This window comes from Chryseobacillus diguaensis (assembly GCF_049220665.1).
Lineage (GTDB): Bacteria > Bacillota > Bacilli > Bacillales > Bacillaceae > Metabacillus_B.
The window spans coordinates 1-91,823 of record NZ_JBMKNV010000013.1 but is presented as its reverse complement, the minus strand read 5'-3'; the positions used below and the strand labels follow the sequence as shown (position 1 = coordinate 91,823).

The 91,823-nt window shown below is 38.5% G+C and carries 94 protein-coding genes, 6 pseudogenes and 4 riboswitches; of the genes and pseudogenes, 66 read left to right on the top strand and 34 right to left on the bottom strand.

Annotation, left to right across the window (positions count from 1 at the left end; genetic code table 11):
* Together ACOT8F_RS17420 and ACOT8F_RS17415 are read left to right on the top strand one after the other, a co-directional pair.
* Positions 1 to 217 (top strand): hypothetical protein (locus ACOT8F_RS17420; RefSeq protein ID WP_421653183.1); only part of this gene is annotated, 217 nt, incomplete at its 5' end.
* A 257-nt stretch (positions 218 to 474) separates the two neighbouring features.
* On the top strand, positions 475 to 936 hold the full coding sequence (locus ACOT8F_RS17415; RefSeq protein WP_421653182.1) for a MarR family transcriptional regulator: 462 nt from the start codon (positions 475 to 477) through the stop codon (positions 934 to 936).
* 325 nt (positions 937 to 1,261) lie between these two features.
* On the opposite strand, the gene ACOT8F_RS17410 is transcribed toward ACOT8F_RS17415, so the two are convergent.
* Entirely contained in the window at positions 1,262 to 2,116 is an 855-nt protein-coding gene (locus tag ACOT8F_RS17410; RefSeq protein WP_421653181.1) for a hypothetical protein, read from the bottom strand.
* Between the two features lie 93 nt (positions 2,117 to 2,209).
* On the opposite strand from ACOT8F_RS17410, the gene ACOT8F_RS17405 reads away from it, so the two are divergent.
* From ACOT8F_RS17405 to ACOT8F_RS17395, 3 genes are all read left to right on the top strand, one after another.
* Complete coding sequence (locus tag ACOT8F_RS17405) at positions 2,210 to 2,452, top strand: hypothetical protein (protein WP_421653180.1); 243 nt, start codon at positions 2,210 to 2,212, stop codon at positions 2,450 to 2,452.
* A gap of 56 nt (positions 2,453 to 2,508) precedes the next feature.
* Positions 2,509 to 2,685 (top strand): ATP-binding protein, encoded by a 177-nt coding sequence (locus tag ACOT8F_RS17400; RefSeq protein ID WP_421653179.1) that lies wholly within the window; start codon positions 2,509 to 2,511, stop codon positions 2,683 to 2,685.
* Between the two features lie 226 nt (positions 2,686 to 2,911).
* Positions 2,912 to 4,627, top strand: a complete 1,716-nt coding sequence (locus tag ACOT8F_RS17395) for a sensor domain-containing protein (protein ID WP_421653178.1) — start codon at positions 2,912 to 2,914, stop codon at positions 4,625 to 4,627.
* Between the two features lie 96 nt (positions 4,628 to 4,723).
* Here the strand turns inward: ACOT8F_RS17395 and ACOT8F_RS17390 are convergent, their stop codons facing one another.
* Together ACOT8F_RS17390 and ACOT8F_RS17385 are read right to left on the bottom strand one after the other, a co-directional pair.
* Complete coding sequence (locus tag ACOT8F_RS17390) at positions 4,724 to 5,512, bottom strand: SDR family oxidoreductase (RefSeq protein WP_421653177.1); 789 nt, start codon at positions 5,510 to 5,512, stop codon at positions 4,724 to 4,726.
* Between the two features lie 110 nt (positions 5,513 to 5,622).
* Positions 5,623 to 7,464 carry a DNA ligase D gene (locus ACOT8F_RS17385; RefSeq protein ID WP_421653176.1) on the bottom strand — a complete coding sequence of 614 codons (1,842 nt, stop codon included), beginning with the start codon at positions 7,462 to 7,464 and terminating at the stop codon, positions 5,623 to 5,625.
* Between the two features lie 70 nt (positions 7,465 to 7,534).
* Between ACOT8F_RS17385 and ACOT8F_RS17380 the strand changes: the two genes are divergently transcribed.
* A complete protein-coding gene (locus tag ACOT8F_RS17380) occupies positions 7,535 to 8,056 on the top strand; it encodes a D-glycero-alpha-D-manno-heptose-1,7-bisphosphate 7-phosphatase (protein ID WP_421653175.1) in 522 nt (173 codons plus the stop codon).
* 22 nt (positions 8,057 to 8,078) lie between these two features.
* Here ACOT8F_RS17380 and ku read toward each other — a convergent pair whose 3' ends face one another.
* Entirely contained in the window at positions 8,079 to 8,960 is an 882-nt protein-coding gene (gene ku, locus ACOT8F_RS17375) for a non-homologous end joining protein Ku (RefSeq protein WP_421653174.1), read from the bottom strand.
* A gap of 345 nt (positions 8,961 to 9,305) precedes the next feature.
* On the opposite strand from ku, the gene ACOT8F_RS17370 reads away from it, so the two are divergent.
* The 3 genes from ACOT8F_RS17370 to ACOT8F_RS17360 all read left to right on the top strand — a co-directional run bounded on the left by ACOT8F_RS17370 (position 9,306) and on the right by ACOT8F_RS17360 (position 11,346).
* Positions 9,306 to 9,500, top strand: a complete 195-nt coding sequence (locus ACOT8F_RS17370; RefSeq protein WP_421653173.1) for a hypothetical protein — start codon at positions 9,306 to 9,308, stop codon at positions 9,498 to 9,500.
* Entirely contained in the window at positions 9,475 to 9,660 is a 186-nt protein-coding gene (locus ACOT8F_RS17365; RefSeq protein ID WP_421653172.1) for an SDR family oxidoreductase, read from the top strand. Before ACOT8F_RS17370 ends, ACOT8F_RS17365 begins: the two co-directional genes overlap by 26 nt.
* Before the next feature lie 105 nt (positions 9,661 to 9,765).
* Entirely contained in the window at positions 9,766 to 11,346 is a 1,581-nt protein-coding gene (locus tag ACOT8F_RS17360) for an aldehyde dehydrogenase family protein (RefSeq protein ID WP_421653171.1), read from the top strand.
* Between the two features lie 61 nt (positions 11,347 to 11,407).
* Here ACOT8F_RS17360 and ACOT8F_RS17355 read toward each other — a convergent pair whose 3' ends face one another.
* Positions 11,408 to 12,184 (bottom strand): undecaprenyl-diphosphate phosphatase, encoded by a 777-nt coding sequence (locus ACOT8F_RS17355; RefSeq protein ID WP_421653170.1) that lies wholly within the window; start codon positions 12,182 to 12,184, stop codon positions 11,408 to 11,410.
* A 197-nt stretch (positions 12,185 to 12,381) separates the two neighbouring features.
* A riboswitch (yybP-ykoY riboswitch) is annotated at positions 12,382 to 12,544 on the top strand.
* Between the two features lie 30 nt (positions 12,545 to 12,574).
* Here ACOT8F_RS17355 and ACOT8F_RS17350 point away from each other — a divergent pair.
* From ACOT8F_RS17350 to ACOT8F_RS17340, 3 genes are all read left to right on the top strand, one after another.
* The gene (locus ACOT8F_RS17350) at positions 12,575 to 13,354 is read left to right on the top strand and encodes a TerC family protein (protein WP_421653169.1); all 780 of its coding nucleotides are present in this window, start codon (positions 12,575 to 12,577) and stop codon (positions 13,352 to 13,354) included.
* A gap of 655 nt (positions 13,355 to 14,009) precedes the next feature.
* Positions 14,010 to 14,765 (top strand): RNA polymerase sigma factor SigI, encoded by a 756-nt coding sequence (gene sigI, locus ACOT8F_RS17345; protein ID WP_421653168.1) that lies wholly within the window; start codon positions 14,010 to 14,012, stop codon positions 14,763 to 14,765.
* On the top strand, positions 14,762 to 16,090 hold the full coding sequence (locus ACOT8F_RS17340) for an anti-sigma factor domain-containing protein (protein WP_421653167.1): 1,329 nt from the start codon (positions 14,762 to 14,764) through the stop codon (positions 16,088 to 16,090). Before sigI ends, ACOT8F_RS17340 begins: the two co-directional genes overlap by 4 nt.
* A 98-nt stretch (positions 16,091 to 16,188) precedes the next feature.
* Here the strand turns inward: ACOT8F_RS17340 and ACOT8F_RS17335 are convergent, their stop codons facing one another.
* The 3 genes from ACOT8F_RS17335 to ACOT8F_RS17325 all read right to left on the bottom strand — a co-directional run bounded on the left by ACOT8F_RS17335 (position 16,189) and on the right by ACOT8F_RS17325 (position 18,020).
* On the bottom strand, positions 16,189 to 16,386 hold the full coding sequence (locus ACOT8F_RS17335) for an alpha/beta-type small acid-soluble spore protein (protein ID WP_421653166.1): 198 nt from the start codon (positions 16,384 to 16,386) through the stop codon (positions 16,189 to 16,191).
* Between the two features lie 220 nt (positions 16,387 to 16,606).
* Positions 16,607 to 17,311 carry a DUF1836 domain-containing protein gene (locus tag ACOT8F_RS17330; RefSeq protein ID WP_421653165.1) on the bottom strand — a complete coding sequence of 235 codons (705 nt, stop codon included), beginning with the start codon at positions 17,309 to 17,311 and terminating at the stop codon, positions 16,607 to 16,609.
* 31 nt (positions 17,312 to 17,342) lie between these two features.
* Positions 17,343 to 18,020: an SGNH/GDSL hydrolase family protein gene (locus ACOT8F_RS17325; RefSeq protein WP_421653164.1), complete on the bottom strand. Its 678-nt coding sequence runs from the start codon at positions 18,018 to 18,020 to the stop codon at positions 17,343 to 17,345.
* A gap of 753 nt (positions 18,021 to 18,773) precedes the next feature.
* On the opposite strand from ACOT8F_RS17325, the gene ACOT8F_RS17320 reads away from it, so the two are divergent.
* The 3 genes from ACOT8F_RS17320 to ACOT8F_RS17310 all read left to right on the top strand — a co-directional run bounded on the left by ACOT8F_RS17320 (position 18,774) and on the right by ACOT8F_RS17310 (position 19,366).
* Positions 18,774 to 18,917 (top strand): hypothetical protein, encoded by a 144-nt coding sequence (locus tag ACOT8F_RS17320; RefSeq protein WP_421653163.1) that lies wholly within the window; start codon positions 18,774 to 18,776, stop codon positions 18,915 to 18,917.
* A gap of 93 nt (positions 18,918 to 19,010) precedes the next feature.
* Positions 19,011 to 19,163 carry a hypothetical protein gene (locus ACOT8F_RS17315; RefSeq protein ID WP_421653162.1) on the top strand — a complete coding sequence of 51 codons (153 nt, stop codon included), beginning with the start codon at positions 19,011 to 19,013 and terminating at the stop codon, positions 19,161 to 19,163.
* Between the two features lie 14 nt (positions 19,164 to 19,177).
* Positions 19,178 to 19,366: a hypothetical protein gene (locus ACOT8F_RS17310; protein ID WP_421653161.1), complete on the top strand. Its 189-nt coding sequence runs from the start codon at positions 19,178 to 19,180 to the stop codon at positions 19,364 to 19,366.
* Between the two features lie 19 nt (positions 19,367 to 19,385).
* Here ACOT8F_RS17310 and ACOT8F_RS17305 read toward each other — a convergent pair whose 3' ends face one another.
* Both ACOT8F_RS17305 and ACOT8F_RS17300 read right to left on the bottom strand, forming a co-directional pair.
* The gene (locus ACOT8F_RS17305) at positions 19,386 to 21,152 is read right to left on the bottom strand and encodes a B12-binding domain-containing radical SAM protein (RefSeq protein WP_421653160.1); all 1,767 of its coding nucleotides are present in this window, start codon (positions 21,150 to 21,152) and stop codon (positions 19,386 to 19,388) included.
* Between the two features lie 211 nt (positions 21,153 to 21,363).
* A pseudogene (locus tag ACOT8F_RS17300) lies at positions 21,364 to 22,363 on the bottom strand (acyltransferase family protein).
* A 263-nt stretch (positions 22,364 to 22,626) separates the two neighbouring features.
* Here ACOT8F_RS17300 and ACOT8F_RS17295 point away from each other — a divergent pair.
* From ACOT8F_RS17295 to ACOT8F_RS17270, 6 genes are all read left to right on the top strand, one after another.
* Complete coding sequence (locus tag ACOT8F_RS17295) at positions 22,627 to 24,807, top strand: PAS domain S-box protein (RefSeq protein WP_421653187.1); 2,181 nt, start codon at positions 22,627 to 22,629, stop codon at positions 24,805 to 24,807.
* Positions 24,808 to 24,813: 6 nt separating this feature from the next.
* Positions 24,814 to 25,305 (top strand): methylated-DNA--[protein]-cysteine S-methyltransferase, encoded by a 492-nt coding sequence (locus ACOT8F_RS17290; RefSeq protein ID WP_421653159.1) that lies wholly within the window; start codon positions 24,814 to 24,816, stop codon positions 25,303 to 25,305.
* 465 nt (positions 25,306 to 25,770) lie between these two features.
* Entirely contained in the window at positions 25,771 to 26,379 is a 609-nt protein-coding gene (locus ACOT8F_RS17285; protein ID WP_421653158.1) for a DedA family protein, read from the top strand.
* A gap of 33 nt (positions 26,380 to 26,412) precedes the next feature.
* The gene (locus ACOT8F_RS17280; RefSeq protein WP_421653157.1) at positions 26,413 to 27,201 is read left to right on the top strand and encodes a type II toxin-antitoxin system SpoIISA family toxin; all 789 of its coding nucleotides are present in this window, start codon (positions 26,413 to 26,415) and stop codon (positions 27,199 to 27,201) included.
* Positions 27,202 to 27,254: 53 nt separating this feature from the next.
* Positions 27,255 to 27,455: a hypothetical protein gene (locus tag ACOT8F_RS17275; protein WP_421653156.1), complete on the top strand. Its 201-nt coding sequence runs from the start codon at positions 27,255 to 27,257 to the stop codon at positions 27,453 to 27,455.
* Positions 27,456 to 27,604: 149 nt separating this feature from the next.
* On the top strand, positions 27,605 to 27,745 hold the full coding sequence (locus ACOT8F_RS17270) for a hypothetical protein (RefSeq protein ID WP_421653155.1): 141 nt from the start codon (positions 27,605 to 27,607) through the stop codon (positions 27,743 to 27,745).
* A gap of 72 nt (positions 27,746 to 27,817) precedes the next feature.
* Here the strand turns inward: ACOT8F_RS17270 and mtnA are convergent, their stop codons facing one another.
* The 3 genes and pseudogenes from mtnA to ACOT8F_RS17255 all read right to left on the bottom strand — a co-directional run bounded on the left by mtnA (position 27,818) and on the right by ACOT8F_RS17255 (position 31,252).
* Complete coding sequence (gene mtnA / locus ACOT8F_RS17265; protein WP_421653154.1) at positions 27,818 to 28,870, bottom strand: S-methyl-5-thioribose-1-phosphate isomerase; 1,053 nt, start codon at positions 28,868 to 28,870, stop codon at positions 27,818 to 27,820.
* Positions 28,871 to 28,925: 55 nt separating this feature from the next.
* Positions 28,926 to 30,122, bottom strand: coding sequence for an S-methyl-5-thioribose kinase (gene mtnK, locus ACOT8F_RS17260; protein WP_421653153.1), 1,197 nt, complete (start codon positions 30,120 to 30,122; stop codon positions 28,926 to 28,928).
* Between the two features lie 87 nt (positions 30,123 to 30,209).
* A riboswitch (SAM riboswitch) is annotated at positions 30,210 to 30,369 on the bottom strand.
* A gap of 119 nt (positions 30,370 to 30,488) precedes the next feature.
* A pseudogene (locus tag ACOT8F_RS17255) lies at positions 30,489 to 31,252 on the bottom strand (carbon-nitrogen family hydrolase).
* 106 nt (positions 31,253 to 31,358) lie between these two features.
* Here ACOT8F_RS17255 and ACOT8F_RS17250 point away from each other — a divergent pair.
* The 5 genes from ACOT8F_RS17250 (at position 31,359) to ACOT8F_RS17230 (ending at position 36,296) form a co-directional block, all read left to right on the top strand.
* Complete coding sequence (locus tag ACOT8F_RS17250; protein ID WP_421653152.1) at positions 31,359 to 32,531, top strand: pyridoxal phosphate-dependent aminotransferase; 1,173 nt, start codon at positions 31,359 to 31,361, stop codon at positions 32,529 to 32,531.
* 302 nt (positions 32,532 to 32,833) lie between these two features.
* Positions 32,834 to 32,939, top strand: a riboswitch (SAM riboswitch).
* A 90-nt stretch (positions 32,940 to 33,029) separates the two neighbouring features.
* Complete coding sequence (gene mtnW / locus ACOT8F_RS17245) at positions 33,030 to 34,274, top strand: 2,3-diketo-5-methylthiopentyl-1-phosphate enolase (RefSeq protein ID WP_421653151.1); 1,245 nt, start codon at positions 33,030 to 33,032, stop codon at positions 34,272 to 34,274.
* Positions 34,271 to 34,927: a 2-hydroxy-3-keto-5-methylthiopentenyl-1-phosphate phosphatase gene (locus ACOT8F_RS17240; protein WP_421653150.1), complete on the top strand. Its 657-nt coding sequence runs from the start codon at positions 34,271 to 34,273 to the stop codon at positions 34,925 to 34,927. The genes mtnW and ACOT8F_RS17240 overlap by 4 nt, the downstream gene beginning before the upstream one ends.
* The gene (locus tag ACOT8F_RS17235; RefSeq protein ID WP_421653149.1) at positions 34,924 to 35,553 is read left to right on the top strand and encodes a methylthioribulose 1-phosphate dehydratase; all 630 of its coding nucleotides are present in this window, start codon (positions 34,924 to 34,926) and stop codon (positions 35,551 to 35,553) included. The genes ACOT8F_RS17240 and ACOT8F_RS17235 overlap by 4 nt, the downstream gene beginning before the upstream one ends.
* 209 nt (positions 35,554 to 35,762) lie before the next feature.
* Entirely contained in the window at positions 35,763 to 36,296 is a 534-nt protein-coding gene (locus ACOT8F_RS17230; RefSeq protein WP_421653148.1) for a 1,2-dihydroxy-3-keto-5-methylthiopentene dioxygenase, read from the top strand.
* A 125-nt stretch (positions 36,297 to 36,421) separates the two neighbouring features.
* Here ACOT8F_RS17230 and fosB read toward each other — a convergent pair.
* Positions 36,422 to 36,844, bottom strand: a pseudogene (gene fosB / locus ACOT8F_RS17225) (metallothiol transferase FosB).
* Between the two features lie 138 nt (positions 36,845 to 36,982).
* On the opposite strand from fosB, the gene cbpA reads away from it, so the two are divergent.
* Entirely contained in the window at positions 36,983 to 37,633 is a 651-nt protein-coding gene (cbpA, locus tag ACOT8F_RS17220; RefSeq protein WP_421653147.1) for a cyclic di-AMP binding protein CbpA, read from the top strand.
* A gap of 201 nt (positions 37,634 to 37,834) precedes the next feature.
* Here cbpA and ACOT8F_RS17215 read toward each other — a convergent pair whose 3' ends face one another.
* Complete coding sequence (locus ACOT8F_RS17215; protein WP_421653146.1) at positions 37,835 to 38,245, bottom strand: YkvA family protein; 411 nt, start codon at positions 38,243 to 38,245, stop codon at positions 37,835 to 37,837.
* A gap of 313 nt (positions 38,246 to 38,558) precedes the next feature.
* On the opposite strand from ACOT8F_RS17215, the gene ACOT8F_RS17210 reads away from it, so the two are divergent.
* The 4 genes from ACOT8F_RS17210 to ACOT8F_RS17195 all read left to right on the top strand — a co-directional run bounded on the left by ACOT8F_RS17210 (position 38,559) and on the right by ACOT8F_RS17195 (position 43,062).
* Complete coding sequence (locus ACOT8F_RS17210; RefSeq protein WP_421653145.1) at positions 38,559 to 38,822, top strand: Spo0E family sporulation regulatory protein-aspartic acid phosphatase; 264 nt, start codon at positions 38,559 to 38,561, stop codon at positions 38,820 to 38,822.
* A 319-nt stretch (positions 38,823 to 39,141) separates the two neighbouring features.
* A complete protein-coding gene (locus ACOT8F_RS17205) occupies positions 39,142 to 40,089 on the top strand; it encodes an aldo/keto reductase family protein (RefSeq protein WP_421653144.1) in 948 nt (315 codons plus the stop codon).
* Positions 40,090 to 40,388: 299 nt separating this feature from the next.
* Complete coding sequence (locus tag ACOT8F_RS17200; RefSeq protein ID WP_421653143.1) at positions 40,389 to 40,826, top strand: MarR family winged helix-turn-helix transcriptional regulator; 438 nt, start codon at positions 40,389 to 40,391, stop codon at positions 40,824 to 40,826.
* Positions 40,827 to 41,475: 649 nt separating this feature from the next.
* Positions 41,476 to 43,062, top strand: coding sequence for a M4 family metallopeptidase (locus tag ACOT8F_RS17195; protein ID WP_421653186.1), 1,587 nt, complete (start codon positions 41,476 to 41,478; stop codon positions 43,060 to 43,062).
* A 401-nt stretch (positions 43,063 to 43,463) separates the two neighbouring features.
* Here ACOT8F_RS17195 and ACOT8F_RS17190 read toward each other — a convergent pair whose 3' ends face one another.
* Positions 43,464 to 43,721 carry a hypothetical protein gene (locus ACOT8F_RS17190; protein WP_421653142.1) on the bottom strand — a complete coding sequence of 86 codons (258 nt, stop codon included), beginning with the start codon at positions 43,719 to 43,721 and terminating at the stop codon, positions 43,464 to 43,466.
* A 177-nt stretch (positions 43,722 to 43,898) separates the two neighbouring features.
* On the opposite strand from ACOT8F_RS17190, the gene ACOT8F_RS17185 reads away from it, so the two are divergent.
* From ACOT8F_RS17185 to ACOT8F_RS17175, 3 genes are all read left to right on the top strand, one after another.
* Positions 43,899 to 44,342: a ferritin-like domain-containing protein gene (locus tag ACOT8F_RS17185; RefSeq protein WP_421653185.1), complete on the top strand. Its 444-nt coding sequence runs from the start codon at positions 43,899 to 43,901 to the stop codon at positions 44,340 to 44,342.
* Between the two features lie 124 nt (positions 44,343 to 44,466).
* Positions 44,467 to 44,964, top strand: coding sequence for a DUF1648 domain-containing protein (locus ACOT8F_RS17180; protein WP_421653141.1), 498 nt, complete (start codon positions 44,467 to 44,469; stop codon positions 44,962 to 44,964).
* A 139-nt stretch (positions 44,965 to 45,103) separates the two neighbouring features.
* Complete coding sequence (locus ACOT8F_RS17175; RefSeq protein ID WP_421653140.1) at positions 45,104 to 45,532, top strand: YdcF family protein; 429 nt, start codon at positions 45,104 to 45,106, stop codon at positions 45,530 to 45,532.
* Positions 45,533 to 45,958: 426 nt separating this feature from the next.
* On the opposite strand, the gene motB is transcribed toward ACOT8F_RS17175, so the two are convergent.
* Together motB and motA are read right to left on the bottom strand one after the other, a co-directional pair.
* Complete coding sequence (motB, locus tag ACOT8F_RS17170; RefSeq protein WP_421653139.1) at positions 45,959 to 46,702, bottom strand: flagellar motor protein MotB; 744 nt, start codon at positions 46,700 to 46,702, stop codon at positions 45,959 to 45,961.
* The gene (motA, locus tag ACOT8F_RS17165; protein ID WP_421653138.1) at positions 46,695 to 47,486 is read right to left on the bottom strand and encodes a flagellar motor stator protein MotA; all 792 of its coding nucleotides are present in this window, start codon (positions 47,484 to 47,486) and stop codon (positions 46,695 to 46,697) included. The genes motB and motA overlap by 8 nt, the downstream gene beginning before the upstream one ends.
* Before the next feature lie 161 nt (positions 47,487 to 47,647).
* Here motA and ACOT8F_RS17160 point away from each other — a divergent pair, with 161 nt between their 5' ends.
* The 3 genes and pseudogenes from ACOT8F_RS17160 to ACOT8F_RS17150 all read left to right on the top strand — a co-directional run bounded on the left by ACOT8F_RS17160 (position 47,648) and on the right by ACOT8F_RS17150 (position 50,461).
* Complete coding sequence (locus tag ACOT8F_RS17160) at positions 47,648 to 49,342, top strand: M3 family oligoendopeptidase (protein ID WP_421653137.1); 1,695 nt, start codon at positions 47,648 to 47,650, stop codon at positions 49,340 to 49,342.
* Between the two features lie 75 nt (positions 49,343 to 49,417).
* Positions 49,418 to 49,726 (top strand): annotated as a pseudogene (locus ACOT8F_RS17155) (VOC family protein); the annotation flags it as partial.
* 351 nt (positions 49,727 to 50,077) lie between these two features.
* On the top strand, positions 50,078 to 50,461 hold the full coding sequence (locus tag ACOT8F_RS17150; RefSeq protein WP_421653184.1) for a VOC family protein: 384 nt from the start codon (positions 50,078 to 50,080) through the stop codon (positions 50,459 to 50,461).
* A gap of 128 nt (positions 50,462 to 50,589) precedes the next feature.
* On the opposite strand, the gene ACOT8F_RS17145 is transcribed toward ACOT8F_RS17150, so the two are convergent.
* Positions 50,590 to 52,722, bottom strand: a complete 2,133-nt coding sequence (locus tag ACOT8F_RS17145; protein WP_421653136.1) for an ATP-dependent Clp protease ATP-binding subunit — start codon at positions 52,720 to 52,722, stop codon at positions 50,590 to 50,592.
* A 1,224-nt stretch (positions 52,723 to 53,946) separates the two neighbouring features.
* On the opposite strand from ACOT8F_RS17145, the gene ACOT8F_RS17140 reads away from it, so the two are divergent.
* The 4 genes from ACOT8F_RS17140 (at position 53,947) to ACOT8F_RS17125 (ending at position 58,147) form a co-directional block, all read left to right on the top strand.
* Positions 53,947 to 54,981 (top strand): YkvI family membrane protein, encoded by a 1,035-nt coding sequence (locus ACOT8F_RS17140; protein ID WP_421653135.1) that lies wholly within the window; start codon positions 53,947 to 53,949, stop codon positions 54,979 to 54,981.
* Positions 54,982 to 55,009: 28 nt separating this feature from the next.
* The gene (locus tag ACOT8F_RS17135) at positions 55,010 to 55,750 is read left to right on the top strand and encodes a metallophosphoesterase family protein (protein WP_421653134.1); all 741 of its coding nucleotides are present in this window, start codon (positions 55,010 to 55,012) and stop codon (positions 55,748 to 55,750) included.
* Positions 55,751 to 56,383: 633 nt separating this feature from the next.
* Positions 56,384 to 57,733, top strand: a complete 1,350-nt coding sequence (locus ACOT8F_RS17130) for a hemolysin family protein (protein WP_421653133.1) — start codon at positions 56,384 to 56,386, stop codon at positions 57,731 to 57,733.
* Positions 57,734 to 58,015: 282 nt separating this feature from the next.
* Positions 58,016 to 58,147 carry a DUF6254 family protein gene (locus ACOT8F_RS17125; protein WP_421653132.1) on the top strand — a complete coding sequence of 44 codons (132 nt, stop codon included), beginning with the start codon at positions 58,016 to 58,018 and terminating at the stop codon, positions 58,145 to 58,147.
* A 372-nt stretch (positions 58,148 to 58,519) separates the two neighbouring features.
* Here the strand turns inward: ACOT8F_RS17125 and ACOT8F_RS17120 are convergent, their stop codons facing one another.
* On the bottom strand, positions 58,520 to 58,687 hold the full coding sequence (locus tag ACOT8F_RS17120; RefSeq protein ID WP_421653131.1) for a hypothetical protein: 168 nt from the start codon (positions 58,685 to 58,687) through the stop codon (positions 58,520 to 58,522).
* A 194-nt stretch (positions 58,688 to 58,881) separates the two neighbouring features.
* Here ACOT8F_RS17120 and ACOT8F_RS17115 point away from each other — a divergent pair, with 194 nt between their 5' ends.
* The 7 genes from ACOT8F_RS17115 (at position 58,882) to ACOT8F_RS17085 (ending at position 63,525) form a co-directional block, all read left to right on the top strand.
* Positions 58,882 to 59,634 (top strand): hypothetical protein, encoded by a 753-nt coding sequence (locus tag ACOT8F_RS17115; protein WP_421653130.1) that lies wholly within the window; start codon positions 58,882 to 58,884, stop codon positions 59,632 to 59,634.
* A 15-nt stretch (positions 59,635 to 59,649) separates the two neighbouring features.
* Positions 59,650 to 60,126: a hypothetical protein gene (locus ACOT8F_RS17110; RefSeq protein WP_421653129.1), complete on the top strand. Its 477-nt coding sequence runs from the start codon at positions 59,650 to 59,652 to the stop codon at positions 60,124 to 60,126.
* A gap of 111 nt (positions 60,127 to 60,237) precedes the next feature.
* A riboswitch (PreQ1 riboswitch) is annotated at positions 60,238 to 60,282 on the top strand.
* Between the two features lie 113 nt (positions 60,283 to 60,395).
* The gene (queC, locus tag ACOT8F_RS17105; protein WP_421653128.1) at positions 60,396 to 61,058 is read left to right on the top strand and encodes a 7-cyano-7-deazaguanine synthase QueC; all 663 of its coding nucleotides are present in this window, start codon (positions 60,396 to 60,398) and stop codon (positions 61,056 to 61,058) included.
* Positions 61,055 to 61,498 carry a 6-carboxytetrahydropterin synthase QueD gene (gene queD, locus ACOT8F_RS17100; protein ID WP_421653127.1) on the top strand — a complete coding sequence of 148 codons (444 nt, stop codon included), beginning with the start codon at positions 61,055 to 61,057 and terminating at the stop codon, positions 61,496 to 61,498. Before queC ends, queD begins: the two co-directional genes overlap by 4 nt.
* A complete protein-coding gene (gene queE / locus ACOT8F_RS17095; protein ID WP_421653126.1) occupies positions 61,491 to 62,222 on the top strand; it encodes a 7-carboxy-7-deazaguanine synthase QueE in 732 nt (243 codons plus the stop codon). The genes queD and queE overlap by 8 nt, the downstream gene beginning before the upstream one ends.
* A gap of 15 nt (positions 62,223 to 62,237) precedes the next feature.
* Complete coding sequence (gene queF, locus ACOT8F_RS17090; RefSeq protein ID WP_421653125.1) at positions 62,238 to 62,735, top strand: preQ(1) synthase; 498 nt, start codon at positions 62,238 to 62,240, stop codon at positions 62,733 to 62,735.
* A gap of 148 nt (positions 62,736 to 62,883) precedes the next feature.
* Positions 62,884 to 63,525: an esterase/lipase family protein gene (locus ACOT8F_RS17085; protein WP_421653124.1), complete on the top strand. Its 642-nt coding sequence runs from the start codon at positions 62,884 to 62,886 to the stop codon at positions 63,523 to 63,525.
* 66 nt (positions 63,526 to 63,591) lie between these two features.
* Here the strand turns inward: ACOT8F_RS17085 and ACOT8F_RS17080 are convergent, their stop codons facing one another.
* Positions 63,592 to 64,161: a GNAT family N-acetyltransferase gene (locus ACOT8F_RS17080; protein WP_421653123.1), complete on the bottom strand. Its 570-nt coding sequence runs from the start codon at positions 64,159 to 64,161 to the stop codon at positions 63,592 to 63,594.
* Positions 64,162 to 64,774: 613 nt separating this feature from the next.
* On the opposite strand from ACOT8F_RS17080, the gene ACOT8F_RS17075 reads away from it, so the two are divergent.
* Positions 64,775 to 65,566, top strand: a complete 792-nt coding sequence (locus ACOT8F_RS17075) for a peptidoglycan-binding protein (protein ID WP_421653122.1) — start codon at positions 64,775 to 64,777, stop codon at positions 65,564 to 65,566.
* 193 nt (positions 65,567 to 65,759) lie between these two features.
* Here the strand turns inward: ACOT8F_RS17075 and ACOT8F_RS17070 are convergent, their stop codons facing one another.
* Positions 65,760 to 65,942 (bottom strand): YkvS family protein, encoded by a 183-nt coding sequence (locus ACOT8F_RS17070; RefSeq protein ID WP_421653121.1) that lies wholly within the window; start codon positions 65,940 to 65,942, stop codon positions 65,760 to 65,762.
* A 176-nt stretch (positions 65,943 to 66,118) separates the two neighbouring features.
* On the opposite strand from ACOT8F_RS17070, the gene ACOT8F_RS17065 reads away from it, so the two are divergent.
* Positions 66,119 to 67,012, top strand: a complete 894-nt coding sequence (locus ACOT8F_RS17065; protein WP_421653120.1) for a patatin-like phospholipase family protein — start codon at positions 66,119 to 66,121, stop codon at positions 67,010 to 67,012.
* Between the two features lie 119 nt (positions 67,013 to 67,131).
* Here ACOT8F_RS17065 and ACOT8F_RS17060 read toward each other — a convergent pair.
* Positions 67,132 to 67,584, bottom strand: a pseudogene (locus ACOT8F_RS17060) (transposase); the annotation flags it as partial.
* A gap of 321 nt (positions 67,585 to 67,905) precedes the next feature.
* Here ACOT8F_RS17060 and ACOT8F_RS17055 point away from each other — a divergent pair.
* On the top strand, positions 67,906 to 68,547 hold the full coding sequence (locus ACOT8F_RS17055; RefSeq protein WP_421653119.1) for an SDR family oxidoreductase: 642 nt from the start codon (positions 67,906 to 67,908) through the stop codon (positions 68,545 to 68,547).
* 63 nt (positions 68,548 to 68,610) lie between these two features.
* Positions 68,611 to 68,805, top strand: coding sequence for a hypothetical protein (locus ACOT8F_RS17050; protein ID WP_421653118.1), 195 nt, complete (start codon positions 68,611 to 68,613; stop codon positions 68,803 to 68,805).
* Positions 68,806 to 68,847: 42 nt separating this feature from the next.
* Here the strand turns inward: ACOT8F_RS17050 and ACOT8F_RS17045 are convergent, their stop codons facing one another.
* The gene (locus ACOT8F_RS17045) at positions 68,848 to 69,372 is read right to left on the bottom strand and encodes a sigma-70 family RNA polymerase sigma factor (RefSeq protein WP_421653117.1); all 525 of its coding nucleotides are present in this window, start codon (positions 69,370 to 69,372) and stop codon (positions 68,848 to 68,850) included.
* 243 nt (positions 69,373 to 69,615) lie between these two features.
* On the opposite strand from ACOT8F_RS17045, the gene ACOT8F_RS17040 reads away from it, so the two are divergent.
* From ACOT8F_RS17040 to ACOT8F_RS17030, 3 genes are read left to right on the top strand one after another with little or no spacing between them, the layout of a single operon-like run.
* Complete coding sequence (locus ACOT8F_RS17040; RefSeq protein WP_421653116.1) at positions 69,616 to 71,103, top strand: spore germination protein; 1,488 nt, start codon at positions 69,616 to 69,618, stop codon at positions 71,101 to 71,103.
* 16 nt (positions 71,104 to 71,119) lie between these two features.
* Positions 71,120 to 72,217 (top strand): GerAB/ArcD/ProY family transporter, encoded by a 1,098-nt coding sequence (locus ACOT8F_RS17035; protein WP_421653115.1) that lies wholly within the window; start codon positions 71,120 to 71,122, stop codon positions 72,215 to 72,217.
* Complete coding sequence (locus ACOT8F_RS17030) at positions 72,214 to 73,278, top strand: Ger(x)C family spore germination protein (protein WP_421653114.1); 1,065 nt, start codon at positions 72,214 to 72,216, stop codon at positions 73,276 to 73,278. Before ACOT8F_RS17035 ends, ACOT8F_RS17030 begins: the two co-directional genes overlap by 4 nt.
* A 389-nt stretch (positions 73,279 to 73,667) precedes the next feature.
* Here ACOT8F_RS17030 and ACOT8F_RS17025 read toward each other — a convergent pair whose 3' ends face one another.
* Genes ACOT8F_RS17025 through ACOT8F_RS17015 form a run of 3 tightly spaced genes read right to left on the bottom strand, consistent with a single transcriptional unit; the run spans position 73,668 to position 77,377 of the window.
* Entirely contained in the window at positions 73,668 to 74,792 is a 1,125-nt protein-coding gene (locus tag ACOT8F_RS17025; protein WP_421653113.1) for a Ger(x)C family spore germination protein, read from the bottom strand.
* Positions 74,773 to 75,882: a GerAB/ArcD/ProY family transporter gene (locus ACOT8F_RS17020; protein WP_421653112.1), complete on the bottom strand. Its 1,110-nt coding sequence runs from the start codon at positions 75,880 to 75,882 to the stop codon at positions 74,773 to 74,775. Before ACOT8F_RS17020 ends, ACOT8F_RS17025 begins: the two co-directional genes overlap by 20 nt.
* Complete coding sequence (locus ACOT8F_RS17015) at positions 75,872 to 77,377, bottom strand: spore germination protein (protein ID WP_421653111.1); 1,506 nt, start codon at positions 77,375 to 77,377, stop codon at positions 75,872 to 75,874. The genes ACOT8F_RS17020 and ACOT8F_RS17015 overlap by 11 nt, the downstream gene beginning before the upstream one ends.
* Positions 77,378 to 77,657: 280 nt before the next feature.
* Here ACOT8F_RS17015 and ACOT8F_RS17010 point away from each other — a divergent pair, with 280 nt between their 5' ends.
* On the top strand, positions 77,658 to 78,992 hold the full coding sequence (locus tag ACOT8F_RS17010) for a polysaccharide biosynthesis protein (protein WP_421653110.1): 1,335 nt from the start codon (positions 77,658 to 77,660) through the stop codon (positions 78,990 to 78,992).
* Positions 78,993 to 79,059: 67 nt separating this feature from the next.
* Positions 79,060 to 79,428 (top strand): cytochrome-c oxidase, encoded by a 369-nt coding sequence (locus tag ACOT8F_RS17005; protein ID WP_421653109.1) that lies wholly within the window; start codon positions 79,060 to 79,062, stop codon positions 79,426 to 79,428.
* A 237-nt stretch (positions 79,429 to 79,665) separates the two neighbouring features.
* Here the strand turns inward: ACOT8F_RS17005 and ACOT8F_RS17000 are convergent, their stop codons facing one another.
* A complete protein-coding gene (locus ACOT8F_RS17000) occupies positions 79,666 to 80,967 on the bottom strand; it encodes an esterase-like activity of phytase family protein (protein WP_421653108.1) in 1,302 nt (433 codons plus the stop codon).
* 532 nt (positions 80,968 to 81,499) lie between these two features.
* Between ACOT8F_RS17000 and ACOT8F_RS16995 the strand changes: the two genes are divergently transcribed.
* Positions 81,500 to 83,416 (top strand): heavy metal translocating P-type ATPase, encoded by a 1,917-nt coding sequence (locus tag ACOT8F_RS16995; RefSeq protein ID WP_421653107.1) that lies wholly within the window; start codon positions 81,500 to 81,502, stop codon positions 83,414 to 83,416.
* Positions 83,417 to 83,517: 101 nt separating this feature from the next.
* Here ACOT8F_RS16995 and ACOT8F_RS16990 read toward each other — a convergent pair whose 3' ends face one another.
* Positions 83,518 to 83,751 carry a hypothetical protein gene (locus tag ACOT8F_RS16990; RefSeq protein WP_421653106.1) on the bottom strand — a complete coding sequence of 78 codons (234 nt, stop codon included), beginning with the start codon at positions 83,749 to 83,751 and terminating at the stop codon, positions 83,518 to 83,520.
* Between the two features lie 73 nt (positions 83,752 to 83,824).
* On the opposite strand from ACOT8F_RS16990, the gene ACOT8F_RS16985 reads away from it, so the two are divergent.
* Both ACOT8F_RS16985 and ACOT8F_RS16975 read left to right on the top strand, forming a co-directional pair.
* Positions 83,825 to 84,943 carry a glycosyltransferase family 2 protein gene (locus tag ACOT8F_RS16985; protein WP_421653105.1) on the top strand — a complete coding sequence of 373 codons (1,119 nt, stop codon included), beginning with the start codon at positions 83,825 to 83,827 and terminating at the stop codon, positions 84,941 to 84,943.
* A gap of 477 nt (positions 84,944 to 85,420) precedes the next feature.
* On the top strand, positions 85,421 to 86,521 hold the full coding sequence (locus ACOT8F_RS16975; RefSeq protein ID WP_421653103.1) for a M24 family metallopeptidase: 1,101 nt from the start codon (positions 85,421 to 85,423) through the stop codon (positions 86,519 to 86,521).
* Positions 86,522 to 86,567: 46 nt separating this feature from the next.
* Here the strand turns inward: ACOT8F_RS16975 and ACOT8F_RS16970 are convergent, their stop codons facing one another.
* The 3 genes from ACOT8F_RS16970 to ACOT8F_RS16960 all read right to left on the bottom strand — a co-directional run bounded on the left by ACOT8F_RS16970 (position 86,568) and on the right by ACOT8F_RS16960 (position 87,756).
* On the bottom strand, positions 86,568 to 86,789 hold the full coding sequence (locus tag ACOT8F_RS16970; protein WP_421653102.1) for an EAL domain-containing protein: 222 nt from the start codon (positions 86,787 to 86,789) through the stop codon (positions 86,568 to 86,570).
* Positions 86,755 to 86,871 carry a hypothetical protein gene (locus tag ACOT8F_RS16965; RefSeq protein ID WP_421653101.1) on the bottom strand — a complete coding sequence of 39 codons (117 nt, stop codon included), beginning with the start codon at positions 86,869 to 86,871 and terminating at the stop codon, positions 86,755 to 86,757. Before ACOT8F_RS16965 ends, ACOT8F_RS16970 begins: the two co-directional genes overlap by 35 nt.
* Before the next feature lie 417 nt (positions 86,872 to 87,288).
* Entirely contained in the window at positions 87,289 to 87,756 is a 468-nt protein-coding gene (locus ACOT8F_RS16960; protein WP_421653100.1) for a hypothetical protein, read from the bottom strand.
* Positions 87,757 to 88,452: 696 nt separating this feature from the next.
* Between ACOT8F_RS16960 and ACOT8F_RS16955 the strand changes: the two genes are divergently transcribed.
* From ACOT8F_RS16955 to ACOT8F_RS16945, 3 genes are all read left to right on the top strand, one after another.
* Positions 88,453 to 88,671, top strand: a complete 219-nt coding sequence (locus ACOT8F_RS16955; RefSeq protein WP_421653099.1) for a DUF1659 domain-containing protein — start codon at positions 88,453 to 88,455, stop codon at positions 88,669 to 88,671.
* Between the two features lie 34 nt (positions 88,672 to 88,705).
* Positions 88,706 to 88,924 carry a DUF2922 domain-containing protein gene (locus ACOT8F_RS16950; RefSeq protein WP_421653098.1) on the top strand — a complete coding sequence of 73 codons (219 nt, stop codon included), beginning with the start codon at positions 88,706 to 88,708 and terminating at the stop codon, positions 88,922 to 88,924.
* Between the two features lie 75 nt (positions 88,925 to 88,999).
* The gene (locus ACOT8F_RS16945) at positions 89,000 to 89,140 is read left to right on the top strand and encodes a YvrJ family protein (RefSeq protein ID WP_421653097.1); all 141 of its coding nucleotides are present in this window, start codon (positions 89,000 to 89,002) and stop codon (positions 89,138 to 89,140) included.
* A gap of 305 nt (positions 89,141 to 89,445) precedes the next feature.
* Here the strand turns inward: ACOT8F_RS16945 and ACOT8F_RS16940 are convergent.
* Positions 89,446 to 89,625, bottom strand: a pseudogene (locus tag ACOT8F_RS16940) (efflux RND transporter permease subunit); the annotation flags it as partial.
* Positions 89,626 to 89,809: 184 nt separating this feature from the next.
* Here ACOT8F_RS16940 and ACOT8F_RS16935 point away from each other — a divergent pair.
* Positions 89,810 to 90,778 (top strand): LacI family DNA-binding transcriptional regulator, encoded by a 969-nt coding sequence (locus ACOT8F_RS16935; protein WP_421653096.1) that lies wholly within the window; start codon positions 89,810 to 89,812, stop codon positions 90,776 to 90,778.
* Here the strand turns inward: ACOT8F_RS16935 and ACOT8F_RS16930 are convergent.
* Entirely contained in the window at positions 90,775 to 91,005 is a 231-nt protein-coding gene (locus ACOT8F_RS16930) for a hypothetical protein (protein ID WP_421653095.1), read from the bottom strand. The two genes, ACOT8F_RS16935 and ACOT8F_RS16930, sit on opposite strands and share 4 nt — an antisense overlap.
* A 166-nt stretch (positions 91,006 to 91,171) precedes the next feature.
* On the opposite strand from ACOT8F_RS16930, the gene ACOT8F_RS16925 reads away from it, so the two are divergent.
* Both ACOT8F_RS16925 and ACOT8F_RS16920 read left to right on the top strand, forming a co-directional pair.
* The gene (locus tag ACOT8F_RS16925; RefSeq protein ID WP_421653094.1) at positions 91,172 to 91,321 is read left to right on the top strand and encodes a hypothetical protein; all 150 of its coding nucleotides are present in this window, start codon (positions 91,172 to 91,174) and stop codon (positions 91,319 to 91,321) included.
* 100 nt (positions 91,322 to 91,421) lie between these two features.
* Entirely contained in the window at positions 91,422 to 91,679 is a 258-nt protein-coding gene (locus ACOT8F_RS16920) for a hypothetical protein (protein WP_421653093.1), read from the top strand.
* Positions 91,680 to 91,823 lie beyond the last annotated feature (144 nt).

The window sequence follows — 91,823 nt, the reverse complement described above, 5'->3', positions numbered from 1 at the left end:
CCATTTGATCACGATTCATTTGATTATTTTTAGACAGCATTTCAATCACCTCACTAGTTACTTCTTTCATTATACAAAAAAAACTGCCAACATCCTCCTCAAAATCGAGGAGTTTGTCGACAGTCTGGATCTGTCTGTAAAACAGACAGATTTTTTTTCCTTTTCCAAAAATGCTGTTTTCGCCAAGACTATTCGTATGGGTTCAGAGCTGGCATGAAGATTGGCTTCATAGCAACTTTTTAAAAGGTTTTTGCCATACCAACGATTTCGAATATTAAATATGGAGTCATGAGCAACAAAGTTTAAGAGAAGAGCCTTCTAAAAAGAAGAATCTTGTGCAAAAGAAATACACTATTGGAATATATCCATAAAAAGTATCATTTTAAAACTCATGCTTTAAAACTTGCCATGAAGGTAGTAGAATGAGTATATTAAATATTAGAATTTTAAGAAAGTTCTAAGAGGGCGATGATCATGAGGTTTACTTATACAGAGGAAGAAATGGAACGTGCAATGACACTTTTTAAAGTATTTGCGAAAGCGTTTAAAAGCATCTCTGAACATTCTATTCGTGATAGTAAAGAGCATGGTTTTAATCCTACAGAATTTGCTGTTCTTGAATTACTTTTTACAAAGGGAGCCCAAAAACTTCAGCAAATTGGTTCAAGACTGCTGCTTGTTAGCGGAAATGTGACATACGTTATTGATAAACTCGAAAAAAACAATTATATACAGCGGCAGCAGGATCCAAAAGACAAGCGTTCAATATATGCTCATTTAACAAATAAAGGGCATTCATACATGGAAGAAATTTATCCCATTCATGCAATTCGCATGACAAGGGCATTTTCAGGGCTTTCGAACGAAGAGCAGGAACAGCTCCTGCTGCTTTTAAAAAAAGCGGGTCTGCACAGCCAGCATTTGTTGTTTAGATAGCAGGTACTATTATAGGATTTTTTTTTGACAGCAAGTGTCAGTTATTTTCGCTTTGAAGTGCAAGCAAAGGCAGGATCTTGTCTTTAGGCGTTTGCGCTTTTTTTATTTCAGCAGCATTTTCAAAGGCATTTGCCTTGTGAAATTTTTTATAATGGCTCTTTTCTTAAACTTTGTTGCTCATGACCCTTTATTTAGTCCTCGAAACCATTGGGATGGCAAAAACTTTAAGAAAAGATGCCCCAATGCTAGTCTAAATGCGTGAAAAAGCATGTACGGAAAACAACTATCTCTGCGAAAACAGCCTTTTTGAAACTTTGTTGCTTTTTCATCTAGATAAATGATTTCTAAACACGTATACATCTGCAATTTTTACGAAAACAGACTTAATAATAAAAGCCATTGTCAGCATTATGAAGTGAATAACAAATAATGATAGGTAATCTATTAGGGTATTCAATAGAATAATTCCATTAAGGATCAGGAGAACATCTGCCAAGATAAGAAATCCAAATGCCAGCAGCCTTTTTTGGATGCTTTCCGAAAAAGGGATCATCGTATAAATAACCCCTGATAAAATACAATAAAGGGCGTTTCCCAGCGTATGATCTCTGTTTTGTTCCTGAAAAATGCCTAAATGGAATTGAAAAAACGGGTGAATGGCTGTAGCAAGCCACGTAGCTGAGATCGAGAGAGTCGATATACCAAAATAAAGAGTAATAGCAAAAGTCAGCCTGCTATTTCTTTGCAGCAAAAGATGCCAGCATTTTGACAAATAAAACAGCATAGGCAAAAGGATCATCGTATAAAATGATTTCCACCAGTAATGTTCATATATTCCAATAGAAAGAAAAAGTTCTTCTACACTTGCAAGCATAAATGAAATAAACAATATGCCAGGCAATTTTACTTTATATATAGCTGCAATAGCTGCGGCTAAAGGAACTGAAATCCCTTGGCTGAAAATAGAGCCAAATATGCTGTCCTCAAAAGGATCCTGAAAGAAACCAGGTTTGTATTGATAGCCTTTAAATATCACTAAAACAACTAATTCAAACATATAAGACAGTCCTGAATTAAAAAGCCATAGACATAAAAGGATATAAGGTTCTTTTTTTATTGCTGCAGCAAAAACAGGCATGATGATGATCACAAGCATTAAGTACCAGAAAATATTTGGCATAAAACTACTCCTGCCTAAGGGAAAGATAATTTTAGTTTGTGCAGAGAAGAGATGTTTTATAAGGGAATTCTATAAGTTGCAGAATAACGGTTCATGTACCAAAATAAAGAAAAGACAACAGATCATCAGGCAGCTTATACGGAGGTAAAAAATATGAATGAAATAGGGATTGTGATAGCAGACGATAATCAGGATTCTATTGAAATACTGCAGTATTTTATCAGCCAGCTTCCGGACTTTAAAATATTGGCCGTTTGCAGTAATGGAGAAGAACTTATTGAAACTGTAATGAAGGAAAAACCTCAGCTGATTTTAGATATTTTATACGAAAAATAGGTGAATTATGCTCATGGACCGGAATGAACATATTCCTCTCAAGCAAAGGGAGTGGATTGATAAAATTCATAAGGCTGGTCAGCTTTGCTTTTTTAGAAGAAGGATGTATTCATATTGATGTAATGGATACTGGCATTGGTATTCGAGAGGAAAATTTGGATACCATTTTTGAACCTTTTGTCCGTCTCGATACTTCTTTTCAGGAAGGATCCGGAATAGGGCTGCCCTTGTGAAACAATATACGGAGCTTATGGGCGGCAAATGCAATGTTTGCAGTAAAGTGGGAGAGGGACGACTTTTCAGGTATCCTTTCCGCTATTGAATAAAGGTTTTAAGCAGCAGGATATTTCCTGCTGTTTTTTATTTTCACTTTGATGTTAAAAACTTTCTGATTGTTGACGATAACTATTATAGGAAAATAACCGCACTGAGCAGATGCAAGGTTGCAAGGAGGTGTAAATGTTGGCGGAAATTTGCGATTCAGACAAAATAAAGAAAAAAGACATCGAATGGGAGAAATCGTTCCATTATTTATATAGCCATCATCCAGACGCCATCCTTTTGCTTAACAATAAAGGAATGATCGAACATGCAAATGAAGCTGCTCTAAACCTCTTTCAAATGAGCCTTGCCGGGCTGCACAGCCTGCCATTTTATGAGCTATTTCATCCTGCTGATCAAAAAGCTTTATCTCTTTATTTAGTCCATTCTCTTGCAAATAAAATGCCTTATGTTTCTGAAATAAAAACATCCGGAATAAACAGCCAAATGAGGGAGTGCAGGGCTGTCTTTATGCCTGTTGAAAAAGAAAATTTGCCGGATGAGGTTTTTCTTATCTTGCAGGATGTAACTGATTTTAAAAGAGTTCAAGATCAAATTAAGCATATTGCTTATTTTGATGAATTGACAAGCCTTCCAAACTATAGAGCTGTTTCAAGACAGCTGAATGAATTGGTAGAAAGACCAGAACAGGACAAAAAGTCTGCAGCTGTCATAAAGGTAAATATTGACCGTTTTAAATATTTTAATGAGGTCTATGGAAAACACATCAGCGACTGTTTATTAAGAGAGATTGCTGAAGAATTGAAAAATACCGTCCCTGAGCAATATTTCATCGGACGTTTTCATAATGATGAATTTGTGGTCATCGTCCATCAATTAGATGACAGAGGCTGTTTTTACAATATAGCGAATGAACTGGCGAAGCAATTTAAGCGGAAATATGAAATTAAGGAACAAACTTACCAAGTGGAAATAAGCATTGGTGCTGCTTTCTTCCCGGAACATGGGAGAGATGCAGAAAGCTTGCTGAAAAACAGCGAAATTGCATTGAAAATTGGTAAGGAAGATAACGGACTGAAGGAATATAACGTAGAAAAAAGCCATGCATTTCAAAGAAGATATCTTCTTCAAAAGGAGTTATACCAGGCCATGCATCGGGGTCAGCTTATGCTGTATTATCAGCCTCAAATCGATACAGCCAAAAATAACATATTCGGAATGGAAGTGCTTCTAAGATGGCAGCACCCAGAGCTTGGATTTGTTTCTCCAGCTGAATTTATCCCGATTGCTGAAGAGACCGGGCTTATTATTGAGATTGGCAGATGGAGTATGGAGCAGGCCTGCAGCCAGCTGAAGAAGTGGCATGAATCTGGGAACATCGAACTGAGAATGAGCATTAACCTGTCTGTTAAACAGTTTTTCCAGCCAGATCTCGTCAGCATGGTATCCAACATTCTGAAAAAATATAATATTTCTCCTTATTGCTTTGAAATTGAATTCACAGAGAGCCTTTCCATGCATTATAGTGAAAATTTTATCAAAACAGTTGAAAATTTAAAAAAAATCAATATCCATCTCAGTGTAGATGATTTTGGGACAGGATATAGCTCGTTAAGTTATTTAACACAGCTTCCATTGGATAAAATAAAAATTGACCGGAGTTTTGTTAAAAAAATGCTTAGCTCAAAACAGGATGAAATTGTTATTAAAACAATTATCGGACTTGCCAAAAATCTGGGGATGCAAATTATTGCAGAAGGTGTAGAGGAAGAATGCCAGGCCAGTTTTCTTGAAGAACATGGCTGTCACCAAATGCAGGGATATTTCTTCAGTAAACCTGTACCGGCAGAAAAAATGGATATTCTTATAAAGGGGTTTTCTGAAAAGAAGTAATGCAAAGATGCTCCTGACTTTTCTCCTGATGTCTATGTAAGGCATCAGGAGATTTTTTATATCGCTTTATTTTATCTAACAGAAAGCATAAACAGTCTATCTTAATAAGGATTCTGCACCATCTACATATATTTCGGTTCCAGTAATGTGGCTTGATTCATCAGAAGCCAAAAAATAAACGAGATTAGCGACTTGTTCGGATGAGCCTGGTCCACCTTCCAGCGGCATGTCTCCGCCATTAGGAAACTCAATTGGAATCTCAACTTCCTCAAGGCTTTCATCCCGATTTGTATTTTGCTCAATATTTGTTTCGATATAGCCGGGACATACTGCATTAACCCTTATTTTGAATTTCGCCAGCTCCAGTGCCGCCATTTTCATGAAAGCAACTTGACCTGCCTTGGAGGTGGCATAGGCAGACATCCCGATATTGGAAAATGTTCTGTTGCCATTAATAGAGCTTGTAATAATGATGCTTCCGCCCTTTGTTTTTAAGTAAGGGATTGTGTGTTTCACAATCAGAAAAGTTCCTTTTAGATTGGTTGTAATGGTTTTATCCCAATCGTTAGGATCTAATTCTTCTATAGCTGAAAAGACGCCATTGATGCCAGCATTGCTGAAAACGACATCGATTTTTCCCCATTTGTCATTCACATCTTTAATACCTTGAAGAATTCTGCTCTCATCTGCCATATCAACATCTGACACCATTGCATCTCCGCCCGCATGATTGATTTCATCTGCTGTTTTTTTAGCCCTCTTTTCATCAAGGTCAAATATTCCTACCTTCATTCCTTCTTTTGCAAATCGCAAAGCTGCCGCTTTCCCGATTCCTGATCCACCGCCTGTAACGATAGCAACCTTTCCATTACTGCTTGCTGACATGGCATTAACCTCCTGCATTGTTATTTACATGTATTTGTTACCCTAATCAGGCGGATTACTATCCTGAATTTTCTATATTTAAAATTTCTTCGGCTATTTGGCTGCTTCGTTTATTCTTTTCTATTCTCTTTGACGATCATATTAAGAATTTTTGAGAAAATGTCATCCTGATTCGTGTGAAAGTATTCGGCCCAGGGACAATTTCCAGATAGCAATCTATTTTGCATGTCCAACATAGAAAATTGAGCGGGATAGGATTCAGACTCAATTTCCTCCCAATAAAGCGGAGCTGCAGCAGGAGCATTTTCCTTTCCTCTCAAAGAATAAGGACAAATAATGGTTTTGCCTTCTGCATGCTGGATGTAATCTACATATAACTTGCTTCCCCTATTTTTCTTAAGCCTTTCAATTGTAAAAAGATCAGGGAAGCTTGCTGTAAGATAATCAGCAATGAATGAAGTAAAGATGCGGGTGTCATTGTAGGTAAAGGCACCCTCCGATAATGGAAGATGAATCTGGATTCCTTTCCCGCCTGACAGCTTTGGAAAAGCAGTTAAACCAAAACTGTCAAACACTTTCTTAATTTCTCTTGCAGCTTTTACCGCAAGATGAAAATAGTCCTTAGAGGGAGGATCCAGATCAAATACGACCTCAGATGGCCCATTGGAATCGGCTGTTCCAAAAGGAATATGGAACTCGATTGCGAGCTGGTTTCCAAGCCAAATTAACGTTGACAGATCATTGCATAAGATATATTCGATATTATCTGAAGAGGCAGTAGCGACAAAGTCAGGCGCGTAATCAGGAACATTCTTTTGGTAGAATAACTCCCCTGAAATGCCATGCGGAAAACGAATAACAGTTAGCGCCCGATCCTTCAAAAAGGGAAGCATGAAGGGGGCAGCCTCAAGTAAATATAGAATGTACTGTAATTTGTGAATCGATGGTGAAGTCCAAATGGGCTTTAACGGGTGAGTGATTCGTGCTTCCTGTTCAAGAGGGGCAAGTGATAACTGAAAAGCTTCCCATGTTCCAGCTCCCTCGTTTTCATGAAAATGAAATTGAAGAAAAGAGGGCTCGCGCAGCTGCCCTCCTAGAAAGGAAAGAAATTGCAGTTCTGCACAAATGCCTTCTTTTGCTTTATAAAATGAGCCGATCTTTTCTTCACTGTTTTCTTTAATGATTCTAACCAGGGCATTTTTTTCTTCTGCACTCATGCCATGAGAAAACGAGCCTACAGGGATAAGTATTCCATTCTTTTTTACGCCTGCATGAAAGTAGCTGTTTTTTTCGTCATAACCGATAATGTAAAAATAAGCCCGCTTATAGTTTTTTATTTTCAGCCAGTTTTTAGTTCGGGTGCCACTTTGCCATTTACTGTCCAATCGTTTGGCCACCATGCCCTCTCCATCTGAAAGTCGGATCTTTTTCATCAGTTCGCTGGGATTTTTTGAAGCAGGAACGTATTGAATCAAAGAGGGAGATTTCGGATGAATAGAAAGCGGCCAATTCCATTCTGCAAAAAGGTTCATAAGATATTTTTTTCTCTCGTGATAGGGGGAGTTCACCAATGAGTCCCCTTTTATTTCTAAAAGGTCAAATACACACAAGTGGCACGGGCTTTTGTTTGCTAGTACTTCAATTTTTTCTTTTGTTTTTAGTCTGCCGCGCATCTGTATCTGTTCAAAATCGCATTGGTAGGGGGATAATAAAAAGGAAAGCTCCCCATCCATTGTTAAAGGGAGGTAAGGATCCAATTTTTTTCTTTGCTGATTGACCCATTGTTCGATTTCAGGAAAGGAAGGAGATAGATCTTTCCCGTTTCGGCTTATTAGCTCCATTCTGTCTTTAAAAACAGATAGGATTGCCCGAAAGCCGTCATATTTTACTTCAAAAAGCCATTGACCTTCTGAAGGAACAGAATGTGTCAGGGTAGGGAGCATTGGTTTCATTTATATCACCTTTTTTAGTAACGGTTTTTTGTTAAGAAGCGATGATCAGCTATAGAAGGAGGCGGAGAAATTGAAGAAAGGTGTTTTTCTCGATCGGGATGGGGTCATCAATGAGGTTATGACAGAACGGGTTAAATACGTCAATAAACCTCAAGATTTATTTTTTCTGGATGGAGCTTTAGATGCTATAAGACTTTTAACGGAAAGCGGATATGACATTTTTATTATAACCAACCAAGGCGGAGTAGGCCTGGGATACCTGAAGGAGAGTGTGCTTCAAGCTATTCACGCTAAGATGCTGAAAGAGATAGAGAACAGCGGAGGGCGGATTACAGAAGTGGTCTACTGTCCGCATGCTCCCTATTCTGGATGTTCCTGCAGAAAGCCTGAACCCCTCTTGCTATTAAATTTGATCGAAAAATATAAACTTACGGCAAATGATACATTTATGATTGGTGACAGGGAGACAGACATTGAAGCCGGGAAAAGGGCAGGAACAAGGACGATCTTAATTGGAGATAATCCTGGAATTGGCGATTTTCAATTCTCTTCATTGGTGCATGCTGCCAAATGGATAGTAAAAGAAGGTTAACAAGAGGTTAACCTTCAATATTTTATGCTTTTTTGCGTGATGTCTTTGTTTTTTTTGCCGAAGAGGATTTCTTTTCTTTCGGTTCTTCTTCTTTATTCTTGCTCTCTTTTGAGGCCGGTTCTTCTTTTTTTCCTCCTGAACGGTTAATGCTGGCCTGGAGAGCGCTCATAAGGTCAACGACATTTTCACGGGGAGCAGCTTCTTCAGGTGTTTTTCCTTCATTTTGATTAATTTTTTGCTGAATCAGCTCTTGTACTTCTTCGCGGTAGTCATCTTTATATTTAGAAGGATCAAATGTGGTTGTAAGCTGATCAATAAGCATAATGGCTGTATCCAGTTCCTTCTTTTGCACCACTGCTGTTTCTGGTACGCTCGGCACATCAGCAGCCCTCCTTACTTCATCCGGATAATGAATCGTTTCCATGATAATGCAATTTTCGTATACTCTTACGATGGCCATTTGCTGTTTGGAACGAATCGTGATTTCCGCTATTCCGATTTTCCCAGATTCCTTCAATGCTTCTCTAAGCAAGGAGTATGCTTTGGCCCCATTTTCACCGGGACCTATAAAATAAGCTCTGTTAAAGTAAATTGGATCGATTTCTTCCAAATTGACAAAGTCGACAATTTCGACCGCTTTGTCTTCATGCTCTTTTTTCAGTTCTTTCAGTTCTTCATCATTCAAAATGACAAATTTCCCTTTTACATATTCATATCCTTTTACAATATCCTCCATCTTCACTTCTTCATCGCAGTTTGGACAGGTTTTTTCATATTGAATGGGAGTATGGCATTTCTTATGAAGATTCCGCAGCTTTACATCTTTGTCTTCCGTTGCGGCATATAGCTTAATCGGAATGTTGACAAGTCCAAAACTAATAGAGCCCTTCCACATTGTATGCATGGTGCACCTGCTTTCTTTTAGTAGTAGGTTCAACTGATCTTCATCCATTTTGGCGAAAATGGCAGGAAATAGAGGAAGTTGAAAACTTTTCACGAACATTCATAAATAGTGATCCTGCAATTTTAAGTAAAGATTTTTGCTTTTCGTATGGGTATAGAACAAGAATATAGAGAATCTTCGTGGCATCTTTTCTTAATTCGCAGTTGTATTGTTGGCTGGAATTCATTTATTTCATTGAAAAAGCAACAAAGTTTAAGAAAAAAGCCTAAATGAATGTTTTTCTATAGTTTGCTGCTTATAAGGAAATTCATAATTAGAAAAAAATTCCGGGAGGACGAAGGAGCCTTGAAAAAGTTTTTTGTGACAGGTTTTCCAGGATTTATAGCGAGGGAATTAATAAGAGAAGCAAATAAGCAAGAATTGTTTAGCCATGTTTACGTTCTTTCTCTTCCTCATCTTGTACCGCAAGCAAGAGAATTGCTTTCAGAAATTGCTCCAGGAAAAGGGACCGTACTTGAAGGAGATATTACGAAAAGATAACCTTGGAATCGGTCAGGAAATGAGGGAAAGACTCCAAAATGAAGTAACACATGTATTTCACCTTGCGGCAATCAATGATTTAGGAGTCAAAAGAGAAGCTGCATATAAAGTGAACGTAATCGGCAGGAATATGACTGCAGCAATACCATGCAAGCATTAAAGAATTCTGATGTTTCCTGTCCTTCGTTTAATACGTACGCAGATGTTTTAGTAGCTTTTTTTAAAGAGAACAGAAAACCATTTTTAAAGGAAGGTGTGAAGTGTTATGCCGGAAGTCAAGAGTAAGCTTTCTGCTAAGGCTGCAAGTGCACAAAAGCTTCAAGCCGTTAACCCTGCAACAGGAAGGATCATTAAGGAAATTGATGAATTTCCGATTAAACAAGTTTCTGCAGCCTATCAAAATGCAAGAGCAGCAGAAAAAGAGTGGAGTTCATTAAGAATGAAAGAGAGGCTTGCATACTTCCGCGAGCTTCGCTATTTGATGAGCCGCAAACTGGAACAAATTGTTCAGATTATCAGCAGTGATACTGGTAAAACAAAAACAGAAGCCTTAACAGCCGATGTAATGCCTGTCCTTGATGCACTTGTTTATTTCGAGCAAAATGCTGAAAGAATATTGTCCCGGCAAAGTACATCAACACCACTTCTTTTTTTAGGGAAAAAAAGCTATATCGAATATATGTCAAGGGGGGCAGTGCTTGTCATCTCCCCATGGAATTTTCCACTTCAGCTTGCGATGATTCCGATGCTCAGCGCTCTTGCGGGCGGAAATGCTGTAATATTGAAGCCTTCTGAAGTGACACCGCTTGTAGGACTTCTTATTGAAGTGCTGTTTAAGGAAGCGGGTTTTCCGGAGCATACGGTTCAAGTAGCGCATGGCGGCAAAGAACTTGGGGCTGCATTAACGAAAGGGAAGCCGGATTTTATTTTCTTCACTGGTTCTGTTAAAACGGGGAAGATCATTCAGGCACAGGCAGCAAGAGATTTAATTCCGACTATACTTGAACTTGGCGGGAAAGATCCGATGATCGTTTTTAAAGATGCGAATATTGAACGGGCTGTAAATGGTGCCATATGGGGAGCATTTACAAACAGCGGACAAGTTTGCATGAGTACAGAACGACTTTATGTGGAAAGACCCATCTACAATGCATTTGTGGCAAAAATGCGGGAAAAGGTTATCCAATTAAAACAGGGATATGGAGATAATGATGATATTGGATCCATGACCTCGCCTCTACAGCTCGACATTGTCAAGGAACAGCTTGAAGATGCAGTGTGTAAAGGGGCTAAACTGATAACAGGCGAACTGCCTGATTATTGGGATTCTTCGAATGAGATGTTTATAAAGCCAATTATATTAGTTGACGTAAACGAAGACATGGATATTATCAAAGAAGAAACATTTGGACCTGTTATTCCGATCATTCCTTTCGATTCAGAAGAAGAAGCCATCAATATGGCCAACAATTCGCTTTACGGCCTAAATGCAAGTGTCTGGACAAACGATTTGGAAAAGGCTGAAAAAGTTGTTTCAAAACTTGTTACTGGTAATGCAGCGATAAATGATGTCATGGTGTCGGTTGTTAATCATGGTTTGCCATTTGGTGGAGTAAAACAGAGCGGTATAGGAAGGTATCATGGAGAAGGCGGGCTTCGGGCTTTCTGTCATGAAAAAGCAGTTATGGCCGATACTGGAAAGAAAAATTATGAAATTCAATGGTATCCTTATAAGGGGAAACATCAGCTGTTTTTAAAGCTCTTTCAAAATATTTTTGGACCGGACAAAAAATGGGGAGAATCTGCAAAGCTCTATTTAGATATTGTGAAGTATTCCAAGAAGTAAGGCTCTTTTATGTATAGAACAAACCCCCGGTATGCAGTTCTTAACGGGGGTTTTTCATCCATTAAAAGACTTTTAAGCCCTGCATAACTAGAATAAATATCCCAAGAATCCAGACATAGCCTGCAAACCATTTCAATGAGTGCTTTTTTACAAAATCAATCATCCACTTTACAGCTGCATAGCCGAAAAGGGCTGCTGATACAGTTGCAAGAAACATAGGAGTCAGTCCGAGACTTGCTCCGCTATCTGAAAGGTCTTTCATTTGAAAAAGAATAGCACCAAAAACAGCAGGAATAGAAAGCAGGAAAGAAAAATAGGCTGCTGTTTCTTTATCAATGTTTCTAAACAGAGCACCAGCAATGGTCAACCCAGACCTTGAAACGGCTGGAAAAATGGCGAATGCCTGAAACGTGCCGATCCAAATGCTATCAAAAAAAGAAAGATCCTCAAGTGTCTTACTGCCTCTTTTCATATTTCCTGCAAACCATAGAAAAGCTCCGGTTAATAGAAATTCCCATCCGATTGTACTTCCAGTCAAGGAAAGCCTGTCAAAAAAATCACTAAAAAAAACACCAGCACAAACAGCAGGCAGTGTTCCAGCTGCAAGAAGCCAGGTAAGACGTCCAAACGGGTTTTTTAATAGCCTGATCAGTATATCACGGTAAAAGACGATAAGTGCGATGAACGTTCCGATATGAAGCATTGTATCAAGAAACAATCCAGCATCCTGAAGTCCAAAAAGCTTTTTTCCAATATACAAATGGCCTGTACTGGAAATCGGCAGAAACTCCGTAAGCCCCTGGATCATGCCTAGTATTAGAGCAGCTATGGAATCCAATACAATGTCCTCCCCATTATTCATTGTTTTAGAACACACGATTTCTGCTTTGATTGAAAAAAAACATAGTTTAAGAATAGAGCCTGTATTAATTAAACATATGACTCTCTAAAGAAAAAATAGAACCTGAACAAGTTCAGATAAGAGGTTGACATGTTCGCAAGAAAATTATATAGTTACAGTAACAAAATATGATTCTCTTTTTCAAAGGGGAGTAGCGTTCAGGTAGTTACCTGAAAATAAAGTCGTCAATTCATGGATTTTTCCATCGGCTTTATTGACATGATGCACGTTAACATGTTCAGCAAGACCTTTGCCCGATAGCGGCGAAGGTCTTTTTATATTTTCTTCAGCCTAGTCGGGAGCAAGAGAACGATTAGGAGGAGAAAAATGGATTTATCGCTTTTTATGGAGTATGGATGGGTATTGCTTGTATTAATTGTTCTTGAGGGAATTTTGGCTGCTGACAATGCACTTGTAATGGCTGTAATGGTGAAGCATTTGCCAGATGATCAGCGAAAAAAAGCCTTATTCTACGGATTAGCAGGAGCATTTGTAATGAGATTCGGAGCGCTGTTTGCTATATCATTTCTTGTGAATGTCTGGCAGGTTCAAGCCATCGGCGCACTTTATCTTCTTTTCATTGCTGTGAATCATCTGCTGAAAAAGTTTGTCTTTAAGAAAAAAGAAGAAGATGAAAGCAGCCCTAAGAAAAAATCTGGATTCTGGATGACCGTTTTAAAAGTGGAAATTGCGGATATGGCATTTGCTGTAGATTCTATTTTAGCTGCTGTTGCCCTTGCGGTTACTCTCCCTGCAACGCTTCTTCCTAAAATCGGAGGTTTAGATGGCGGACAATTCCTTGTCATCTTTGCCGGAGGATTAATTGGAATTGTTATCATGCGTTTTGCTGCCAGTATGTTTGTCTCGTTGCTTAAAAGGAAGCCAAACCTTGAAACAGCTGCATTTATGATTGTTGGATGGGTGGGAGTAAAGCTTGGTTTATATACGCTGGCTCATCCTCAAATTAGTATGGTTTCTAAACATTTTATCGAATCCGGTGCATGGAAGATATCCTTCTGGATTGTACTTGCAGCAATTGCAGCAGGTGGGTGGATTTTCTCAAAAGATGTGGAAGCGGAACAATTCGGAAAGCAAATTCAAAAATAAAAAAGGCTCTTTTTTAAAATTTGTTGTTTTTTCCTGCTAACAAAAGAACGCATTGGTTTATCCAATGTGTTCTTTTTTACGTTACATAAATAAGGAAATGATTGTGAAGCTTAATTATTGCAGAAAGATCAGTCACTTAAACAAAGCCTTAAGATATTAAAATAAGCAATATACTTTAAAAATCATTCTAATTAAGGTCCTTTTGTAATGGGCTTTTTTAACTGTTAAAAGGCTTCTTAACAAATTTATAATATGCCCCCCCAATTGCGAAATAGAGCCCGTATATTCTAGTGAACAGGGAAATTGAAAAAGGAGGAGGCAAAAATACGATAATAGGCCAAAAGAATTATCTGCAAATGTTCGGATGAAAAATATCTGCAGAGATCTAATCAAAAACTGCAAAAATCCGAAAACAGCCGAAAGTAATAACACTCACCAAAACATAGCAGTGCCTATCATCTCTGCATTGTTCAATCAGACCAACAGAAAAAATATTTTGCCAGAAAAACCAATATTTTAAATCCATCTTTATCATTGCTTTTAAGCTGTTTTTCTCTGCTTCTCATCTGTGGCTTGCGAGATTCACATTTTCTTCCTTTGCGCTCCCCATCTAAATTAGCTATGATAAACGAAGTATTAAATGGGAGAAACAGAGGTGAAATGTGTGCCAAGCCTTTTGTTCAAATTAGGTAAAAGGAAACGCTCTTTAGAAGATACCGTCATCAGGATCCAGCAGGGTGACAGTGAACTTCAGAATCAGCTGATTGAGCAATATAAGCCTTTCGTTGCAAAAACGGTGTCCTCCGTTTGCAAACGTTATATAGATGAAACAGCTGATGAATTCAGCATTGGGCTCATAGCCTTTAACGAAGCAATCGAAAAATACTCTCCGGAAAAAGGGAACTCACTTCTAGCTTTTGCAGAATTGATTATAAAACGGAAAGTGATCGATTATATTAGAAAAGAAGCCCGCAGTGCGCAAACCATTAACATTGAACTTCAGGAACATGAAGAAGGAGAAGTTTCTCAAAGTAAAATCGAGGCGGATTTATCCATTGATGAATTTCAGAGGTTAATAGAACAGGAACATCGCCAGGAAGAGATCCTTCATTTCCAAAAGGTCCTGAAAGAGTTTCACTTGACTATAGCTGACTTGATTGACCATTCGCCCAAGCATATTGATGCCAGGCAAAACGCCATACAGGTAGCTATCATATTAGTGGAACACGAGGAATTGTGCAAAGTGCTGTTTCAAAAAAAGCAGCTCCCTGTCAAACAACTTGAAAAACTTGTATCAGTCAGCCGGAAAACCGTTGAACGGAATCGCAAATATATCATTGCGATGGTCATTATTTTGACAGGCGACTATCTCTACTTAAAAGACTACATAAAAGGGGTGCTCGATGCATGAAAAGAGGGGTCGTAGTCCATCTGAGTGATAAATATGTCACGCTGCTTACATCAGACGGCCAATTTACTAAAGCCCGAAACGTTGAAAAAAAGTACCAATTGGGAGAAGAGATTGCATTCTCTCCCCAAGAGTTTGATAAAGAAGTCCGCACTCGCAAGTGGCTTGGAATTTCAGGGGTCAAATCAGCAAAGGCCGGTGTACTGACCATAGTAGCAATAATATTATTATTTTTTACAGTACTGCCTATATTGGACCAGGACAAAGTATATGCCTATATGACTGTGGATATAAATCCAAGCTTTGAACTTGCGCTGAATGAAAAAATGCAAGTTGTAAAAATTCATCCTATAAATGATGATGGTAAAAAGCTGATCAACAATATGCCAAACATGAAGCACGAGGGTGTGCGGAATGTAATTAATCAGATTGTTTCGAAAAGTAAGGAAATGGGTTATGTAAAGAAAGGTAAAAAACTTCTCATTACTGCTATTTTCAACCATCAGGGCAATAAAGAATATGATAAAAAGCTGATGAAAAATGTTGGCTCCCTGAAAGGTTCCTTTCAAAACGAAGATCTTCCTCTAAAAATCGTTAAGTCCGACATGAAAACTCGAGAAAAGGCGAGAAAGCAGGGAATTTCTACTGGGAAATATCTTGAACTTCAAGTTCAGCCGCAAATTAATCAACCGACTGAACATAAGGAAAAGAACGAAGAGAAAAAGAAAGAAGACTCTTTAAGTCCTAATTCTGAAAATTCTGCTCTTAAGCCTCAGTCCAATAGCAAGGATGAGGTAAAGCTGAAGCTATTAGATGCGAAAAGAAAGCTTGAATTAACAAAACAGGAATTGAAGAAGAAAAACGGCCATTCCGTCCTGCGAAGTCCTGAAGATCAATCTGAAGAAAAAAAGATGTCTATTTCTAAACGGCAAAAAGCTGTTAAGGAAGAAGATCAGCATGAAATTTCAATTTCAGCCCCGAATATGAAAAAAGGGAAAAAACCTGAACCTAAAAAAGAAAAAGGGCATTCTCAAAACATGTTGAAGGGAAATCACGGATCCCGCTCTGGCCAAAATAAAGAGTACTCAACTAAGAGTTCGGTCAGCCGTAAAAACCATGCAGCGAAGCAAGAAGATAAGGATTCAGACAGGCGAAGGCCTCCTTCGAATATAAAACACGAAGAAAACCGCCATACGGTGAGCAGCACATCTAGAAAAACACAGCCTATAAAGCCAGTTCATAAAAAAGAAGGATCAATAAAGAAAAGCGTTAAATCAAAGAAAAAGGGTCATAGTTCGGTTCTTCATAAACAGTCAAAACAAAAGTGATTAAGGCCTGATGTATTGCAATCAGTCTTGAGGAAAATTGTAAAATCGCCGTGCGGATTGCATCGGCGATTTTGCCATGCTTATTAAGTTGACAAATCTTATTGATTTGTTTTTGATTGAGCTTGTGCAATCAGGCGTTTTGTCATTTCTCCGCCAACAGATCCATTCGAACGGGAAGTTGTATCAGAACCTAGATTGACACCGAATTCTTGTGCAACTTCGTATTTAAATGTTTCGAGTGCCTGTTCAGCACCTGGCACGAGCAATTTATTTCGATTTCTTGCCATTTTGTTCATCTCCTTTACTAAGACTGTATACCACCTTTAACAGGTGTATCTCTATTTTTTTACTTACTGGCTGAATTATTCGCTTAAAGACTTCTTCATTTTTCCATCAACCTTTTTTATGTATGAATGAAACAGGATTTTCAAAAAATTTTCAGTGATGAAGGAGTCTGAATAAAGAATCACGATCCGACTCTTTATTCACAATCACGGTTCATACAAAAAGGAAAACTCAGCTGAGTTTTCCTTTTTGTTTTTGAAGATGTTTATCAAGAAAAAATTTTGCCCGCTGATGGAAATGAAAAGCAGCTACTGCCAATATCGTCAGGACAAGAATATCCTCGATATGGTCCCATGTTTCCTCAGGCACCCAAATTTCCTTTTTAGTGTCCTCAATCACCTGGATAATGTACTCCTCGCTAAATTCTAAAGGGCTGCATGATGGCTCTTTTAAGAGGGACTCCAGAAGAAGCGCGTAAATGTGATAATAAGTTACTGGGCTGATCACATCGTCGCTTCGGTCTGTGATCGTGTTGAATAAAGCTGTTAATAAATAGCGAATTGTACCAAAGTCATAAACGATTTTTAAATCCTTAACAGTTAAAAGAATGGCTGCTTGATCGATGGAATATTTTTTTCCTTGCAGCGGAGGTCCAATCAACTCCCGAATATCCCTTTTTATCCAGTTTTGCAGGGATGTTGAAGAGAGGGTAGCAAAATCACATAAATTTCCCAGCTCAACAATTTCATTCGTTGACAAACCGTAAGGCAGATCTCTTGATGCAATGCGCTTTAAAAACTCAGGAGGTCCGCTGCCTGCAGGATTTCGTGAATGTATGCTTTTATTTATGATTGTAAGCGGAGGGACATCGAACTCTCCTTTAAGGGAAAGCAACAGCTCTGCCATTTCCAGTCTAGTCAGCTTTGCAGTTGTCATAAATCACCTCTTATTCCTGCTGGCTCAATCTTTATTCTTTATAAAAATGCCGGGCAACTTCCCTGCCAAGTATTTGATATCCCTCAGAAGTAAGGTGAATGCCATCATCACTTATAAAATGAAGAAGACTGCCCGCTTGTTTTATCGCGGACCGGACATCAATTTTCATTACTTGAAAATCATCTGCCAGCTTATTGAGACTTCTATTATACATTCCGTGCCAATGTTCAATTCCGCCGACAGCGCTGATCCAATGACTAATGGAGCTGCTGTATCTTGAAGCGATATAGCTGTAATACCTAACTGGATCTAGAGGAGGCATTGTTGTGATAACGGGAGTAATACCTGATTGCTTAATTTTCTCCACAATAGCAGCGACATTTTCCATATAGCGGTCCAGCGGAACAATTGCCTCATGAGACCTATTCGGATAAGATGCCACTTCATCCCATTTAAAATTGCAATCATTTCCTCCAATCCCGATAATGGCAAAGTCCGGATGTTCATTAATCACATCTTTTTGCACTCTCTTTAATAAAGTATCGGAATTATCATTAAATACACCTTTATTAATAACATTTACATCCTTTTTGTCTTCGGCAAACAATTCCTCAAGATGAGCAGGATAATTATCTTTTAAAATACGCAATCGGCCTTTAACAAATGAGACACCTCTTGTTAAGCTGTCTCCAAAACAAATAATTTTCATTGTCATCCCTACTTGCATGTATTGGTATATCACAATTATAACACGCATGAATGAGACAGGCTCTGTCCTAGGTTTAGAAGAAGTTGAAAATAGCAGTGGCATTATATGGAATATTAATAAAAGAAAAAACCCCTTCATAAAAAAGGGGTCAAACATTAAAAGCTGAAACAGAATTTCTTAATTCTGCCGCCATGGAAGCAAGAAGCTGGGAGGCGGCTAGCAGCTCTTGCATCGTTGCATTTTGTTCTTCTGTTAACATCAATTTCTTTAATGCTTTCATTTGCTTGTTGACATTTGAAACGGCTTCGCCAACATGCTTGCTTCTTTTTTCAAGGTTTTGAATATGATCTAATATTTCCTGGAAAATAGAGCCCCATTGTGAACGAGTTCATTTCCCTTTGCAATAGCACCAGTACTCTCTTTCATTACAGCATTATTGGTTTCCTTTTGGGCAGAGGAGGGGGATCATCTGAATGTTTCCGGTTGCCTCTGCGGTCTGTTCTGCCAGTTTTCTTACTTCAGAAGCCACTACACCGAAGCCTTTTACAAGGCTTTTTTCAGATTCATTTGAAAGCGAATCCGGACCCAGTTTTTTAAGCAGTGCTTCGTATTCCTGAGACTGCTCATAAAGTGTACCGTAATGGCAAATAAAATAATTCGATGGTAATGAGTAGAAAGTCTTGTTTTATTAGAGGATTCATCGGGCAAAATAAATAGAGTGCAAACAGACCACCGAAAAAGGAGAAATGCGAAATGAACAAGGATGGATTGTTTCCGGTTGCCCAATTAGATGAAAACCATCTTAACAATTTAAAGAAGGCTGAACAGCTTCTAAGAGAAGAAACTGGAGAAGAAATTGTGATCATTGCATACCAGCATAAAAATAACCAGAATTAACATAGATTACTTAGTTAGTCATCCTTCCACATGCACAAGCTAAGAATGCGGGAGAAACCGCAGATTTTAGATTTTTCACTTAGGGGGATGTTTATGAAACGTAAGGCAGCAAGAAATCAGGCATATAAAAACAATTTTACCCCAACCGAAAGCTTGCCGGATTCTGAATTTGCGGCAGAATACAGCCATGAAAAATCCAAGAAGGCTGCTAACCGCAATTCCAAGCATGGAATGCAAGGTCAATAAGACGGAGGTCTAATATGTCCAAAAAGACAGAAAAAAGCCGTTCAATGCAAAATCACAAAAAACCAGCTGATAAACAGTTGCTTAAAGAAGAATTTGGACATGAACTGGGAGATATGAATGCAGCTAAAACGATCGAGCTGCTTGAATTAGTTAAGTATAAAAAGAAAGACCAGGAAGACAAATGCCAAAAAGAAAAAAAGTGAGGATTTTCCTCACTTTTTTCTACATAGCTTTTGAAGTTAAAGGCTTAGTGCCCATATAATAAGATTCTGTTTTGGAAAGAATCGGATCGAAATGGACGAGCAAATAGGTTTTTTCGGTATTGGTTTTTCCAGAATTATGATACTCTTGAAGATTAAATGGCAGAGCTTCAAGCACAGTATGCTTGTAAAGTTCTTTTTCAGTAAACTGCTTATTGGCAAATTTGCTTCCGAGCAGATCAGGATTTTCAAGGATCATCTTATATACCTTGTCCCGTTCCTCTTTTGATAATGAGTCGTCCCATAAAGGTTTTCTTGGCTTAAATTTATGTGTCATTAAGTAGTCGTACTTCATAAATCCTTCTGAAATAGATGTATACTCAGGAGCTGTTTCTTTAAGGAACTGCTGCAGCCTCTTATATAAATCTTCCAGCTGATGGCCAATACGGCTCCAGCCTTTTTGGTCCCAAAACGTTCCAAACTCCTGGAAGAAGTCAAAAGGTGTAGGGAAGACATGGTTGATTAAAAAGCCCATCGTTTCATCCATTCGGTGATCATTCCAATATTTCTCCAAAACGTCCTCTACTTGCTTTATTCGGATGATATCTTCAAAGGAAAGGACATTATTTTTCAGAATTTCATATGGAGAATGGTCCATATAGACATAATCATGCTGACTTGCATTCAAACGAAGTCCAGTGCCTCGAAGCATTTTCAAAAATCCCAGCTGAAGCTCCTCTGGTCCCAGAGCAAAAACGTCATTAAATGTCTTCTTAAAAGAAGTGTAATCTTCCTCTGGAAGCCCGGCAATTAAATCCAGATGCTGGTCGATTTTTCCTCCTTCCTTCACCATTGTGACGGTTCTAGTCAGCTTAGCGAAGTTCTGTTTACGTTTCACCAGCTCATTCGTATCGTCATTTGTTGATTGAACACCAATCTCAAAGCGGAACAAGCCTTTTGGTGCATTGTCATTTAGAAATTGGATAACTTCAGGGCGCATAATATCAGCTGTAATTTCAAATTGAAAAACGGTCCCGGGCAAATGCTCATCAATTAAAAACTGGAACATTTCAAGGGCGTAGCTTCTGCTTATATTAAACGTTCTATCCACAAATTTAATTGTCTTAGCTCCATTTTTCATTAAAAAGCGAATATCTTCTTTTACTTTTTCACGATCAAAATAGCGAACTCCTACTTCAATTGAAGATAAGCAAAATTGGCAGCTGAAGGGGCATCCGCGGCTGGTTTCGATGTAGGTCACACGTTTGGAAAGCTGGGGCAGGTCTTCTTTAAAACGGAATGGAGACGGCAGTTCTTTTAAATCCAGTTTATTGGCGCCGGGATTTACAATAACTTTTCCATTCTCCCTGTAAACAATCCCATTTACTTGACTTAAACACTTCTTTGCTTCAATAGATTCAAGCAAAAGTTTGAACGTTTGTTCACCTTCGCCAAGCACGATACAGTCTGCTTCAGGAATTCTATCCATCCACTCCGGTGCATCATAAGTGACCTCAGGGCCGCCTAGCACAATGACAAGAGAAGGCTGTATTTTTTTCAGCATTTGAATTACCTTTATTGTTTCTTCGATATTCCATATATAACAGCTGAATCCGATCACATCCGGTTTACGGGAAAATAAATCTGTCACAATGTTCATCGAAGGATCCTTGATGGTGAATTCAGCGAGTTCCACATCATATTCCGGTTCCGCGTAAGATTTAAGATAACGGATGGAAAGGCTTGTGTGTATATATTTCGCATTTAGCGTACTTGCAATAATTTTCATGTATAACACCACTTTTTTAGAATTGGCTTTATTAAACTTGACTGTTGATTTCCGCTGCAGGCACTCCCTTTTCGCGGGCGGACTCCAAATCAACAGGGTGCCAAAAATCAACATATAGCTATAACTGAGCCTTAGAATTAGTACTGTAAAGACCTATTCATTCTATCATATTCTCGCCAAAAAAAAAGAGAGGGAACCCCTCTCTGGTGTACTAGACTATTTTAAAAGCATCACGCATCTTTGAAGCTCGCAGCTCGATTAGCGGCTGTGTGAACAAACGTATGGAATTTGAAGACAGCAAATAAGCCACAAGAATAGCTGTTATTAAACAGAAGGAAAGATTTTGTCCATTTTCTTCCATCCAGTTATTTAAAATGGTGTATCTTATTCCATTAATAATAAACCCATGAAGCAGATACACATAAAGCGTCCTCGGTCCCCATCTTGTAAAAAAGGTTCTGGTGTTTGGAACTAATGCTAAAAAGCTAAGAACCGTCAAAAAAGTCAGTGCGTACAATCCCCCTGATAAAACCTCCAGCTGGCCCATTCGCTCCAACCTGAGAATAGGAAAGGGAACCATGCAGCCATTTAAAATCAAAGGGTACAAAATGGTATAAAATGAATGTCCCTAAGAGAATTCCTGCTGAAATCAATCTTCCTGATTTAGAAGCCAGCATTTCAAAATAGCTCCTTTTCATATAAAAGCCAAGTAAAAAAACCGGCAAAAATACAAATGTACGGGCAAGACTTAAGAAATTGGTAAGGAAATCAGCATATCCTGCAAGAATTCCTAAAAGTAATGACATGCCCATTACAGACTTCCAGTTCCATTTTGAAAGAATGAACAATAAAGCATTCCAATAAAACAGACTTAGTAAAAACCATAATGACCAATTAGGGTCAAGGAGGTTTAAATCGAGACTGCTCTCATTTTTTATATAATAGAAGAAAACGGTGTAGATTCCTTGAAAAATGAAATAAGGAAGAATCAGCTTTTTAACTAAATTCTTCAGATAGCCAGGCTTTTGAAAGCCTTTTGCAAAATATCCTGAAATGAGTATGAAGGCCGGCATATGAAAGGTGTATATCAGCTTGTATACTTGCATCATTAATTCGTTGTCTTCAATATAAGAACGAATTAAGTGGCCAAACACAACCAGAATGATCAGGAGAAATTTCGCGTTGTCAAAATAACTGTCACGCACTTTCATCGTGTTTCACCTCATCTTTCCGCCATTAGTATTGTAACCTATTCCCTTTTTTAAAAGCTTTTCCACCGAAAGATTGTTAAAAGGATTTAATCCAATCGTAACGATTTGAAAAATAATGTCGAAAACAGAAGAAATAAAATTCATAAAATGCCGTTGGAATTAACATAATTTTGGAGGAGTATGCAGGCACTTGTAGAAATAAAGGGTAGAAGTAAATGGCAGAAATGAAGCCGTGTGGAGAGGGGATCCTCAGGTTGAGCCGAATGATGGAAGCCGTTAGTGTCCAGCAACTCATGGAAGAAATTGATCAAATAAAAAGAGAGAAAAGCCTTTTAAAGATGGAAAACAAGAAGCTTAGCGCAAAGCTTGACTATTTCCAGGATATATTTAATGAATCCTTTGACGCTCTTATTATCTTAGATGAATCTTTAAACGTAATCAATGTGAATCATGCAGCCTGTGAGCTTCTTCAAATTCCGGAAGAAGCATTAAAACAGCGCAATTTAGGGGACTTTCTTGTCCCGCACACTGAGAGCGTTAAATCATATCTTGAAACCATTAAAAACGAAAAACAAACGAAAGACATTGTCCTGAAGCTTGATACAGGAATTTTGGAGCTTTCTATTGAAAAATACGGATTTGGCATGAAAGACCTATACATCATGAAGGATATTTCCTCAAAGAAGCTGCTGGAAAGAGAAAAAAATATGAATGAAAAATTATTCAAAGATCTATTCCAGCGAGCTGCAGATGGGATCGTTATTTTTGATGACAAAGGTCAATTTGTAGATGCCAATACTTCATTTTGCAGTTTATTCGAGATCCAAAAAAATACAATTTCCGAATGGAGTCTTTCCGACTTTATTGATAGAGGAAGCGAATGGAACCTTGAGCGTCTTCTGTCAGCTTTGCAGCAAAATGGCAAGGCGAAAGGGGAATTGCCTGTTGTATTAAAGCAAGGGCAAAAAAAAATCCTAGAGCATACAACGACTGCCAATATGATGAATGGCTACTCTATGGCCATCATGAGAGATGTTACCGAAAAGAGGACGATGGAGCTCAAATTGTTTAAAAGCGAGGAACGATTCAGGGAAGTATTTGAAAATGCTATTGATGCTATTATCATTTGGGACCCCATGGGAAATATCCAAAAAGCCAATCACGCAGCGACCAGAACATTTGAGCTTCCGATGGAACAGCTCTTAAAAAGCAATGTTCTCGATTTTATTGATCAGGATGATGCAAGGTACACATTAGTAAAAAGGGAATATATTCAGTCAGGAGCCATTCGTGAGGAATTGTTATTTATCATGGCTAACGGGCAGATTAAAGAACTTGAATTTACCTCCAAAATGAATGTGATGGAAGGAAATCATCTTACCATCCTTCGAAATGTCAGTGATCGGAAGCGGATGGAAAAAGAGCTTCGTGAGAGTGAACAGAAATTCCGAAAAATTTTCTCAAGCGGAATGGATGGCATTATCCTGTTTGACAATGAGTGCAATATCGTTGATGCGAATCCAATGGCTATTAAAATATTGGAAATTCCTGAAAAGAGAAACAGAGTATATAATTTGTATGAGCTGATGCCTAAAGAGCAAACAAGACTGTCAGGTAAAATGGCTCATGAAGTGACGCTTGAACTGCAGAATGGAGAGGAAAAGATCCTTGATTTTTCAGTTAAGCGAAATATTAACGACAATATCCATCTGGCCGTATTTAGAGATGTGACAGAACGGAAAGAGCTTGAAGAGAGATTGAGAAAATCAGATACACTTAGTGTAGTAGGTGAATTGGCAGCTGGTATTGCTCATGAAATCCGAAATCCAATGACCGCATTAAAAGGATTTATTCAGCTTCTTGAAGCAAGTGTAAAAGAAGACTTCTCGATGTATTTTAATGTGATTACTTCTGAACTCAGCAGGATTGAATCGATTATAACGGAATTTTTAGTGCTTGCTAAACCTCAGGCCGTTCATTATGAACAGAAAAGCGTACTTAAAATTATGAAAGATACGATGGAACTTTTAGGTGCACAATCTATCTTAAGCAATGTGCAAATGCATCTTAAAACAGATCCCGAACTTCCTTCCATTTATTGTGAATCGAATCAGCTTAAGCAGGTTTTTATCAATATCGTGAAAAATGCGATCGAAATTATGCCAGGCGGAGGAAATGTTTATATTGAGATTGCCCGTAAAGGAAAAGAGCGGCTTCTCATTTCTATAACGGATGAAGGAAGCGGGATCCCTGAGGATAAAATTAAGAGGCTCGGAGAACCCTTTTATACGACTAAAGAACGGGGAACTGGCCTTGGACTAATGGTAAGCTTTAAAATAATAGAGGAACATATGGGAGAAGTGGAAGTGAAAAGTGAGGCAGGCAAGGGAACGACTTTTTACATTACATTGCCTATTAACAAGTGTACTTCCAAATTGAGGTGAATATAAATGTACCAATATCAAACTTTAGACTCTCCGCTGGGGAAACTGGCTATTGTTTCCTCAGGTGAAAGGATTACTCATTTAATGCTTTCTGAGGAAGATTTAGAGCTTTTTAAAAAGAACTTTTTTGCAGAAGAAAAAAAATCTGATCTTCTTGATGATGCGATTCAGCAGCTAAAAGAGTATTTTGATGGCAATCGGGAAGTATTTGAGCTTCCTTTATCGTTCAAAGGGACTGATTTTCAGGAAGAAGTCTGGAATGAATTGTGTAATATTCCATATGGCGAGTCGAGAAGCTATGGTGAACTTGCAGAAAAAATCGGCCGTCCTAAAGCCGTACGTGCGGTTGGTCAGGCAAACCGTGCGAACAGGCTTCCCATCTTCATTCCGTGTCATCGCGTCATCGGGAAAAACAAATCCTTAACGGGCTATGCAGGCACTAAAACCAATCTGAAGGACTTGCTTTTGACATTGGAAGGGACAAGCTTTGCTAAATAGCAGTTCCCGAAATAAGCGTTTTTTTGATTGCTTGCCGCAAACTTTTTGAACCAACATATAATTCACTAATGGAAAGAAAGTTTCGTTAAGGAAAGATTGGTGAACTTTATGAAAGGATCAAGAAGGAAGAAAATTTTCTTTTTTTCGAGCATGTTTGAAAAAATAAATATCCTCACAAAAGAACAAAAAGAATCCCTGATTGACTATCTGGATCTTTATTCTTAATTAATGGCGAAAACCGCTGCAAATGGCAGCGGTTTTTATTTATTATGGGACTGGAACTTTCATATAGAAACAAAGACAAACATGAGAATAGCTTGTTTCACATATATATAATCAGAAATTAGCTGGAACCTATAAATCTTTCAATCGTATTCAAGGTGTAATGAATTCTTCATTAAAAGGGTATAGAACAGCAAATACCCTACCGTAATGGGTAAATGGCGCTACAGGGAGGAAAAAGATATGAATGAATTTATTACCCACTTTATGGAGCAGTTTGGCTATATAGGCATTTTCCTGATGATTGCTCTTGAAAATGTGTTTCCGCCAATTCCTTCAGAGGTTATCCTTCCGTTTGGCGGTTTTATGACAACAAACTCGGGATTGACTTTAATAGGAGTCATTATTGCTTCAACAGCCGGTTCAATTGCAGGAGCTATTATTTTATATTGGATCGGGAGAGCTCTTGATGTAGAACGGCTTGAAAAGATTGTAGACAAGTATGGCCGATTCTTAAGAGTAAAGAAAAAGGATATTCACAAAGCAGATGAGTGGTTTGATAAATATGGACCGTGGACCGTTCTATTCTGCAGAATGATACCTCTGGTGCGCAGTCTTATTTCCATTCCAGCAGGGATGTCCAATATGAATTTCAAGGTTTTTATTCTGTTCTCGACAATCGGAACGCTAATATGGAACACGGTTCTTGTCTCTCTTGGTGCTGCGCTTGGTGAATCATGGAGTACCATCGTTAATGCCATCGGGGTTTATTCGAAGGTAGTTTATGTTGCTATTGCATTTCTCCTTGTTGCTGCCTTTATTTGGTATACTAAACGTAAGAAGAGCCATTAAGGTTTTCCATAGGGCAGAGCGGGAGATGAGAGTTTGATTTATCAAGTTTTTTTCAGTTTGTTAATTGTCTATATTCTTGCAAGCTTAATTTTTTATTGGAGAAACAGCATTCAGTTTGCAGCTTATCTCGGCAATCTAAGAAAAACCTTGTATGCTCTTTTTCTTATTTCGTTATCCATTGGATTTATGCTTGGGAAGATTGATTTTACTAATTGGCAGCTTTTGGCGATTCTGGCGGGGTTTATGGTATTTACGGATTTGGCAATCTACCAGACCCCCAATATCCTAAAAATCTGGAATGCCGAATTCGAGCATGATGACAGGATCCGTAAAACAATCGAGAAAAATGAAGAGACACTTGGCTATATCGGTAAAAAATCAAATTGTTTCTCTCAAATCATCCAGGAATCAGAATCATATTTCTCAAGTAAAAATCCAGTGTCTGACCATACGGGCTATATGGCTGAAATAGCCTCCTACTTTGATCAATATTTGGATTCTTTTGGTTTTAAAGCAGCTTATTTTCCATTTGAAGAACCTTCATCTCAAACGGATTTGAGGGAGCATGTACAATCAGCTTTCAGCCTCCTGGAAATGAGGCACAATCTTTCTCTTGAGCTTGAAAACAGGGAGAAAATTATTCAGGATATGATGGATGGAAAAAGTCTCCCTATAAAAGAAGAATCTCTTTTCGCCATTTCGTTTTTCGGTACATATAATATGCTGATTACGATTAAAAGCGATGACGTGCCAGTTAATGGCATTGATGCCCTCAATATAGTAAACATGGCTTTCGTTTTTGAGTGGTATATGTGTTTATAGGAAAAAAATGTGGTATATTGATACTATAGCAATCTCTTAAAGGAGGATGCATAATGGCAGACAGTAAAAAATCTTCATTTGACGCTAAAATACAAACTCCGTTTAAAATGAGAGCGGCATTAAGGTCCCGTTCCAAAATGCAGCTTCAGGAAGTGAAGAATAAGCGTCCTTCCCATTCTGTTCCTGAATCGGAAATTTTTAAAGGCCTCAGCAGGATGAATAAGAAGGCGCTGGAAATTGTGAGCAATAACTAAAGCTTCTATGATCATTAAAATAAGTGCAAACAATATTTAAACTCAGCCGGGCTGCATCATAAGGCTGAGTTTTTCTTAGGATGGCATTTGATCCCTTCATACTTTTCAGAAACTTTGGATAGACTAAAAGTGTGGAGGGGAGGTTTAATATGCCGCCGCTTAGAAGAAAGAGTGATCACGTAAAAAGAAAACTGACTGTAGAGAAAATGGGTTTTTCCGTTTCTGCTCCAAACAGGGAGCTGATTTCGTACTACATTCAAAAAAATAGCAAAAGGCTGCTGAAAAAATAAGCAGCCTTTTTTAATGGAATTCTGCCGCTAGGCAGTAAAGTTAAGGAAAGTTGTTTGTACATAATAAAGTGCTTACGAAATGACAAGCTGATCAATCGCCTCTTTATAATTGCCTTGCAGAATTCCTTTTTCCGTTATGATCCCTGTGATTAGTTCATTAGGTGTTATATCAAATGCAGGGTTATAGACTTTTACTCCTTCTGGAGCAATGCGTGTTTCACCAATATAGACAACTTCCTCCGGGTTCCGTTCTTCGATCGGAATAACTGAGCCGGCAGGAATGGTAAAGTCAAAGGTCGATAACGGGGCTGCAATATAAAAAGGAATATCAAATGCGTTTGCAAGTATAGCAAGGTTGTAGGTACCTATTTTATTGGCGGTATCTCCATTGCGGGCGATTCTGTCAGCACCGGCAATAATAGCTGTAATCTTTTTGGACTTGATCGTATGGGCAGCCATATTGTCCGTAATCAGCGTTACATCCACACCTGCCTGCATAAGCTCCCATGCAGTCAGTCTGGATCCTTGGAGTACAGGCCTTGTTTCACAAGCGAACACTTTTAAATCGATGTCTTTTTGCTTGGCAATATAAAAAGGCGCCAAAGCGGTCCCGTATTTTGCAGTTGCAATGGAACCCGCATTGCAGATGGTCAAGATCCGATCTCCATCTTTAAACAAAGAAAGTCCGTTTTCCCCTATTGTTCTGCATACATCCTCATCCTCCACCTGAATGCGAATGGCCTCGTGAAGAAGATCTGTCTTTGCTTCATTAACGGTTTTGGCTTTGCGTGCTTTTAAGAGCAGGCGGTCCAGTGCCCAGACAAGGTTGACAGCTGTAGGTCTTGCGCTTGCAAGAAAATCTCTGTCTTTTTTAACTAATTCAATAAACTCCTGTATGGACCTCGTCTCATGGGATTGAGCTGACAGGGCCAAACCAAATGCAGCTGTTATTCCAATGGCAGGGGCACCTCTTACCTTAAGGGTTTTTATTGCTTCCCATACTCCTGCAGCATCAGTCAGCTTCAGATATTCTGTTGAATGGGGAAGCTTTTGCTGGTTTAGAAGCTTTATATGATTGTCATTCCAGATGACAGACCGGGGAATGGCATTTTGAACAGCTGTCATGGTGTTCCTCCTTTTTATTAGAGCTTGCTTCAATAATGCAGTTTTAAAGAGTCGTTTAAACTTTTTGTTCCAGCTCCTGAACAATCCTTCTAAGCTGTGCAGCATTTTTAATCTCATCCCGGTGCTTCACTAATGCAGCTCCAAGCTTTAATGCCTGCCTTTTCTTTTCGATGCGAAGAGAAAATGGGGTGATTTCGTCCAAGTCAGCCACATGGGCAAGCCCAATTGTTCGCCGAATTACTTCACATCCTGCAAACCCTATCGCATCCTCAAAGATTTGAGCTGTGACGTGCTCCAGATATCCCTCAATTTCAGAAAATTTTTCAAAGCTGTCTTTATTCCATGCTGCTGAGAACTCTCTAGCAAAAGTGTTCCAGGTGTTTTCTATACAGGAAAACAGCGGTTCTCGCGTACTTTCATCTCTGACTAGGGCATTTAAAAGGAGATTGGCAATAAACTGGCCAGGATCAAATCCAATTGGTCCGAAAAAGGCGAATTCAGGATCGATCACCTTCGTTTCTGTTTCTGATGCAAAAATGCTTCCTGTATGAAGATCTCCATGAACAAGTGCATCAGCTTCTGTTAAAAATTTCTTTTTCAGCTTAGCAACTTCAAGCTTTAAATAGGTATCCTGCCAGAGCTCTTCCACATCATTCCGCAGTTCCTCTTCAAAATCATTGGTTTCATGATCAAAGAAAGGATCTGTAAAGACTAAGTCCTCTGTAATATTGCAAAGATCCGGATTCGTAAACTGTTTCACCAAAAGCTTTTTCTTCTGAGGCTCCAATGCAAAATCAGAAGTATAAAAAAGCGTTTTTGCCATAAATGTTCCTATGTGCTCACCAAGAAGCGGAAATTCTTTTCTCTCGATTAGCCCCCTGCGTGCAATTTGTAAATGAGATAGATCTTCCATAATGGTGATCGCATAGGTGCGGTCTGCAAAAAGAACAGCTGGGACTAGTTCTTTCACAAATTGGGCCTGTTTCAAAAGAGCGCTGCTCTCAATTCTTGCTCTGTCGAGGGATAGAGGCCAGCTTTCTCCAACAACCTTTGCATATGGCAAGGCTTGTTTAATAATAATTCCCTTGCCAGTTTTTTGATTCACGATATGGAACACAAGATTCAAGTTTCCATCGCCAATTTCTTTGCATTCAAGTACACTGCCTTCATCAAAAAGTCTCAATCTGAGTGCAAGTGAGATAGCTGAGGCTTCTGTCAGCGGTTCATAAACGGATGATTTTACAATAGCCAATATACAGCCCTCCAATATTTTTATTGGGGCATATAATAGAAAAGCCCCTTTCTTTGAGAAAGAGGCTTGAAGGTTCATACTCCATGCCTCTTATCTCTCGAATAGAATAACGTTCTATTCGATGGAAGTAGCACCGTGCCTTGCGGAGTTAACTCCGGCGCAAGCTGCGCCCCATTTCACAATGGAATTACGGTCGGTTGCTGTTGGTGTCATCGGGCCAATTCCCTCTGCCAACTCTCGATAAGAGATCAAAATCATATGTGATTTTTCATTTTTTTAAAGATTCATAATTAGCGAACATTTAAAAAACTCGCTTGAGGAAGATGTTACAAGTTACCAGAAGGATTGTCAACCAATTTCTGAAAATTATTCCTGATAAAAAGAAGGAAGCCTGTCTTCGAATACAGGAATGGTTTGGCGCACTTCAGCTATTTTTGAAAGCTCGAGCCTTGCGTAAGGAGACCCTTCTTCACTGCCCGCTTCTGCGAGAATTTTTACCATTGGATTTTTCGGATCAGATCCTGAACGATTGTATGCTATGACAAAGCATTGATTCTCAATGGCTCTTGCTAAGAGAAGAGTCCGCCAATGATCAAGTCTTGGCACAGGCCATTTTGCCACAACAAAAAGGACTTCCGCAACGCGGACTGCATGGAAACTGGTCCACCGGGAACCGGATATCATAGCAAATGAGCCCGGGGCAGTTGAGACCTTCAAACGTATACAATCCATTTCCTTTTCCGCCTGTTAGGTAATGATGCTCATTCATTAGACGAAAAAGGTGAAGCTTGGTATATTCATGGATGTTTTCTCAGTCTTTGTTTACTGCAAATAGAGTGTTCGATATGCCCTGTGCCGTTTTTTTAGCAACAGAACCAGCCACAATATGAACCTGATGCAAAATTGCAAGGCTGCTTATAAAAGCAAGCGTTTTTGCACCCTCTGCATCAGCTGTTTCTTCAAGCCGTGTTAAATCATAGCCAGTCGTCCAAAGTTCTGGAAGGACAATAATATCAGGTTTAGGGATCTTGCTGCAGGCAATACTGATTTTTTCAGCAGCCTGCCTTTAATTGAATTCAGGTTCACCAAATTTTTATATCTAGCTGAATACAGGATATGTAAGGATTCATTTCATTTATGACGCCATTTTCAGAAAAATTTTTCTTTACAGACTCTTAATTACACTATAAGATTTGTGATTAGAATTTCAAGAATTTTTTGAGAAGGTGTTATGAAATGAAATCCTTTGAACAATCTGAGCTTTTAAAACGCCTGCCATCCCAATTCTTTGCAGCACTTGTTAAGAAAGTGGGACAAGCGCTAAAGGAGGGCTATGATGTCATTAATCTCGGACAGGGGAATCCTGATCAGCCAACACCCTCTCATATCGTTGAGAGGTTAAAAATAGCTGCTGAAGACCCAAACAACCACAAATATTCTCCATTTCGAGGGAAAAGCGAACTAAAGAAAGCTGTTGCTGATTTTTATCTTAGGGAATACGATGTAGAGATTAATCCTGAAACTGAAGTAGCTGTTTTATTTGGAGGAAAAGCTGGCCTTGTTGAAATACCTCAATGCCTGCTTAATTATGGAGATATCGCAATGGTGCCAGATCCGGGCTATCCTGATTACTGGTCCGGTGTTGAAATTGCAGGAGCTTCAATGGCATTCATGCCGCTATTAGAAGAAAATCAGTTTCTTCCGGACTATAAATCGATCCATCAGGATGTTTTAAAAAAAGCTAAGCTGATGTTTTTAAATTACCCGAACAATCCTACTGGTGCAACGGCATCTAGAGAATTTTTTGAAGAAACGGTCCAATTTGCAGAAGAACACAGCCTCTGTATAGTTCATGATTTTGCATATGGAGCTATCGGGTATGACGGTCATAAACCAGTCAGCTTTTTACAGACCGAAGGGGCAAAAGATAACGGAATTGAGATATACACCCTTTCCAAAACATATAATATGGCAGGATGGCGTGCCGGTTTTGCGATCGGCAACAAGTCGGTAATAGAGGCAATCAATCTTTTTCAGGATCATTTGTACGTCAGCTTATTTGGAGCCGTGCAATCAGCTGCCGCTGCGGCATTAACGGAATCTCAGGATTGCGTGAAAGAGCTTGTAGCGATGTATGAATCAAGAAGAAAAGCTCTTGTAGAGTCCTTCCAAGCAATCGGGTGGAAATTTCAAGCTCCTCCAGGGTCATTTTTCGCCTGGCTGCCTGTGCCATCTGGATACACGTCTGTTCAATTTGCTGATTATTTGTTAGATAAAACACATGTAGCAGTAGCACCGGGATCAGGCTTTGGCCAATTTGGAGAGGGGTATATCAGAATTGGCCTGCTGACAGAAGAACACCGAATTAGAGAAGCAGCAGAACGAATCGGTAGGCTCAATTTGTTTTAAAATAATTTATACAATGTTAATGAATAGTGTTAATTTTTGAGCACCTGTTGATTGGAACGGATACGGGAGACTAATGCGGGAGTGCGAGTGAAGGGAGACCCCGCAGGAGCGCAGCGACAGGAGGCTTCAAAACCGCCCGCGGAAAGCGTACGCCTGCTAGCTGCAATCAACAGACAAATTTAACAGAGCTAAAATTTTAAAAAATAGGTTGACAGTAAAATAAAATCTTGGCATAATCCAATTGAATTTAACTATTTTCTTTTTTCGGAAAATTCATGACTTACGATATAATTGAATAACGATTCTTATCAAGAGCAGGTGGAGGGACTAGCCCGATGAAGCCCGGCAACCGACTTAACATGGTTAAGCACGGTGCTAATTCTTGCAGCAGACGCTGGGAGATAGGAAGATTTGTGAAACTTTCAAACATCCTCTTCTTCCTGGCGAAGAAGGGGATTTTTGGCGTTTAAAAGCTTTTAGGAAGGCAGGTTTTACACATTGAGCGAATGGATTGCAACTTATCTTTTACATGATGCAAAGGGTGAGTTTTATAAAAAGGCAGAAGGAATCGCACTTGGACTTACAATTGGATCTTGGACTGATCTGCCGCAGCTGGAAAAAATCCAGCTGGAAAAACACAAAGGAAAAGTACTTGAAGTAACCGCGCTTGAAGAGGATGAACAGGCAAGCCGTTATTTGGGACAAAAAACGAAAAGAGCTTTAGTTAAAATTGCTTATCCATCCTTAAATTTCAGTCAGGACATTCCTGCCATTCTTACAACGGTTTTCGGAAAACTGTCTCTTGACGGGGAAGTAAAGCTAGTAGATCTTGAATTTCCTGTAGAATCTGTCAGTGACTTTAAAGGAGCAAAGTTTGGCATTGAAGGGATTAGGGAAATTCTTGGCGTTCACAACAGGCCTTTGCTGATGAGTATTTTCAAAGGTGTGATCGGAAGGGATATCGATTTTCTTGAAACACAGCTGAGAGATCAGCTGACAGGCGGTGCAGATCTTGTAAAAGATGATGAAATTCTTTTTGAAAATCCAGAAACGCCGTTTGAGAAAAGAATCATTGCCGGCAAAAAAGTCATTCAGCAAGTATTTGAAGAAACGGGCAAAAAGAAACTCTATGCTGTCAATTTGACAGGAAGGACTGCTGAACTTCGGGATAAAGCAAATAGAGCTGTAGAGCTAGGGGCAAGTGCCCTATTGCTGAACGTATTTTCCTATGGCCTTGATGTTCTTCATAGTCTTTCTGAAGATGAAGAAATAATGATTCCAATCATGGCGCACCCAGCTGTCAGCGGTGCTTTAACATCATCGAAATTTTATGGCTTTTCCCACTCTCTTTTGCTTGGAAAACTGGTTCGTTATGCCGGAGCCGATTTCTCATTATTCCCTTCTCCTTACGGAAGTGTTGCTTTAGAAAAAGCTTCAGCACTTGAAATTGCAGAGGAATGTACTGTTCAGCGGGCTATAAAACAAATTTTTCCTGTTCCATCTGCAGGAATTCATCCGGGTCTTGTCCCTTTATTGATCCATGATTTCGGGAACGAATCGATTATCAATGCAGGAGGAGGCATCCACGGACATCCGTATGGAGCTGTAGGCGGGGCAAATGCTTTTAGAGCTGCTATTGATGGGATGCTTGAAGGAATTTCTCTTCATGAAAAAGCGGAAGAAAACCGAAACCTTCAGGCAGCGATCGACTTATGGGGAGCTGAGGAGGTGAAAAGGGATTGAAGCCTGTTTTATTTTGTGACTTTGACGGAACGATAACAGAAAATGATAACATTATTCAAATTATGAAACACTTTCAGCCGACTGGCTGGGAAAACATAAAAAACACAGTTCTATCCCGTGAGGTTTCAGTTCGCGAAGGAGTAGGGAAAATTTTTTCCCTTCTCTCAAGCTCTGAAAAGAATAGCATCATCGAATTTGTCCTTTCCACAGCGTCCATTCGGGAGGGCTTTAAAGAATTTGTCCATTATGCAAAAGAAAATGGATTTCCGCTATACATAGTGAGCGGCGGCATTGATTTTTTTGTGAAGCCAATTCTTAAAGGTATCATTCAGGAGGATTTAATCTATTGCAACTCTGCAAGCTTTGAAGGGGAGACAATCGAAATTCTCTGGCCTCACAGCTGTGACTCAAATTGCCAAAATGATTGCGGTTGCTGCAAACCATCTATCATTAGGCAGCTGACAGAAAAAAACAATGAAATTATTGTGATTGGTGATTCTGTAACGGATCTTGAGGCCGCTAAACTCTCTGATTTTGTCATTGCCAGAGATTATTTGCTGGACAATTGCCGTGAGCTTTCCCTTAGGCATGAATCATTTACTGACTTTTTCGACGTTATGGATATTCTGGAGAAGAGGAGGGTGCTTTCATGAGTCTTCTTGAAGAGCGTTGGAAAGAGCTTGCCGATGTGAAAAGAGAATTGGCAGTAAGAGACTGGTTTCCTGGAACAAGCGGGAATTTAGCTATTAAAGTAGAGGATCATCCTGTCACTTTTTTAGTAACGGCGAGCGGCAAGGATAAGCGGAAAGAAACCGATGAAGACTTCCTTCTCGTGGATGCGAAGGGCAGGGCAATTCATTCAAATGGTTTAAAGCCTTCAGCTGAAACGCTTTTGCATGTCGAAATTTATGAAAAGACAAATGCCGGGTGCAGTCTCCATGTTCATACAGTAGATAACAATGTGATTTCCGAGGTTTATGGCGATGCGGGGGAAGTGACTTTTCAAGGGCAGGAAATCATAAAAGCCCTCGGAAAATGGGAAGAGAATGCCAGTGTCACAGTGCCCATCATTCCAAATTATGCGGACATACCTCATCTTGCTGAAACCTTCTCGAGATATGTAAGCGAGGACACTGGGGCTATATTAATCCGGAATCACGGCATTACAGTATGGGGGAAAAATGCTTTCGAGGCTAAAAAATATTTGGAAGCTTTTGAATTTTTATTCAGCTATCAACTGAAATTGCTAAATCTTAATCTAAAATCAGTTTACAGTTAGACACATAGATTTTAATAAATGGCAGTTTTCGCAAAGATTATTTCTATTCGTATAGTTTTAGAACACTCATAAAGATTAGTTTCGTGGCATCTTTTCTGAAAAATTTGCAACTGTATTCTTGCTCTATATTCCATTTAAATGGATGAAAAGTTTAAGAAAAGAGCCTATTAAATAAACAGAAAGATTTAATATTAAAGGAGGAACACAAAATGGCAACGATTTATTTTAAACATTCACAAAAGAGAATTGAGAATCAAGAGGAAGTAGCAGCTTTTCTTGAAAAAGAAAATGTCATTTATGAAAACTGGGATGTTACAAAGCTTCCTGAACGGCTGAAAGAGAACTATTCATTAACAGATGAAGATAAAGCAGAGATCCTGGCTGTTTTTAAAAATGAAATTGCTGATATTTCTGAGCGAAGAGGATACAAAGCACAGGATATCATTTCCTTATCAGAAAGTACCCCAAATCTTGAACAGCTGCTGAAAAACTTTCAACAGGAACACCATCATACAGATGATGAAGTGCGTTTTATCGTAAGCGGACACGGCGTGTTTGTTATTCAAGGTGAAGATGGTCCCTTTTTTGATGTCGAATTGAATCCTGGTGACCTGATTTCTGTTCCTGAAAACATTCGCCACTATTTCACTCTTCAGGAGGATCGCAAGGTGGTAGCAATCAGAATATTTGTCACTGCTGAAGGATGGGTACCCATATATGAAAAGGATGAAATAAAAGCCTGAATACGATAAAAAAAGGATTGACTGGCAAGCATCAGCCTTTCTCTGTGTTATTCAGCGGAGAAAAGCTGTTTTTTGTTTTTCATTCAATCCTTTTTCCGTTGTAAACGAATAGTATTGTGGTTCGTCTATCCGTAAAAAGTCATATGTTTTTTTTCTTCTGTATAAAATTTCATGCGATCCTCCAATGTACCTGTATGCAGTTCAAATTTATGTCCATCTGGGTCAGAAAAATAAATGGATGCTAAATCCTTTTCATTCCTTTTTCGGCCGGGAATAATGAATACTTTCAATTCATCCAATTTCTTTTTCCAGCTTTGAACATCCTCTTTAGCAATGGAAAAAGCAATATGGGTGTATGACTCATAAATCTCCTTCCTTGGTATTTCTTTTTCTTCGTTCAAGGCAATCTACAAACCGTTTAAATCAAAATAGGCAGTTGATTTTCCCTCCACAAGCAGTTTAGCACCTAATACTTTTCTGTAAAACGCTATTGAATGAGCCAAATTAGATACTGAAAACGTTAAATGATTAATCGAGTTAATTTTCATAAATAGTCTCCTTTTTGCATTTATTATTAAAGTAATGTAAAAAACGATAAAAATACAGAAAAATAAAAATTTTCTTTACTCTTTTGTGAAGGCTGTGGTAAATTCTTTACAATCCCTTATGATAAAAGGAGGATTCCGATGAAAATCCGATATAACTATGTGAAAAAAGAGGCAGTAAAGTACTGTGAACTTAACAGTACCCTGAAGGAAGCATATATGCTTTTAAAAGAAACAGGCTATCGATGTATTCCTGTCCTTAGTGACGAGGGAAGAAAGTTTGAAGGACTTATTTATAAAGTACATGTTTTAGAATATTATTTTGAGCAGGAAGGCAAGGATGATGATTCAATAGACCCTCTTGTTACCGAAAAAGAGAGTTTTGTGAATGAGAATGATTCTTTTATAAAAATTTTTATGACAATCAGAAGACTTCCTTTTCTAGGTGTTTTAAATGAAAATGGAGAATTTTCGGGTATTATGACTCATGCAAACATTATGGACGTATTGGAAGACTCATTCGGAATGAAAACAGGCGGTTATTTGCTGACTGTTGCTACAAAAGAACACAAGGGAGCTATTAAAGAACTGGTTTCGACAGTGAAGGACGTTAACATTGAAGGAATGCTGACTTTGGACAATGGAGACTATCTAAGAAGAATTGTGGTAAACCTTTCCCACGAATTATCGAAAAAAAAGCTTCAAAAAATTATCAGCAAGCTTGAAGAAAAAGACTTCCGCGTCACTTTTGTAGATGATGTGACCCAGAAAGAAACAGCTTCTGCAAAGTAAATAAAAAAATAGCACTGTAAAAGTGCTATTTTTTTATGGCTCTATTCATAAACTTTGTTTTTTTCACTTAAGTGAATTTAGAACAAAGCTATATCTCCAAATTTAAAGAAAAGATGCCGCGAATCCAATCTATATCCGTGTTATAAACCCATACGAATAGCAACAAATCTTTACACAAACAGGCTTTTTTATTTGCGTTAGTTATTTTTCCACTTCTGTATGGTCAATCGTACGATCCCTCTGTTCTTTCCATTTTTCAAAATCATTTAGGTCTTTGCCGATCTGTTTAACGACAAAGGCTATAACTGCTGCATCATCCAAAATTCCGAATCCGAAGATAAAATCCGGGATAAAGTCGAGAGGGGTAACAAAATAAAGTATAGCAATAACAATCATTATGAGAGATTTCCTTGGGAAATGAGGATATTCTCCTGTTTTCCAAGCCTTCAAAGCTTCTGCCAGCAGGGTAAGCCTTTGCCATACAGATTTGAGAGAACCCCTGTTTTTGCTTGCTTTTACAGCAGCATTCTTTAAAAGACCTTCTGTTTTTTTCTTATCATTAAGATAAGCTTTCGCCCTAGGGGCATATTTTTTTAGTATCCGATTGAACATGCTCTCACCTCATAAACCAAAAAATATGTTTTTTATTTATTTATCCTATATAAAAATGTTTAAACTTGTAAATGAATGGGAAAAAGATCTGAAAAGGAAATAGGAGTAAATATACAAAATATTTATTTTTTGGGAATTATTGATTCTATTCTATTTACAATTTTATTGGAATCTGTAATAATGCACAAGTGCCCTTTTAATAAACTATTTTTTACTCTACTTGATGCTTTTTACAAAACAAAGCTGCTATCTTGTTTCAATTACAGGGCATTCTGTATTAAATTTATACCATATTTACATGGAGGGATACAAAATGGCTGATTCAATTCAAAAGGACGAATTAATGAAAAGGATTGCCGAAAAACGAAAGCTTATGATCAATGCAGCAGAACTCAATGGCTATACGAGTGGTGAAGTAGTGAAATACAGCCAGCAGCTGGATATGCTATTAAATAAATATCAGCAGATTGAGCTTGAAGAAAAAAATAAAACAAACGGGCCTTTTCGAGTTTTTGTGACAAAAATGAAATCTTTGACATTTCAAGAACCAGTTGTTTATCAAACCGCTGAAAAATAAATAGATTTTCTTCACAAATACCTCCTAATTAAAAAACCCTGATTATTCCCAGATGATAGGCGGTTTTTAAAGCATTAATTACAGCCTTCTTTAAGGAAAAATGATAAATAGCCCTCTTCTAATTTTTTTTCCCTCTAAATATAAAAAGGATTTTTATGCCTTTTTTTCATTCCCTAAATTCCGACAATTTCATTTTACATCGCAAAAAATGTCAATTCTGACAGAAATTTTTCAATACACTCGTCCTTTACGCTTTTGGATATTTTTGATAAGTTTAGATTGAAATGAGAAAACAGCACGGGTTTTAAGGGGGAGCAGAATGAAATATCGACGTCTGGGCCATTCTGGCTTAAAAGTTTCTGAGATTAGTTTGGGAAGCTGGCTTACATTTGGAAATACAATAAATGCAGGACAGGCTGAATCAATCATACATAAAGCATATGAATCAGGGATCAATTTTTTTGATTGTGCGAATGTATATGCAGGCGGTGAAGCAGAGAGAGTGATGGGAAAAGCTCTTAATTCCTTCCCGCGAGAATCCTTTGTTGTCACCACGAAAGCGTTTTGGCCAATGGGAGAAGGGCCAAACGATAGAGGCTTATCAAGGAAGCATATTATTGAACAGGTTCATGCAAGTCTCGCAAGGATGGAACTTGATTACGTTGATGTCTTTTACTGCCACAGATATGATCATGAAACACCTTTAGAGGAAACGCTTCGTGCAATTGATGATTTAATAAGGCAAGGGAAGATCCTTTATGCAGGCGTGAGTGAGTGGACAGCTGCTCAAATCCAGGAAGCAGTTAGTATTGCGGACCGCTTTTTATTAAACCGCATTGTGGTTAATCAGCCGCAATATAATATGTTTCATCGTGATGCAGAAGAAGAAATCATTCCAATGAGTGAGAAGAACGGGTTATCACAAGTGGCATGGTCACCGCTAGCACAAGGTGTTCTAACCGGAAAGTACAAAGAAGGCAAAATTCCTCAAAATAGCAGGGCCGCAAATGCAGAGGTCAACTCATGGGTAAAGAAAATTATAGATGATATTGTTACGCGAAAGGTTGAACTTTTAGAAGAAGTAGCCAACAACCTAAATATAACTATGGCTCAGCTTGCTCTCGCCTGGATTTTACGTCAGCCGAATGTTGCAAGTACTCTAGTAGGTGCCTCGCACCCGGATCAGATCGTGGAAAATGTTCAAGCATCTGAAGTGATTCTATCCTATGAAGTTCTTCAGCGAATTGAAGAAATATTGGCAATTTAATTATTGAAAAACCGAAGAAACTCCCGAAAAGGAGTTTTTCTTTCTTTGATAAATATTCCTCGTGCGCTTGTCGGGACTAAACGCGTGCTTCCGCTTTTGAATCCGTCCAGCTGCAGTACGCAGCCCCTCGAGGTCGCTTCAGAAAATCCAGCAAAGTCAAAAAACGACTTTGATGGATTTTCCTCCAGCGCTTGTCGGGGCTAAACGCGTGCTTCCGCTTTTGAATCTTGACATATTGTTTTTTTTCATCTATTATTATTCTGAATTCAAGATATTTTATTATTTAAAGGATTGATATTATGAACCATTCTGAACACTCTTTAAAGTCATTTGTAGTCCTTTCCAGAGCCTATCGCTCTATTAATGATTTGGCTAATAAACATATTACAACCTTTCAATTAAATCCTACTGAGTTTGCTGTTTTAGAGCTGCTGTACCATAAAGGAGATCAGCCTCTTCAGCAGATAGGCGGAAAAATCCTTCTCGCTAGCGGAAGCATCACTTATGTAGTGGACAAGCTTGAGCAAAAAGGATATTTAGCAAGAAAAGCATGCGATAAAGACAGAAGGGTCACATATGCACATATAACAGAAGAAGGAAAAAAATTGATGGAAGAAATCTTTCCTTCCCATCAGGAGAAAATTGATGATATTTTCAGTGTCCTTTCTGAGGATGAAAAAGCACAGCTGATCCAGCTTTTGAAAAAAGCCGGCTATAATGCAAAAGAACTTTCTTAACAAGCAGCTCATTTAGTTGAGCTGTTTTTTTATTCTCTTTTTTCGTTGAAGGATTTTCTTTCATTTTGCGACAAACCAGGACTTTATAGCCTTTTTAATAAAAAAATTAGGGATTCAATCATTAAATAACACTATCCAAGAAGCTGAATTTCCCTTGTTTCAGTCTTAATTTGCGAAAAGATAAGCCGCTGGAAGGAGGAGATTTTAGTGGCGTTACCGGATAAAACTGCTGGTACGCTCATCGACCTATATCTTTTAGAACTGGTATAGATTGGGTGATGGAAATATAATTATATTATAAAAATAAGTTCGCTTCTATTTCTACTAAACAAAAAGCTTCCTTTTTATATAGTAAATCTGAGAAATCTCTTAAATTATCACACAAATTTCATTATTTGTTATTTGTTTGTAAAATTCTTTCCATCAAAAATATTGCTTAGGTACAACTTCTTACTTGATCTGAAAGGCAGTATGCTTATTCTATCATTTTTTAAATTTGGAAATTTTTGAATGTTAAAAAAAGTTAAATAATGCTATTATCTTCATGTATTAAACATTTTTCGCTTTGCGAGAGGAGAAGGTATAGTTGAACAAAAAGTTTACTGCAATAGTTCTTGGTGCTGCTCTTACATTAACTGGTACAATTCCAATGGCCTCAGCCTCAGCATCATCACTTCCGAAAGAAAAACAGCTTTTAGAAAAGATGCAGCTTGTTCAGCAGCAATGGGACAAGCAAAAAAGCAGCCCTTCGTTTCTATCAGGAAAATTATCTGCTCTAAAGATTCAAAAAGAATCAGAGGTTAAGAGTTTCCTAAAAGAAAACAATGCAGTATACAAAGTCGATCCGAATGCTGATTTAATTTTGGTTAAAATTGAAAAGGACAATCTTGGCTTTACACATTACAAGTATGTGCAATCTATTAATGGTGTTCCAATTGAAGGTGCAGCTTTTACAGTGCATGTGGACAAGAATGGAAATGTAACGGCTACAAATGGAACTTTGCACCCTGATGCCTCCTCTAAAGTGAAAAGTGATACAAAGGCAAAGCTTTCCTCCAAAAAAGCGATTGAACTTGCCTGGAAATCCATTAATTTAACTAAAAAGGATACGTTTGTACCTTCACCTGCAGTACCAGCTCCTCTAAAGCCAAGCAATGTAGAAAACACAACAGAAAAGCATAATCTTCTTATTTACAATAAAGACGGTCAATACCATCTGGCCTATAAAGTGCAACTCCAATTCATCAAACCTTATGGTGCAAACTGGCAGATTTTTGTCGACGCGAAGGATGGCAGTATTCTTGATTCATTAAATGCTGTAGAAGATGCAGCCACAACAGGATCAGGCTATGGTGTTCTTGGCGATAAGAAAACCCTTAACACTTATTTCTCCAATAATACCTACTATTTGTATGATGTTACAAAATCAGCACAGACCGGTGTTATTGAAACCTTTACAGCTTCGAACGGGACAAGTTTGCCAGGTTATTATTCCGTAGACAGCGACAATGCGTTTAACAGCACATCTCAAAGAGCAGATGTTGATGCCCACTATTATGCCGGAAAGGTTTATGACTACTACTACAATACATTTGGCAGAAACAGCTTTGATAATGCAGGTGCTACAATCCGGTCAACTGTTCACTACAGCAGTAATTATAACAATGCTTACTGGAACGGCTCTCAAATGGTTTATGGTGATGGAGATGGCGTAACATTTACATCACTTTCCGGAGCACTTGATGTTGTGGCGCATGAGTTAACACATGCAGTGACTGAAAGAACAGCCGGCCTAAATTATTCTTATCAATCAGGAGCACTGAATGAATCAATCTCCGATACATTTGGTGTCTTTAATGATCCAGGAGACTATTTAATGGGAGAAGACGTTTACACTCCAGGTAAATCAGGGGATGCTTTGAGAAGTTTGTCAAATCCGGAAGCATATGGACAGCCAAGCACGATGAGCGGTTATGTGAATACTTCTTCTGATAACGGGGGCGTTCATACGAACAGCGGTATTCCAAATAAAGCGGCTTACCTTACTATTCAAAGCATTGGTAAATCAGCAGCTGGAAAAATCTACTACCGTGCCCTTACTCAATACATGACACCAACAACTAACTTCAGCAATGCACGTGCGGCACTTCTTCAATCCGCAGCGGATCTTTACGGCAGCGGAAGTGCAACCTATAATGCTGTTAAAAGCGCGTGGGATCAAGTGCAAGTATATTAATAGAAGCGGCTCTTCCTTAATTGGGAAGAGCTTTTTCATGCTTTAGACCTAGCAGCCTTGCTTCCTTCTATAAATATCTGATAACCGTACATCAGGACAGACTTTGCAAAAAAAAGAAAGAGCAGCTGATATGGCTTCATTCTCTTTAAGCGGGAAATGCTGTATTTCGATGTAAGACCTGTAAAGGATAAACAAAAAATAACCCAAAAACGAAGTTCAACAGTAAATATATAAAAAACTTTTCATAGGTTAATTTTAAAACCCATAATGAACCTGATAGAAACGGTCCGATAATAAAGGGTGTTTCACCTGTCGAATATCTGCTGTATTTTCTCTTAAAAACCCACCATTTTCGTTCTTGGGCTACATAGCTTTCAAGCATAATAACAAAGGCTCTTTTCTTAAACTTTGTTGCTCATGACCCTATATTTAGGCCTTGAAACCATTGGCAGGGCAAACTTTAAGAAAAGATGCCCCGATGCTTGTCTAAATGCGTGATAAAAGCGTGTACGAAAAACAACTATCTCTGCGAAAACAGCCATAACAAAAGACATAAATAAAGCGGCTGGAAGAAATCTTCTTATTGATTTAAGACCTAGAAAGGGAAGTGTCCCCCATGAAATAAGTATAATTAAATGATAAAAAAGTTTTGGCTGCATTTTCATCATCCCCTTTATATAAAAAGAATGTGCATTTTTACGGGGACGTTATTCAAGGCAAAGGAAAATTAAAGAAATGCAAATAAACTGAGGCAGTGCATAAGAAAAAGAAAAGTTTTATGACTGTACAAATAAGGGTAATATATCATCATAATAAAGAGTAAAGGATGATGAATGATGATCAATGAAGATATTCGAATTCAGGCATTAGTTGAAGGGTTAAATGAGGATCTTGCAAACGAGTATGCTGCTACTATTATGTATACATACAGCGCTGCAGTAGTCACAGGTTTTCATCGCCAAGTATTGAAGCCGTTTTTTGAGGGTGAAATCACGGACGAGTCAGGACACGCATTGTATTTGGCAGATAAAATCAGAACTCTCGGAGGGATTCCGACTACAACTCCTGCTCCAGTACCTCAGCTTACAGATGTCAGAGATATTTTAGAAGCAGCAAGAGATGCTGAAGCAGATACAATCAGACGCTATACGAAACGAATAGAACAGGCTGAAGAGCTTGGATTAATCGAATTGAAATTGAAGCTTGAAGACCTAATAGCTGACGAAACTAATCACAAAGAAGAATTGGAGCATTTACTGGCAGATCCTCGTCTCGTGTAAATGCAATCAGGCAGAGGCCAATCCTGAAAGGGATTGGCTATTTTTTTGACTTTTATTACATTGTAGGAACCCAATAGTGAAGGTAAAATTAGGGAGTAGTATTTTGAGAAAAAGGATGAGGTAAATGCAAGAAAGCCCCCATATGATCATGAAGAAAAGTTTATTAGAAAAAATGTTAACGGCGGTAACATTTGCAGCTTTGCTTGGTGTTTTTCTTTATTTAGGATTGATATGGCATTCACTGCCTAAAGAGATCCCTGTACATTTTGGAATAAACGGCAAGCCGGACAGCTGGGGTCAAACTGGAATGATCTGGGTGCTTCCTGTAATCGGATTACTCTTAAGCATTGTTTTTACTGCCCTAGAAGCCTTTCCGAACATTTACAATTTTCCTGTGCCTATTACAGAGAGTAATGCAGAAAAACAATATAATAACGCGAGGATGCTGCTTTGTCTCCTTAAAACAGAAATCAGTCTCTTCTTTGTTTATGAAACATGGCAATCCGCACAAATAGCGTATGGGGCAAAACATTCTCTGGGATTATGGAACATTCCTGTTTTATTTATCGTCGTTTTCGGTACAATAGGGATCTCTATTTATCGATCAATAAAGGCAAAATAATTGTAATTATGAAACAGTATGAAAAGGTGATATTTATTGAAAATGTACATATGGCTATCGATCCTTATTATCGTGCTCCTTTTAATTCTTTATATTGTTTTTTTAGAGATTAAAATGCATCAATACAGCTCAGGCGGGATTGAAAAAAAAGCAGATTATTTATTGCAAGTATTTAGAAAAAAACAAAGAAACGATTGCCATTGCTTCTGGGGGGAAAGGCGATGGTGAAAATATTACAGAAGCGGAGGCCATCCAAAAAGGACTGATCGCACTCGGAATTTCCAAGGACAGAATTATGCTGGAACAAAAATCAACCAATACCTTAGAAAACTTTCGCTTTTCTAAGCCTTTACTAAAAGAGCATTGGGAAAGGGGAGTTGTTGTTACGAATGACTACCATTTATATAGAAGTTTGATGATTGCAAAGGATAATGGTTTGCATGCAACAGCCCTCTCAGCGAAAACCCCATCAAATATCGTTATTCAGGCTCACTTCAGGGAATATTTATCGCTTTCGAAATACTTCCTAATAGATAAACATTTGGTACGGAGCTTTAAAAGGGAATAATTATTTGCCATTTTGAAAATTTCTTTTCTGAGTAGTAGGACCCGATGAGAACTTTTATGTAGTAAAATAAAAATATGACAGAAAGATCTTCCCTTATCTGAACAGGGGAGAAAGCTTGTATAGTTGAATAAGCTCTCTTTTAGGATTATAAAAAAAGATGCCCCGAAAATTCTCTTTCTGCGTGTGAATGGCAGCAATCTTTATATAGGCTCTTTTCTTAAATTTTGTTGTTTTCCCTTCATTTAAGAGAATATAAAGCAGAAGTACAACTGCGAATATTTTAAGAAAAGATGCCACGAAGCTAATCTTTATGCGTATCTAAGACCATATGAATAGAAACAATCTATACGAAATATGTAAACAGACATAAATAAAAGCAGCAAAAAGGAGGTTCCGCCCTTATTGGCTGGAGCCTCCTTTTTTTAATCAATTCTTTTCCGGTTTCTTTTCTATAGGCAGTATAAGTATTTCAACGCGGCGGTTTTTTTGTCTGCCAGCTTCCGAACTGTTTGAAGCGATTGGTTTATATTCGCCGAATCCTTTGGCGCTGAATGCCTGCGGATCAAGCTTTTTATTTTCAAGAAGGACCTTCATGAATTCTACAGCGCGCATCACGCTTAATTCCCAGTTGGACTGGAAACGTGAATTGCTGATTGGAATGTTATCTGTATGGCCGCTTACAATAATGTTTCTTGGCGGATCTGATACTAGAAGATTGGAAATTTCAGATGGGAGATTCCGGTCATTTCGGCGAATAGTTGCACTCCCTGAATCAAACAGGATATCATCATGAATTGTAATCAGTAAGCCTTCATCTGTTAATACAGCCTTGAGTTTGCTCTGCAGATTCTTGCTCTTAATATAGGCATTTACTTTTTTTTCAACATCCCGAAGCTTTTTTCTTTCGGAACTCTCTGACTTTTGTTTTTCCTTATCAAGTTTTTCCATTTCACCTTTTGGCACAGGGCTTGGATATTCCATCACGCCTGTACCGCCTGTAAATGTGCTGTTAAAGGCCCTGGAAAGCAACTGGAATTTTTGAGCATCTATTGAACTCATGGCGAAAAGAACGATGAAAAGAGCCAGCAGAAGGGTCAGGAGATCTGCATATGGAATCAGCCAAGATTCATCCATGTGTTCATCATGGTCTTTTTTCTTCCTTTTAGCCAATTTCCTGTTCTCCTTCTGTCTTAAGTTTTGCCCGTTCATATGCTGGAAGGTATGTAGCGAGTTTTTGCTCGATTGCTTTTGGCGCCTGACCCTCAAGCACAGACAATACCCCTTCAATCATGACCTGGCGAACCTTTGCCTCCTGTTTGGATTTCCGTTTCAGTTTATTGGCAAAAGGATGCCATAGAACATAACCTGTAAAAATACCCAAAAGAGTGGCAACGAAAGCAGCCCCTATTGCGTGTCCTAATTCATTTGTATTGTCCATATGAGACAAAGCTGCAATTAATCCGAGTACTGCTCCCAAAACTCCCAGAGTTGGCGCATATGTGCCCGCTTGGGTGAAAATAGCTGCACCTGAATGATGCCTTTCTTCCATTGCTTCTATCTCTTCCTGCATCACATCTCTGATAAATTCAGCATTTTGGCCATCCACAGCCATGCTGAGTCCGTTTTTCAGAAAGGGATCATCAACATCTGATATCTTTGCTTCAAGGGCAAGAAGTCCTTCCTTTCTGGCAACCTGTGCCCAATCTGAGAACAAAGGAATTAATTCCTGTATGGAAGGAATTTTCTTTTCTTTAAATAGAATACCGAAAAGCTTAGGTAGGTTTTTCAGCTCGTTTTTTGGAAAAGCAATGGTCACTGCACCCACTGTACCGAGCATAATAATCAGCAGGGCAGCGGGATTTAATAGAACCATAGGGCTTACCCCTTTAAATACCATCCCAACACCAACAGCTATAAATGCAATAATAATCCCTAATAATGAAGTTAAATCCATTGTTCACCTGTTCCTTTATCTCTTTCTTTACTTTTCTTATCGACACATTTTGCAAAAATCTTTAGGAAAAGTCCTGAAAATCTGAGTTGATAGTCAAAAGGAAATTTAGGATCAAGCATCGAATAATATGTTAGATGGCATAGATTAAGGAGGATTTTTAGATGAAATTTGAAGAATATGAATACAAAAGGCCGAATCTAGAAGAAATAGAAAAAGAATTTCTTGGATATCTTGATGAATTTAAGCAAGCTGATACATATGAAGAGCAAGATGAGGCTATGAAAAATATATACGAAAACCGAAATTATACAGACACGATGGCAAACCTTGTTTACATCAGGCACTCCATTGACACAAACGATGAATATTATAAAGAAGAACAAGACTTTATTGACGAACTAGAGCCTCATTTAAAAAAACTGCAGTCAAAATTCTACCAGGAGCTTGTCCAATCGAAATTCAGAAGCGAATTAGAAGAAAAGTGGGGAAACCAGCTATTTGGACTTGCTGAGAGCCAGCTCAAAACATTTTCTGACGACATCCTTCAGGATTTGCAGCAGGAGAATAAGCTTTCTAGTGAATACACAAAGCTTGTGGCGTCTGCGAAAATTGATTTTGACGGTAAAGAATATACGCTTGCCCAGCTGCAGCCTTTAATGGAATCAACTGATCGTGATGTAAGAAAGAGAGCGAATGAAGCCAGATTCCAATTTTTCTCTGGAAACGGTGAAAAATTTGATCATATTTATGATGATCTTGTAAAACTCAGAGACAAAATGGCTAAAAAGCTTGGTTTTTCAAACTTCATCGAACTCGGTTATGCCAGAATGAACAGGCTGGACTATGATGCCAAGATGGTAGAGGTATTCAGAGATCAAGTAGTGAAAAGCATTGTGCCTGTTGCAAGCAAGCTGTATGAAAGGCAAAAAAACAGAATAGCCCTTGATACGTTAAAATATTATGATGAGCCTGTAGAATTCACCTCTGGCAACGCCGTGCCAAAAGGTGATCCAGAATGGATCGTGCATAATGGAAAACAAATGTATAAAGAGTTATCAAATGAGACAGATGAGTTTTATCAATTTATGATTGAAAAAAATTTGCTGGATCTGCTTGCAAAGAAAGGAAAAGCTGCAGGCGGATATTGCACTTACATAGCAGATTACCAATCACCCTATATTTTTGCTAATTTTAACGGAACCGCTGACGATCTTCGGGTATTAACACATGAAGTAGGACATGCCTTTCAGGTTTTCATGAGCAGAAGCTTCGAGGTGACAGAATATCAGTTTCCTACCTATGAATCATGTGAGATTCATTCCATGAGCATGGAGTTTTTTACATGGCCTTGGATGGAATTGTTCTTTAAAGAAGATACCGAAAAGTATAAGTTCTCTCATCTGGCAGGGGCATTGTTATTTATTCCATACGGAGTGGCAGTAGATGAATTTCAGCATTTTGTATACGGAAATCCGGAAGCATCTCCTGTAGAACGCAGACAAGCCTGGAGGAAAATTGAAAAAAAATATCTCCCTCATAGAGATTATGACGGCAATGAATACTTAGAGAGCGGCGGATTTTGGCAAAAGCAGGGACATATTTATAATTCTCCGTTTTACTATATCGATTATACTCTGGCCCAAATTTGTGCTCTTCAATTTTGGAAAAGGCTTCATGAAAAGAAAGAAGAAGCATGGGAGAATTATTTGAATCTTTGCAAGCAGGGCGGAAGCAAATCATTTCTTGCATTGGTGGAAGAAGCAAAGCTTCAATCTCCGTTTGAAGAGGGCTGTGTAAAAGAGGTTGTAAACGATATAGAAGCATGGCTGAACAGTGTGAATGATCAAGCTCTTTAATAGGGACTGCTTAATAAGCGATAAGGATCAGCCGGGTCAGTCACTTTCCCGGCTGTTTTCTATAGGGGGAATATAATGAAGATATTGCAGGTCAATTTAGTAACTCATCAAATTGAGGAAATGAAGGAGTATTACACAAACATGCTTGAGATGAAGCTTTCCTTTGAGCGGGAAGACAGTTTTGCGGTATGGGCAGGAAATACAAGGCTCGTTTTTCAAAGTACCGAAGAACAGCCGTATTACCATCTCTGTTTTAGAACCAATGACAGGTATTTTGAAGAAATGTACAAAAAACTGAAACCTCAGCTCCTGTCAGATGATAAAGGAGAAACAAAGCTTTATTGGGAAGGAAACCAATGTTATTTTCTTGATCCGGATGGGAATGTCCTGGAGATGCTTGTTCGTTTTCCTGAGGATCAAAATAAAAAATGGTATGACGTTGGGGAAGTCGGACTCCCCTCAAAAAATGTGGATGAACTAAAAAAGGAACTTCTAACAAGCATTAATAATCATTTTCAAGAGAAATTGGATGATTTTAGATTTTTTGGAGATGAAAAAGGGGTTTTCGTGCTTACAAAGGAAGGAAGACCATGGTACCCGACAGAGAGGCCTGCATCTGTTCATCCGTTAGAAGTTTATATTGCTGGCAGCAGGGAAGAGAAGATACAATCAAAATCCTATCCATACACAATCGTTACAAAAAAAGAGTGGGATGGCAGAGTGCCGGTTGTGCAAATGAGGATTGCCAGGCCGACTGATAAATTGAAAGACATTATTCAGTTTTATGAAAAAGGTCTTGGCCTGGTAAAAGTGGGAGGATTCAAAGGGAAAGACCATCATGGATATGAAGGGGTTATGTACGGACTTCCAGGAACTGGTGTTCATCTTGAATTTACCACTCATGAAGAAGGCACTCCGTGTCCCGCACCTACAGAGGATAATTTGCTTGTATTGTATATTCCTGATAAGGATGCAATTGAGCAGATTTTTAGTAATTTAAAAAAACTGGGTTATTTGGCAGTCGAATCTGAAAATCCATATTGGGATGCAGATGGGGTGACGATTGAAGATCCTGATGGCTGGCGGCTTGTCCTGATGAATACAGTTGGTATTGGATAAAAAAAGCGTAAGGCACCCGTTATCGGCGCCTGGAGCTGGATTCAGTGCGCAAACTGTGTAAAGAAATATTATAAATTCTGATAGAATAAAAAAAGCGTTTGAGCTAATGCTCAAACGCTTTTTAAATCTTACTTCACAACTATTTCGCCATTTTCCAATTCAACATGAAGAACTTTTTTATCGTTTTCTTCTAGTAAAACATCTGCAATTTGGTCTTCAAGCTGTTCTTGAATCACTCTGCGCAGCGGGCGTGCACCAAATGCAGGATGGTAGCCAAGCTCTGCAAGCTTTTCTTTCACCTCATTGCTGACAATAATTTCCATATCCTGTTCGCTTAATGCCATGGAAAGATCTTCAAGAAGAATATCAACAATTTTCAACAGATCTTCTTTTTCCAGTGAATCAAATTCTACAATGGCGTCAAATCGGTTTAGAAACTCAGGTTTAAAGAAAGAACCAAGTGAATCAAGAATACTGCTTTCTTTAACTGCAGATGATCCAGTGTTAAAACCAACGGACACTCTTTTTTCACCTGTGCCTGCATTACTTGTCATGATGATCACTGTATCTTTAAAGTTTACCGTTCTTCCCTGACTGTCAGTTAAACGTCCATCTTCAAGTATTTGCAGGAACATATGCTGAACATCAGGGTGAGCTTTTTCTATTTCGTCCAGCAAGATAATGCTGTAAGGATTACGGCGCACTTTTTCCGTTAATTGACCTGCTTCCTCATGGCCGACATAACCTGGAGGTGAACCGATAATTTTTGAAACAGCATGTTTTTCCATATATTCGCTCATATCAAGTCTGATCATAGATTCTTTAGAGCCAAACAATTCTTCAGCAAGCGTTTTGGTAAGCTCTGTTTTCCCTACGCCAGTAGGTCCTACAAAGAGGAAGGAGCCTATTGGGCGGTTTTTTGATTTTAAGCCTGCACGGCTTCTTCTTACAGCTTTTGCAACTTTTGTAACAGCTTCTTTTTGGCCGATGACTTTTCGGCCCAGATTTTCTTCAAGGTTTTTCAGTTTTGCCTGTTCATCCTGGTGAAGTTTGCCGACAGGAATGCCTGTTTTCTTTTCAATGATATGCTGAATGTCTTTTACATCAACGATTACTTTGTCTTCAGAAGCAGTTTTTTCCAATTGTTTTTCAAGAATGATCTCTTCTTGACGAAGTTTTGCAGCTAATTCATAATTTTCCTTTGATGCTGCGTCTTCTTTTTCCTTAGAAATCTGGGCTAACCGTTCATGAACGGATGCTTCGCTTGCCCGATCCAGCTTCAAGTTGGCTTTAGATCCTGCTTCATCAAGAAGATCAATGGCTTTATCAGGAAGAAATCGATCCTGAATATAACGGTGAGACAAAGTCACACAAGCTTTAATGGCTTCTTCTGAAAATGAAACTTCATGGTAATCCTCATACTTGGATTGAATTCCTTTTAAAATTTCAATCGCTTTTTCAATTGTTGGTTCAAGCACCATTACGGGCTGAAAACGTCGTTCAAGTGCAGCGTCTTTTTCAATCTGACGATATTCCTTCAAAGTGGTAGCACCTATGACCTGCAATTCGCCTCTTGCCAGAACTGGTTTGAGAATATTTCCTGCATCCATAGAGCCTTCAGCAGAACCAGCACCTACCACTTGATGGATTTCATCAATAAAAAGAATAATATTCTTTTTTGATTGAACCTCTTTAATCAGCTGTTTCATTCTTTCTTCAAATTGGCCCCGAATTCCAGTATTGGCTACAAGAGATGCGACATCAAGCAGGTAGATCTCTTTGTTTTTCAATTTAGCAGGCACTTTGCCTTCAGCTATTTTTAATGCTAATCCTTCTGCAACAGCCGTTTTACCTACTCCAGGTTCACCAATCAGCACCGGATTATTTTTATTGCGGCGATTTAAGATTTCACTGATTCGTTCAACCTCTTCTTCACGGCCGATAACCGGATCGATTAATCCAGCTCGTGCAGCCTGAGTAAGATTCCTTCCGAGCTTATCAATTAAGCCTCCGCCGCCACCGTTGCCTTTATGTTCAGTTTGGTAGCCTGCTGCTTCTTGCTGACCGGAAAAATCCATACCTTTAAAGAACTGATCAAAAGGAAAGGAATTGAATCCGCCGCCTCCGCTGAATCCGGAAGGAACTTCCTGTTTATATTGGGCATAGCAGGATTGGCATAGATTGAACTGCTTTTTATTCCCATTAAGTTGAACGTTTAATTGTATAGTTGCGTCATTTTCATGACAGTTTTGACATTTCATATAGGATAACCTCCTAAATATATTGACTAATTTTGACCAATTGAATATAAGTTAAAAAAGCTCAATTGGCTATTACGAGTTTATTCCTCTTCGTACAAAAGTTTAAACTTGAAAAGTGGAACAACTCATTTTGACTAACTTTGACCTTATTATACCCTGACCAATTTTGACTTTCAAGTATTTTGTTTCATTTTTTTCTTCCAGTCAAAAATACAATAGGACAGAAGGTGTGTCTTTAACTCGGTATATCAGTATACTTTGACCTTTACTGACTTTCAACTTTATTGCTTTATTTAGGGCTCTTTTCTTCAACTTTGTTGTTTTCTGTATGATGCTGAGGCAAATTGGTAGGTACATTTGCTATCAATTACGCATATCAAGTCGTATGTATGATCCAAAATAAGCCGGTAACGGTCTTCATTAAGCTTCCTTTGCTAAACGGTGCTGCTGAATATTTGTTTTAACGGCAATTAAAAGCTGCTTTTCCTTCTCGTTGATATTAAAAGGAAAAACATGAATGGCTGATTTTGCAGAACAGTCAGCTGGCCAGATCATTGAACAGTTAATTTGGGAAAGACAGCCCCTTTGAATAGGGAAGGGACCATTTAAGGTTAAATTGCACGTATTTTTGGATATTTCTGTAAATAAAAAAGTGGTGGCCTCCTTGTGTGACCACCCAAAATAATTTGAAAATGATTGATTGATATCCAAAATTTTTCAGCCCTTTTCCATTAAAATAATCGGATCGGACAGTTCATGGATAAAAGGATCGAGCTGCTTGGCTCTCTCTTTTAATGTTCTAATGATAGAAGTCATTGAACTCCCTCCCAAGAAAAATCCCACCAATTTTTTCAATAACTGTACATATACTTGCTGTTCTTTGCCGAAAAAAAGACTTTCTGTACCGACAAAGACTGACACCAGGTTACATAGCTAACATGTGAGGCTTATATTCTTTTTTTGCCAGATCCTTTTTAACAAATCTTTTTTTTCTTCTTTCTTTACAACTTGTCTCATAGAAATATAAAAGGATGCTTTCGCAAAGATATGCGCAACCCGTATGAATTAGGAAAACGAATGAAGAAAAGCTTCGTGCATCTTTACTCAAAAATTCTAAGATGGATATCTGTTCAAAATTCATTTATTCAGAGAAAAGCAACAAAGTTTAAGAAATGAGCCTTAAGAAAAGAGTCATATAAAAAGAGGAGAGAAGCAGGTGAGGCGATGAGACAAAACTTTTTTAAAGTGCTTCAAGTTGCTTTTGTTTATGTAGGCACAGTAGTTGGGGCAGGATTTGCAACTGGTAGGGAAATCGTTGAATTTTTCACAAAATTTGGACCAGCAGGAACTTTTGGTATAGTTATAGCAGGAATTCTGTTTGCTGTTCTCGGTACAAAAATGATGGTCATCTCCTCAAGAATAGGTGCCGTTTCTTTTAAAGACTTTAACCTTTTTTTATTTGGGAAATGGGCAGGCAGCTTTGTTAACGTCATTATGCTCGTTCTTCTTTTAGGAGTAACTTCTGTTATGCTCTCAGGCGGAGGAGCTATCTTTGAAGAGCGTCTTCATCTTCCATCCCAAATAGGCCTGATTGTCACAGCAGGATTGACGATGATCGTTATGATGCGCGGAGTAAAAGGATTAGTCGGAGTAAATATGCTTGTCGTTCCTATGCTATTATTGCTTAGCCTTGTGGTCACAGTTAGCTCATTTTGGGGAAACCAGCTATCTTTTATCCTGGATAAGCAAAATATTATTTCTATAAATTGGATTTTTTCTTCTATTTGCTATGCGGCCTATAATCTAGCCTTATCACAAGCCGTGCTTGTACCGCTGGCTGCTGAAGTAAGAGATGAAAAAATACTCAAGTATGGAGGCATTCTTGGAGGCATTATCTTAACTTTTATTATGCTTGGAAGTCATTTTGCCCTTCTGATGCTTCCTGATGTACTTGCATATGATATTCCAATGGCAGAGGTGATGAAAACTGTCTTCTCAGCAGCCTATTATATTTATGTATTGGTGATCTTTGGGGAAGTATTCACCTCCGTTATCGGAAATTTATATGGTATGGAAAAATTAGTCCTGCATTATATGAAACTGCCCGGGATGGTCATCGTTTGCGGGATATTAGCTGCAGCATATGCGATCAGCCTTTTTGGATATGGCAGGCTTATTTCTTCTATCTATCCGTTTTTAGGACTCATCACCTTAATTTTCCTGATCTTTTTAATATTCAAAAAAACCCCTATTAATTAGCATTATAGGATGGGAGGCAAAAAATAAATTGGACAAAATCGCAGTCATTTCTGACATTCATGGCAATATCCCCGCTTTGGAAGCTGTTCTTGACCATATAGAAAAACAGGATATACAAAAAGTTTTCTGTCTTGGAGATCTTGTTGGAAAGGGACCTGAATCAAAAGAATCCATTAATAGAATCAGAAGCGCATGCCAAAAAACCGTGAAAGGGAACTGGGATGACTTCATTATAAAAGAAACTGAATTTGAAACACTCAAATGGCATCAAGCACAGCTGGATCAAGAAGATGAAGCTTATTTGGCAAACCTTCCGTTCTCTATAGATTTCATAATGAGCGGCAAGAGTATTCGGTTATTCCATGCATCTCCTTTTAGTATTTATACAAGAGTTCAGCCGTGGGACAGCGTTGAAAAACGGGTAAGCATGTTTGAAAATACAGCGATGACAGGATTTGAAAACAAAATCCCTGACATAGTAGGGTATGGGGATGTTCATCAGGCATTTGTGCAGCATTTTTTCGGAAAAACACTTTTTAATTCAGGCAGTGTAGGAAATCCGCTTGATCTCCCACAGGCTTCCTACGCAGTTTTAGAAGGTATTTTCGATGCTGAAACACCTGAGCCATTTTCCATCCAATTGGTAAGAGTGCCTTATAATATTGAGCAATCAATCACTATTGCAAGACAAATGGACATGCCTGATCTTGAACCTTATATTAAGGAATTGAAGACATCAAGGTACCGGGGCTTGAAAGAAGATGTATAATAAAGAATAGAATTCCCCTTTAAACAGAAATGTTTAAAGGGTTTTTTCATGAGATTCCTGATAAAAAGAAGATATCCTGCAAAATGGTAAGCACAAGGACCAAAATACGGTATTTTTTAATCATTTTAGTCATATTTATTAGGAAATCGTTCAAGTATTACGTTTGACTGTTTTGTTTTTTTTAGATTATGATTCTCTTAAAGATTAGGATCGGGGTGGTTAAATGGGGCAGAAATGATAATAGGTGAAACAGCGGCAATGGCAGGCGTCTTTGAGCGACTGGCTTATGACGATCTGATGGTATGGACTGCTGTATGGTGCCCGTGCTTTTCCAATTCCCGCTTCTGCACCGAAGGAGCCCTTGATAACTTGCAATAAACAGACAGGCGGAGGATTTGCAGCATGTTATGCAGGATATAAAAATCAAACATTCATGTTTGGTGCCGGCTTTCTTGCATTGTCCGGATTGCTGTAAGAAAATGGCTTGTCATATGCTGTTTTCACAATTAATGAGGTTTGCCGCATAGGTTATAAAGAAGAATTAATTAAGATTAATGAAAAACATTGGATATTTTCTATTTAAAAACTCAGGAGGTGACCTCCTTTTCCGTTCATACGGAAACAGGAAACTACTTGGACATAGTAAATTTGGTGCTTATCGCACTATTGATTGCCTTGACCGGATTTTTTGTTGCATCGGAATTCGCTATTATCAGGGTAAGAAGTTCGCGTATCGATCAACTGGTTGCAGAAGGCAATAATAATGCACTTGCAGCGAAAAAAATCATTCAAAATCTGGATGAGTATTTGTCCGCCTGCCAATTAGGAATTACAGTAACAGCTCTTGGGTTGGGTTGGATTGGCGAATCAACATTGGAACATTTATTAAGCCCTTTATTTAATAAAGCAGCGGTTTTAGCACCGATATCACCGATTCTATCCATTCTTATTGCTTTTGCTATTATCACATTTCTTCATGTGGTGATTGGGGAGCTTGCGCCGAAGTCACTGGCTATTCAAAAAGCTGAATCCATCAGTTTGTGGTTTGCAAGACCACTGATTCTTTTTTATCGTATTATGTATCCTTTCATCTGGGCTTTAAACGGATCAGCCAGGTTTATTACCGGCTTGTTCGGTTTAAAACCGGCTTCTGAGCATGAGGATGCCCACAGTGAAGAAGAACTGAGAATTATTTTGTCTGAAAGCTTTAAAAGCGGCGAAATTAATCAGTCAGAATTCAAATATGTTAACAAAATTTTTGAATTTGATAATCGGATTGCAAAAGAAATCATGGTGCCGAGGACTGAGATTGTCTCCCTGGCAATTGATGAACCTCTTGAAGAACACCTTAAAACAATGAAAAATGAGAAATACACTCGTTACCCTGTCGTGGACGGGGATAAAGACCATATTATCGGTTTGGTCAATATAAAAGAGGTTTTTACTGATCTTATTCAAAATAAGCAAACAGGGCGCTTATCTATTCAGCAATATATGAGACCCGTTATTCAAGTCATCGAATCAATTGCCATACATGATCTGCTTTTGAAGATGCAAAAAGAACGGATTCATATGGCAATTCTGATTGATGAATATGGAGGTACGGCTGGATTGGTTACTGCTGAAGACATTCTGGAGGAAATAGTTGGAGAAATTCGGGACGAATTTGATTCAGATGAGATTCCATATATCCAGAAGGTCAATGAAGATAAGTATATCCTTGATGGAAAAGTTCTTGTAAGCGAAATTAATGATCTATTCGGTCTGGAAATTGACGACAAAGATGTCGATACGATCGGCGGATGGATTCTTACCGAGAAATACGATATTCAAAAAGGGGAAGTCATTGAACTTGCCCCCTATACATTCCGCGTAAGGGATATGGCAAATCACCATATTCAGTACTTGGAAATGACACGTATTCCTAAGGAAGAGCCACGGACAATTCTTGAAAATCCGGGAATGGCTGCTTCCCCGCAATAAGTGAAAACACCTGAGAAATCAGGTGTTTTTTTCTGCATGTTTTTCAAAGGTACTTTTCTTAAACTTTGTTGTTTTTTCATGCAATTAAGTAATATATAGCATAAATACACCTGCGTTGAAAAGATGCCACGAAGCTAATCTTTATACGTGTTTTAAGACAATACGATTAGCAACAATCTTTGCGAAAACAGCCTTATCACAAATAGAAAAAACCCACAAAGGAATGGGGGAAGTGCAGTTAGGGGATAAATAGGATAAATCGAACAGAAAGGGAGTGGAAAAGTGAGCAAGCCAAAAAGCCGGGAGGAACGAGAGTGGAAGCAAAGGAAGGAAAAGCAAAATCCTCATGGAGAAATCAAATCGCTGAAAGAATTAAGCGGTGAAGTTAAAGATTATAAAGATGACAAGCTTTAAAAAGCAAGGCTCTTTTCTTAAACTTTGCTGCCCATGACCCTATATTACGGTTAATAAACCAACGGCAAGGCAATATTCTTTAAAAAAAGATGCCCCGAAGCCTTGGCTGAATGCGTGATAAGAGCTTGGACGAAAAACAGCAATCTTTGCGAAAACAGCCAAAAGCAAGGCTCTTTTCTTAAACTTGTTAGCCCATGACCCTATATTACGGTTAAACAAACCATTGGCAAGGCATATTCTTTAAGAAAAGATGCCCTGAAGCCTTGGCTGAATGCGTGATAAGAGCTTGGACGAAAAACAGCAATTTTTGCGAGAACAGCCAAAAGCAAGGCTCTTTTCTTAAACTTTGCTGCCCATGACCCTATATTACGGTTAACAAACCATCGGCAAGGCAATATTCTTTAAGAAAAGATGTCCCGAAGCCTTGGCTGAATGCGTAATAAGAGCTTGTACGAAAAACAGCAATCTTTGCGAAAAATCCAAAAGCAAAGACTGCTGATACCAATCGGCAGTCTTTTTTGTACTTAAATCAGTTTTCACATTGAATCAAGCTCCAGGCACCATCGGCTCAAGTTCATAAGCCAATCTGTCTAGAAGGTTAAAAAACAACCTTCAAGCCAAGCTTTACTTGTGCTTTTCCTTGAAGCTACCGCTTTTTTTAGTGCATATAATTTTTTCTATTCACACACACTAATATGGAACAATGAACAAAAAGACATGAGCGGAGCAATCTTATGACGATTCGCAGGTATGCAGCATTCATTAATCCGATAACAACAAACATATTTCATTTAAGAAATCCGTGGATCATAGCATGGTGGTCAGCTGCATTTCCGGGCTTTGGCTATTATTTGCTTGGCAAATATTTAACCGGTTTTATTCTTATGCTCTGGGAAGTATTAATCAATAATTACTCACATTTGAACGAAGCTATCTTTTATAGCATGATTGGAAAATTCGATACAGCAAAGCTAGTGATTTCAGAGGACGGGCTTTGGCTCTACATAACTGTTTATGTTTTTAATATTTGGGACAGTTACAGACGGGCTGTGGAATACAACAAATATTATGTTCTGTCCTGCAGGGAGGGTTACCATATAGCCATGAGGAATATGTCTTCCCTTGAAGTAAACGTACTGGAAAAAAGAAAGCCATTTTGGGCACTTTTTTGGTCATCGCTGACACCAGGACTAGGCCATATTTATTTAAACAGACTGCCTTCCATCATATTCGGCTTAATCCTGTGGATATATGTAGCATACCACTCTCATTTGTATCAATGCATTTTCTATACTGCCTCCGGAAGGTTTTCTGATGTTCATCAAATAGCGAACCCGCAGCATTTTTTGTATATACCGTCTTTGTTTGTCTTTATTATTTATGACTCATACATCAATACAGTTGTATACAACAAACTGATGGATAAAGAACAGGGCAAGTATTTGAAAAAAGAGTATCAGCATCCCCGCTTTAAAATGCCCTTTTAAAAGGTTGGGTTTTAGATGAATTATATATTTTCAACGTTTTCTTATTCCACAAGCCTTGAATTGGCCCTAAGTGAACTTGAACGGAATGGACTCTGCAAAACTGCGATAATGGTCGTTCCTCTTATGGAAAGAGATAGCGAAATTCATATCATTGACAAGAAATATTACAATGACGGAAAAAGCATGGTAGACCTTGCTGCCGCTTTCGGAGCTGTTTTTATGATGCTTGGAGTGATTTTCGGTCTTCACCTTTATTTGGGACCAGTCCTTTGGGGATTGATCGGATTAATTACAGGGCTGTTATTTGGTTATTTACTAAGTTATATTAACTTGAAAAGAAAAGGAAAAAAGCTTAATCAAAATAATCGGCAGGGAAACGTTATCGTTTTGATCCGCTGTACTCCGGATCTTTTATCCAGAGCTGAGGATATTCTATGGACATTTGGGGCATACGGTGTTGGAAGGCTGGAAATGGAAGAGGATTCGACTTAATTATTAGTTGGCAAACTCTCATTGCCATGTTATAGTGGAATAGCTAAAGGCTGTTTTCAATAAATAAGAAAAGAGCCTAACTGAAAAACGAATAGTAAATTCTGCATGATAGCAGGAGAGGTTCTAGCACAACCCTCTATAAAAAACTAAGGACTATATCCTTGGATATGGTTTTTTTTATCGTTTTTATAGAATTGTTCTGCACCTCGTTTATGTACGGGTGCTTTTTTTGTTGTATAAGAACCTCCAATACTAAAGGAGGAACCAGCTTGAAAAATGATAAGGCAATCGTAGTCTTCAGCGGAGGACAAGATAGTACTACCTGTCTTTTCTGGGCTTTGGAAAATTTTAAAGAAGTTGAAACGGTTACATTCAATTATAATCAAAGGCATAGCCTTGAAATAGAAGCTGCAAAATCAATTGCTGCAGAAGTTGGGGTAAGGCACCATCTGCTTGATATGGCGCTCCTTAACCAGCTTGCTCCAAGTGCATTAACGAGAGATGACATTGAAATTGAAGAAAAAGAAGGCGGGCTGCCTTCAACCTTTGTTCCCGGAAGGAATTTGCTTTTCCTTACCTTTGCATCCATTCTTGCAAAGCAAGTTGGAGCCCGCCATATCGTAACAGGAGTTTGCGAAACCGATTTTAGCGGCTATCCGGATTGCAGGGACCAATTTGTTAAATCCTGCAATGTCACCATTAATCTTGCTATGGATGAACAGATGGTCATTCATACACCGCTTATGTGGATTAATAAAGAAGAGACTTGGGAGCTTGCTGACAAGCTTCATGCGCTGGACTTTATTCGCGAGAAAACGTTAACCTGCTATAACGGTGTTATAGCGGATGGGTGCGGAGAATGCCCGGCATGCAGGCTGAGAAATAAAGGATTGAAGGATTACCTTGCCAAAAAAGAAGGTGCAGGCAAATGATCCATCAAATTTATCCACAAGTAAACCATCCGTTTTCTTATGAACTTAATAAAGACATGCATCTATCAGCTGCTCATTTTATTCCGCATCATGACGCAGGAAAATGTCAGGATATGCACGGGCACACTTATTTTGTGAATGTGACGATTGCAGGGGACGAGCTTGATGAATCAGGATTTTTAGTTAATTTCAAACGCATTAAAAATCTGATTCATGGACGGTTTGATCATAGTGTTTTAAATGATGCAACAGACATCTTCAGCGGGGAAAACGGCAATCATTTTCCAACAACTGAGGTTGTTGCAAGAAAAATATATGAGATTATCCAAGAGGATCTCGATACTCTTTCCCATAAGCCAGTTTGTGTTCAAGTGTTTGTCAGAGAGACACCAACGAGTTATGTCGTATACCGGCCAAAGCAGGTGAAATCCCATGACTAAAACGGTTCCTGTTCTTGAGATTTTCGGTCCTACCATTCAGGGGGAAGGAATGGTCATAGGCCAGAAGACGATGTTCGTGAGAACGGCTGGCTGTGATTACTCCTGCAGCTGGTGCGATTCTGCTTTTACTTGGAACGGGACAGCAAAGGATCAAATTCGTCAGCTGACTGCTGAGGAAGTATATAAGGAGCTTAAAGCGCTTGGAGGAACCCGGTTTTCCCATGTAACCATTTCAGGAGGCAATCCCGCATTGCTGAAAAACCTGGATGCTCTTATTGACCTTTTGCACCAGAATGACATAGCGGTAGCACTTGAAACACAGGGCAGCCGCTACCAGGAATGGTTTTTGAAAATTGATGATCTAACGTTTTCACCTAAGCCTCCAAGCTCAGGAATGAAGACAAATTTTCATGTGCTTGATGAAATTTTTGCTCACCTCAAAAACAATGGCAGACTCCAAAATGCCAGTTTAAAAGTAGTTGTTTTTGATGATGATGATTTCAATTATGCAAAAGAAGTTCATAAAAGGTATCCTGAGGTCCCTTTTTACCTGCAGACTGGTAATGATGATATCTTTGAGCAAAATGATGAAAAGCTGATGCAGAAGCTGTTAACGAAATATGAATGGCTTATTAACAAAGTGACGGAAGCTTCCGAATTAAATAACGTCCGTGTCCTTCCTCAGCTGCACACATTTGTATGGGGAAACAAGCGCGGAGTTTAAAAAAGGAGACTTATTATGACTGGAAGAAATGAAGAAGAACTGGAAGGCGTAACATTGCTTGGAAACCAGGGAACGAATTATCTGTTTCATTATTCCCCTGAGATGCTGGAATCATTTGAAAATAAGCACCAGAACAGAGATTATTTTGTTAAATTGAACTGTCCTGAATTCACTTCGCTTTGCCCAAAAACCAATCAGCCGGACTTCGCAACAATCTATATTAGTTACATTCCTGACAGACTGATGGTAGAAAGCAAATCATTGAAACTTTATCTTTTCAGCTTCCGAAATCACGGGGATTTTCATGAGGATTGCATGAACATTATCATGAACGATCTTATTAAATTGATGGATCCCCGCTATATTGAAGTATGGGGTAAGTTTACTCCTCGAGGCGGCATCTCCATTGATCCATACACGAACTACGGAAAAGCTGGAACAAAATATGAAAAAATAGCAGAGCATCGATTAATGAATCACGATATGTATCCTGAAACAGTGGATAACAGATAAGAATAAAAAAGAATCTCTTCAAAGGGATTCTTTTTTTGCGTTTTTACAAGGGAGAGAGGCTGCTGCTAATAATTTCCGCTTGTTTGTCAATTCGTTTTGTATAACAATTGAAGTAGCAAGAAAGCAGTCAAACACTTAGGAGGGAATTATGATTAAAAAGAGATTACTACTTTCACTAATTGCTAGCTTAGCTATTCTTTTTTCTGCTGTAACCATACAGCCTTCTGTTTCAAAAGCACAAACAACAGGACATGATCCTGTTATCTTTATTCATGGTGCAGGCGGTATTGGCGCAAGCTTTTACAGTATTGAGAATTACCTGAAAACACAAGGGTGGACAGATAATGAACTGTATCCCATTGAGATGCAGGACAAAACAGGAAATAATCAAAATAATGCAAAACAGCTTGCTTCGTATGTAGATGAAGTATTAAAGAAAACAGGAAAAAGCAAAGTGGATATCGTTGCCCATAGCATGGGCGGACCGAATGCACTTACTTATATCCTTAAAGATGGCGGCGGCAATAAGGTGAATGATGTCATCACTTTTGGATCACCAAACAAAATGGTAACATCTGTTGCCCCACTTGGAACTGATCCTAATCATAAAATCTTATATACGTCCATATACAGCTCAGGCGACTATGTCGTAAATAATTGGCTTTCACCCCTTAAAGGAGCAAAAAACGTTCAAATCAGCGGTACAGACCATTTAGGAATGCTTATGAACAGTGATGTAAATAAGCTGATTAAAGAGGGATTGAACGGCGGAGGAAAAAATACGAATTAATGAAACAAGGACTGGCCTGAATAAGGCCGGTCCTTTTAAATGCGGATGCTTTTTTATTATGGCCATTCACAGGGCTGTCAAATGATAAATTTCTTCCCGCTCATTTCTGATGGAGAGCATCATTAAATCGTAAAAATTGCCCCCTGAATATTGATAATCTTTTAATATTCCTTCTTCTTCAAAGCCCATATTCTTTAATAGCATAAGGGAAGCCAGATTTTCAGGTCTTACTGTAGCACCGATGCGATGCAGATTGAGAGAGCTGTAGCCATATTGAATGGCTGCCTTCAGAGATTCACTGGCATAGCCCCTTCTCCAATAATCAGGGTGTATTTCATATCCTGCCTCTGCTCTGCAATGAATCTTGCTCCAATTATGAAATCCGATCGTTCCAATCAATACTCCTGTTTCCCGAGTGGTAATTCCCCACCTGATGGAAGTGCCGCTTGCATATCCTTCCTTGAATTTAGAAATCAATTTTTCAGCGTCAGCGGGCTGACTCATTATCTCCATTCCATAAAAAGTAATTACTTCTTCCTTTGAAAAGATTTCAAAAAGCCTGTCTTTATCTTCTTGGGTAATTTCCCTTAAGTATAGCCGGTTGGTTTCAAGTAACGGAAAACCAGTTGCTTGCATGCTTCCAACTCCTTCGTATATCTGACTCGTTTTCCTAAAATTTAAAGGCTCTTTTCTTAAACTTTGTTTTTTTTCAATCCATTTAGGCTCCTTTCTTAAACATTGTTGCTTCCTCATGTATATTAGAAGATCGCGGACCAATATATAGTTGCGAATTTTAAGAAAGGATGCCACGAAGTTAGTCTTTATGCGTGTTCTATGATCGTTCGAATAGCAACAATCAATGCGATAACATTCTCCATTTAAGTGATTTAGAGCAAGGATACACTTGCGAATTTTAAGAAAAGATGCCACGAAGCTAATCTTTATGTGTGTCCTAAGACTTTACGAATAGCAATAATCTTTTGCGAAAACAGCTAATTTAAAAAATATATTTATGCAATTATTCGGTATTTTTTTCAGATTTCCTTTTTTTCGTTAATAGATTTTAGAATTATTATGTAAATATTAATGATTTAATTTCTGATTTTTAATTAAATTCCTATTTCAGCCTATTAATGCTAGAAAATAGAAAAAAAGTAGTTCTTCTGATTCGTTTTTCAGGTATAACGCCTACAAAGCTGCCTTGCAAGCGTATTTTTTATTTGTATGAATATTCGACAGGAGGAACCACATGTTTAAAAAATTAAATATAGCACTAGGCGGCTTGCTGATTGGTTCAGCAATAGTAAGTCCGATTATAGGTGAAGCATCTATTGGAGACCAAACAGTTAAGCGGGGAATGAGCAGCAATGATATTAAAGAATTGCAAGAATACTTAATTGCTAAAAATGCTTTTCCTTATACGAAAGCAACAGGCTATTTCGGCCCAATTACAGAGAAATCGGTAAAAGAAATTCAAAAAAAATATCACTTGAAAAAAGACGGTATCGTTGGGAAAGCAACAGCCGGCAAATTGAAGGTATTGCATAATGGGGATGCAGGAAGGCCAGTTACAAAGCTTCAGAATCTATTAAAAGCATGGAACGCATTTGAAGGATCACCGGATGGTATTTACGGAGGCTCTACAGCTAATGCGGTTAAAAGATTTCAAAAGAAAAATGGACTGCAAGCTGATGGTATAGCGGGAAGCAGAACGATGGCCATGCTAAACAAAAAACAGGTAAGACAGAAAGTAAAAGAAATGACAGTTAACAGTACAGCCTACACAGCAAATTGCAAAGGATGTTCAGGCATTACAAAAGTAGGCATGGATCTTAAGAAATACAGTAAGGGAAAAGTTATTGCAGTTGATCCGAAGATTATTCCCCTGGGATCTGTTGTAGATGTGGAAGGATACGGAAAAGCAGTTGCAGGAGATATTGGAGGAGCCATTAACGGCAAAGAAATTGATGTGTTTAAATCCGGATTAGGCGACGCAATGGACTGGGGCAGAAAACCAGTAAAAATCAAGGTATACGAATAAGTTACATAGAAGCCGCTTGCGGCTTTTTTTTTGGACTATGTTATACAAAAATGGGAAAAACGGAAGCTTAGAGCCTCCGTTTTATAAAATCACTGGCTTGCAGCCAGGATCAATATGGAAGTATAAAACATACTAGTTATGGTCTGAACAATAAGTATTTCTTTTCCGTTTTAAAGAATTAGAGAAAGCGTTCTTATTTTTCGGAAAGAATTTTATAGTTTTTATGATTAACCACTGTACGGCTCTCAAGTTCAAGGTCTTGAAAATTTTCCATATAAGTCAGATCGACGATAACTGAATTTTCATTGACTTTTTCAACAATACCTTTTAAGCCGTTTCTAAATTCGATTAAATTCCCAACTTTGGCGATTTTCAAATTCCTCTCTCCTTCTATTTATGCAATAAACCCCCATTAGAAAATATTTTGCACTATTTATGATACAAAGTAAAGAGACAAATTAGAAAAAATTGTGAGTTTCCATTCATGAGAAAGATAGGGGAGAATGCCATATGTTATAGTTAACTGGTAAAAGAAAGAGAGGAGAATGCAAAGTGGAAAGAACAGGTCTGGTTCTTGAGGGAGGCGGAATGAGAGGCGTTTATACAGCAGGGGTATTGGAGTATTTTATGGAGAATAACCTCTATTTTCCCTATGTAATTGGGGTATCAGCAGGAGCATGTATCGCAGCCTCTTACCTGTCAAGACAAAAAGGGCGCAACCATACAGTCAATATTGACTATGTATCAGACCCCAATTATCTATCCTTTCAAAACCTTTTAAAACGCCGGCAGTTATTTGGAATGGATTTCATTTTTGATCACATTCCTAACAATCTCGTGCCATTTGATTTAGAGGGTTTTTTGCAGAGTCCTGAAACGTTTATTGTGGGAACGACAGATTGCGAGACGGGTGAGACAGTCTATTACAATAAAGAAGCGAATGGCAGAGACATTTTGACTATTCTTAGGGCTTCAAGTTCCCTTCCTTTTATTGCCCCCATTGTTGAGTATGATAATAAAAAGCTCCTCGATGGCGGAATAACGGATTCTATACCAATCAGAAAATCAGAGAACGACGGAAATAGAAGAAATTTACTTGTCCTAACAAGAAATGCCGGATATCTAAAGAAAAAACCTAAGATGGATTGGCTCGTAAGGCGCTCATTTAAAAACTATCCAAAACTCACAGAGGCCATTCTGGCACGATACAAAGTTTATAATGAAACAATGGCTTATATAGAAGAACAAGAGAAACAAGGAAACCTATTTATTATCCGTCCTTCCTCTCCTCTTGAGATGGACAGGATTGAACGAAATCCAGCAAAATTAGAAAAGCTTTATCAGCAGGGATTAAAAGATGCTGAAGGGTTATCTGATCCCTTGTTAAAATGGCTGGACAAAGAAGCATCAGAAAAGATTACAAATGAAAAGGCTCCAGCCCTCTAGGCACAGAAAATCTCTGATTTTTTGATTTCCTGGCAGGCCTAAATACAAAAAAACCGTACTTATTCCATATATTTGGAATAAGTACGGCTTTTTTCATGTTTTCCATTCTCTTTTTTACCCTATTTTTCCCCCGCCAGCTTCAGTATTCTTTTTAGATTGACGGTAAATTTGGCCATGGCTCCTTGCATTTCCATGCCAATCAGACCCGAGAATGTGGCTACATCATACCCGTATCTGTGCTTTAATTCACTATTCTTCGCCTCAATCTTATAGCGCTCCCTAGACTTCTCCTTAAAGTACTCGCTTTCCTGAAACTCAGCCTGTTGGCTGTGCACAGTTGACTTTATGGTAACTGAATAGGTCTTGCTTTTCGCCCCATCCTTGTAACACCCCTCTTTGAAAGGGCATGCCTGGCATTTCTCAATATCAAAATAGTAGGTATCTTTCTGGTTTTTTCCTACATTTCTTCCTATTCGAGCCTTCCTGATTGCGAGGTGTCCTGCTTTACAGATATACATCCCAGCGTCCTTACTGAATTCGAATTCGTCTTCCTTTGTGCGGTATCCCTGGGTAAAGTTATTGGTTTCATAGCACTAGGTTGATTGAAACGGAAGGTGCGAGACTCCTGCAGGATCAGCGGGACAGGTGAGACCCCGCAGGCGCATTAGCGCTGAAGGAGGCTCACCGCACGCCCCGCGGAAAGCGAAGCATCCTGGAGTGGAAATCAACCGGCCAATTTAACAAAGGCTATCCTTTAAAAACTTTTTCAGTGGCCTCCTCTAGGGCAGGGCCTTTTTTGTGTCAGTCTATCTAACAATAGGCATGAGATTGTTTACCTGTCTTCCCGGATGGGAAAAGAATATCATGACTTATAGCAAAGAAAGGTGATTAATGTGAAAGTACTAGTAGCAGGTGCCCACGGGGCAACAGGAAAACATCTTATCCATAAATTATCTAAAAAAGGCTATCAGCCTATTGCAATGATCAGAGATTCAAAACAGGCCGAAGAATTGGAAAGCTACGGAGCCAAAACAGTAGTGGCAGATCTGGAAGGAGATTTATCCCAAGCTGTTGAAGGAGCGGACGCGGTTATTTTTGCTGCAGGTTCAGGAAGCAAAACAGGTCCTGAAAAAACGATTGCTGTTGATCAGGAAGGCGCTAAGAGCCTTATTGATGCTGCGAAGCAGCATAAAGTGCAGCATTTTGTGATGCTTAGCTCAATGGGAGCCGATCAGCCTGATGCTGGTTCAGAAGCTATGAAAAATTACTTGAGAGCGAAAGCTATAGCTGATGAATACTTAATCCAGTCTGAGCTTTCCTACACTATCGTTCGTCCAGGAACACTATCTGATGAACCAGGGACAGGGAAAATCACTGCAGAAGACTCTATTCAAAAAAGAGACCGCAAAATTCCGAGGGAGGATGTAGCAGAGGTTCTCATTCAATCCCTTGAACTCGAAAAAACAAAGAACAAAACATTTGAGGTTTTATCCGGTGACAAAGATGTAAAAGAAGCCCTTCAGTCACTGTATTAAAGTTGAATCCTTGTCGTTTCCCTTGTAAACTGAAAATGATCTGGTTACGAGGGGGCAAAAGGCTTGGATAAAGAAGTTGTTCATAATATATTGAATCAGCTGAAGGAAAAAGAAATAAACAATTATTACGTCAGTAAAGAAGAATTCCTGAATTTCCGCGAGGTACTTGTCAAAAGAGATGATTTTAAGCATTTCAGAGGAATAGGCCAGCGCGGCGGGGCAGTAGTTTATCAATACCTTGATATACCAAGAAGCTGAAGAATGAAGGAGCAGGCCCTAACCAGGACTTGCTCCTTTTTATCATTCCGTTTTGGCTTTTATCAGCCCGTAAACATGAAGTCTGTGGACATTCTTATGAAAAGCCGCAAGTGCCCCTTTTCGCCAGTTTTTTACTGAGGCTAACGTTGTTTTTTCTCGATTGGCAATTTGCTTCAGTGTAAGTCCCTCATAACAATAGCCTTTCAGCCATTTTTGCTGATTATCTGTTAAGAAGCCTGAAAAAGACATTATGGTATTTTTTACGATTGTATCCTCATACTCCGAACATTCAGCTGCTTCCTCTGGGAAGTCAGAACTAATAATGCATTTTTCATAATATTTGCGCTGGCTGGTAAGCTCATTTAACAATTTTCCTTTCATGCAATTATAGTAATAAGAGTGAACAGAGCCTTTTTCTTTGTCAGCTGAAAGGGAAGCTTGCCAAAGAGCTTCTGAAGCGATATAAAAAAAATCCTGCTGATTTTGGTAAATATGCAATTTTTTTATTAGGTGGTAGATCATCGGAGTATATTCTCCCAGTAATTCCTCAAATTCCTTTTCCTTCATATAAACGTTCCTTAAAAGAACGCGTTCCTTTTTATTCCGCCGGTACTCAAATAGTAAAAAAGATTTTTAGTAAGGGAAAATTCCTTTTTCTTTTATTTGGAATTTGATTTGTCAGGAGTATTGGCTATATAAAATTGATTTTTTAGTAACCGTAAGCACTTTAAAAAAGAGGATTTCTTGAATAATTGCTTATTTAACTTCACACAATAAAGGCAATAACGATAAAGCCGTGGTGAAAGAGAAATGAGAAAAATGAACAAATTGGATGGCAGTGCTAAGGTTTCCATGGAAGAAGTCTTAGCTATTTTCCGTCGTTCGTCAGACTTTATCCAATTCCAGGGAGAAGGCATTGAAACTAATTATTGGGTAACTTATATCCGGACTTTAATTGATCCAGGGATTTTTCAAAAGAGTATACTGCCTTATTTAGCAAATAGAAAATGGGGAAATCTCAAGGAATTGAAAAATATGATTCCAATAGAAGATTCCAATTTAACGATTGATACTCACGTAATAAAAGAGAAGCTTAACCAGGGCTATATTATGTTAACTGAATCTCAATACGGTCTGCCCTGTCTATTAATTCAATGCACTCTAAATAAAACACGAAGTGTAACAATACCAGAAGTGGAATTCAGTGTTATTGGCCCTAAAGAGGCATTTGTAGAATCGATCGATACCAACATCAATCTTATTAGAAAAAGACTTCCTGTTGAGGAATTGAAAGTGCGGGAAATTACAGTTGGGGATGTCTCTAAAACAAAAATTGCTATTATGTATTTGGACAATATTGTCGATAAAGAAAATGTTCATACGGTGATTCAGCGGATAAGCGATATTAAGTTTGACCAAATTATCGACAGCTCGTTTATAACCCAGATTATTGCAGACAATCAGAATTCTCCATTTCCCCAGCTGCTTGATACAGAACGGTCTGATCGAACAACAGCTTCTATAACAGAAGGAAAAGTAGCTATCCTTGTTGATGGCTCACCGCACGCCTTGCTTGGACCAACAACTCTTCTGGAGTTTTTCTTTGCATTTGATGACTACTATGTCAATTATATTGTTGCGTCCTTTACAAGAATTGTGCGGCTTTTTTCAGTCGCTTTCTCTATTCTCGTTACTCCTCTATATGTGGCTGCGCTGAATTATCATTATGAATTAATTCCAAGAGACCTTTTAAATACCCTTGTTAGTTCAAGAAGGGAAGTTCCGCTTACACCGCTCCTTGAAGTTATTTTCCTTGAGCTTAGCATAGAGCTGCTTAGGGAAGCGGGAGCGAGACTTCCGACAAAGGTAGGGCAAACAATCGGCATCGTTGGAGGAATTGTTATTGGAACAGCCTCAGTTGATGCAGGACTGACGAGTAATGTGCTGCTCATAATTGTTGCCTTGGCTGCCTTGGCTTCCTTCACAACCCCTGTGTATCTCGTAAGTAATACAATCCGTTTTTTACGGTTTCCATTTTTATTATTCGCAGAATTTTATGGATTAGTGGGAATCGTGTTTTGTTTTAATTTTTTGGCCGTTCATTTACTTAGGCTAACATCTCTTGGAAGACCTTATCTTGAGCCTATTTATCCGCCAAGGTTGAAGGATTTGAAAGACAGTATCGTTCGCTTGCCTTATTCGTTATTGGATACTCATGGTCCTGTTAATTTGAGAACGCAAAAGAAAAAGCAGATAGATCCGAAAAAAGCGAAACAAAAGAGGGATATCGATGAATAGGGAGAAGGTGCAGTAAATGGAAAAAGTTCAGGAACGATTTCAGATTTCACCCTTCCTTGTTTTTTATTTAGTTCAATCCATACAGTTCGGAGTGGGGGTACTGGGCTTTCAGCGCGTCATTTCAAAAGAGGCTGGAAATGATGCCTGGGTGGTTGTTATTCTTTCTGGACTTGTGGCTCAAATTTCCTTTTGGATGATTTTCCATACGCTTAAAAAATCAAATGGGAAAAACATTGTCGATGTTCATAGAGAATATTTCGGCAAATGGGTGGGACATAGTTTAACTCTTATCCTTGTGGTGTATTATATGATGCTTGCGATAACTGTCCTGATTACCTACACCGAAATTATCCAGGTATGGATGTTTCCTGATTTAAATGTTTGGATTTTCACTTTTTTATTTTTGCTGCTTGTTTATTACATTCTATCGGGAGGATTTCGGGTCATCACAGGAATTGCTTTCCTGGGTGTCATTCTTCCGAGCTACCTGATTTTCACATTTATTTTTCCTCTTCAATACGCTAATTACCATAACCTGCTTCCAGTTTTTCACCATTCTCCGGGAGATCTTTTTGCGGGTATGTTTAAGATGACATTATCTATGCTAGGTTATGAAGCCATTCTTTTTTATTACCCTTTTATAAAAAATCCTGAAAAATCTTATAAATGGGGACAGCTAGGGATAGCTGTCACAACTTTTCTCTATTTGATCATAATGCTTGTTTCTATTGTTTATTATAGTGATGCTCAGATTGAAAAGAATATCTGGGCAACTTTGACTCTTTGGAAAATCGTAGAAATGCCTTTTGTAGAGCGGTTTGAGTACATAGGAATAGCCAACTGGAATTTAATCATTCTTCCAAATGTCTGCATCATGCTCTGGTGTGCTTCAAGAGGTTTAAAACAGATTTTCTCAGTGAGACATAAGAAAACGATTTTAATTATCCTTGTGTTAAGCTTTGTCATTCTCAATACCTTTAAAAATAGGGAGCAAATTAATATGCTGAATGACCTCTTAGGACAATTTGGATTTTATTTAACATATGTTTATGTTCCTGTTTTATTTTTATTGTCAATTGCCATTCGTAAAATAAAGGAGAAGCATAAAGGATGAAAAAAGGATTCTTGCTTGCTTTAACGATCCTATTTTTAACTGGCTGCATGCAAAAGGAAGTCATTGATGAAGTCAATTTCGTCCTGGCTATAGGGATCGATAAAGGGGAAAATGATACGAAAGAAGGAACAGATGTCATTCCTGTATATCAAAAGGATGCACCCGTCCAAAGTGAAATCATTTCTGATTCGGGCAAATATTATAGTGATATGTTTGTAAACCTTCAAAAGCAATCTTCCAATCCGCTAGTGTACGGAAAACTGGAGGTCGCTCTCTTTGGAGAAGATATGGCCAAAGAGGGCTTTTATGATATAATCGATACATTTGAAAGGGACTCAAGCATCGGTTCTCATGTATTTTTGGCTGTGGCAAGAGGCAAAGCTTCAGAAATACTAAAAGGAGATTATGGTACCCAAGGCACAGCGGATTATCTTTATAACCTTATAAAACAAAATATTGAAACCCGTGACTTGCCTGAAGAAAATCTCCATCTTTACCTTTATAATTACTTTTCCAATGGAAAAGATGTGTATCTTCCTATTTTGAAAGGTACAGGAGAAGGGAAAGTTGCCGTTGACGGCATTGCCTTATTTAAAAATCAAAGCATGGTAGGAGAGATTCCTTCAAATGATATGATGTTCTTTAAGCTGCTGACTGATAAGCATACAAGAGGAAATTATAATCTGCTTCTTCCAAATGGGAAAATCAGTTCAATCAGGACAATAAAATCAAAAGAAAAACTTGTCATAAATAAAAAAAATCCATATGAAGCCAAAATTGATATTCATGTGACAGGATATGTTCCTGAGTATTCAGGAAAAAAAATCACGCAGAAAATTTTAAAAGAAATTGAGGCAGCATTTAAAAAAATTATCGAACAGAAAACAAGCGCCATGATTGAAGAATTTAAGAAACTTGAAATTGATCCAGTAGGATTTGGGGATGAAGTAAAGCATTCAATCCGTTATGTAAAAGTAATGGATTGGAAGAAAAACTATAAAAATTTGAAGGTTAAAGTGAATGCAGATGTAAACATTTCTGAATCAGGTGTTGTGGAATAACCTGTTATCAAACAAAAAAGATGAAAAGCCGATTGCATCAGCGAACGGCTTTTCATTTTTTTGTTGTAAGGCTCTTTTCTTAAACTTTGTTGCTCATGAGTCTATATTTAGTCCTCGAAACCATTGGTATGGCAAGAACTTTAAGTAAGGCTCTTTTCTTAAACTTTGTTGTTTTTTCATCCATTTAAGTGATTATAGAGCAAGGATACACTTGCGAATTTTAAGAAAAGATGCCACGAAGCTAATCTTTATGCGTGTTCTAAGACTATACGAATAGCAACAAACTTTGCGAAAACAGCCTTAAGGAAAGATGCTGAAGCTATTCAAAATGCGGGATGCTTGTACGAAAAACAACATTCTCTTCGTAAACAGCCTTTTGTAATAGATCATTAATTCACGATGCCTTTTTGGCTTATTGACACATTGACTATAGGTGTAATCTTAATCTTTGGATAGACTTCCTTCCATTTGGTTTTTTTCCAAATTTCAGGGTGATGAGCGATCAGATTCCGGCCGATGGCAAGGCCATCACAATTGGCTTCTTGAAGCTTGGTGACGATTTTTTCCGCCTCAGCTGTTAATTGTTTAGAAAGTTTTTTATTCAGCTTTTGGATGGCTCCGGGTTCTTCAAGCTGATTATGCGGATATTCAATTACTTTAGCATTAATGTCCACCATAATCCGAACTGATATGGAATTTTCATCTGGTGCCGTGATTTTGATTTTACGTTTCAGTCCCGCAGCATCTATGGAAACATAATTTTGGTATTCATAAGGCTGATTATCAAATACTTTTTCTGTTAAACGTGCTTGCTTTGCGAGAACATTATCCATCAGCTGGTAAAGAATCGCTTCTTCCCCGTACAGTTTTCCTGACATACTGTATGTATTAAAAAGCGCAAGCCCATGAATGGAAGGAGCCATGTCTTCATCTGTTTTAATCATAGGAAGGGTAAAATCCTGGCCAGGATCAAGCATTTCAGAACAGATGGATTGAATATTAATATCCCTTGTAAAGGTCGCTCTTTGGGCGCTTTCAATCATATCAGCGATATAATCGCTGATTTTGATTTCCTGTTCTGCAGCCGTTTTAATCAATGTTCCCGCTTCCCCCTCAACGACAAGAATCTTTGCATTTATCGCAGACTTTGGATCACGGTAAAACGTATCTATCAGCTGATAAATATCTGTTTTGGCGAGTTCCTCTCCTATGAGCAGAACTCGAAGTTTGGAGGATTCATACCGCTTATCGATTTTTCTATCCAGGTCATCCGTTACACCTCTTGGAGTAGAGCCAACCCCTTGGTATACTTGAAGCTCTTCTTCAGTAGAATTGGAACCGCCGGTTCCTTTAGCCCTCCGAACAAGTACAGAATTTTTTAAACGGCCCCCTTTATCAAGGTCGTATGCCGCAACTCTGATGAGTCTGACGTCCTTTAATAGGTTTTGGTCCCAGCAGCCTGACAAAAGAAGAATAGATCCCGCTAAAGAAAGCTTAAGTATTTTTTGAAGCAACCTGATCACCGTCCTTCTTTTTCATAAAAAGACTGATAAGGATGACCGCTATCGGTATAAAAAAGACAAAAGCATAGCTTCCGTAAGATAGGTATTTGGAAAAAGCAGTGACTTCGTTATCTTTCATGCCGACAAACAAGGAACCGATAAAAAGGCAAATGGATGGCAGGAAAATGTACTTGCTATGAGACTTTTTCTTTTTGCGCAAATGAGTAATCCCTGTTGAAGACAAGTAAAGATAGATGACAAGGGTATTGTGGATAAATACAACCCACAAGGAAAGGAACAAAAGATCTGTCCTCTCAATGACTCTGAACGTAAAGGATTTTAATAAATAGAGTACAGGTTCAGGTACCAGAGGCAGCTCCTGAGGGCTGAAGTAAATATAGCAGACAAATGTCACATACAAATAGAGCAATGTTACAAACAATACACCAATTACACCTGACCTAAGTTTCTTTTTAGGTGTTCCTTCAGCAAGTCCCGCACCAAAAAAGAATATTTCAAACCCAAGTAAAGCGATCATAGCGTCTTTACTTGTTAAAATCATATTCATAATCCCTTCTTGTCCGATTGGCATAATAAACATCAGGTTAGCATCCTTAAGCGAAAAAGCAATAAAGACTATGATAATTAATAGAAATGGCGAGACGAGCACATCATACCTGCTGATGATCACCAATGATTCTTTCGCGAGATAAGCAGCAAGAAAAACAAGAATTAACCCTATTACCCAGCTTGGTGTTTCCGGTAGTACCCACCTGCTGATGATCCTCTCAAACTGCACGACAATTAATATCCCGATAGCCACAAAATAGGCAGCATATAAAAGAACAAACAGCTTGCCCGCTTTATTTCCGAAAAGCAGGAGAAAAACTTCATATAGGCTCTTTTCAGGATACTTTTTCAGTAGAAAGTAATACAGGAGAAGAACGAATTGAATAACCATTCCTCCGATTAAAAGAGAGATCCACCCATCCTTTCCAGCTCCCAAAAAAAGCAGGTACGGTAATGATAGAATACCGACTCCGACCTGAGTCTGAACAACCAGCATAAACAATTGAAAGAGAGTAATTTTTTTAGTTTTCATTCTTCTCCCATCCTCTGGCAGAGCTTTTCTTCTTGTTGAAAATTCCAGAACCTGTTTTATTGCTTTTTTCTTTCTTCAGCCAAATAGGAAGCCTGATGAATGTATCTGTAAGCCCCTGCAGATTAAAGGGAGCAGCGGGGGCAAAATAAGGTCTTCCAAATGATTCAAGCTTGCAGAGCTTAACTAGGATGAAAATAACGCCAAATGTCATTCCAAGAAAACCGAAAATGGAAGCCATAATCATTAACGGGAAACGAAGCAGCCGAACGGTCGTACTCATCTCATTAGAAGGAACGACATAAGAAGAAACGGCTGTTACCGCTACCACAACAATCATCAGGTTTGAAATCAGGCCAGCTTGAACCACTGCATCCCCAATAACTAAACCTCCGACAATACCGATCGTCTGTGAAATCGGAGAGGGAAGCCTGACCCCTGCTTCCCGGATAAGTTCAATCGTTAACTCCATTAACATGGCTTCAAAAATCGGGGGATAGGGAATTCCTTCAACTGAATTTTTCATTTGGACAATTAATTCCTGAGGGATGACTTCTAAATGAAAACCAATAATGGAAATGTAAAAAGCCGGAAGATTGATCGCGATAATAAAACTCGCCAAACGAAGCAGCCGGATAAACGTAGATGAAATCCAACGGCTGTTATAATCATCTGTTGACTGGTAAAATGCAAAAAACGTCGTTGGAACAATTAAAACAGTCGGACTGCCATCCATTATAAGAGCAATTCTTCCATCAACAAGATTTGAAATAACTCTGTCAGGCCTCTCGGAATTCAGCATTTGCGGAAAAAATGACCATGGATCATCTTCGATATATTCTTCAAGGTAACCAGGAGTCAGCATAATTTCAGTATCTATATAAGATATTCTTCTTTTCACCTCTTTTAAAAGTTCAGGATCATAGGAGGTTTTTAAATAAGCAATAGCTGTTTTCGCTTTATTTTTCTTTCCAAGTTCCATCACTTCAAAGGTTAAATCCGGATTTTGAATCCGATAGCGGAGAATCGACATGTTTGACTCCAGATCCTCTATAAATCCGTCATGAGAACCTCTAATGATATGTTCGGAATTTGGTTCCTCTATGGACCGTTTTGCTTTATTGCGAAAAGTAATGAGATAAACCTGCTTTTCATTATTTAAAAAAACAGCTGTTTTTCCGGATACGATCTCAGATAAAACCTTCTGCAGTTCTCCTGTATTGGCTGAATCAACAGCTTCAAGCATTGATTTTATGCTTTTTTCCCCTGCGTTGATCAGCTTCGGGATAAACTCATCATAGATTTTTTCTTCCGCAGCCATTGAGGAAAGATAGAAAAAAGAAACATGTGATGAACCAATAGCAATGGTATGAAGCTTTGCATCTTTCGTCGTTTCAAAGATTGATTGCAGCTGAACCAATTTTTCTCTAACTGATGATCCCTGCCACTTCTTAAGTTCGGTATCTGTTGGAGCATTACTGGATGTTTTTTCCTTCAATTTCCTTCACCCCCAATTTTTTGACTGTCCTGTTAGTTTGATTAAGAAAAAGGTTTTTTATTCTGCCTTAAGGGTTTCTTTGCAGAGATTAGAAAGAAGAGCTTTGAAATTGAATGAAAAGAGGCTTATAAAGCATCTTTTTTAGTTCAGAAGCTATATTTATATGCTTTCATTTATTAACGGGGAGTGAAAAAGCAGCTAAATAAGAAAAGAGACTAAATAATAAAGAGACTTGTCTCATATGTTTTAATGGAGACTAAAACGCCAAGGGAGAGAGTAAATGGATGCATTTATAAAAGGGACGCTAGTGCTTGTTATAGCAGCCTTTGCAGGAGAATGTCTGGAGTTTTTCGTAAACATGATTTTGGCGAGGGAGCTAGGGGAACATGGAATGGGCATGTACATGTCCATCCTTCCATTTATTTTCTTTGTCGTAGTGATTTCAAGTTTGGAATTGCCGATTTCGATTTCAAAATTTGTGGCGGAAAAAAGCAAAGAATATCATTACAGTATGCTGCATCATGCGATGAAGCTGACAATCAAAGTTACCATAATGGTACTGATGCTGCTCGGAGTCATTCTTCCATTTCTGCCGATCTTTCGTGACTATCATCCTTTTGTAAGATATCTATTGTTTCTGCTTGTTCCAATTATCGCATTCTCATCACTGACAAGAGGGTATTTTATGGGCATTCAGCAGATGAATAAAATAGTTGCGGCTCAGTTTATTAGAAAAGTCATCCAGCTGGCTGTCTTGTTTTTAGTATTCCGATGGTTCCAATTTAAGCCGGAAACTTCTCTGTTCGTTGCGATGGCAACATTAGTTGCCAGTGAAGCGGTTGTTTTTTTATATTTAATTACCCATTACATCTTGCAGGTTCGAATTTTAAAGCAAGTGAACGGCGTCCATATGACGGGAAAAGAAGTCAGGAAAAATTTATTATCCGTTTCACTGCCAACGACAGGGCTGAGGATTTTTCATGCTATCACAAATGCCATCGAACCCTTTTTAATTAAAGGAGCTTTGATGGCAGCAGGCTTATCGGGTGTGGCCGCAACTGGCCAATATGGTCTGCTTGCAGGAGTAGCTATGTCCATAGGTTTCTTCCCGGCTTTTATCTCTCATTCTCTTTTGGTGGCTTTGCTTCCGAATGTTTCTGAGGCATACAGCAAAGGGGATATGAAGCGATTAAGAATCCTTTTGCAGCAATCCATGTGGGCCACATTCATTTATGGCATCCCAGCAGTCATACTCATGTATTTCTTCGCTGATCCATTAACCCATTTGTTCTTTCATTCTCTTCAGGCTCCAATTTTTCTGCAGCTGCTTTGGCCGTATTTTTTATTTCACTTTTTTATTCATCCGCTGCAGGCTTATCTAATCGGCCTCGGGCTTGTGAAAGACGCCTTTTATCACTCTGTATGGGCCAACCTTGTTTCCTTTGCAATGATGTATTGGCTGGGATCAATGGATAACCTGCAGATGACAGGCATTATACTTGGAATGAACATGGGAATTCTTCTGCAAACAATGCTGCATTATTTAACGATTTGCAGAAAAATCGGGCTCACCATTTTTCTAATAAAAGCCAAAAAACCAATGAATGAATTGTAGAGTAATAAAAGCTTCTATTATAATTCTTTCGTCATATAAATAAATTGATTCGAAAGGAGGGAATAGAATGGGAATACGTTTAATTAAAATTTCAACTGTTTATTTTGCAATTGGCATCCTACTTGGTTTGTATATGGCCATTTCCCACAGCTATGTTCTAACCCCTGTCCATGTGCATATCAATTTGCTTGGGTGGACAGCATTAACACTTTCAGGAATTCTGTATACGATCTTTCCAGAGATTGCATGTAATCTTCTTGCGAAAATTCATTTTTGGCTTCACAACGTTGGCTTGCCGCTTATGATGATCGGTCTTGCATTCGTTGTTACCGGTAATGAACAGCTCGTGTGGCTGACAGTTATAGGGTCACTCGCAACTGTAATTGGTGTTCTTATATTTGTTTATAATGTGCTGCGTAATTTAAAAGGAAAATGAATGGGCAGGAGCTGTGAATTCAGCTTTTTTTGTGGTGTTTGACTAGAGAGCTGAATATTGGACTTTTTGCTAGAAGAAAGAGTTGGTTATTCATCAAGTTCGGCCAGTGGACAGCTGCTTTTGGCCAGCTGGAAGCTAAAATTCTGCCAGTGACGCTGCTATGTTTTATATCAAATGTTATAAGAGCATCGATTTTGATGCTCTTTTCATTGTTTTTGTGTCTATTCAAAAGCTTTTTCAGGGTAAACGGAACAACCAAAGTTCTGTTTTAGTGTTCGTGTCTTCAACCCCAAAGTCGTTGTCATTAATGATGGCCAATTTATGGCCATGAACTAACGAAATTCCCTCGTCTTTTTCATAAGGGTAATCGAAATTCAAAAGATTCAATACTTCTTTTTTAGCAACAGGTTTAATCCCGGCAGCTTTTAAATCATTTGTGTTCATTTGTTCGAGCGTTTTTCCTTTATATTTGTCCTTTCCTAAAATATTTGTTGCACCTTGAAAATTTATTTTATATATTTTCTTCAATTTTGCTTTTTTTCCAATTTCTGAATCTCTTTCGTCAACCAGCAGACTATTTTCATTAATAGCATAAAGATCAGAGACTCCAATATCTTTTTGATCAAATCCCAGGTCTTGTCCATTAACGCTTATATAGGCATATTCAGCAATGACCTTTAAGTTTTTTAAATTTATTTTTAGTATCCGGACTGCTCTCGAATTTTCACCTGGGTTTGACAGTGCACTTTGTGTCATAGTGAAAAGATAACGTCCATCTGGAGTTATTGTCATGCCTTCGAATCCTCTATTGTCCATACGCTTTGTTAGAACACTAGGCAAACTCGCTTTTATAGGAATTAGAGGAGCGTTTTTAAATTTAGATTCCATTCCAGACGGTACTACCCGCTGCATCAGGGTGCCGTCTTTTTTCATTTGGACCAGACTTGGCCGGTATTCTTCACTTAACCAAAATGTTTTATCAGCAGGATTGTAAGCAAGCCCCTCAGTGTCTAAACCATAGGGATCATATGATAAAACCTTTTTCCCTTTCTCATCGTAGGGTGTTTCATCAAATTTTTTGAAATTAGGCAAACCTGTAATAAAGGAATTTCCCGTTATTGGATCTGATCCTTTTGGTATCTTTAATTTTATTTCTTCTAATATGTTTATTTTTCCTTTTGCCAATTCAATTTTATACACTGTAGGGGTGTAGTTTGGTATGGGAAAGGTTCTCCGTTCTTCTCCATTTACGGTCAATTTCCCGTTGGGACCCCGATCGCCTGAAGAATAAAAAATGTTATCTGGATCACCTGGCAAATGCAAAAGAGAAGATCCCATAGCCACATGGATACCTTTTGATAGCATTGGTGGATTATCTAAAGGATATTTTCCAATAATCTTAGCAGCAGGGGCCGGGGTACTCTTCTTTTCTTGATTGCCCTCTTGCTGCTTATTGGGGGTTGGTCTGGAGCATGCGAATATGGCCATGCATATGATCGATATTGCAACAATTTTAAGAAATATAAAGTTTTTCATCATGGGCACCTTTTTCCTTTGTTTAATTTTCTTTTCTTATAATGACCAATTAAACCTTTTATATAAGTAAAATTGCATTCCTCTTTGTGGCGGTTTTACATTTAACCCATCATACTCTAATCCATAATTAAGCTTGTTACCTGCTCGTCGCTCTCTTGAGTAAAAGGATTCTTTTTTTAAAACATAAGTAAATTCCACTTATATTTCCTATTTTCATACCCCATCCCTAAAGGAAGCTGCTATGTAACCTGCCGGGCAGTTCCTTTAGAAACACCAAACAGCAAAGGCCTTTACAAGGTAAAATATATACTAATATTTAATCCTTCCGGTTTAGAAGAAGCCAGCTAATGCTAGTATTTTTTGTTTCTTAATGATAATAATTATTAATTAAAAATAATAATAATTTTTAATTGAAATGTTTGTGCCATCTGCTATAATATGAGATATAGCAAGAAATTAAGCTCTATTAACAAGCCTATGTTATAAGAAAGTGATTATTGGTTATGATTATAATTCTCAATTAGAGGGGATGTATATGGAAAGTAATGAAGCTGTATTGGTTAATAAACAGCAATTTGAAAAACCATTTTCAGATAAAATAAGAGAACATGGTGAATTGGCAGCAGCACTTTTATCAGGCGTGCTGATTTTATTCGGATGGCTTTTGCAGCATCAGGGAATGTCGAGGATATATATTGGATTTTATATCCTGGCTTTTGTTATTGGTGGTTTCGCAAAAGCAAAGGAAGGAATCGAAGAGACAATTGCTGACAAGACCTTGAATGTTGAGCTGCTTATGGTGCTTGCAGCCATTGGGTCAGCAATAATCGGATACTGGACAGAAGGTGCTATACTCATTTTTATTTTTTCGTTAAGCGGAGCACTTGAAACGTATACCATGAATAAAAGCAAGCGTGAAATATCCTCCCTTCTTGATTTGCAGCCGGAAGAAGCAACGCTGCTGAAAAACGGAATAGAAGAAAGGGTGCCTGTATCGGAATTGGACTTGGCTGATTTCATTCTTGTTAAGCCGGGAGAACGGATTCCGGCGGACGGTAAAATTGAAAAGGGGAAAACAGCGATTGATCAGTCTGCCATAACCGGGGAATCGATACCCGTAGAAAAGAAGGCGGAAGATGAGGTTTTCGCTGGTACAGTGAACGTGAATGGTTCCATAACTGTCAAAGTTACCAAAAAAAGCAGTGAAACCCTTTTCCAAAAAATTCTTGCGATGGTTCAATCAGCTCAATCGGAGAAATCTCCTTCACAGCAGTTTATTGAAAGGTTCGAAGGTACTTATGTAAAGGCAGTGCTTGCTGCTGTTGCCCTTATGCTTTTTATCCCGCATTTTGTTTTAGGATGGAGCTGGAGCGAAACGTTTTACAGAGCCATGGTACTGATGGTAGTGGCTTCGCCTTGTGCTTTAGTAGCGTCTATTATGCCAGCCACTTTATCAGCTATTTCAAATGGTGCCAGAAACGGATTGCTTTTTAAAGGAGGTATGCATTTAGAACAATTGTCAAAAGCAACCGTTATTGCTTTTGACAAAACAGGCACACTCACAAAGGGAGAACCTGAAGTTACTGATGCAATTGTGAGAGAGGATCTTGATGAAAGGGATTTTTATCAAGCTGTGCTTTCTTTAGAAAAACAATCCAACCATCCACTTGCAAAAGCGATTGTTAAATACATTTCTGAAACAAAACCGAGTCTTAAAGCTGAATGGCTTGCAGTTGATGAACAATCAGGATTTGGGGTCAGTGCTGAATGGAACAATCAGATTTGGAAAGTTGGCAGAGCCGAGCTTGTCGGAAAAACGGAAGCTGATCAATTCGCCGGAAGCAGAGACAAAAGCTTTGCGAGAGAAGGAAAATCAATTGTTTATGTTAAAGATGAAAACGGAATAGCAGGACTCTTGGCATTAAAAGATGTTATTCGCCAAGAAACAGCGGACGCTTTAAAGGATCTAAAAGAACAAGGCATCAAAACTGTCATGCTGACAGGGGACAGTGAAGAAACGGCAAAAGCCATTGCTTCAGAATCAGGAGTGAATGAGTTTGTTGCGAACTGTTTACCTGAAGATAAAGTAACGGAAGTCAAAAAGCTTGAGAAGGACTACGGAACGGTAGCAATGATAGGTGATGGCATCAATGATGCTCCTGCCCTTGCGGCTTCAAATATCGGAATTGCAATGGGTGAGGGTACTGACGTGGCGCTTGAGACAGCTGATATCGTCTTAATGAAAAATGAATTGTCCAAGTTAACAAAAGCCATCAGTCTATCTAAAAGAATGAACAGAATCATTAAGCAAAATATTGTTTTTTCGCTGGCGATGATCTGTCTTCTAATCTGCACAAACTTTTTGCAGGTGCTTGACTTGCCGATTGGAGTCATTGGACATGAAGGCAGTACGATTCTTGTGATATTAAATGGTTTAAGGTTATTGCGTTAAGGAGCAGGAGGATTCTGCTCTTTTTTCTATTTGGCTCAGTTAAACTTGGCTGTTGATTGCAGCTAGCAGGCACTCAAGCTTTAATGGGCTTACCTTAGAGCCTACTCGTCGCTTTGCTCCTGCGGGGTGTCTCCCTTGACACGCTTTTCCCGGAGGAGTCTCGCGCCTTCCGCTCCAATCAACAAGGATAAGGAAATTCTCTTTTCCTTCAGGTGCATGAACTGGATCTGACTTAGAAGAAATTCCAATATAAACAGAGCTGCTTCCATGCATGTTGAAACTCCACAAATATATTTTTCCACTAATTTCATATTTGAAAACGTTCTTCTGCTCATCAGAAAAATTTCCTGCATAGAAAGATTTTTAGTATGATAGAAGAAAGAGAGAAATAGAGTAGGAGGGGTGTCAGTGATATTTTTGCTTGTATCATTATTAGCCGGACTTATTTTGTTTTGGCACATACCCGCGATGGAGCATATTCCTCCTTACAGACAGAATGATCAGGTCTCAAAAAAAATGTCGGTTATTATACCGGCAAGAAATGAAGAAAAAAATCTGCAGCAGCTGCTTGAATCCGTACATAATCAATCCTCGCTTCCTTTCGAAATTTTTGTTGTAAATGACCAATCAGAAGACAGAACAAAAGAAGTAGCAGAGAGCTTTAAGGTTAAAGTATTGGACAACCCGCCGCTTCCTGACGGGTGGCTGGAAAAGTCATGGGCTTGCTGGAATGGCGCAAAAGAGGCTAAAGGGGAATGGCTCGCTTTTTTGGATGCAGATACAATGATTGAAAAAAATGGTCTGGCGAGAATAGCGGAAAACTTAGAGAGAACCGAACGAAAGGGTATATTGGCGGTCCATCCATTCCACAAAATTTTCAAACCATATGAATCCTTATCAGCCCTGTTTCATCTCATTATTTTCGGATCATTTGGTGCTTTTTATCCTTTTGCCAAAAGCTCGAAGCCAAAAGGTGCCTTTGGACAATGCCTGATCTGCCGGAAGGATGAGTATTTTCTTTTGGGAGGGCATGAAGCGATTAAATCTGAAGTTGTGGAAAATATGGCAATGGGTAAAATGGCTGCTCTAAAAGGGAAAAAAGTTTTTTCAATGAGCGGAAAAAAGGCAATCAGCATGAGAATGTATCCAAATGGATTAAAAGAGCTTTTCAGAGGATGGGCAAAAAGCTTTGCATCTGCAGCAGGGTCAGCTCCGCTCTGGTGTCTAGCCCTTGTTATCATTTGGATAGGCGGGGTTATCTCCTTCATTTTTCAGCTGCCAAAGCTTTGGACAGGTGAGTGGCTTCCTGTTCTCCTCGTTTATGTAGCTTTCGTGATTCAGCTGATGACGGCGCTGAGTAAAACAGGAAGCTTCCGCTTATGGCATATATTGCTTTTTCCGATACATGGGCTGTTTTTTATAATTGTTTTTCTTTATTCCCTTTTCTGGACCTACGGGAACAAAAATGCAGAGTGGAAAGGGAGAAAAATTATTTTGAATAAAAAAGAATCCTTAGAAAAAAAATGAATGGGATGCTGATGGATCTTTGGAATGTGACCGCCCTTATTTTTTACCAGATTGGTATAGCTTATCTTTGTACAAAATTAAATTCAAAAATAATCAAAAGCCTTCTTGGCTTTACAAGGAAAGAGCATTTGAAAAAAGAGGCAAATTTTATGAAGCTCTTGACATTAAAGCATGGAAAGACCGCCTTCCTGATGCGAGGCCACTGAAAATCTGCCGATTTTTTGATTTCCTGGCAGGCCTAAAAGCCGTATTTATTCCATATTTTTGGAATAAGTACGGCTTTTTTCATGTTTTCCATTCTCTTTTTTACCCTATTTTTCCCCCACCAGCTTCAGTATTTTTCAACCGAATCAGACTGCGAAAGCTTCTTATGATTGTAAGGGTTAGGCAGGAAAAAAAGACAGGACTTTGATAAGATATGAAGTGAGGCTTAACCCGAAAGAATGGTTTCCGAATAGAAACAGAAGGATGTGGCATATGAGAGAACAAAGATTGCAAATGATTTCAAAATGGCTGAAAGAGAATGATACGGATGCAGCTTTTATCCATTCAACTGAAAATGTATTTTATTTAACGAATTTCTTTACAGATCCTCATGAAAGGCTAATGGGACTATTTGTTTTCAAGGATTCTGAACCGTTCTTCATTTGCCCTGGAATGGAAACTTCCCAAGCTAAAGAGGCGGGATGGGGACATGAACTGATCGGTTACGGAGATCATGAGGATCCATGGGAAATCATTCAAAAAGCTATACATAAAAAAAGTGGAGGCAGAGCCATCTCTGTTGCTGTGGAAAAGGATCTTCTTTCTTATTCAAGAGCAGAAAATCTCATGTCATCAGCAAGGGCTTCCTCTTTATCTTCCATTGAAGAATTAATGAATGGGCTTAGGCTTGTTAAAGATGAAAAAGAAATCAGTATATTGGAAAGAGCAGCAGAGCTAGCTGACTTTGGCGTGAAAGCAGGAGTAGAGGCATTAAAAGAGGGCATTTCGGAAATGGATGTTCTTGCTGAGATCGAGTATCAGCTAAAAAGAAAAGGCGTTAGCCAAATGTCCTTTTCCACAATGGTTCTGTTTGGGGAAAAATCTGGACAGCCTCATGGCAATCCGGGACTTGAAACTTTAAAAAAGGGTGATCTTGTCCTATTCGATCTAGGAGTAGTGCTTGATGGATACTGTTCAGATATAACAAGGACGGTAGCCTTCGGGAATGTGAATGACCGTCAAAGAGAGATTTACGATACTTGCTTAAAGGCAAATCAAGCAGCTCTGGATGCATCAAATCCAGGCACCAGAATAGGCGATTTGGACTTGGCAGCGCGTAAAGTTATTGAGGACGCAGGCTTTGGAGATTATTTTCCTCATCGGCTTGGCCATGGCCTTGGAATAAGCGTTCATGAATATCCATCGATGGCGTTTACAAATGATAACCTTTTGAAAGAAGGAATGGTCTATACCGTAGAACCGGGGATTTACGTACCTGGAGTTGGCGGTGTAAGGATCGAAGACGATGTTCTTGTAACAAAAGACGGGTATCGCACCCTTACTAAATTTCCAAAACAGCTTCAAATCATTTAACAGCATAGAAACTGCATCCCTGAATGGGATGCAGTTTTTTTCCTTCTTAGGCTGATGCAAAAACGGCTGGTGAATAACCCGGCTTGCCGATATAGTATCCTTGAGCGAGGGTAATGCCTGCTGAACGAAGGTATTCATATTCTTCTTTCGTTTCGATTCCTTCGGCGAGAACAGTAATCTCAAGGTTTTTTGCAAGTGCAACGACTTTATAAATAAAAATTTGTTTTGTGCTGTCATTGGGACAGCCATCCACATAATGAGGAATCAATTTTGACGTAATCAGGCATTAATTCACTAAGAACTTCCGTTGTTGAAAATCCTGCTCCTAAATCATCTAATGCGACTTTCATACCGTTTCGTCGGTAATTGATTTAAGTGAATTTAAAGCTATCATACATTGCAAGATTTAAGAAAAGAAGACCCGAAGCTAATCTTTTTTCGTTTTCTAAACCCATTCGAATAACAACTATCTTTGCGAAAACAGCCTATTTATACCATCATTTTATGTAAAACGAACGTTCAATAACATTCGCCCAAATGGGAAAAGAACGCTTTTCCTTTGCATGAGGTGCCTTTTACAACATTAGATTTTGCTTTTAAAACCAATCAAAACCTTAAAAATATGTCCTTAAACAGTATAAGCCCTTCCTCTCTTATACCCTTGCGGCTCCAAGACCGCGCCAGATGAATAAGTAAGGCATCTTCATCGCTTCTGGTAGTTATATTCCCGCACTTATGGAAATCGAAACAATAAAAACATACTTTCCTTACTTTTCTTTTTGGATGTAACGGATTATTCTATGGACCGCATAACCGATCAAAAATCCAGGAAGCAGCATCATAATCGGCAGCCACACCGGACCAGGGACTATACCAAAAATAGAAACTTTAGAAGAATAAATCAGTCCGACAGTAACAAAATATGCTCCAAATGCAAACGGAAAAAAGGCATTCCCTTTCGAATTTCCCTGGGCAAATTTATAGGCGTCATACATAGCGAACATATAAATACAGGGGTAGAATAAAAGCCATTGATAATCAAGAATTTCGCTTGCTTGCTGAATTTCGCCGTGGAAGCTTGAAATGATGGCGAGATTGAACCTGGAATTTATATTGATTAAAATTTCAAGGAAAATAAACACTAGCCCTTTAACCAGGTGACCATTTAAGATCTGCCCAAAACCCGGCAGGGCAATACTCCATAAAACTGCTTCGGTTTTAGTGGTTTTTGTCATTTTTTTATCCTGCTTTGCCATTTTTAGTGTCACTGCAAGAGGCGCAGTGCATTGCCGTTCTGGCTGGTAACCAATAGTTTATCCAAAGGGACGGGGATCATTCAAAAGAAACCATTTATTGCTTGACAATGGGTCATAAGTTGCATGGAAATATTGAATATTGTTCATTTTAAGGTACTTTTTACATACACACTTTCGTGGGGAAAGGAAGGGGAAAATATGAGGTATAACCGGGATACGGGTTTTCAAAGCCAATTGCCTATACTTTTAAAATTGTGGAGAATGACAAAGAGTCAATATAAACCAAAAGCGGTATAGCCTGCTTGCTGGATATCACAGTCCCCACGGTTTGAAAATATCTTCTTTTTTAGACTTGCCGATTCAAGATTATCTGCTCCAGGCAGAGTTCACATTTAAAATTTTAGATGAAACGCTCTCGATGAGAGGTCATTTTTTATTGAAACAGAAAGTGGCTTTAGAATATTATTACGGAATTAAAGGCTTAGAAGATCTTCAGCTTAAAGAATCGATTGTGAAAAAATTAAAAACCTATGCAAACTCAGGTGCATAACGACTAGGCTCATGCAGAAAAACCCGCTGAAATCCAACGGGTTTTTCAATTGTCTTTTTTTCATTTTGCTGATCCTTTTTTAACGGTTTCTCTTTATGTAATAAGTGAAAGGAGGTGAGAGCAAAATGGCAGAAACAATTCTTAAGGAAACACAGCTTCGATTGGTTTTTGATATGGGATTGAATGAAAAAGGGAAGCAAGTATTTAAATTTAAGAACTACAGCAATGTAAAAACATCTTCTTCAGCAGACAGCCTTTTAGCGGCGGCCGCAGCTATCGCAGAACTTCAAACAAATACATTGTTTGGAGTAGAACGAAACGACAGCAATATGCTTCAAGCTTAATCAGATCAAATAAAGGAAAGGAGGGCATTATGAAATGGCAAAATCACTTGAATTGCAATTTATAAATCTCGAAGGCAAAAGCACCAATATTGGGGTTGATGCTCCAAAAGAGAACCTTACAGCAGGGGAAATCTCTTTAGCCATGGATAAAATCATCGCTGCAAATATTTTTACATCAGGCGGCGGGGATCTTGTATCTAAAAAAGGCGCGAGAATTGTAGACCGTACTGTAACAGACCTTGAAATAAAATAATCAGGAAGAAGCCAGCTTCAAATCAAGGAGCTGGCTTCTTTTAACAGAATATGGGTTTGAGAGAAGCTTGCTGAAATGGATCAATGGCTGCAGGTAATAGGAGATGTAGGGTTCCCGATCATGGTTACCTTCTATTTGCTCAACCGCATTGAGGGGAAATTGGATGTTCTCATACAATCTATTCAAATGCTGCCTTCCCAGCTGAAGGAGCAGTAAAAAAAGGCAAGGCGCCCGCTTAGTCGCGACAATCACAAGACGAGCTGTCTAGAAGGCTATTCTTTAACCTTCTAGACAGATTTACTTGTGAACTTGAGAGGATGGCGCCTGGAGCTAGATTCAGTACACAAACTGAGCTAAGAAAGAATATCAGTTCTGATAGTAAAAGGAAATGGCCAGCTCCCTGAATAGGAGCTGGCCATTTAAACGTTATTAGATGGACTGATTATTTTCAGGATGCTGAATCCTGTTTCTTTCTTTTTTCACTTGTTTAAAGAAGAACAATTCATAAACGACTGGACTTAGACATCCTTAGGGGATGCACCAGGATAGATGGCTTCTACCGATACTTGAGGGAATTCAATATTAGGGAGCAGATCTAACTTTAGTTGAGTATAGGAATAAAGTCCTCCGAGGATTAAAAGAAATGAAATAATAAAAACCGCAGCGGCGTTTTTTAAGCTGAATTTAGTTAAAAAGTTCATGGCCCCACCTCTTTTATAAAGTTATACAAAAATTACTATACCTTTTTTATTAAAAAAATCATCTGCTAATAGGTGAATTTATGGAATAATTGTTACAAATTTAAAACAAACACGGACAGAATCGGGACTAAAAGCCCTAAAATCTTGCTGTGAGTAAGTTTATAAGGAGATGAATGAAGAAAAAATGGCTAACATACATGTTATTGCGAAAAATGCTGGCGTATCTGCTGCAACTGTTTCTAGAGTGCTGAATCATCACCCCTATGTAAAAGACGAAAAGAGGCAGGCGGTTTATAGAGCAATGGAGGATCTCGGATATAGCAGGAACATGAATGCCGTAAATCTGTCGAGAGGGAAAACGGACATGATAGGAGTAGTAGTTCCAACGATTAACCATCCCTATTTTGGAAATGTGGTGGAAGGAATTGCTGAAGAAGCCATGAGGTCTCATTTACAGCTTGTATTGTTTCAAACTAATTACGAAGAAAAAAAAGAATTAGAAGCACTGGAACAATTAAAAGGAAAAAAACTGGATGGAGTCATATTTTGTTCAAGAGCATGCGGAGATAGCTTCTTGCTTACCTTCCAGAATGCTGGGCCCATAATATTATGCGAAGACTCTAATATAAAAGAATTTCCTTCTATCAGTATATCGCATGAAGAGGCCTTTCATTGCGGCCTTCATTACCTTATTCAAAAAGGTCATAAAAAAATCGCTATTTGTCTTGGAAGAAAAGAAGGGGCGAACAGCATAAAGAGGATTCAGGCTTATAAAAATGAATTAGGCGATATGGCAGATGAAAAATGGATATTTGATAAATGCCTAACCATTGAAAATGGCACTGAGGTTATTCAAAAATATTTAGAATTGGAAAACAAACCAACCGCTTTTCTTGTTACAAATGATCAAGTTGCAGCGGGAATGCTGCTGGAAGCTGAAAACGCGTGCCTTTCTATTCCGGAGGACTTAGCTATCATGAGTTTCGATAACCAGCCGATTGCAGGGTTATTTAACTTAAGCACAATCGACATCCCGGCAAAAAGAATGGGCAGTGAGCTTCTTAAAGCTTTGCTTGAAGAAAGAACCTCGCCTGGTTCTTCAAGCAGGAGAAAGGTGCTTCCGTTTACCTTAATTGAACGAAAAACGGTTTAACCAGATATACGAAGCATCCAGTTTTTATTTCTTGTCTTCCCCGCCGAAAGAAGCTGTTCCACATTAAAGCTTCTGATGCTATTTTTCTCAAGACATAATGCCAACAACCGACTGCCTTCTATTTTTTTTACAATGATATGCCTTTGGGATAATAATCCTGTCTTTGAAAGATAAATAATTTCGATTGGTATTTGATTTTCCATGCTGAATTTTATTAAGGTTTGCATATATAGCCCTCCAAATTGTTTTCATATTACTATTATATACGAACAAATGTGCGGTATACTAGTAAAAAACGAACAAATTTTCGCGTTAATTACTGGAAAAGGAGGGGATCCTATTTACAGAATTATGCAATCTTATCTCATGAGAAAGATCCTTCATGTAAGAGTAATGGATTTCAGAAATGGAAGAATCATTGATTTTACGCTTGATGAGCTGGAAAAAGATGAGCTTGATGGGGAATTGAAACAATATATTAAAGAAAACCTGGAAAGTATACATAGTGGAAAATGGAATTATTCTAAATTTTCCAACAAATAAAGAGGAATTGTTTTATTTAAGAAGAAAGTATATAGATATAACCGGCTAAAGATATAGGTCAGCCAAAATCCGCATACACTATACTAAAGGAGTGAATGGGATGACGGACAATGAAAAAATTGGTGAGATCAGAAATTTGTCTCAGGAAATTGTCAAAGCCTTACTAAGAGATGGATACAAGGAAAACGGGAAGGATTTGAAAGAAGCTGTTGAACTTTTATCGAGGACAGTTTATGATTTGTCCACAGTTTATCTTAATAAGGAAAACAATAATGAAGAAACCTTAAAAGGGACACTTGCCAAAATTCAAATTTCTTATAACGCTGTGAAAAAAGAAAAAAAAACGGAAACGGCTTAATGAACACTTAAAAGTGTTCTCAGTTTGTAGACAAAAGGCATTCGGATGTCTCTATCCGTATGCCTTTTTGTTCATTTTTAAGTAATTTAATGCTTTACAGACCTCTTCCTTGGATACTTTTATGCCATTTTTCCAGATTCCCAA

What these genes read in the sequence shown, in the direction of transcription:
- ACOT8F_RS17145 (WP_421653136.1), bottom strand. Translation starts at nt 52,722, where the DNA reads ATGAAATGTCAAAACTGTCATGAAAATGACGCAACTATACAATTAAAC.
- cbpA (WP_421653147.1), top strand. Translation starts at nt 36,983, where the DNA reads ATGAAAATCCGATATAACTATGTGAAAAAAGAGGCAGTAAAGTACTGT.
- ACOT8F_RS17040 (WP_421653116.1), top strand. Translation starts at nt 69,616, where the DNA reads ATGAGAAAAATGAACAAATTGGATGGCAGTGCTAAGGTTTCCATGGAA.
- ACOT8F_RS17320 (WP_421653163.1), top strand. Translation starts at nt 18,774, where the DNA reads ATGAACAAGGATGGATTGTTTCCGGTTGCCCAATTAGATGAAAACCAT.
- ACOT8F_RS17190 (WP_421653142.1), bottom strand. Translation starts at nt 43,721, where the DNA reads ATGCAGCCAAAACTTTTTTATCATTTAATTATACTTATTTCATGGGGG.
- ACOT8F_RS17250 (WP_421653152.1), top strand. Translation starts at nt 31,359, where the DNA reads ATGAAATCCTTTGAACAATCTGAGCTTTTAAAACGCCTGCCATCCCAA.
- ACOT8F_RS17000 (WP_421653108.1), bottom strand. Translation starts at nt 80,967, where the DNA reads ATGATGAAAAACTTTATATTTCTTAAAATTGTTGCAATATCGATCATA.
- ACOT8F_RS17330 (WP_421653165.1), bottom strand. Translation starts at nt 17,311, where the DNA reads ATGACAACTGCAAAGCTGACTAGACTGGAAATGGCAGAGCTGTTGCTT.
- ACOT8F_RS16975 (WP_421653103.1), top strand. Translation starts at nt 85,421, where the DNA reads ATGAGAGAACAAAGATTGCAAATGATTTCAAAATGGCTGAAAGAGAAT.
- ACOT8F_RS17140 (WP_421653135.1), top strand. Translation starts at nt 53,947, where the DNA reads ATGAGACAAAACTTTTTTAAAGTGCTTCAAGTTGCTTTTGTTTATGTA.
- ACOT8F_RS16925 (WP_421653094.1), top strand. Translation starts at nt 91,172, where the DNA reads ATGGATTTCAGAAATGGAAGAATCATTGATTTTACGCTTGATGAGCTG.
- ACOT8F_RS17180 (WP_421653141.1), top strand. Translation starts at nt 44,467, where the DNA reads ATGCAAGAAAGCCCCCATATGATCATGAAGAAAAGTTTATTAGAAAAA.
- ACOT8F_RS17200 (WP_421653143.1), top strand. Translation starts at nt 40,389, where the DNA reads ATGAACCATTCTGAACACTCTTTAAAGTCATTTGTAGTCCTTTCCAGA.
- ACOT8F_RS17110 (WP_421653129.1), top strand. Translation starts at nt 59,650, where the DNA reads ATGAATTATATATTTTCAACGTTTTCTTATTCCACAAGCCTTGAATTG.
- ACOT8F_RS16990 (WP_421653106.1), bottom strand. Translation starts at nt 83,751, where the DNA reads ATGAGCAGAAGAACGTTTTCAAATATGAAATTAGTGGAAAAATATATT.
- ACOT8F_RS17410 (WP_421653181.1), bottom strand. Translation starts at nt 2,116, where the DNA reads ATGCCAAATATTTTCTGGTACTTAATGCTTGTGATCATCATCATGCCT.
- ACOT8F_RS17395 (WP_421653178.1), top strand. Translation starts at nt 2,912, where the DNA reads ATGTTGGCGGAAATTTGCGATTCAGACAAAATAAAGAAAAAAGACATC.
- ACOT8F_RS16950 (WP_421653098.1), top strand. Translation starts at nt 88,706, where the DNA reads ATGGCAAAATCACTTGAATTGCAATTTATAAATCTCGAAGGCAAAAGC.
- ACOT8F_RS16920 (WP_421653093.1), top strand. Translation starts at nt 91,422, where the DNA reads ATGACGGACAATGAAAAAATTGGTGAGATCAGAAATTTGTCTCAGGAA.
- ACOT8F_RS17360 (WP_421653171.1), top strand. Translation starts at nt 9,766, where the DNA reads ATGCCGGAAGTCAAGAGTAAGCTTTCTGCTAAGGCTGCAAGTGCACAA.
- ACOT8F_RS17230 (WP_421653148.1), top strand. Translation starts at nt 35,763, where the DNA reads ATGGCAACGATTTATTTTAAACATTCACAAAAGAGAATTGAGAATCAA.
- ACOT8F_RS17285 (WP_421653158.1), top strand. Translation starts at nt 25,771, where the DNA reads ATGAATGAATTTATTACCCACTTTATGGAGCAGTTTGGCTATATAGGC.
- ACOT8F_RS17310 (WP_421653161.1), top strand. Translation starts at nt 19,178, where the DNA reads ATGTCCAAAAAGACAGAAAAAAGCCGTTCAATGCAAAATCACAAAAAA.
- ACOT8F_RS16945 (WP_421653097.1), top strand. Translation starts at nt 89,000, where the DNA reads ATGGATCAATGGCTGCAGGTAATAGGAGATGTAGGGTTCCCGATCATG.
- ACOT8F_RS17005 (WP_421653109.1), top strand. Translation starts at nt 79,060, where the DNA reads ATGGGAATACGTTTAATTAAAATTTCAACTGTTTATTTTGCAATTGGC.
- ACOT8F_RS16935 (WP_421653096.1), top strand. Translation starts at nt 89,810, where the DNA reads ATGGCTAACATACATGTTATTGCGAAAAATGCTGGCGTATCTGCTGCA.
- ACOT8F_RS17045 (WP_421653117.1), bottom strand. Translation starts at nt 69,372, where the DNA reads ATGAAGGAAAAGGAATTTGAGGAATTACTGGGAGAATATACTCCGATG.
- ACOT8F_RS17010 (WP_421653110.1), top strand. Translation starts at nt 77,658, where the DNA reads ATGGATGCATTTATAAAAGGGACGCTAGTGCTTGTTATAGCAGCCTTT.
- ACOT8F_RS17290 (WP_421653159.1), top strand. Translation starts at nt 24,814, where the DNA reads ATGTACCAATATCAAACTTTAGACTCTCCGCTGGGGAAACTGGCTATT.
- ACOT8F_RS16965 (WP_421653101.1), bottom strand. Translation starts at nt 86,871, where the DNA reads ATGAAAGTCGCATTAGATGATTTAGGAGCAGGATTTTCAACAACGGAA.
- ACOT8F_RS17115 (WP_421653130.1), top strand. Translation starts at nt 58,882, where the DNA reads ATGACGATTCGCAGGTATGCAGCATTCATTAATCCGATAACAACAAAC.
- queE (WP_421653126.1), top strand. Translation starts at nt 61,491, where the DNA reads ATGACTAAAACGGTTCCTGTTCTTGAGATTTTCGGTCCTACCATTCAG.
- ACOT8F_RS17315 (WP_421653162.1), top strand. Translation starts at nt 19,011, where the DNA reads ATGAAACGTAAGGCAGCAAGAAATCAGGCATATAAAAACAATTTTACC.
- ACOT8F_RS17210 (WP_421653145.1), top strand. Translation starts at nt 38,559, where the DNA reads ATGGCTGATTCAATTCAAAAGGACGAATTAATGAAAAGGATTGCCGAA.
- ACOT8F_RS17325 (WP_421653164.1), bottom strand. Translation starts at nt 18,020, where the DNA reads ATGAAAATTATTTGTTTTGGAGACAGCTTAACAAGAGGTGTCTCATTT.
- ACOT8F_RS17275 (WP_421653156.1), top strand. Translation starts at nt 27,255, where the DNA reads ATGGCAGACAGTAAAAAATCTTCATTTGACGCTAAAATACAAACTCCG.
- mtnA (WP_421653154.1), bottom strand. Translation starts at nt 28,870, where the DNA reads ATGACAGCTGTTCAAAATGCCATTCCCCGGTCTGTCATCTGGAATGAC.
- queD (WP_421653127.1), top strand. Translation starts at nt 61,055, where the DNA reads ATGATCCATCAAATTTATCCACAAGTAAACCATCCGTTTTCTTATGAA.
- ACOT8F_RS17335 (WP_421653166.1), bottom strand. Translation starts at nt 16,386, where the DNA reads ATGAACAAAATGGCAAGAAATCGAAATAAATTGCTCGTGCCAGGTGCT.
- ACOT8F_RS17030 (WP_421653114.1), top strand. Translation starts at nt 72,214, where the DNA reads ATGAAAAAAGGATTCTTGCTTGCTTTAACGATCCTATTTTTAACTGGC.
- ACOT8F_RS17185 (WP_421653185.1), top strand. Translation starts at nt 43,899, where the DNA reads ATGATCAATGAAGATATTCGAATTCAGGCATTAGTTGAAGGGTTAAAT.
- ACOT8F_RS17405 (WP_421653180.1), top strand. Translation starts at nt 2,210, where the DNA reads ATGTACCAAAATAAAGAAAAGACAACAGATCATCAGGCAGCTTATACG.
- ACOT8F_RS17350 (WP_421653169.1), top strand. Translation starts at nt 12,575, where the DNA reads ATGGATTTATCGCTTTTTATGGAGTATGGATGGGTATTGCTTGTATTA.
- ACOT8F_RS17295 (WP_421653187.1), top strand. Translation starts at nt 22,627, where the DNA reads ATGATGGAAGCCGTTAGTGTCCAGCAACTCATGGAAGAAATTGATCAA.
- ACOT8F_RS17235 (WP_421653149.1), top strand. Translation starts at nt 34,924, where the DNA reads ATGAGTCTTCTTGAAGAGCGTTGGAAAGAGCTTGCCGATGTGAAAAGA.
- ACOT8F_RS16995 (WP_421653107.1), top strand. Translation starts at nt 81,500, where the DNA reads ATGGAAAGTAATGAAGCTGTATTGGTTAATAAACAGCAATTTGAAAAA.
- ACOT8F_RS16960 (WP_421653100.1), bottom strand. Translation starts at nt 87,756, where the DNA reads ATGACAAAAACCACTAAAACCGAAGCAGTTTTATGGAGTATTGCCCTG.
- ACOT8F_RS17205 (WP_421653144.1), top strand. Translation starts at nt 39,142, where the DNA reads ATGAAATATCGACGTCTGGGCCATTCTGGCTTAAAAGTTTCTGAGATT.
- ACOT8F_RS17390 (WP_421653177.1), bottom strand. Translation starts at nt 5,512, where the DNA reads ATGTCAGCAAGCAGTAATGGAAAGGTTGCTATCGTTACAGGCGGTGGA.
- motA (WP_421653138.1), bottom strand. Translation starts at nt 47,486, where the DNA reads ATGGATTTAACTTCATTATTAGGGATTATTATTGCATTTATAGCTGTT.
- ku (WP_421653174.1), bottom strand. Translation starts at nt 8,960, where the DNA reads ATGCATACAATGTGGAAGGGCTCTATTAGTTTTGGACTTGTCAACATT.
- ACOT8F_RS17020 (WP_421653112.1), bottom strand. Translation starts at nt 75,882, where the DNA reads ATGAAAACTAAAAAAATTACTCTCTTTCAATTGTTTATGCTGGTTGTT.
- ACOT8F_RS17270 (WP_421653155.1), top strand. Translation starts at nt 27,605, where the DNA reads ATGCCGCCGCTTAGAAGAAAGAGTGATCACGTAAAAAGAAAACTGACT.
- ACOT8F_RS17150 (WP_421653184.1), top strand. Translation starts at nt 50,078, where the DNA reads ATGAGGATTGCCAGGCCGACTGATAAATTGAAAGACATTATTCAGTTT.
- queF (WP_421653125.1), top strand. Translation starts at nt 62,238, where the DNA reads ATGACTGGAAGAAATGAAGAAGAACTGGAAGGCGTAACATTGCTTGGA.
- ACOT8F_RS17035 (WP_421653115.1), top strand. Translation starts at nt 71,120, where the DNA reads ATGGAAAAAGTTCAGGAACGATTTCAGATTTCACCCTTCCTTGTTTTT.
- ACOT8F_RS17075 (WP_421653122.1), top strand. Translation starts at nt 64,775, where the DNA reads ATGTTTAAAAAATTAAATATAGCACTAGGCGGCTTGCTGATTGGTTCA.
- ACOT8F_RS17085 (WP_421653124.1), top strand. Translation starts at nt 62,884, where the DNA reads ATGATTAAAAAGAGATTACTACTTTCACTAATTGCTAGCTTAGCTATT.
- ACOT8F_RS17195 (WP_421653186.1), top strand. Translation starts at nt 41,476, where the DNA reads ATGGCCTCAGCCTCAGCATCATCACTTCCGAAAGAAAAACAGCTTTTA.
- ACOT8F_RS17385 (WP_421653176.1), bottom strand. Translation starts at nt 7,464, where the DNA reads ATGAAACCAATGCTCCCTACCCTGACACATTCTGTTCCTTCAGAAGGT.
- ACOT8F_RS17305 (WP_421653160.1), bottom strand. Translation starts at nt 21,152, where the DNA reads ATGAAAATTATTGCAAGTACGCTAAATGCGAAATATATACACACAAGC.
- ACOT8F_RS17415 (WP_421653182.1), top strand. Translation starts at nt 475, where the DNA reads ATGAGGTTTACTTATACAGAGGAAGAAATGGAACGTGCAATGACACTT.
- ACOT8F_RS16930 (WP_421653095.1), bottom strand. Translation starts at nt 91,005, where the DNA reads ATGCAAACCTTAATAAAATTCAGCATGGAAAATCAAATACCAATCGAA.
- ACOT8F_RS17340 (WP_421653167.1), top strand. Translation starts at nt 14,762, where the DNA reads ATGAAAAGAGGGGTCGTAGTCCATCTGAGTGATAAATATGTCACGCTG.
- ACOT8F_RS16955 (WP_421653099.1), top strand. Translation starts at nt 88,453, where the DNA reads ATGGCAGAAACAATTCTTAAGGAAACACAGCTTCGATTGGTTTTTGAT.
- ACOT8F_RS17215 (WP_421653146.1), bottom strand. Translation starts at nt 38,245, where the DNA reads ATGTTCAATCGGATACTAAAAAAATATGCCCCTAGGGCGAAAGCTTAT.
- ACOT8F_RS17160 (WP_421653137.1), top strand. Translation starts at nt 47,648, where the DNA reads ATGAAATTTGAAGAATATGAATACAAAAGGCCGAATCTAGAAGAAATA.
- ACOT8F_RS17080 (WP_421653123.1), bottom strand. Translation starts at nt 64,161, where the DNA reads ATGCAAGCAACTGGTTTTCCGTTACTTGAAACCAACCGGCTATACTTA.